General features: G+C 71.9%; 100 protein-coding genes, 1 tRNA gene and 1 pseudogene (1 of these 102 cut by a window edge). 53 read left to right on the top strand and 49 right to left on the bottom strand.

From position 1 onward, the window contains the following. The first annotated feature begins 19 nt into the window (after window positions 1-19). Window positions 20-1,855: a CpXC domain-containing protein gene (locus tag ACLF3M_RS10935; RefSeq protein ID WP_430656951.1), complete on the top strand. Its 1,836-nt coding sequence runs from the start codon at window positions 20-22 to the stop codon at window positions 1,853-1,855. Window positions 1,856-1,883: 28 nt separating this feature from the next. Further along, entirely contained in the window at window positions 1,884-2,438 is a 555-nt protein-coding gene (locus ACLF3M_RS10930; RefSeq protein ID WP_430656950.1) for a substrate-binding domain-containing protein, read from the top strand. Between the two features lie 208 nt (window positions 2,439-2,646). On the opposite strand, the gene ACLF3M_RS10925 is transcribed toward ACLF3M_RS10930, so the two are convergent. Next, the gene (locus ACLF3M_RS10925; RefSeq protein WP_430656949.1) at window positions 2,647-2,910 is read right to left on the bottom strand and encodes a hypothetical protein; all 264 of its coding nucleotides are present in this window, start codon (window positions 2,908-2,910) and stop codon (window positions 2,647-2,649) included. A 272-nt stretch (window positions 2,911-3,182) separates the two neighbouring features. Between ACLF3M_RS10925 and ACLF3M_RS10920 the strand changes: the two genes are divergently transcribed. Both ACLF3M_RS10920 and ACLF3M_RS10915 read left to right on the top strand, forming a co-directional pair. Then, window positions 3,183-3,955 (top strand): IS5 family transposase gene (locus ACLF3M_RS10920; RefSeq protein ID WP_430656948.1). Its coding sequence is split into 2 segments (ribosomal slippage): window positions 3,183-3,507 and window positions 3,507-3,955, totalling 774 coding nucleotides; the frame shifts between segments, so codons are not numbered across the junction. A gap of 395 nt (window positions 3,956-4,350) precedes the next feature. After that, entirely contained in the window at window positions 4,351-4,794 is a 444-nt protein-coding gene (locus ACLF3M_RS10915) for a hypothetical protein (protein ID WP_430656947.1), read from the top strand. An 824-nt stretch (window positions 4,795-5,618) separates the two neighbouring features. On the opposite strand, the gene gyrB is transcribed toward ACLF3M_RS10915, so the two are convergent. Genes gyrB through ACLF3M_RS10890 form a run of 5 tightly spaced genes read right to left on the bottom strand, consistent with a single transcriptional unit; the run spans window position 5,619 to window position 10,730 of the window. Continuing rightward, window positions 5,619-8,072: a DNA topoisomerase (ATP-hydrolyzing) subunit B gene (gyrB, locus tag ACLF3M_RS10910; protein WP_430656946.1), complete on the bottom strand. Its 2,454-nt coding sequence runs from the start codon at window positions 8,070-8,072 to the stop codon at window positions 5,619-5,621. Window positions 8,073-8,123: 51 nt separating this feature from the next. Next, window positions 8,124-9,263, bottom strand: a complete 1,140-nt coding sequence (recF, locus tag ACLF3M_RS10905; protein ID WP_430656988.1) for a DNA replication/repair protein RecF — start codon at window positions 9,261-9,263, stop codon at window positions 8,124-8,126. A gap of 32 nt (window positions 9,264-9,295) precedes the next feature. Beyond that, window positions 9,296-9,700: a type II toxin-antitoxin system VapC family toxin gene (locus tag ACLF3M_RS10900; protein WP_430656945.1), complete on the bottom strand. Its 405-nt coding sequence runs from the start codon at window positions 9,698-9,700 to the stop codon at window positions 9,296-9,298. Between the two features lie 3 nt (window positions 9,701-9,703). Then, on the bottom strand, window positions 9,704-9,940 hold the full coding sequence (locus ACLF3M_RS10895; protein WP_430656944.1) for a FitA-like ribbon-helix-helix domain-containing protein: 237 nt from the start codon (window positions 9,938-9,940) through the stop codon (window positions 9,704-9,706). Between the two features lie 58 nt (window positions 9,941-9,998). Then, complete coding sequence (locus ACLF3M_RS10890) at window positions 9,999-10,730, bottom strand: DUF1194 domain-containing protein (RefSeq protein WP_430656943.1); 732 nt, start codon at window positions 10,728-10,730, stop codon at window positions 9,999-10,001. A 137-nt stretch (window positions 10,731-10,867) separates the two neighbouring features. On the opposite strand from ACLF3M_RS10890, the gene ACLF3M_RS10885 reads away from it, so the two are divergent. Then, window positions 10,868-11,653, top strand: a complete 786-nt coding sequence (locus ACLF3M_RS10885; RefSeq protein WP_430656942.1) for an SDR family NAD(P)-dependent oxidoreductase — start codon at window positions 10,868-10,870, stop codon at window positions 11,651-11,653. Window positions 11,654-11,661: 8 nt separating this feature from the next. Continuing rightward, window positions 11,662-13,293 (top strand): GMC family oxidoreductase, encoded by a 1,632-nt coding sequence (locus ACLF3M_RS10880; protein WP_430656941.1) that lies wholly within the window; start codon window positions 11,662-11,664, stop codon window positions 13,291-13,293. On the opposite strand, the gene ACLF3M_RS10875 is transcribed toward ACLF3M_RS10880, so the two are convergent. Next, window positions 13,259-13,939 carry a hypothetical protein gene (locus ACLF3M_RS10875; RefSeq protein ID WP_430656940.1) on the bottom strand — a complete coding sequence of 227 codons (681 nt, stop codon included), beginning with the start codon at window positions 13,937-13,939 and terminating at the stop codon, window positions 13,259-13,261. The two genes, ACLF3M_RS10880 and ACLF3M_RS10875, sit on opposite strands and share 35 nt — an antisense overlap. Before the next feature lie 129 nt (window positions 13,940-14,068). Between ACLF3M_RS10875 and ACLF3M_RS10870 the strand changes: the two genes are divergently transcribed. Genes ACLF3M_RS10870 through ACLF3M_RS10850 form a run of 5 tightly spaced genes read left to right on the top strand, consistent with a single transcriptional unit; the run spans window position 14,069 to window position 19,198 of the window. Then, window positions 14,069-15,334, top strand: a complete 1,266-nt coding sequence (locus tag ACLF3M_RS10870) for an ABC transporter substrate-binding protein (RefSeq protein ID WP_430656939.1) — start codon at window positions 14,069-14,071, stop codon at window positions 15,332-15,334. A 1-nt stretch (window position 15,335) separates the two neighbouring features. Continuing rightward, window positions 15,336-16,265 (top strand): carbohydrate ABC transporter permease, encoded by a 930-nt coding sequence (locus tag ACLF3M_RS10865; RefSeq protein ID WP_430656938.1) that lies wholly within the window; start codon window positions 15,336-15,338, stop codon window positions 16,263-16,265. Continuing rightward, entirely contained in the window at window positions 16,265-17,113 is an 849-nt protein-coding gene (locus ACLF3M_RS10860; protein ID WP_430656937.1) for a carbohydrate ABC transporter permease, read from the top strand. The genes ACLF3M_RS10865 and ACLF3M_RS10860 overlap by 1 nt, the downstream gene beginning before the upstream one ends. A 13-nt stretch (window positions 17,114-17,126) precedes the next feature. Beyond that, window positions 17,127-18,128 carry a Gfo/Idh/MocA family protein gene (locus ACLF3M_RS10855; RefSeq protein ID WP_430656936.1) on the top strand — a complete coding sequence of 334 codons (1,002 nt, stop codon included), beginning with the start codon at window positions 17,127-17,129 and terminating at the stop codon, window positions 18,126-18,128. Next, on the top strand, window positions 18,128-19,198 hold the full coding sequence (locus ACLF3M_RS10850; protein WP_430656935.1) for a Gfo/Idh/MocA family protein: 1,071 nt from the start codon (window positions 18,128-18,130) through the stop codon (window positions 19,196-19,198). The genes ACLF3M_RS10855 and ACLF3M_RS10850 overlap by 1 nt, the downstream gene beginning before the upstream one ends. Window positions 19,199-19,211: 13 nt before the next feature. Here ACLF3M_RS10850 and ACLF3M_RS10845 read toward each other — a convergent pair whose 3' ends face one another. From ACLF3M_RS10845 to ACLF3M_RS10760, 18 genes and pseudogenes are all read right to left on the bottom strand, one after another. After that, entirely contained in the window at window positions 19,212-20,465 is a 1,254-nt protein-coding gene (locus ACLF3M_RS10845) for a hypothetical protein (protein WP_430656934.1), read from the bottom strand. Continuing rightward, window positions 20,377-21,363, bottom strand: a complete 987-nt coding sequence (locus ACLF3M_RS10840) for a hypothetical protein (RefSeq protein ID WP_430656933.1) — start codon at window positions 21,361-21,363, stop codon at window positions 20,377-20,379. Before ACLF3M_RS10840 ends, ACLF3M_RS10845 begins: the two co-directional genes overlap by 89 nt. Window positions 21,364-21,455: 92 nt before the next feature. Then, window positions 21,456-21,875: a hypothetical protein gene (locus tag ACLF3M_RS10835; protein WP_430656932.1), complete on the bottom strand. Its 420-nt coding sequence runs from the start codon at window positions 21,873-21,875 to the stop codon at window positions 21,456-21,458. 48 nt (window positions 21,876-21,923) lie between these two features. Then, window positions 21,924-25,889, bottom strand: coding sequence for a glycoside hydrolase family 99-like domain-containing protein (locus ACLF3M_RS10830; protein WP_430656931.1), 3,966 nt, complete (start codon window positions 25,887-25,889; stop codon window positions 21,924-21,926). A gap of 13 nt (window positions 25,890-25,902) precedes the next feature. Further along, window positions 25,903-26,796: a glucose-1-phosphate thymidylyltransferase RfbA gene (rfbA, locus tag ACLF3M_RS10825; RefSeq protein WP_430656987.1), complete on the bottom strand. Its 894-nt coding sequence runs from the start codon at window positions 26,794-26,796 to the stop codon at window positions 25,903-25,905. A gap of 78 nt (window positions 26,797-26,874) precedes the next feature. Further along, a pseudogene (rfbD, locus tag ACLF3M_RS10820) lies at window positions 26,875-27,777 on the bottom strand (dTDP-4-dehydrorhamnose reductase); the annotation flags it as partial. Next, window positions 27,777-28,847 carry a dTDP-glucose 4,6-dehydratase gene (rfbB, locus tag ACLF3M_RS10815; protein ID WP_430656930.1) on the bottom strand — a complete coding sequence of 357 codons (1,071 nt, stop codon included), beginning with the start codon at window positions 28,845-28,847 and terminating at the stop codon, window positions 27,777-27,779. The pseudogene rfbD and the gene rfbB, both read right to left, overlap by 1 nt. Beyond that, window positions 28,844-29,464, bottom strand: a complete 621-nt coding sequence (gene rfbC, locus ACLF3M_RS10810; RefSeq protein ID WP_430656929.1) for a dTDP-4-dehydrorhamnose 3,5-epimerase — start codon at window positions 29,462-29,464, stop codon at window positions 28,844-28,846. Before rfbC ends, rfbB begins: the two co-directional genes overlap by 4 nt. 131 nt (window positions 29,465-29,595) lie before the next feature. After that, window positions 29,596-30,927 carry an HlyD family type I secretion periplasmic adaptor subunit gene (locus ACLF3M_RS10805; protein WP_430656928.1) on the bottom strand — a complete coding sequence of 444 codons (1,332 nt, stop codon included), beginning with the start codon at window positions 30,925-30,927 and terminating at the stop codon, window positions 29,596-29,598. Then, on the bottom strand, window positions 30,924-32,606 hold the full coding sequence (locus tag ACLF3M_RS10800; RefSeq protein ID WP_430656927.1) for an ATP-binding cassette domain-containing protein: 1,683 nt from the start codon (window positions 32,604-32,606) through the stop codon (window positions 30,924-30,926). The genes ACLF3M_RS10805 and ACLF3M_RS10800 overlap by 4 nt, the downstream gene beginning before the upstream one ends. Next, window positions 32,603-34,303, bottom strand: a complete 1,701-nt coding sequence (locus tag ACLF3M_RS10795) for an ATP-binding cassette domain-containing protein (RefSeq protein WP_430656926.1) — start codon at window positions 34,301-34,303, stop codon at window positions 32,603-32,605. Before ACLF3M_RS10795 ends, ACLF3M_RS10800 begins: the two co-directional genes overlap by 4 nt. Window positions 34,304-34,334: 31 nt before the next feature. Beyond that, entirely contained in the window at window positions 34,335-34,988 is a 654-nt protein-coding gene (locus ACLF3M_RS10790) for a hypothetical protein (RefSeq protein WP_430656925.1), read from the bottom strand. Then, on the bottom strand, window positions 34,985-36,238 hold the full coding sequence (locus ACLF3M_RS10785) for a glycosyltransferase (protein WP_430656924.1): 1,254 nt from the start codon (window positions 36,236-36,238) through the stop codon (window positions 34,985-34,987). Before ACLF3M_RS10785 ends, ACLF3M_RS10790 begins: the two co-directional genes overlap by 4 nt. 5 nt (window positions 36,239-36,243) lie before the next feature. After that, window positions 36,244-38,424, bottom strand: a complete 2,181-nt coding sequence (locus ACLF3M_RS10780) for a glycosyltransferase family 2 protein (protein ID WP_430656923.1) — start codon at window positions 38,422-38,424, stop codon at window positions 36,244-36,246. A gap of 10 nt (window positions 38,425-38,434) precedes the next feature. Further along, window positions 38,435-39,103: a calcium-binding protein gene (locus ACLF3M_RS10775; protein WP_430656922.1), complete on the bottom strand. Its 669-nt coding sequence runs from the start codon at window positions 39,101-39,103 to the stop codon at window positions 38,435-38,437. 27 nt (window positions 39,104-39,130) lie between these two features. Next, complete coding sequence (locus tag ACLF3M_RS10770) at window positions 39,131-39,970, bottom strand: winged helix-turn-helix domain-containing protein (RefSeq protein ID WP_430656921.1); 840 nt, start codon at window positions 39,968-39,970, stop codon at window positions 39,131-39,133. A 277-nt stretch (window positions 39,971-40,247) separates the two neighbouring features. Then, window positions 40,248-41,714 (bottom strand): hypothetical protein, encoded by a 1,467-nt coding sequence (locus ACLF3M_RS10765; protein ID WP_430656920.1) that lies wholly within the window; start codon window positions 41,712-41,714, stop codon window positions 40,248-40,250. Between the two features lie 85 nt (window positions 41,715-41,799). Then, window positions 41,800-42,555: a maleate cis-trans isomerase family protein gene (locus tag ACLF3M_RS10760; RefSeq protein ID WP_430656919.1), complete on the bottom strand. Its 756-nt coding sequence runs from the start codon at window positions 42,553-42,555 to the stop codon at window positions 41,800-41,802. A 107-nt stretch (window positions 42,556-42,662) separates the two neighbouring features. Between ACLF3M_RS10760 and mutL the strand changes: the two genes are divergently transcribed. The 4 genes from mutL to ACLF3M_RS10740 are packed head-to-tail and all read left to right on the top strand — an operon-like array spanning window position 42,663 to window position 46,542. Then, the gene (gene mutL, locus ACLF3M_RS10755) at window positions 42,663-44,450 is read left to right on the top strand and encodes a DNA mismatch repair endonuclease MutL (RefSeq protein ID WP_430656918.1); all 1,788 of its coding nucleotides are present in this window, start codon (window positions 42,663-42,665) and stop codon (window positions 44,448-44,450) included. A gap of 43 nt (window positions 44,451-44,493) precedes the next feature. Beyond that, window positions 44,494-44,925: a BLUF domain-containing protein gene (locus ACLF3M_RS10750; protein ID WP_430656917.1), complete on the top strand. Its 432-nt coding sequence runs from the start codon at window positions 44,494-44,496 to the stop codon at window positions 44,923-44,925. Window positions 44,926-44,955: 30 nt separating this feature from the next. Beyond that, window positions 44,956-45,612, top strand: a complete 657-nt coding sequence (locus ACLF3M_RS10745; protein ID WP_430656916.1) for an MBL fold metallo-hydrolase — start codon at window positions 44,956-44,958, stop codon at window positions 45,610-45,612. 54 nt (window positions 45,613-45,666) lie between these two features. Further along, window positions 45,667-46,542 (top strand): hypothetical protein, encoded by an 876-nt coding sequence (locus ACLF3M_RS10740; protein WP_430656915.1) that lies wholly within the window; start codon window positions 45,667-45,669, stop codon window positions 46,540-46,542. Between the two features lies 1 nt (window position 46,543). Here ACLF3M_RS10740 and ACLF3M_RS10735 read toward each other — a convergent pair whose 3' ends face one another. After that, a complete protein-coding gene (locus ACLF3M_RS10735) occupies window positions 46,544-47,224 on the bottom strand; it encodes an SIMPL domain-containing protein (protein ID WP_430656914.1) in 681 nt (226 codons plus the stop codon). A 128-nt stretch (window positions 47,225-47,352) separates the two neighbouring features. On the opposite strand from ACLF3M_RS10735, the gene ACLF3M_RS10730 reads away from it, so the two are divergent. The 12 genes from ACLF3M_RS10730 (at window position 47,353) to ACLF3M_RS10675 (ending at window position 60,580) form a co-directional block, all read left to right on the top strand. Beyond that, window positions 47,353-48,951, top strand: a complete 1,599-nt coding sequence (locus tag ACLF3M_RS10730) for an ABC transporter substrate-binding protein (protein WP_430656913.1) — start codon at window positions 47,353-47,355, stop codon at window positions 48,949-48,951. A gap of 99 nt (window positions 48,952-49,050) precedes the next feature. Continuing rightward, window positions 49,051-50,466, top strand: coding sequence for an amidohydrolase family protein (locus ACLF3M_RS10725; protein ID WP_430656912.1), 1,416 nt, complete (start codon window positions 49,051-49,053; stop codon window positions 50,464-50,466). Between the two features lie 130 nt (window positions 50,467-50,596). After that, window positions 50,597-51,220: a hypothetical protein gene (locus ACLF3M_RS10720; RefSeq protein WP_430656911.1), complete on the top strand. Its 624-nt coding sequence runs from the start codon at window positions 50,597-50,599 to the stop codon at window positions 51,218-51,220. A 135-nt stretch (window positions 51,221-51,355) separates the two neighbouring features. After that, window positions 51,356-52,327: a Bug family tripartite tricarboxylate transporter substrate binding protein gene (locus ACLF3M_RS10715; protein WP_430656910.1), complete on the top strand. Its 972-nt coding sequence runs from the start codon at window positions 51,356-51,358 to the stop codon at window positions 52,325-52,327. Between the two features lie 5 nt (window positions 52,328-52,332). Then, the gene (locus tag ACLF3M_RS10710; RefSeq protein ID WP_430656909.1) at window positions 52,333-53,481 is read left to right on the top strand and encodes a mandelate racemase/muconate lactonizing enzyme family protein; all 1,149 of its coding nucleotides are present in this window, start codon (window positions 52,333-52,335) and stop codon (window positions 53,479-53,481) included. 106 nt (window positions 53,482-53,587) lie between these two features. Next, window positions 53,588-54,496, top strand: a complete 909-nt coding sequence (locus tag ACLF3M_RS10705; RefSeq protein ID WP_430656908.1) for an EamA family transporter — start codon at window positions 53,588-53,590, stop codon at window positions 54,494-54,496. A 206-nt stretch (window positions 54,497-54,702) separates the two neighbouring features. After that, window positions 54,703-55,302 (top strand): ATP synthase F1 subunit delta, encoded by a 600-nt coding sequence (atpH, locus tag ACLF3M_RS10700; RefSeq protein WP_430656907.1) that lies wholly within the window; start codon window positions 54,703-54,705, stop codon window positions 55,300-55,302. A 1-nt stretch (window position 55,303) separates the two neighbouring features. After that, window positions 55,304-56,836, top strand: a complete 1,533-nt coding sequence (atpA, locus tag ACLF3M_RS10695) for a F0F1 ATP synthase subunit alpha (RefSeq protein WP_430656906.1) — start codon at window positions 55,304-55,306, stop codon at window positions 56,834-56,836. Between the two features lie 27 nt (window positions 56,837-56,863). After that, window positions 56,864-57,751 (top strand): F0F1 ATP synthase subunit gamma, encoded by an 888-nt coding sequence (locus ACLF3M_RS10690; protein WP_430656905.1) that lies wholly within the window; start codon window positions 56,864-56,866, stop codon window positions 57,749-57,751. Window positions 57,752-57,764: 13 nt separating this feature from the next. Next, window positions 57,765-59,192, top strand: coding sequence for a F0F1 ATP synthase subunit beta (atpD, locus tag ACLF3M_RS10685; protein WP_430656904.1), 1,428 nt, complete (start codon window positions 57,765-57,767; stop codon window positions 59,190-59,192). Window positions 59,193-59,219: 27 nt separating this feature from the next. Beyond that, complete coding sequence (locus ACLF3M_RS10680; RefSeq protein ID WP_430656903.1) at window positions 59,220-59,630, top strand: F0F1 ATP synthase subunit epsilon; 411 nt, start codon at window positions 59,220-59,222, stop codon at window positions 59,628-59,630. A gap of 89 nt (window positions 59,631-59,719) precedes the next feature. Beyond that, the gene (locus tag ACLF3M_RS10675; RefSeq protein ID WP_430656902.1) at window positions 59,720-60,580 is read left to right on the top strand and encodes a ferritin-like domain-containing protein; all 861 of its coding nucleotides are present in this window, start codon (window positions 59,720-59,722) and stop codon (window positions 60,578-60,580) included. A 105-nt stretch (window positions 60,581-60,685) separates the two neighbouring features. Here ACLF3M_RS10675 and ACLF3M_RS10670 read toward each other — a convergent pair whose 3' ends face one another. Genes ACLF3M_RS10670 through ACLF3M_RS10655 form a run of 4 tightly spaced genes read right to left on the bottom strand, consistent with a single transcriptional unit; the run spans window position 60,686 to window position 64,244 of the window. Further along, window positions 60,686-61,666: a threonine ammonia-lyase gene (locus ACLF3M_RS10670; protein WP_430656901.1), complete on the bottom strand. Its 981-nt coding sequence runs from the start codon at window positions 61,664-61,666 to the stop codon at window positions 60,686-60,688. Window positions 61,667-61,670: 4 nt separating this feature from the next. Continuing rightward, window positions 61,671-62,819 carry an NAD(P)/FAD-dependent oxidoreductase gene (locus ACLF3M_RS10665; protein ID WP_430656900.1) on the bottom strand — a complete coding sequence of 383 codons (1,149 nt, stop codon included), beginning with the start codon at window positions 62,817-62,819 and terminating at the stop codon, window positions 61,671-61,673. 4 nt (window positions 62,820-62,823) lie between these two features. After that, window positions 62,824-63,540, bottom strand: coding sequence for an ATP-binding cassette domain-containing protein (locus ACLF3M_RS10660; protein WP_430656899.1), 717 nt, complete (start codon window positions 63,538-63,540; stop codon window positions 62,824-62,826). Further along, a complete protein-coding gene (locus ACLF3M_RS10655; protein ID WP_430656898.1) occupies window positions 63,540-64,244 on the bottom strand; it encodes an ABC transporter permease in 705 nt (234 codons plus the stop codon). The genes ACLF3M_RS10660 and ACLF3M_RS10655 overlap by 1 nt, the downstream gene beginning before the upstream one ends. Window positions 64,245-64,328: 84 nt before the next feature. On the opposite strand from ACLF3M_RS10655, the gene ACLF3M_RS10650 reads away from it, so the two are divergent. Then, on the top strand, window positions 64,329-65,219 hold the full coding sequence (locus tag ACLF3M_RS10650; RefSeq protein ID WP_430656897.1) for a substrate-binding domain-containing protein: 891 nt from the start codon (window positions 64,329-64,331) through the stop codon (window positions 65,217-65,219). Here the strand turns inward: ACLF3M_RS10650 and ACLF3M_RS10645 are convergent. Then, complete coding sequence (locus ACLF3M_RS10645) at window positions 65,216-65,824, bottom strand: hypothetical protein (protein ID WP_430656896.1); 609 nt, start codon at window positions 65,822-65,824, stop codon at window positions 65,216-65,218. The genes ACLF3M_RS10650 and ACLF3M_RS10645 overlap by 4 nt on opposite strands. Window positions 65,825-65,887: 63 nt before the next feature. Next, window positions 65,888-67,261, bottom strand: coding sequence for a DUF2382 domain-containing protein (locus ACLF3M_RS10640; protein WP_430656895.1), 1,374 nt, complete (start codon window positions 67,259-67,261; stop codon window positions 65,888-65,890). A 195-nt stretch (window positions 67,262-67,456) separates the two neighbouring features. Between ACLF3M_RS10640 and ACLF3M_RS10635 the strand changes: the two genes are divergently transcribed. The 12 genes from ACLF3M_RS10635 to ACLF3M_RS10580 all read left to right on the top strand — a co-directional run bounded on the left by ACLF3M_RS10635 (window position 67,457) and on the right by ACLF3M_RS10580 (window position 78,340). Continuing rightward, window positions 67,457-68,815, top strand: coding sequence for an ABC transporter substrate-binding protein (locus tag ACLF3M_RS10635; RefSeq protein WP_430656894.1), 1,359 nt, complete (start codon window positions 67,457-67,459; stop codon window positions 68,813-68,815). A 61-nt stretch (window positions 68,816-68,876) separates the two neighbouring features. Further along, complete coding sequence (locus tag ACLF3M_RS10630) at window positions 68,877-69,812, top strand: carbohydrate ABC transporter permease (protein WP_430656893.1); 936 nt, start codon at window positions 68,877-68,879, stop codon at window positions 69,810-69,812. Between the two features lies 1 nt (window position 69,813). Next, window positions 69,814-70,716 (top strand): carbohydrate ABC transporter permease, encoded by a 903-nt coding sequence (locus ACLF3M_RS10625; protein ID WP_430656892.1) that lies wholly within the window; start codon window positions 69,814-69,816, stop codon window positions 70,714-70,716. Window positions 70,717-70,780: 64 nt separating this feature from the next. Next, window positions 70,781-71,881 (top strand): ABC transporter ATP-binding protein, encoded by a 1,101-nt coding sequence (locus tag ACLF3M_RS10620; protein WP_430656891.1) that lies wholly within the window; start codon window positions 70,781-70,783, stop codon window positions 71,879-71,881. Window positions 71,882-71,991: 110 nt separating this feature from the next. Continuing rightward, entirely contained in the window at window positions 71,992-73,074 is a 1,083-nt protein-coding gene (locus ACLF3M_RS10615; RefSeq protein ID WP_430656890.1) for a malate/lactate/ureidoglycolate dehydrogenase, read from the top strand. Between the two features lie 3 nt (window positions 73,075-73,077). Next, window positions 73,078-73,260 (top strand): hypothetical protein, encoded by a 183-nt coding sequence (locus ACLF3M_RS10610; protein WP_430656889.1) that lies wholly within the window; start codon window positions 73,078-73,080, stop codon window positions 73,258-73,260. A gap of 50 nt (window positions 73,261-73,310) precedes the next feature. Next, window positions 73,311-74,297, top strand: coding sequence for a Bug family tripartite tricarboxylate transporter substrate binding protein (locus ACLF3M_RS10605; protein WP_430656888.1), 987 nt, complete (start codon window positions 73,311-73,313; stop codon window positions 74,295-74,297). Further along, complete coding sequence (locus ACLF3M_RS10600; RefSeq protein WP_430656887.1) at window positions 74,297-75,880, top strand: GMC family oxidoreductase; 1,584 nt, start codon at window positions 74,297-74,299, stop codon at window positions 75,878-75,880. The genes ACLF3M_RS10605 and ACLF3M_RS10600 overlap by 1 nt, the downstream gene beginning before the upstream one ends. A 19-nt stretch (window positions 75,881-75,899) precedes the next feature. Beyond that, complete coding sequence (locus ACLF3M_RS10595) at window positions 75,900-76,841, top strand: Bug family tripartite tricarboxylate transporter substrate binding protein (protein ID WP_430656886.1); 942 nt, start codon at window positions 75,900-75,902, stop codon at window positions 76,839-76,841. Window positions 76,842-76,846: 5 nt separating this feature from the next. Further along, complete coding sequence (locus tag ACLF3M_RS10590; protein ID WP_430656885.1) at window positions 76,847-77,581, top strand: SDR family NAD(P)-dependent oxidoreductase; 735 nt, start codon at window positions 76,847-76,849, stop codon at window positions 77,579-77,581. A gap of 155 nt (window positions 77,582-77,736) precedes the next feature. Further along, entirely contained in the window at window positions 77,737-77,931 is a 195-nt protein-coding gene (locus ACLF3M_RS10585; protein WP_430656884.1) for a CsbD family protein, read from the top strand. Window positions 77,932-78,013: 82 nt separating this feature from the next. Then, window positions 78,014-78,340, top strand: coding sequence for a hypothetical protein (locus ACLF3M_RS10580; RefSeq protein ID WP_430656883.1), 327 nt, complete (start codon window positions 78,014-78,016; stop codon window positions 78,338-78,340). Between the two features lie 185 nt (window positions 78,341-78,525). On the opposite strand, the gene ACLF3M_RS10575 is transcribed toward ACLF3M_RS10580, so the two are convergent. After that, window positions 78,526-79,497 carry a tripartite tricarboxylate transporter substrate-binding protein gene (locus ACLF3M_RS10575; RefSeq protein WP_430656882.1) on the bottom strand — a complete coding sequence of 324 codons (972 nt, stop codon included), beginning with the start codon at window positions 79,495-79,497 and terminating at the stop codon, window positions 78,526-78,528. Window positions 79,498-79,651: 154 nt separating this feature from the next. Between ACLF3M_RS10575 and ACLF3M_RS10570 the strand changes: the two genes are divergently transcribed. Continuing rightward, window positions 79,652-80,827 (top strand): CynX/NimT family MFS transporter, encoded by a 1,176-nt coding sequence (locus tag ACLF3M_RS10570; RefSeq protein ID WP_430656881.1) that lies wholly within the window; start codon window positions 79,652-79,654, stop codon window positions 80,825-80,827. A 257-nt stretch (window positions 80,828-81,084) separates the two neighbouring features. Here the strand turns inward: ACLF3M_RS10570 and ACLF3M_RS10565 are convergent, their stop codons facing one another. Further along, entirely contained in the window at window positions 81,085-82,350 is a 1,266-nt protein-coding gene (locus tag ACLF3M_RS10565; RefSeq protein ID WP_430656880.1) for an aminopeptidase, read from the bottom strand. Window positions 82,351-82,361: 11 nt separating this feature from the next. Continuing rightward, window positions 82,362-82,931 carry a TlpA family protein disulfide reductase gene (locus ACLF3M_RS10560; RefSeq protein WP_430656879.1) on the bottom strand — a complete coding sequence of 190 codons (570 nt, stop codon included), beginning with the start codon at window positions 82,929-82,931 and terminating at the stop codon, window positions 82,362-82,364. A 21-nt stretch (window positions 82,932-82,952) separates the two neighbouring features. Here ACLF3M_RS10560 and argH point away from each other — a divergent pair, with 21 nt between their 5' ends. The 10 genes from argH to ACLF3M_RS10510 all read left to right on the top strand — a co-directional run bounded on the left by argH (window position 82,953) and on the right by ACLF3M_RS10510 (window position 92,575). Then, window positions 82,953-84,350, top strand: a complete 1,398-nt coding sequence (argH, locus tag ACLF3M_RS10555) for an argininosuccinate lyase (protein ID WP_430656878.1) — start codon at window positions 82,953-82,955, stop codon at window positions 84,348-84,350. Next, window positions 84,347-84,472 (top strand): LPS translocon maturation chaperone LptM, encoded by a 126-nt coding sequence (locus ACLF3M_RS10550; protein WP_430656877.1) that lies wholly within the window; start codon window positions 84,347-84,349, stop codon window positions 84,470-84,472. Before argH ends, ACLF3M_RS10550 begins: the two co-directional genes overlap by 4 nt. 31 nt (window positions 84,473-84,503) lie before the next feature. Beyond that, the gene (locus ACLF3M_RS10545; RefSeq protein ID WP_430656876.1) at window positions 84,504-85,169 is read left to right on the top strand and encodes a TetR/AcrR family transcriptional regulator; all 666 of its coding nucleotides are present in this window, start codon (window positions 84,504-84,506) and stop codon (window positions 85,167-85,169) included. 80 nt (window positions 85,170-85,249) lie between these two features. After that, on the top strand, window positions 85,250-85,765 hold the full coding sequence (locus ACLF3M_RS10540) for a DUF2852 domain-containing protein (protein ID WP_430656875.1): 516 nt from the start codon (window positions 85,250-85,252) through the stop codon (window positions 85,763-85,765). Between the two features lie 372 nt (window positions 85,766-86,137). Continuing rightward, window positions 86,138-86,818, top strand: coding sequence for a hypothetical protein (locus ACLF3M_RS10535; RefSeq protein WP_430656874.1), 681 nt, complete (start codon window positions 86,138-86,140; stop codon window positions 86,816-86,818). Further along, complete coding sequence (lysA, locus tag ACLF3M_RS10530) at window positions 86,818-88,155, top strand: diaminopimelate decarboxylase (RefSeq protein WP_430656873.1); 1,338 nt, start codon at window positions 86,818-86,820, stop codon at window positions 88,153-88,155. The genes ACLF3M_RS10535 and lysA overlap by 1 nt, the downstream gene beginning before the upstream one ends. Next, window positions 88,152-90,779, top strand: coding sequence for a DUF4175 domain-containing protein (locus tag ACLF3M_RS10525; RefSeq protein WP_430656872.1), 2,628 nt, complete (start codon window positions 88,152-88,154; stop codon window positions 90,777-90,779). Before lysA ends, ACLF3M_RS10525 begins: the two co-directional genes overlap by 4 nt. Before the next feature lie 291 nt (window positions 90,780-91,070). After that, window positions 91,071-91,571, top strand: a complete 501-nt coding sequence (locus ACLF3M_RS10520; RefSeq protein WP_430656871.1) for a GNAT family N-acetyltransferase — start codon at window positions 91,071-91,073, stop codon at window positions 91,569-91,571. A gap of 90 nt (window positions 91,572-91,661) precedes the next feature. After that, the gene (locus ACLF3M_RS10515; protein ID WP_430656870.1) at window positions 91,662-92,015 is read left to right on the top strand and encodes a hypothetical protein; all 354 of its coding nucleotides are present in this window, start codon (window positions 91,662-91,664) and stop codon (window positions 92,013-92,015) included. A gap of 26 nt (window positions 92,016-92,041) precedes the next feature. After that, on the top strand, window positions 92,042-92,575 hold the full coding sequence (locus ACLF3M_RS10510; protein ID WP_430656869.1) for a hypothetical protein: 534 nt from the start codon (window positions 92,042-92,044) through the stop codon (window positions 92,573-92,575). Here the strand turns inward: ACLF3M_RS10510 and ACLF3M_RS10505 are convergent. After that, window positions 92,541-93,044, bottom strand: a complete 504-nt coding sequence (locus tag ACLF3M_RS10505; protein ID WP_430656868.1) for an RNA pyrophosphohydrolase — start codon at window positions 93,042-93,044, stop codon at window positions 92,541-92,543. The two genes, ACLF3M_RS10510 and ACLF3M_RS10505, sit on opposite strands and share 35 nt — an antisense overlap. Then, the gene (pgi, locus tag ACLF3M_RS10500) at window positions 93,035-94,657 is read right to left on the bottom strand and encodes a glucose-6-phosphate isomerase (RefSeq protein WP_430656867.1); all 1,623 of its coding nucleotides are present in this window, start codon (window positions 94,655-94,657) and stop codon (window positions 93,035-93,037) included. The genes ACLF3M_RS10505 and pgi overlap by 10 nt, the downstream gene beginning before the upstream one ends. Window positions 94,658-94,793: 136 nt before the next feature. Between pgi and ACLF3M_RS10495 the strand changes: the two genes are divergently transcribed. Then, on the top strand, window positions 94,794-97,772 hold the full coding sequence (locus ACLF3M_RS10495) for a PAS domain-containing protein (protein WP_430656866.1): 2,979 nt from the start codon (window positions 94,794-94,796) through the stop codon (window positions 97,770-97,772). On the opposite strand, the gene ACLF3M_RS10490 is transcribed toward ACLF3M_RS10495, so the two are convergent. The 3 genes from ACLF3M_RS10490 to ACLF3M_RS10480 form a co-directional block, all read right to left on the bottom strand. Further along, window positions 97,753-99,162: an alpha,alpha-trehalose-phosphate synthase (UDP-forming) gene (locus tag ACLF3M_RS10490; RefSeq protein WP_430656865.1), complete on the bottom strand. Its 1,410-nt coding sequence runs from the start codon at window positions 99,160-99,162 to the stop codon at window positions 97,753-97,755. The genes ACLF3M_RS10495 and ACLF3M_RS10490 overlap by 20 nt on opposite strands. Before the next feature lie 91 nt (window positions 99,163-99,253). After that, window positions 99,254-99,967, bottom strand: coding sequence for a trehalose-phosphatase (gene otsB / locus ACLF3M_RS10485; protein ID WP_430656864.1), 714 nt, complete (start codon window positions 99,965-99,967; stop codon window positions 99,254-99,256). 74 nt (window positions 99,968-100,041) lie between these two features. Further along, window positions 100,042-100,245, bottom strand: a complete 204-nt coding sequence (locus tag ACLF3M_RS10480; protein ID WP_430656863.1) for a hypothetical protein — start codon at window positions 100,243-100,245, stop codon at window positions 100,042-100,044. 159 nt (window positions 100,246-100,404) lie between these two features. Between ACLF3M_RS10480 and ACLF3M_RS10475 the strand changes: the two genes are divergently transcribed. After that, window positions 100,405-100,487: transfer RNA gene (locus ACLF3M_RS10475), tRNA-Leu, on the top strand. A 24-nt stretch (window positions 100,488-100,511) separates the two neighbouring features. Here the strand turns inward: ACLF3M_RS10475 and cysG are convergent. The 9 genes from cysG to ACLF3M_RS10430 form a co-directional block, all read right to left on the bottom strand. After that, complete coding sequence (gene cysG, locus ACLF3M_RS10470) at window positions 100,512-101,816, bottom strand: siroheme synthase CysG (RefSeq protein WP_430656862.1); 1,305 nt, start codon at window positions 101,814-101,816, stop codon at window positions 100,512-100,514. After that, the gene (locus tag ACLF3M_RS10465; RefSeq protein ID WP_430656861.1) at window positions 101,813-104,431 is read right to left on the bottom strand and encodes a molybdopterin-dependent oxidoreductase; all 2,619 of its coding nucleotides are present in this window, start codon (window positions 104,429-104,431) and stop codon (window positions 101,813-101,815) included. Before ACLF3M_RS10465 ends, cysG begins: the two co-directional genes overlap by 4 nt. Before the next feature lies 1 nt (window position 104,432). Then, the gene (locus ACLF3M_RS10460; RefSeq protein WP_430656860.1) at window positions 104,433-105,965 is read right to left on the bottom strand and encodes a sulfite reductase subunit alpha; all 1,533 of its coding nucleotides are present in this window, start codon (window positions 105,963-105,965) and stop codon (window positions 104,433-104,435) included. Beyond that, on the bottom strand, window positions 105,962-107,689 hold the full coding sequence (locus ACLF3M_RS10455) for a NirA family protein (protein ID WP_430656859.1): 1,728 nt from the start codon (window positions 107,687-107,689) through the stop codon (window positions 105,962-105,964). The genes ACLF3M_RS10460 and ACLF3M_RS10455 overlap by 4 nt, the downstream gene beginning before the upstream one ends. Further along, complete coding sequence (locus ACLF3M_RS10450; RefSeq protein ID WP_430656858.1) at window positions 107,689-108,879, bottom strand: NAD(P)/FAD-dependent oxidoreductase; 1,191 nt, start codon at window positions 108,877-108,879, stop codon at window positions 107,689-107,691. Before ACLF3M_RS10450 ends, ACLF3M_RS10455 begins: the two co-directional genes overlap by 1 nt. Window positions 108,880-109,093: 214 nt before the next feature. Next, on the bottom strand, window positions 109,094-109,882 hold the full coding sequence (locus tag ACLF3M_RS10445) for an ABC transporter ATP-binding protein (protein WP_430656857.1): 789 nt from the start codon (window positions 109,880-109,882) through the stop codon (window positions 109,094-109,096). Window positions 109,883-109,894: 12 nt separating this feature from the next. Beyond that, window positions 109,895-110,773: a nitrate ABC transporter permease gene (gene ntrB, locus ACLF3M_RS10440; RefSeq protein ID WP_430656856.1), complete on the bottom strand. Its 879-nt coding sequence runs from the start codon at window positions 110,771-110,773 to the stop codon at window positions 109,895-109,897. Between the two features lie 4 nt (window positions 110,774-110,777). After that, complete coding sequence (locus tag ACLF3M_RS10435; protein WP_430656855.1) at window positions 110,778-112,043, bottom strand: CmpA/NrtA family ABC transporter substrate-binding protein; 1,266 nt, start codon at window positions 112,041-112,043, stop codon at window positions 110,778-110,780. After that, window positions 112,040-112,483, bottom strand: the 3' end of a protein-coding gene (locus ACLF3M_RS10430) for a CmpA/NrtA family ABC transporter substrate-binding protein (protein WP_430656854.1). It continues 621 nt past the right edge of the window; 444 of the gene's 1,065 nt are visible here — the last part of the coding sequence; its start codon lies beyond the right edge, outside the window; its stop codon occupies window positions 112,040-112,042. The genes ACLF3M_RS10435 and ACLF3M_RS10430 overlap by 4 nt, the downstream gene beginning before the upstream one ends.

The raw sequence follows: 112,483 nt of genomic DNA, 5'->3' as shown, positions 1-112,483 counted from the left end.
AACAGAAAGGGGTCAGCTTATGGCAGTTTTCCATCCACATGTTGTTCGCTGCGCCTGCGGTACACCTGTCAATGTGCTTCTCGCTGACAGCGTAAATGTCGATCGCGCACCGCAAATTCGTGACCAGGTTCTAAGCGGCGAGTTGCACCGCACGGCCTGCGTCGCCTGCGGGACTAAGCTGACAATCGAGAAGCCATTCTACTACACAGATCTTGGCCGTCGTGCTCTGTTCAAGATCCTGCCGCACGGCGAGCGGCATCGGTGGAAAGCCGACTCGAAGGAACTGGACCGGGCCGCCTCTTTCATGCCGGAGGCAATCGTTGCTACCCGCAGTCTCTCGCTTCGCGTTCTATATGGCCTCGACGAACTACGAGAGAAGCTTGTTGCTCAAGACCACGGCCTGGATGATCGCGAAGTTGAACTGCTGAAAGTGCTATTGGTCGCGGACCATCCGGTACTCCTGCGAAGGGCACGACTTCGGCTCACACTCATGGCAGTGGACGACACAGAGTTGCATTTCCGGGCAGCCTACGAGCACAGCCCGGGTCAGTTCGCACTCGGCCTCCCGCGAAGGATCGCCGAGCCGCTCATGACCAAAGATGCGTCTCTGCACGCCGGTGGCGTGGATGCAGTGCCTAAAGCTGCACGCGGGCCGGGCGCAAGCGCACTTCGCGCATGGTCGCGCAAGGCTCACGGCACCGCCGACGTCTTTGGCGCAAGCGACCACTGGGTGAACCTGTGGCGATGGTCGCCGCAGCCGAGCGCCCTTGATCTGCTTCGCCGCTATAGCATCAGCGCAACTGCCGATGAGACCATCGATACAAACTCGACAGAGTTCATGGCAATGCTGCAGGGGCTACCGCGCGGCCAGCACTTACCCAGCTGGGCAAAGCAAGACGTGAAGGTGCTGTTCGACTACGCTCAGGCGCACAACGATCAGAGGCTTGAGGATAACCTCTTCGAACTCCGCTTCGGCTTCGCTCTTGAGGACGACTGGACCGTGGCGGCGGCGCCTCAGGATCTGGCCACCCTTTGGACGCTGCTTAAAGACCTGCCGGACTCGAACGTCGAAGGCAACACGCGCATACAAGAAATCAGGCTTGATGTGGGTGCTGATGGCGGGCTCTACGACCCCACCGCCAGCATAATCAGCATTGGCTCCGCGGAACTGCAGACGCGCGAGCGCTTCGAAGACGTAGTCCGTCACGAGGTGGGCCACGCGGTGCACGAGCAGAACAAAGCGCGCGTGAATCCATGGCTAGCCAGCAAGTTCGGATGGCAAACCTTCGAACGGACGAACGCCGGGGTTGACGCTTGGGTCAGCCTTATGGGCGGCTGGGGCAACATGCCAATGAGCCAGCGCGCGGAAGTACGTGCGGCGTTGGGGCTCGCGCTGGGCAGTGGCCAGCGCTGGGAACCGGCCGGAACGCCATCGCTGCCTTCCGGGCACCCTTGGAACGGGCCGGAGTTCGGGCCGCGGCTGGCGTACCAAAAGACTGGGGCCTATTGGTACCAGAACGTCCGGACGTGGTATCGATTTGGCGGCAAGGCCTTCTTCCTGAATTACTGGTATGCCACGCTCATCGCCGTCGACACGGACACACTGGACCTTATAGAGCGCATGCCGAGCAATTACGCGGCGATGTCGCATTTCGAGTTCTTCGCCGAACTCTACGCACTTTATTACGATCTAGACGACCCTCAGCGTGGTGCGATTCCCAACGATGTGGCGCAGTGGTTCGACAGTGAAATCGGCGCGCCCCAGATCGGAGCTCCGATGCCTGCACCACTGCGTCCACCCGAACCGCACGAGACAATCGTCCGCCCCCGCCGCCGTAAGCCTGGTCGCCAGTGAAGCTCTTCCTGAACGAAATTCTACAGGCGTGAAGGTGCTCAGCGCCGTCGCGGTCAGGGCAGCCGTGCTCGAACTGCTTCCCGCATTCGAGCGACAGACCGGCCGTGTGGCGGTCGCGGCTTTCGACCTGAATCCTGCCGTCCGGACGCGTGTCAAAGGCGGCGAGCAGTTCGATGTGGTGGTGATCAACGCCGACATGGTCGATGACCTGATCCGGGCAGGGAAAGTCGTCGCTGGCAGCCAGCGGTTACTGGGTCGGGCAGGGTTGGGCGTCGCAGTCCGGGCAGGCGCACGGAAGCCGGAGCTCGGCACTGTGGAGGCATTCCGGCGCGCGCTGCTGGGCGCGCAATCCGTCGCCTACGCGGGCGAGGGATCGAGTGGCGCGCACTTCACCGCTCTGCTGGCACGCCTCGGCATCCTGGAGGATGTCGCCCCTAAGCTGAGGTCGGTCGGCGGTGGCGAGACAGGTCAGGTCGTTGCCAGGGGCGAGGCCGAGCTCGGTGTGGTTCCTGTGACGACGATCATGGCAGCCGCGTCGGGCGCGGAGCTTGCCGGGATGTTCCGTGTCGGACTGCAAAGCTAGGTCGACTTCGCGGTCGCGCTCAGCACCTCGGCGGACAACATCGAAGGCGGCCTGGAGCTCATCGGCTTTCTCGCGAGTCCGGAGAACGACGCACCCCTCCGCGCCAGAGGCATCGAACGATTTCAGTGATCTGATTGCGCCGATGCGCTCGCGGTGGACCCTGAAGAGCTACGAAGCCGAGTGCGTTCTTGGTGGGTCGGCGGACCGCCTAATACTGAGGCTGGCGCGCGTTGCGCTCTGCGATTTCCAGCATTCGTCGGGTCCGCCGTTGGATGTCGAATATTGCGGCGGCGATGCCAAACGTGATGCTGGCCAGCACCAGGCCGATAAGTGCGCCAAGTACCGCACCGAACGAGACATCGATGCGCGCCTCTTGAGCTGCCACGCCGCCGACGCCCATGCAGATCGCAACGGTTGCGATTGTGCCGATACCCAGGAGGGCCCTGGCAACTGCAATGAGCATCGTCAGCATTTCGAGGCGGCCTCTCCGAGTTGGCGGTCGGAGAATGATCGTTTTGAATGCCGTCAGCCATCGCACGCAGAGCAAAGGCGACTTGAATGCCTTTCAACTTGGAAGCCTCAGGCGCCACGCATCGCGCGGGGCCAAACATTCGGCCGGTGTCAGACCCCTTACTTTGACGGAGTGATGTCTCAATGCATTCGCATTAGGCAGGCCTAGTGCCTGTTAGCGCCTGAACGCTTGAAGGTGGTTGGCGTTTGGCTGCCTTTGCGGGGGGGGCAGCGATGGCGCTGACGGACGCGGAGTGGGCGATGCTGGAGCCGCTGGTCGAGGCCTGTCGGCCGCATGCGAAGGTGCCGCCACGCAATCTTCGGCGGACGATCTCAGCGATCTTCTGGCGGCACGCCAATGGGGCGAAGTGGCGCTCGCTGCCCGAGGAATACGGGCCCTGGTGGATGGCTGCGCAGACCTTCATTCGCTGGTCTCGCCTTGGTGTCTGGGAGCGCCTGCTCGCCATGGCGCAGGAGCGTGGCGTCCAGCTCGGCATGGCCTTCCTCGACGGCACGTCTATCCGCGCCCACCAGAAGGCGGCCGGGGCGACCAAAAAGACGCCGACTTGGCGCAGCGAACTCCTGGTGAGGCGCTTGGCCGCTCTCGTGGCGGCTATGGCACCAAGGCCAGCGTGATCGCCGACAGCGCGGGACGGGCCATCGCCTTCGCCCTCGCGCCAGGTCAGGCGCACGAACTGCCCCACGCCGTGCCGCTGCTCGCCCGCCTACCCGGCGTGCCAGTCTGGGTCGTCGCCGACCGCGGCTACAGCAGCCATGCCTTTCGACAGCACGTCTGGGACCTCGGCGCGCGGCCTGCCATCCCTACGCGACGCGACGAGGCGCTCGTCGCCTGCCCAGAGGCGATCTACAACAACCGCAATCGCGTCGAACGCCTCTGGGCCCGGCTCAAGGAATGGCGCGCCATCGCCACCCGCTACGAGAAGACCGCCGCTTCCTTCCTCGGTGTACTCTGCCTCGCCGCCGCTCTCGATTGGCTCAGGCGCTAACGGGCCCTAGGCTGCCCAGCGCTGAAGCCCACCGGTGGCCCTCCGGCCAGTTGAAGCAGTTCCCTTTTTGTTCGCATTCGGGCATGCTGCAGGCATGACACCCGAGATGCCCGATCCTGGCCATCAGGCTGCCCAGTCTACCGGGGACGATGTTCTCCGGCGGGATGGCGCCGATACAGCCCATTCACTGGAAGCGGCGATCGGTGAGGTACGCGCGCGGCATCCGGCGTGGCCTGCGACCCTGGTCCGCGAAGTCGCCGGTCGCCTCGTAGGCGTCCTGGCGGCGCCGGTCCGCGACCCTGAGCCGCCACCCGCGCGCGTGCTGGCTGGCCTGGCCTCGGTAGTCCCCCCGCCCGCCCTGCGGGGCGCACCTGCGCCTGGCGGCAGCGACGGCAATGCCGCCTGACCTGCGGCTGGCCCACACGCAGTTGACGACGACCACGGGCCAGCGCGTCGAGGTCGGCGTGCAGCCGCAGGGTCGCGATCACAACGGCCGCGTCTTGCGGTGGCACGGCGGCGTGTACGACGTCGAGTTGCCGGACGAGGATGCGGTGAAGCTCCTGCGCCTGCTGCTCGCTCACTACGCGGTGCCGGAGACCGTGCGGCCGCCTCCCGGGCGCCTGACGCGCCTGACTGTTGAGGTCGCCTTGCAGGACGCGGCGGCCGAGGCTCCACGTCGGACAGCCGAGACCTGCAGGCTGTTCGGCCTTGCGTTGGCGCGCCTCTGCGCAGGCGAAGCCGAGGGGCTGGTCGCCGACGAGTCCGGCGAGAGGCGGGTCGCTTGGCGGTTCACCGCCCCGACGAGGAGGCGGGCGGCCAACCGGGCGGGGGAAACCTGATGCTGGACCTCGCCATGAGAAGTTGATTGGTTGCCTCGTCCCTCATGCCAGGGGCGCCGTACCTCGCGTGCGCAGCAACAAAGGTTCTGAGGTCGACCGTCAGTGCTCCGGGGCTGCCTTCGCGCTTCTACTGACGTGCGGAGAAAGCGGCCCGGCTCGATCCGTTCGTCAGGTGCGATCCTGGCGTACTGCCCATTGTCCGCAGCTGGGCCATGATCTGGCCTACCTGCTTTCGCGTTAGAGCCTGACTGGCGCCAAGCGGGCCTATCCCGGCGCGTTCGGCGGCAAGCTCAATGGCCGTCCTACCAAGCTGGAGGAGCTCGTCATCATGAGTGGTATTCATGTCGCTCTTCCAGCAGGCGGCCACTACTAGCAGCGGCGGCGCAACTGATTGTCCCGTACGCAACAAGCCAGCGCAGCTCTGATGAGTTCAATGCCGCCGCGGAGCACCCGGAAGCCAATCGGCACGAGTGCTGTTTGATCCGGCGGAGCCACTCAATCCCGGTACGGGCTATGACCGCGTGTGAGGAGTACATCTCTCCCAAGACGGCGATCAGCAAACCTGTCCATCGGCTACCAACCGGAGCCTTGCCGAGCACCGACTAAGGCGTCCAGCCGTGGCGATGGTACCCCCAAGTGATCCTTCAGGAATCCTTGGACAGACAAGTTGTCACTGCACGTCGGCCCCAAGCCATTCGACCGCGGTGAAGCGGTTCCCGCAGGCCGGGCCTGAATTGTTGATGAAAACCAAGAGTTGGCGTTGAGCGGCTAGGGACAAGTCGCTGGCACAGTGACAAGTCCACTGGCAACTCAGAGAGACGCCCTCAGACGTCGAGGTTCGCCACCTTCAGCGCGTTCTCCACGATGAAGTCGCGACGCGGTTCGACCACGTCGCCCATCAGGGTGGAGAAGACCTGCTCCGCATCCTCGGTGTCCTCGACCCGCACGCGCAGCAGCGTGCGGTTCTCGGGGTCGAGCGTCGTCTTCCAGAGCTGGTCGGGGTTCATCTCGCCCAGGCCCTTGAAGCGCTGGATCGTCAGGCCGCGGCGGCCCTGCGCGATGATGCGGTCCCAGACCATCAGCGGGCCGTGCTGCGCGGATTCCGACGCGTCGAAGCCCATGATCGCCGGGCCACCGGCGAAGTCGCGCGCGAAGCCCTCGCGCCGCTCATCCAGCCAGCGCGCTTCCGCCGATTTCAGCGCGGCGGCGTCGAGCGCGTGGCGCTCCGTCACGCCGCGCACGACGCGATAGAGCGATACGCCGTTCCCATCCGCCGTCGCCTTCCAGCCCCGCTCGTTCTCCGGCGCCAGCGCGTCCAGGCGCTGCGCCAGCACGGCCGCGGCGGGCAGCGCGCGGTCGGCGTCGAGCGTCAGCGCGCCGGCGACGGCGGCCTGCTCGACGATGTTCGCGGGCACCTGGGCTGCCAGGCGGCGGATGCGCGCCTGCACCTGGCGCAGCATCTCGACATGCGCGCGCAGCTCGTCGCCGCGCAGCACGCGGTCGTCGGCGAAGCGCAGATGCCCGTTCGCCAGCGCCTTCTCCAGCAGGTAGTCCTCGAGAGCGCGATCGTCCTTGAGGTAGCGTTCCTCGTTGCCGCGCTTGGCGCGATAGAGCGGCGGCTGCGCGATGAAGAGATGCCCGCGCGCGATCAGCTCGTGCATCTGGCGGAAGAAGAAGGTCAGCAGCAGCGTGCGGATATGGCTGCCGTCCACGTCGGCGTCCGTCATGATGACGATGCGGTGGTAGCGCAGCTTGGCGGGGTCGAAGCCGCCCTTTTCGGACGGGCCCGGGCCGATGCCGGTGCCGAGCGCGGTGATCAGCGTGCCGACCTCCGCGCTGGACAGCATCTTGTCCATGCGCGCGCGTTCGACGTTGAGGATCTTGCCCTTGAGCGGCAGGATCGCCTGGAAGCGCCGGTCGCGCCCCTGCTTGGCGGAGCCGCCCGCGCTGTCGCCCTCGACGATGAAAATCTCGGACTTCGCGGGGTCCTTCTCCTGGCAGTCCGCGAGCTTGCCGGGCAGCGTCGAGATATCGAGCGCGTTCTTCCGCCCGACCTTCTCGCGCGCGAGCTGGGCCGCCTTGCGCGCCGCGGCAGCGAGGACGACCTGCTCCAGGACCTGCTTGGCTTCCCTGGGGTGCGTTTCAAACCAGTGGGACAGCGCGTCGGCGACGGCCATGTGCACGACCGGCTGCACCTCGGAGCTGACGAGCTTGTCCTTGGTCTGCGAGGAGAACTTGGGGTCCGGCACCTTCACCGACAGCACGGCCGTCAGGCCTTCGCGCATGTCGTCGCCGACGAGCTCCACCTTCTCCTTCTTCGCGAGGTCGTCGGCGTATTTCGCGACGACGCGCGTCAGGGCCTGGCGGAAGCCGGCCTGGTGGGTGCCGCCGTCGCGCTGGGGGATGTTGTTGGTGAAGCACAGCGCGACCTCGTGCGGGCTGTCGTTCCACCACATCGCGAGCTCGACGCGGATGCCCTCGGTCTCCTTGCTGACGACAGAGATCGGCGGCTTGAAGATCGGCTGCTTGCTGCGGTCGAGCCATTCCACGAAGGCGACCAGCCCGCCGTCGAAGCGGAACTTCGTCTCCTTCACGTCGGCATGGCGCTCGTCGCGCAGCTCGATCGCCAGGCCGCTGTTGAGGAAGGCGAGCTCGCGCAGCCGGCGTTCCAGCACCGCGAAGTCGTACTCGGTCCTGGTGAAGGTCTTGTCGGAGGGCTTGAAGGTGACCTCGGTGCCATTGGCGTGGTCGGAGGGCCCGACGATCTTCAGCGGCTGCACGGTCTCGCCGTGCTCGAAGCGGATGAAGTGCTCGGTCCCGTCACGCCAGATGCGGACTTCCATCCATTCGGAGAGCGCATTGACGACGGCCGCGCCCACGCCGTGCAGGCCGCCCGAGACCTTGTAGGAATTCTGGTTGAACTTGCCGCCGGCATGCAGACGGGTCAGCACGACCTCGGCCGCGGAGACGCCTTCCTCGGGGTGGATGTCCACGGGGATGCCGCGCCCGTCATCGGTCACCGTGACCGATCCGTCGCCGTTCAGCAGCACCGCGCAGCGCGAGGCGTAGCCCGCCTGCGCCTCGTCCACGGCGTTGTCGATGATCTCGAAGGCCATGTGGTGCAGGCCGGAGCCGTCATCGGTATCGCCGATGTACATGCCAGGCCGCTTGCGCACGGCCTCGAGCCCGCGAAGCACGGTGATGGAGGCGCTGTCGTAGGACTCGGAACCCTCGGTCGGCGGGTTGGGAGGCGTGGCGCGCGCGGCGGCGTCGGACATGCCGGCGGTGGCTCCTTCAGGCGATCGGCTGGACCCTGAACATATAGGGATTCAGGGCGGATTCGGCACGGGGAAATCCGGGTCCGGAACGAGCTCGCCGGGCGTGGCCCGGAAGCCCTCCGCCGTGCCGCGGAGGGGAGCGAAGATATCCGCTTCGGTGCCGGTCAGGAACACCTGTGCCGGCAGATTCGACAGCGCCTCGTACAGGGCTTCCCGCCTTGCCTGGTCCAGATGCGCCGCGACCTCGTCCAGCAGCAGCAGCGGGGCGAAGCCGCGCACGGCGCCGATCAGCGTCGCATGGGCCAGCACGACGGAGACCAGCAACGCCTTCTGCTCCCCCGTCGAGCACAGATCCGCCGGCAGGTCCTTCGGCAGGTGGGTCAGCGCCAGGTCGGCCTTGTGCGCGCCGATCGCGGCCCCGCCGGCGGCGGCATCGCGGCCGCGGCTGGCGGCCAGGTCGTCGCGCACCTTGTCCTCCACGGCCAAGGCGGGGGTCTCGTCGAGTGCCGCGGCGATGGGGTCGAGCAGGCCCAACCTGGCCGCCGGGAAGGCGCCTGTTGCGGTGCCGGCCTCCAGCAGCGCGTTCAGCCGCAGCACCAGCGCCCGCCGGGCCGCAGCGGCGGCGACGGCATGGCGGGCCATCGCATCCTCCAGCGCGGCGAGCCAGCGGGCGTCGCGCCTGCCCTCGGCCAGCAGGCGGTTGCGGCCGGACATCGCGGTCTCATGCGCCGCGACCTCCCGCGCGTGACCGGGCTCCAGCGCCCAGACCAGGCGGTCGAGGAAGCGGCGCCGGCCCGACGCGCCCTCCTGGAACAGCCGGTCCATCTGCGGGGTCAGCCAGACGGCCGCCGCGCGGTCGGCAAGTTCGGCCGACGAGCGCAGGGCTTCGTTGTCCAGCCGCCATTTGCGCCTGGCGTCGGGTCCGTCCTCGCCCACCGTGCCGGTGGCGACGTCGGCAGTGCCCTGCGGTCCCTCGAAGCGGCCCCAGGCGGCCCAGGGGCGAGCTTCCCCGCCCGCGCGCCGGCCGATCTCACCGGCGCGCGCGCCGCGCAGGCCGCGGCCGGGACCGAGCAGGCTGATCGCCTCCAGCAGGTTGGTCTTGCCGACGCCGTTCTCGCCGGCGATCGCGACGATGCGGCCGGCGAAGCGGGCCTCGAAGGTCGGGTAGGAGCGGAAATCGGTCAGCCGCAGGCGCGCAAGGCGCAGCGGGGGAGGGGGCTGGGTCAGGGCAGGTCGTCCAGGCCGATCACCTGCACCCCCGGCGGCGCCAGGCGCCCCAGGCGGCGGTCCGCTGTCACGAGCGGGAGGCCAAGCCGGGCGGCGGCTTCGATGTAGAGGCAGTCGTAAACGGGATGGCCGAGCTGCAGAGCGTGCCGCATGGCGCCGGCGAGCAGGACCGCCGAAGGCAGCCTTTCCACATCGGCTTCCGCGATGATCGCGAGACGCTCCTCGGCTTCCGCCGGCGTGAGCTCGCCGCGCCGCGCCGCCTTCCACAGCACGCTGGCGCATTCCGTATCGAGGAGGTCCGGCGCCAGCAGGCGCTGCTGGCCCACGGCGACGGCCGCTTCGCTGTCAGGCTCGTCCAGCACCCATTTTACCACGACGCTCGCATCCACGACGAAAGCCACCGATCAGCGCTCGTCACGGGCTTCGCGGAGCAGCTCCTCGGACGGCGTCGTGCGGCGGCCGGCCGTCTGCGCGCGCAGGCGCGCCGCGCGCTCCCAGAAGTCTGATGGCGCGCTCGACTGGCGAGCGGCGCGCAGGATCTCGCGGTGCTCGGCCTCAACCGAGCGCCCGTTCGCGGCGGCGCGGGCCTTCAGCCAGGCCACCGTCTCCTCGTCCACGTTGCGCACCAGAAGCTGGGCCATGGCCCGTCGCACCGACCTGCTATCAATGATAGCGAGGTAGGCGAACGAAGCCGGAACGTCAAGCGTCGCTGGCGCTTGGCGACAGGCCGGCTATCTCCATGATCAGCTTGCGCCGGATTGCCTCGCTGAAATTCTCGAGGCCCTGCGCGCGCACCGTGAAGGCGCCCGGGCCGCCCGTGACCATGCGGCGGTAATGCTCCTCCAGCGCGGTCTCGCCGTTCGGCGCCGCACCCGATCGTCGGGCGTCGAAGCGCAGAATCGGCAGGCCATTTATCACGATGCCCTCGGCGACCGCGGCGTCGCGCTCCTCCTCGACCGGCGTGCCCGCGTTGTTCTCCCCGTCGCCGGACACATCGACCACGCGGCGCGGCGCCGTGAAGGGCGCGGCCGCCATCTGCCGTCGCGCCGCGGCCAGTGCGCCCGAGATCGAGGTCCAGGTCCCGCTGCGGATCGGCGCCTCCAGCAGGCCCGAGGCGAAGCCCTCCGCCGCCTCGGCATCGCCGATCCGGGTCCAGGGCAGCAGCACGCGCTGGTCCTCCACCCCCGACCATTCCATGTAGAGCAGCCCGATCGCGGCATTGGCGCCGGAGGCGATGGCGCCCTGCACCTCGGCGTCGCGCAGCGCCTCGGCATAGCCGCGCCGCTGCAGCCGCAGGTCGCGGTCCTGCATGGATTGCGAGACGTCCGCCGCCAGCACCAGCAGCAGGTCCACCTCGGTGGCCGTTTGCGTCCAGGCCCGGCCAGCGAGCAGCAGCCCGCATCCCGCGCCGAACAGGGTCCGTCGTCGCATGCCCATCTTCTCCAGCGAGCCAGGTCCCTGTCGGAAGGTGCAAACCCGCGCGCGGCGTCGCGGTTTCTTCGCGCCACCCTGGGCGGCGGCGGCGCGGCGTGGGACGATGCCGGGGGAGGGCCGGCGGAGGGAAGATCATGGCCGAGGATTCCAGGGTCGCTCTCGTCACCGGCGCCGGGCGCGGCATCGGCCTGGCCACCACGCGCCGCTTCCTCGCCGAGGGCTGGCGTGTCGCGCTGCTCGACATCGATGGCGAACTGCTGGGCCATGCGATGGCAGAGCTCGCCGCGCCCGACCGGACGCTCGCCCTGCACTGCGACGTCTCCGACGCGTCGGCGGTCACCGCGGCCGTGCGCCGCGCGGGCGGGCATTTTGGCCGGCTCGATGCGCTGGTGAACAATGCGGGCATCGCGGTGTTCAAGCCGCTGCTGGAGACGACGCCGGAGGAATGGAACCGCGTGCTCGCGGTGAACCTGACCGGGCCGTTCCTGGCGACCCTCGCCGCTGCGCCGATCATGGCGGAGGGCGGCGGCGGCGCGATCGTCAACATCACCTCGATCTCGGGTCTGCGGGCCTCCACGCTGCGGGCCGCCTATGGCACGTCGAAGGCGGCGCTCGCGCACCTGACCAAGCAGCAGGCGGTCGAGCTCGGCGCGCTGAACATCCGCGTGAACGCCGTCGCACCCGGGCCCGTGGACACCGCCATGGCGAAGGCCGTGCACACGCCGGAGATCCGCAGGGACTACCACGACACCATCCCGCTGAACCGCTACGGGCTGGAGACGGAACTCGCCGAGACCATCGTCTTCCTCTGCGGCGACCGCGCGAGCTACATCACCGGCCAGGTCGTCGCCGTGGATGGCGGCTTCGAGGCGACGGGCATCGGCCTGCCCACGCTCCGCGCGGCGCGGCGCAACATGTGACGGGGACCATGAGCAGCGACACTTTCGACTACGTCATCGTGGGATCCGGCGCCGCCGGGTCCGTCCTGGCCAACCGCCTGACCGAGGACCCCGGCGTCACGGTCTGCGTGCTGGAAGCCGGCCCGCCCGACCGCAATCCCTGGATCCACGTCCCCGCGGGCTTCGTGAAGACGCTCGCCGACCCCGCCGTCACCTGGCAGTTTAGGACCGAGGCCATCCCGATGACGGGCGGGCGCCGCATCGCGACGACGCAGGGGCGCACGCTCGGCGGCGGGTCTTCCGTCAACGGCATGATCTACAACCGCGGCCAGCCCACCGACCTCGATGCCTGGGCGCAGCGCGGCAACCGGGGCTGGGGCTATGCGGATTGCCTGCCCTACTACAAGCGCAGCGAGAACCGGATCGGCGTCGCCGGCGACACGCGCGGCACGACGGAGGGCTCGATCCCCGTCACCGACATGGACTGGTTCCACCCGGTCAGCGAGGCCTTCATCAAGGGCTGCATCGCCGCCGGCATCCCGCGCGCGAAGGACTACAACAGCGGCGACCAGACCGGCGTCGGCTACTACCAGCGCACCATCCGCAACGGCCGCCGCATCTCCGCCGCCGTCGCCTTCCTGCGGCCGGCGATGCAGCGGAAGAACCTCGAGGTCCGCACCAACGCGCGGGCCAGCCGCATCCTGTTCGAGGGCAGGCGCGCCGTCGGCATCCGCTACCTCGCGGACCGTAACGCGCCGCCGCAGGAGGTGCGGGCCCGGCGCGAGGTGATCCTCTCCGCCGGCACGGTCAACACGGCGCGGCTGATGCAGGTCTCGGGCGTCGGGCCCGCCGACCTCCTGCAGTCGCTCGGCGTCCCTGTGGTGCACGAGATCCGCGGCGTCGGATCGAATTTCCGCGACCACTACGCTTCCCGCTTCGTGATGCGCGCGAAGCCTGGCGTGGCCACGCTGAACGAGCTGTCGCGCGGGCTGCGCCTCGGCGGGCAGATCGCGCGCTGGGCGTTGCGCCGGCCGAGCATCCTCGCGACCACGCCGTCGCATGTGCATGTCTTCTGGAAAAGCTTCGAGGGGCTGGACCAGCCCGACCTGCAATGCGTCTTTACCCCGGGCTCCTACGCTGAGGGCAAGGTCTACATCCTGGACGACTATCCCGGCGTCACGGCCGGCGCCTGGCAGCACCGGCCGGAATCCACGGGCTGGGTGCGCGCGCGCAGCACCGATGTCTTCGAGGACCCGGAGATCAACCCGAACTACCTGTCGGACCCCATGGACGTCCGCATCCATCTCGGCGGCATGCGCCTGATCCGCCGGCTGCTGAACACGACGGAGCTCTCGCCCTTCCTGGAACGCGAGACGCTGCCCGGCCCGCAGGCGCAGACCGATGACGAACTGCTGGATTTCGCGAAGCGGAACGGCAGCACGACCTATCACCTCATCGGCACCTGCCGCATGGGCCCCGACACCGATCCCAGCACCGTCGTGAACGACCGGCTGCTGGTGCATGGGATGGAGGCGCTGCGGATCGTGGACGCGTCGGTGATGCCGAGCATGCCGTCGGCGAACACCTATGCCACGACGCTGATGATCGCGGAGAAGGCGTCCGACTTCATCCGCGGGAAGGAGATGGCGGCCGCGGCGTGATCGGCCAGTGCGGGCGCCGGTGGGTCGTGCGCTCATCGGCATCCGCGCCGGGGAAGACGAAGAGCAGGTCGTAGACCCCGCCGAGATCGAGCGGCGCCGCGCCTGGCGCGAAGCGCGCCGCGGCCTCGGCGAAGGCGCGCTCCGCCGTCGCGCGGTCCAGCGTCTCGATCAGCAGCACCGCCGCGAAGTCGTCGTCGGCGCCCGATCCGCCCGCGCCGGCGCGGAAATCCGACGCCACGGCGCGCCGCCCGAGTCGCGCGCGCACCACGCCGTCGGCCAGTGCCGGCACTGCCGCCTCCTCCTTCAGCCGCAGCACGGCCAGCGCCGCACCGATGCCGAAGCCCTCCGCGCCTGTCGTCACGCAGGGCACGCGCAGGAAGTTCCGGAAGTCCGGCCTCATCGAGGCCGACCACGGCGTCGGATTCGCCAGCAGGTCGTGGTATTCTGGCGTGTCGAAGGCCTCCAGCCCGTCCACCTCGTACAGCGTGAACCAGCGATGCGCGGGATGGTCGTCGCGGCGATAGCGCCGGCCCGATCGAAATCCGGGCGCGGCCACCCGTTCCGGCACGTGCTCGCGCGTATGCCAGGCTTCGTATTCGGCCTCCCGCCCGCGGCGGAGGTCGTTCCAGAGCGCGAGGAAGGTCATTCCGGCCAGCCTGCGCCGCAGCCCCCGGCTCCGTCCAGCGTGAGGCCGTTGCGCCGCCCCGCCCGGCCCGGCTAGCGTGACGCGGACGATACGCGGGCGGTTGCACCGAACCCGCGAGGGAGGAAGTCCATGCTGCCGATGTCCCGCCGCGCGCTGCTGGGTGCCGCCGCCGCGCTTCCCTTCGCCGGCGCCGTCGGCGCCCAGCAGGCCGCGCGGATGCGCATGACCTGGTGGGGGGGCGCCGACCGCGCCCGCCGCACCCGCGCGGCGCTCGATGCCTGGCAGCGCGCCAACCCAGGTGCGCAGGTCGATAGCGAAACCGTGGGCTGGGGCGACTACTGGACGCGGCTCGCCACCCAGGTCGCCGGCGGCAACGCGCCCGACGTGCTGCAGATGGACTACCGCTACATCTTCGAATACGCCCGCCGCCGCGCGTTGAAGCCGCTCGACGAGTTCATGCCGGAGCCGCTGAACATCCAGGATTTCGGCCAGGCGAACATCGACCTCGGCAAGGTGGATGGCCGCGTCTTCGGTGTCGCGATGGGCATCAACTCCACCGCCATGCTTTACGACAGCACGGTGTTCGAGCGGCTGCGGATCGAACCGCCCAAGGTCGGCACGAGCTGGGCGCAGTTCGCGGAGATCGCGACGCAGGTGGCGCGCGAATCACGCCGCCGCGGCTTCTTCGGCTCGATGGATGGCGGCATGATGGAGCCCGCTCTGGAGGTCTTCGTGCGCGGCCGCGGCCGGCCGCTCTACACCGAGGACGGCAAGCTCGGCATGAACCGTGACGACGCCGCGGAGTGGTTCGACTTCTGGGACAAGCTGCGCCGCGCCAACGCCGCGCCGCCGGGCGACGTCACCGCGCTCGACCGCGAGTCGCCGGAGACGAGCATGATCGTCACGGGCAAGGCGGCAATGGCCTTCACCCATTCCAACCTGCTGATCGCCCATCAGGGGCTGATGCAGAACAAGCTCGGCATGACCGCCTACCCCCGAGGCGAGCGGCCGGGCCAATACTACAAGCCTTCCATGCTGCTCTCGATGAGCGCGACGACGGCCAATGCGCGCGAGGCTGCGAGGCTGATCGACTTCCTGTCGGAATCGCCGGAAGCCGCCGAGACGCTTGGCGTCGAGCGCGGTGTGCCCCCCTCGGCGAAGCAGCGGGAGAGGCTTGCCGCGACGGTGCCGGAAGGCGACCGCATCCAGATCGCCTATATCGCCAATATCGGCAGCGTCGTCGGCCAGATCCCGCCGCCGCCGCCCTCCGGCGCCGGCGAGATCGCGCAGCTTCTCCGCCGCACGAACGAGCGCGTGGCGTTCAACCAGCTTCGCGTGCCACAGGCCGCCGAGGAATTCATCAACGAATCCGCGCGCGTCCTGAACCGCGCCTGAGATGCCGCGCGACACGCCCGGCGTGTCGCCTGTGGCGGTGCGCCGGCGCCGCAAGGCATGGGGTGCGGGCTATGTCTTCCTGGCGCCCTGGCTGATCGGCTTCTTCGCGCTGACGGCGGGGCCGATGGCGGCGTCGCTCTATCTCTCCTTCACCAGCTTCGACCTGCTGCAGGCGCCGCGCTGGGTGGGGCTCGCGAACTACCAGCGCATGTTCGGCGACGACCCGCGCTTCTGGAACGCGCTCTGGGTCACCATCCGCTACGTCGTGCTGTCGGTGCCGCTGAAACTCGCCTTTGCCCTCGCCTTAGCGATGCTGCTGGACAAGGGGCTGCGCGGGCTGTCGTTCTACCGCTCCGTGCTCTACCTGCCATCGCTGCTCGGCGGCAGCGTTGCGATCGCGGTGCTGTGGAAGCAGATCTTCGGCTATGACGGGCTGATCAACACCGCGCTCTACGACCTGTTCGGCATCGATGGTCCCAGCTGGATCTCCAACCCGAGCTACGCGCTGGAGACGCTGGTCGTGCTGCGGGTCTGGCAGTTCGGGTCGCCCATGGTGATCTTCCTCGCGGGTCTCCGGCAGATCCCGACCGAGCTCTACGAGGCCGCGTCCATCGACGGCGCCGGCCCCTGGACGCAGTTCCGCCGGGTGACGCTGCCGCTGCTGGCCCCCGTGATCTTCTTCAACCTGATCCTGCAGACCATCGACGCCTTCAAGGCCTTCACCCCGGCCTTCATCATCTCCGGCGGGACCGGCGGGCCGGTGGACTCCACGCTGTTCTACACGCTCTATCTCTACCAGGAAGGCTTCGGCTATTTCCGCATGGGCTATGCGAGTGCGCTGGCCTGGGTGCTGGTCGTCATCATCGGCACCTTCACCGCCGCGGCCTTCCTGACGTCCCGCTACTGGGTGCATTACGAGGACAAGCGCTGATGGTCGGCGCCGGCGGTCACAAGGGCTGGACGGCCTTCGCCTGGCATGGCGTGCTGATCACGGTGTGCTGCGCGATGCTCTATCCCGTGGTCTGGATGATCGCATCGAGCTTCAAGCCGGAAGCCGAGATCTTCTCCGATCTGCGGCCCTGGCCGACCGACCTCTCGCCCCGCGCCTATGTCGAGGGCTGGACCGGCCTGCAGCTTCCCTTCGGCCGGTTCTTCCTGAATTCCGCGATCGTCTCCTCGCTCGCGGTGCTGGGCAACGTGGTGGCCTGCTCTCTCGCTGCCTTCGCCTTCGCACGGCTCGAATTCCCGCTGAAGCGACTGTGGTTCACGCTGATGCTGGGCACGCTGATGCTGCCCTATCACGTCACCCTGGTGCCGCAATACGTGCTGTTCCAGAACCTGGGCTGGGTGAACACCTTCCTGCCGCTGGTGGTGCCGAAGTTCCTCGCCGCCGACGCCTTCTTCATCTTCCTGATGGTGCAGTTCTTCCGCGGCATCCCGCGGGAGCTGGACGAGGCCGCGACGATCGACGGCTGCGGCCCCTTCCGCCTGTATCTCATGGTGATCCTGCCGCTGTCGCGGCCGGTGCTGGCCACCGCCGCGATCTTCTCCTTCATCTGGACCTGGGACGATTTCTTCGGGCCGCTGATCTACCTGAACGACCAGGCGAACTACACCGTGCCGCTGGCGCTGCGTGCCTTCGTGGACAGCTCCGGCAGGTCCGAATGGGGGCCGCTCTTTGCGATGTCCACGCTGTCGCTCGTGCCGGTCTTCCTGGTCTTCCTGTTTGGCCAGCGGCTGATCATCCACGGCATCGCGACACAGGGCCTCAAGGGCTGAAAGGACGACAGACGTGGCGACGCGCATCGCGGCCATCGGGCTGAACCACGACCACATCTACGGCATGACCGAGCAGCTTCTCGCGGCCGGCGCGGAGCTGACGGCCTTCCACGAGACCGACGAGGCGATCGCGTCGCGCTACGCCGCGAAGTTCCCTGGCGCGAAGCGCGTCGCCGATCGCCGCACGATCCTGGAGGACGCGTCCATCGCCTGCGTCCTTACCTCCGCCATCAACGCCGACCGCTGCGAGATCGGGATCGCCGCAATGCGCCACGGCAAGGATGTGCTGGCCGACAAGCCCGGCGTCGTCAGCTTCGAGCAGCTGGACGCGCTGCGCGCCGCGCATGCCGAGACCGGCCGTCGCTACATCATCCATTTCAGCGAGCGCGTCTCCCAGCCCTGCACCGCGAAGGCCGAGGCGCTGGTCGCATCCGGCGCCATCGGCCGCGTCATCAACACCGTGGGCCTCGGCCCCCACCGCATGCGCCCGGCCGGCCGGCCCGACTGGTTCTTCCGGCGCGCGCGATCGGGCGGGATCCTGGTGGACATCGCGGCGCATCAGTTCGACCAGTTCCTGACCTTCACGGGATCCACCACCGCCGAGGTCGTCGCGGCCACCGTGCGCAACACCAACCACCCGCAATTTCCTGAGCTGCAGGATTTCGGCGAGGCGCTGGTCCGCACGCCGCATGCCACGGGCTACATCCGCGTGGACTGGTTCACGCCGGAGGGGCTGCCGACCTGGGGCGACGGCCGCATCTTCCTCCTCGGCACCGAGGGCACGATCGAGCTGCGCAAATACGTCGATATCGCCGGCCGGCCCGGCGGTGACCACCTCTTCCTCTTCGACGGCAAGCAGGTCCGTCACATCGACGCCGCGGGCTACGTCCCGCCCTTCGGCGCGCGCTTCATGGCCGACCTGCGCGACCGCACGGAGACTGCGATGACGCAGGCCCATGCCTTCGCCGCGACCGAGCTCGCGTTGAAGGCGCAGGCGATGGCGGACGCCGGCTGATGAAGCGCCTGAACGTCGCGATCGTGGGGTTCGGCATCGGCAAGATGCACCTCGATGGCTTCGCGTCCCTGCCCGATCAGTTCAATGTCCAGGCCGTCGTTGACCTCGATGCCGGCCGCCGTGCCGAGGCCGCCGCGCGCGGCGTGCCGGAGACGCCGGACGACATCGCCGCCGTGATCGGCCGCGACGACATCGACATCGTGGACATCTGCACGCCGCCCTCCTCCCACCGCGCCCTCGCGGAACGCGCCCTCGCAGCCGGCCATCACGTCATCGTGGAGAAGCCGCTGGTCGGCAGCCTGGCGGATTGCGACGCGCTGGGTGCGGCCGCGCGCGCCGCCAAGGGCGTGCTGATGCCGGTCTTCCAGTATCGCTGGGGCAATGGAATCCGGCGCCTGAGGCACCTCCAGGACAGCGGCGTGACGGGTCCGCTGCACGCCGCGACGATCGAGACGCATTGGAACCGCGGCGCCGCCTACTACTCCGTGCCCTGGCGGGGCAGGTTCGCGACCGAGCTCGGCGGGTGTCTCACCACCCACGCCATTCATGCGCATGACATGCTGCGGCTCGTGGCCGGCGACTACGCCGAGGTCTTCGCCCGCACCGCGACGCGCATCAACGCGATCGAGGTCGAGGATTGCGCCGCCATCGTCTTCCGCATGGCCTCCGGTGCGCTCGCGACCTCCTCCGTCACGCTCGGCGCCGCGAAGGACATGAGCCGCCTGCGCTTCGTCTTCCAGGACCTCACGGCCGAGTCCGGCCTTGAGCCCTATGCGCCGGGCAACGACCCCTGGAGCTTCACGCCGCGCGACGAGGAAATCGCCGCGCAGCTCGATGCCTCGATGGCGAGCTACCGCCCGATTGACGAGCTCCGCTTCGCCAACCAGTTCGGGGAATTCCACGCCGCCCTCGCTGCCGGCGCGAAGCCGCCGGTCACGTGGGAGGATGCGCGGGCGTCGCTCGAGCTGCTGACCGCGCTCTACCACTCCGCGGCGAGCGGAACCGCCGTGCGCCTGCCGCTCGGCGCGGAGCATCCGCTCTACGCGGGCTGGGCGCTTTCCGGACGCTGAGGCGCCATCGGCGTCAGGGACACGCGACTGGCCTGGCAGGCGCGCAGAGCAGGCGGCGGAAGGCCGCGATCCTGGAATCGTCGAAAGGCAGCGTCGGGACCAGCCATCCGCCTTCGTCGTTCTCGTTCCAGGCATAGACGACGATTGCACGCGCCGGCTGTGCCGCCGGGTTTCGCTCAACCCAGTCGAGCGCCCGCGCAAGATGGGCAGCGAGTTGCTCGGCCGTCGGCGACGCGTAGTACCGATCCATCCCCGCCCCCGGCCGCTGCCAAGCCTCCCAGGGCATCGGGTTCTCGATGCGCGGCCGGCGATCCCAGCCCGACATGACGGTCGGAACGACTGGTGCCCCCGTCCCGGCATAGCGGTCCCATTGGCGTTCGGCCTCGCTGCGCAGCTCGTCGAAGGAGCCCTGCGAGACCGCGTCGAAGATCGCATAGGCGCCGAGCGCATCCGCGCCCAGCCCGGCCCGCATCGCGGGGCCAGGATCCGGCCGCCGGTCCGGCCTGCCGAGCAGGACGATGAAGGGATCGCCAGCGCCGCTGGCCACAGCCAGCTCGCGAAAGTGGGCGACGGCGGCGCGCAGGCGGTCCGCCCCGCCCCAACGCTCCGCCATCAGCCGATCGGGCATGAGGCCGAGGAACAGCAACGGGCGGCCGCCGATGCGCAGGTAGGCGGGATGGGAGAGCAGTTCGATCTGCCAGCGGAGATGCGCGTTCGGAAAGCTTGACGGCACCCCCCAGTCGATGAGGCCGGAGATCAAGCAGAAGCGCAGCGTTTCCCGCTGCGAGGAGGCGAGATAGAGTTCCAGCCCGGCTGACATTGGGTTTTCGCGGGGATAACTGACGAACGCCCAGAAGTTCAGGCCGGCGCGACGCGCGAGTTCGATCTCGCGATCCATCACCGCCTGCGTACCGCCGTCGACCTCGGCGCTGCCATCGTCGCGCAGCCTGGCGAAGAAGGGCAGCCGATGTCGGTACTGCGGCGGCGACAGGGCACGCGCGACGGCGTCGTTCGGCGTCGATCCCGGCGTCTGCCAGGCATCCCAGCGGATGGCGCCGACGAGCGTGACATCGGCAGCGTCCTCCGCGGACAGCGTGGTGCGCGGTGCGAGCCAGGTCGCGGCCGCCCACCGAAGGAGGGCACGCCGACCGGGACGCCGGCGGTCGGCGTGCACCGGCTTAGGCGGCCGCGTCGAAGACGTCGTGGGGCCGCGCCACCGCTTCCTGTCGGAACCGGGCGAAGTTGTCGCGCGCCTCGGCGCCGACATAGTCCAGGCGGCCGCCGGGGAAAAGGAGGAGGGCGTTGGGGTGGATGTGAGGGCCGGGCGAGATAAGGCCGCGGCCGATCTTCCACTGGTGTTCCGCCATCCACCGGATCTCGTTTACCAGGGGCATGAAGCTCTGGTCGGGCAGCGCGGCGAAATGCATGCGGAGCAGGTCTGCGACGTCCACCTCCGGCCCGATCACGCCGCGGCTGACAAGCTTCTTCATGTTGGCGCGGATCCGCTGCTCGGGGAATTGCGTGAGGTGCAGCAGGAAGAGATCATTGATGGTTTCGTTGCCGCAGGCGAAGTCGCCATACTGGAAGTTGTGAATGAAGCTGTGCCGGCCGACGAAGCGGCCGGGCAGGATCGGCTTGCCCATGCGCATCTCGTGAGCCTTGACGCCGTTGGCCGCGTCGCAGGGGATGCTGAAGGCATGCATCGCGCCGAGGCAGTTGACCAGCCAGGGCACGAAGACGATGCGGTCAGCGCGGCGGGATGCGACATGCTCCGTGATGCCGGCATTGGCGTTCCAGCCATCCGTCCCGATGCGGACCAGGCGCTCGTCCACATCGGCGAAGAGCACGAAGCGCGTCGAGTTCCGCAGAGTCTCGAACAAGGGATCGAAGCGGCCATGGCCGTGGATGTCGTTGTGCGGTCCACGATAGCGGAAGGCGACGATGGACTTGTCCATCGTGTCGTAGATCTCCAGTGCCTCCGGCATCTGCGAGTCGTTGTCGGCGATGATCAGGTTGCCCGCGCCCACGATAGGCGCGTGATGCTCGATCCAGCTCCTCAGCAGCGCCGGCTCGTCCCGGACCTTGACGCAGATGCGCAGCGTGGCGGGATCCCGTAAGCGGTCGGAGATCGCGGCTGCGCCGGTCTCCCAGTCCAGGATGGGCATGCGATGCTCCGCTGTGGTCGTTCGGTGCGGGCGGCTTCACCGGCGCCGCGTGGCGCCGCCGGGGCGACGCCCGGCGGCAGTCCCCGCGCGCGTCAGGCCGCGCGCAGCGCCTTCTTCCACTGCTCGGCATCCTGCGCGTAGCGGATGCTCGGGCTGCGCCCCTCGCTGGCGCCGACCACGGTGAAGTGCTCGGCGGCGGAGCCGATCTGCCCGGCGCGCACGGCTGAGCCGACATCGGGATAGGTCTTGAGGTACCAGCGCTCATCCACCTCCGGCGTCGCGCCGCGGCGGCCCTCGAAGAAGCCGAAGCCGACATAGTGCAGCCGCGCGCTGTCCACGGTGCCGGCCTTCACGGCCTCGGCCACGTCCGGATTGGCGGCGAGGTAGCCTTCCTCGTTGAAGTCGGCATGCGCGACCGCGATCTGCATCAGGAAGCGGAACAGCGGCAGCGGGATCGTGACGTCGCGCGCATCCGCGAGCTCGGCGCGCGAGGTGCCGATGCTGCTGAGCACGGCATCAAAAGGCGGAACATACATGCACATAATCTCCTGCGGGGATTGTCAGCCGCGTGTCGGGCGTGCCTTGGCGGTACTGCGCGCGGGCCGCTTCGCGCACTTCGGGGTTGCGATGCGCTGCTTGCGCGCCGTGCCCTTGCCGGGGGCCGTCTCGGCCCCGGTCTCCGCGCGCGCCGCCTCGGGCAGGCGCGCGCCAAGCTGTTGCGCGACCTCGCGCAGGTAGCCGTCCTGCGCCGGCGCCAGCGCCGCGCCGGCTTCCGCCGGCAGCGCCGCCTGCGCCGCCGCGTGGCAGCGCGCGATCTCCGCGACATGCAGGTCGGCCGTCAGCGCATGCGTCACGCTCTCCGCGTGGCGGCGATGCACATTGAGCGGCGTCGCCTCGTAGGCGATGCGCGCGCCCGGGGCGGACAGCGCCTGGAGATACAGCCGCCAGTCGCCCGCCATGCGGTAGCCCCGGAGCTCCTCCTGGCAGGCCTGCAGCGCCGCCAGCAGCGCCGACTTCCGCCACACCACCGCCGAGACGTTCAGGATCAGGTTCTTCACGCCAAGGAAGCGGCGGACGAAATCCGTGGCCTCGAACACCTCGGTCCGTTGCAGCGCGCCGGGGGCGACGGTGGCGTAGTAGCCCTTGTAGCTCTCCCACTGTGCGGATCCGTCGGCATGGATGGTGCGGCTGTCGGAGAAGGCCATCACGACCTGCGGGTCGGCCTGCATCAGCGCGACGGTGCGCGCGAGGAAGCCGGGATCGGACAGGTCGTCGGCCTCCGCGATCCAGACGAACTCGCCCTCCGCCAGCTCCGCCGCCTTGCGCCATTGCGCGAAGACCGAGCCGGAATTGACCTCGTTCGGCACCAGGCGCACCGAGCGCCCCGCATCCGCAGCGACGGCGGGGATCACCGCCAGGCTGTCGTCGGCCGAGCAGTCGTCCAGCACCACAACCTCGCGCACCGGATGGGTCTGCGCGAAGATGCTGCCGAGCCGGTCGGGCATGTAGCGCGCGTAGTTGTAGTTCGGCACCACGGCCGAGACCTGCGGCATCGCCGGCAGCGCCAGGCGCATCAGGTCGCGCACATAGGACGCCCAGTCGAACCGCGCGGCGATCAGAGCGCGGCGGGCGTCGCGTGCGCCGGGCGCGGCGGTCATGATCGTCTCCATGATCGCCTCGGCCATCGCGGTGATGTCGCCGTAGGGCACGACGGTGCCGAGCGCCGGATCCTCCCGCAGCAGGTCGGGGATGCCGCCCGAGCGGTCGAAGGCAAAGGCCGGCACGCCGGCGGCCAGCGCCTCCAGCACGACGGAGGGGAAGGGGTCCTCGCGCGAGGTCAGCACCAGGCCATCCGCCGCGTTCAGGAAGGCGCCGACATCGTCGCGCCGGCCCGGCAGGTGGAAGCTGCCGGTGGCCTTCGCGGCCTCGATCTCTCCGGCGAGCCAGTCGCGCATGCCGGGGTCCATGTCGCCGAGCCAGCAGAGATGCACGCGGCGGCGGCCGCGCCACTGCAGCACGCGCCAGAGCTGCAGGAACAGGTCGAAGCCCTTGCGCATGTCGGCATAGCCCATGCCGACCACCAGCGACTCATTGGCCCTGATGCCGAGTTCCTTCCGGACACGCGCGCCGCCTTCCGCATCCGCCGGGATCGGCTTGTAGAGGCCCTGCGGGCGCACCATCGCCTTGGCCTGGACCGGCAGGCCGAGCTCGGCCAGCACGGCGTCGCGCACGAAAGGCGCTGGGAAGACCACGTGCTCCGCGCCCGCGATCCCAGCGCGGGCGCCATCCGCCAGGTGCTTCTCCCGCATGATCCGCGGCATCTCGTGCACCAGCTGCACGCAGCTCATGCCGGCGGCGGCTAGCAGCGGGACGGCGCGGCCCGCGGCGGTGGTGTTCACGATCGCCGCGGTGAAGCCGCGCTCGGCCAGTGCCGCGATACGCTTGCGCAGCGCCGCGTCCCCGCCAGCCACCGTCGTCGGCGCCACCGTCTTGTACTTTTCCTCCATCCTGCCGCCGTCGAGCAGCAGGTACTCGATCTCGATCCCGGTCTCGCGCTTCATCGTCGGCCCGATCTCGAGCAGCAGCGTCTGCGCACCGGATGGGAAGGCGTCATGGCCGACCAGCAGCAGCTTCGGCGGCGCCGCAGTGCCGCGCCGCACCGCGCCGGTCACCGCGCGCGCCGTCGCGTTGAGATAGGCGCCGCCGTAGTGCAGGTCGGGCTCGAGATAGGCGCCCTCGCACCATTCGTTCCAGGCGTTGATGCAGACCAGCTTCTCGCCGAAGAAGGGCGCGTCCTGCGCGCGCTCCACCAGCTCCGCCAGCCAGGCCTCGTATTTCGCGGGCGTGCTGTCGGTGATGGTCAGGCCCGTGCCCTGCCGGCGGGCGTCGTTGCACCAGCTCGGCACCGCGGTCCTGATGAGCGGGAAGTCGGCGCGGGGCTCCTTCAGCGACGTCTCGACCACCGCATCGTAGCGGTAGATCTTGCCGGTAAAGTCGGGGTCCAGGACCTCGTAGTCCTGGTTCTGCGGCGGCAGGTCCTGCGTCAGCTTGTGCGGCGGGAACTCGATGGCGCCGTCGAAGCCGAAAGCGCGGGGATCGGTGTCGCCGAAGGCCTGAGCCATCACGAGGATCGGGTCTTCGCCGTGGTTGGTGCGGAAGACCTCGCGCCAGCGCGCGATGGTCGCCGCGGCATCGGGGATGATGCCGGGGCGATAGACCATCAGCACGGGCCGGCCCTGCAGGCGGATGTAGCGGGGATCGGCGAAGTGGCGCGCGAATTCCGCCGCCATCCGCGCGTCGTCGTCGGGGCGGTAGTCCTGGCTGATCAGCACCTCGGACTCCGCGCCGTCCCAGCGCCGCGTCCAGTTCTCGTTCGCCCACATCAGCGCGAAGGGCATGTCGAGGCTGCGGTCCGCCAGGAAGGCCTCCAGCGGCTTCTCCAGCAGGCGCTTGCCGTTGAACCAGTAGGTGTAGAAGACCCAGCCGAACAGCCCGCCCGCCTTCGCCATCTCGATCTGCCGACGTATCGCGACGGTGTCGTCGAGGTCGTAGAAGCCGAGGTCACGCGGCACGCGGGGCTGGTAGTGACCACGGAAGCGAGGCAAGCCGCGCGGGACGTTGGTCCACTCGGTGAAGCCCTTGCCCCACCAGCTGTCGTTCTCGGCGAAGGCGTGGAACTGCGGGAGGTAGTAGGCCAGCACCTTGGCCCGCCGCGTCGCGCCGGCAGGCAGGGGGCGCACATCCTCGAAATCGATGGAGGGGCGCGTGAAGCGCTTCACCTCGCGCGCGATCGTCGTCTCGCTCTCCGGCATCCGCCCGAAGATGCCGGGCTCGTGCCGGTGGGCCAGCCAATGGCCGAAGGGATTCTCCTTGAGGTCGCCGCGGAGGTAGCGCTGCGCGTACCAGCGGACGTCGAATTCCTCGGACGGGTTGCGCCCTTCTCGGTAGCCAAAGCCCCAGAAATGCTCGAAGGGATCCACCCCCGCCGCGGCCACGTCGGGCGAGTGCCGGAGGTAATAGGCCACGTCGAATTCCGGCATCGGGCTGACCTGCCCGCCTGTCCGGTTCGCCAGGAAATGCGCCAGTGCGGGCTGGCCGGCCGGGATCTCGTAGCGCCGTCGGTACCACGCGCTGTCGAAGAGCGGCGCCGCGCGGCGGCCCTCGGCGTCGCCGTGGAAGGCATAGTGGTACAACGGGTTCAGCCCGGTCGCCGCGACGTCGCGGTTCTGGTCCATGTACCACAGCGGGTCGAAATACGGGTTGGGCCGCCGTCCTTCCTTCCAGCCATGGTCGTGGAAATGCTCCAGCGGCACCACGCCGGCCTCGGCGATGTCGGGATAGGTCGCGGCGTAATAGGCGGCGTCGAACAGCCCCGTCGCGCCCAATGCCTGGATGCGGCCGCGGCGCAGCAGCTCCGCCTGCTGTTCAGGCGGCACCGCGATGCGCACGCGCGCTTCCTTGGCGGCCTGCTCCGCGGTGATGGGCGCGACGCGGCGGCGAACCAGGTCGGCGAAGAAGTCGGACATGATGCTTCCCGGTTCAGGCGGCCTGCGGGCGCGGCAGCAGCGTCTCGAGGTAGGCGCCGTAGCCGGAGTTGCGCAGCGGCAGCGCCAGCCGACGCAGCTCCGCCGCGTTGATGAAGCCCTTGTGCCAGGCCACTTCTTCCGGCGCGCACACCTTCTGGCCGGTGCGCGTCTCGATCGCGCGCACGAATTCGCCGGCTTCGAGCAGGCTCTCATGCGTGCCGGTATCGAGCCAGGCATAGCCGCGCCCGAGCCGCGCGACGCGCAGGCTGCCATCGGCCAGGTACGCCTTGTTGAGATCCGTGATCTCGAGCTCGCCGCGCGGGGAGGGCTTCAGTGCCCGCGCCATCGCGCTCGCCCGCCCGTCGTAGAAATAGAGCCCCGTCACAGCCCAGTCGCTGCGCGGGACCTTCGGCTTCTCCTCCAGCGTCAGCGCGCGGCCCGAGGCGTCGAACTCCACCACGCCGTAGCGCTCGGGGTCCGCGACGCGATAGGCGAAGACCGACGCGCCCTGCGCGCCCGGCGCGGCGAGCTCCGCGACGGCATCCGTCAGCAGCGTCTCCATCCCATGGCCGTGGAAGATGTTGTCGCCCAGCACCAGCGCGCTGGGCTGCCCTGCCAGGAACGCCTCGCCGATGACGAAGGCCTGGGCGATGCCGTTGGGCTTCTCCTGCTCCGCGAACTCGATGCGGATGCCCCATTGGCTGCCGTCGCCGAGCAGGCGGCGGAACAGCGGCAGGTCGTGCGGTGTGGAGATCAGCAGGATCTCCCTAATCCCCGCCAGCATCAGCACCGAGAGCGGGTAGTAGACCATCGGCTTGTCGTAGACCGGCAGCAGCTGCTTGGAGAGCGCGAGCGTCGCGGGATGCAGCCTGGTGCCGGCGCCGCCGGCGAGAACGATGCCCTTCATCTCGGTCTTCCTCGGCGAGGCAGGGAGGGACGACACGATCCGCACCGGCGCCTGCGCCGGGCCGAGTAGCGTGTCGAGCGCGCGCGAAAGCCCCGCGCGCCAGTCGGGCCGGGCGATGCCGTGCACCGCTGCGATGCGGGAGCAATCGAGCCGGCTGTCGGCCGGCCGCTTCGCCCGGGTGGGATAGTCGGCAGTCGCGATCGCCTTGACGCGCGGCACGGCCGCGCCGCGCCGCGCGGCGCCGTCGAAGATCGCCTCGGCGAAGCCATGCCACGTCGTGTCCGGCGCGCCGCCGAGGTGGAAGACGCCGAATTCCGGCGCGCCCGCCTCGGCCGCCACCAGACCCTCGGCCATGCGAAGGATCGCGGCCGCGAGGTCGTCACAGAAGATCGGCGCGCCGCGCTGGTCGGTGACCACGGAAACTTCCGGCCGCTCCGCGCCAAGGCGCAGCATGGTGCGCAGGAAATTCGCCCCCGTGGCGGAGCAGACCCAGGCCGTGCGCAGCACCGCGCTGCGCGGGTTGGCCGCCATCGCCGCCTGCTCGCCCGCCAGCTTCGACGCGCCATAGACGCCGAGCGGCGCGGCCGGGTCCACCTCGCGATAGGGCGCGCCCTTCGTCCCGTCGAAGACGTAGTCCGTCGAGACATGCAGCAGCGCCGCGCCGCACATCTCCGCCGCCGCGGCCAGCGCACCGGCGCCCGTCGCGTTCACCGCGAAGGCGGCCTCGCGGTCGTCCTCGGCGCGGTCCACCGCGGTATAGGCCGCGGCGTTGACGACGAGCTGCGGCGTGATCCGCAGTACCGTCCGCGCGATCGCGTCTGGCGATCCCGCGAGGTCCAGCTCCGCCCGCCCCATCGCGGTCGCGTCCCAGCCGGCCTCGCGGAAGGCCTGCGCCAGTGCCGTCGCGAGCTGCCCGCCGCGGCCGGCGATCAGCACGCGGCGCGACCGCCGCCAGGACGCGGGAAGCGCCGGGCCCTGCATCACGCCGCGTCCTTGCGGCCGCCGGGCAGGCCGAGCCGCTCGCCGGCGTAGCGCTGGTCGCGCAGCGGCCGCCACCACCACTCGTTCTCGAGGTACCAGGCGACGGTCCTGCCGAGCCCGCTCTCGAAGCTCTCGGCCGGCGTCCAGCCCAGCTCGTTCCTGATCTTCGTCGCGTCGATCGCGTAGCGCCGGTCATGGCCCGGGCGGTCCGCGACGAAGGTGATCAGCGAACGGCGCGACCGCGCGCCCGGCGCCTGGCGGTCCAGCGCGTCGCAGATCGCGTGCACGACGTCGATGTTCCGCCGTTCGCTGTTGCCACCGATGTTGTAGGTCTCGCCGGGAACGCCGCCGCGCAGCACGGTCGCCAGCGCGCGGGCGTGGTCCTCGACATAGAGCCAGTCCCTGATGTTGCGGCCGTCGCCGTAGACCGGCAGCGGCTTGCCCTCCAGCGCGTTCAGGATGGTCAGCGGGATGAGCTTTTCCGGGAAGTGATGCGGCCCGTAGTTGTTGGAGCAGTTCGTGACGACCGTGGGCAGGCCGTAGGTGTGGAACCAGGCGCGCGCCAAATGATCCGACGCCGCCTTCGTGGCGGAATAGGGCGAGCGCGGGTCGTAGGGCGTGGCCTCGGTGAAGAGCCCATCCTCGCCAAGGCTGCCGTACACCTCGTCCGTGGAGACATGCAGGAAGCGGAATTCGTCCTTCGCGGCCCCGGCCAGCCCCGCCCAGTAGCCGCGCGCGGCTTCCAGCATGGCGAAGCTGCCGACCACATTGGCCTGCACGAAGGCCGAGGCGCCGGTGATGGAGCGGTCCACATGGCTCTCGGCCGCGAGATGCGCGACCGCGTCCGGACGGAAGCCTTCCATCGCGACCTGCATCGCCTCGAGATCGGTGATGTCGGCCTGCATGAAGCCGAAGCCCGGCCTGCCCTCGCAGTCCCGCAAGCTGCGCCGGTCGCCGGCATAGGTCAGCTTGTCCACCACCAGGACCTCCGTGCCGAGGTCGAGCACGAGGTGGCGCACCAGCGCCGATCCGATGAAGCCGGCGCCGCCGGTGACGAGCACGCGCCTCACGCGAAGATCCTCGGCAGGTCGGCCAGGCGCGGCAGCCGCGCATCCTTCTCCGACAGCACGACGCTGGCTTGACCCACGGGCCAGTCGATGCCGATGTCCGGATCGTCCCAGGCGACGCCGCCATCGCATTCCGGCGCGTAGCAATCGTCGACCTTGTACGCGACCTCGGTGCCCGGGCGCAGCGTGCAGAAGCCATGGGCGAACCCCGCAGGCACGTACAGCATGCGCCCGTCGCCTTCCTCCAGCGTCACCGTGACGTGCTGGGCGTAGGTGGGAGAGGAACGGCGGAGATCCACCGCGACGTCCAGGATCGCGCCGCGCAGCACGCGCACCAGCTTCGCCTGCGCATGCGGCGGGCGCTGGAAATGCAGCCCGCGCAGCGTGCCGACGGGGTCGGAGCGCGACCAGTTGTCCTGCACGAACTCCTCCGCAATGCCGAGCGCGGCGAAGTCGCGCCGGCTGTAGGTCTCGGCGAAGGCGCCGCGCGGATCGCCGAACCGCCGGACCTCCACCAGCAGAGGCCCCTGCATGTCGGGGAAGGTCCAGGCCGTCGCATTGCCCGCCCGGCGCAGCCGCGGTGGGGCGCTGGGTCCGTCGGTTGCATAGGCGAGGGACATGGCCGGCTCCACAAGCAATGGTTGTATTCTTGGGCCGAATACAATCGCGATCAAGGGGAAATCGGGCATGATCGCCGCGGTGCGCTATCGAGTTTTGTGCAACAACCTACTCAAATGTCTTGAACCTCGCCCTAGTCTCGCAGTGACCGCCGCAGCCCGTCGGTAATCGGCCGCAACACGTAGTCCAGCGCCGTCCGCTTCTCGCCGAGCAGGAAGGCTTCCACCGGCATCCCCGGCGCCAGGGCCAGCCCCTGCTGGCGATCGAGCGAGCCCGGGTCGATCTGCAGGCGCGCCAGGAAGAAGGCGTTGTTCTGCGCATCCGTCTGCCGGTCGGCCGAGACGTAGATCACCTCGGCCTCCAGCAGCGGCACGTCGTTGGTGCGATAGGCGCTGAGCCGCAGCCGCGCGCGCCCGCCGACATGCACCATCTCGGTGTCCGTCACCGCGATGCGGGTCTCCGCCACCAGGCGGTCGTCCAGCGGCACGATGTCCAGCACCGGCATCCCCGCGGCGATGCTGCTGCCCGGGGTGAAGTACTTGATGTCGGTGACCGTCCCGGCTTCCGGCGCGGTCACCTCGCGCCGCGTCAACACGTCCATCGCACCGCGCAGCCGCTGCTCGGCATCCGCGATGGCGGCCTGGGCTTCCTGAAGGTCGCGCGCGATGTCCTGCTGGCGGTTCAGCGCGATGCCGGCGAGCTCGGCCTCGGATTGCGCAATCTGCTCGCGCGTCTGCGCCTCCTGCGCCTCGAGCTGGCCGAGATTGCCGAGCAGCTCGGCCTCTGCGCGCTGCAGCTCCCATTGCCGGGTGCGCGTCGCGAAGCCGCGCGCGAGCAGCTGGGTCACCCCCGCCAGTTCCTCGCGGATCGCACGCAGGCGCGTCGCGGCGGAGACCTGCTGCGCCTGCAGGGCGGCGACCTGCTGCTGGTACTGCGCGATGCGCGTGCGCTGCACGCCCGTGGCGCCGTCGAAGGCCGCCCAGCGCGCGCCGAACAGCCGCCGCTCGGCCTCCATCACGCTGCCGATCGAGGCGTTCTGCGCCGCCGCCGCCAGCGCGCCGGCGAGCGGGGCGAAGCCGCGCTGGTCCGCCTGTTCCGCCGTCAGCCGCGCCGCGCGCACCGTCTGGCCCCAGAACAGCGCCTGCGCCTGCTGCGCCGCCGCCTCCGCCTGGGTGATGTCGAGCCGCAGCAGCGGCTGGCCGGCGGCCACGCGCTCGCCCTCCCGCACCAGCAATTCGCGCAGGATGCCGGGCTCCAGCAGCGTCACCGTCTTGCGCTTGCCCTCGGCGATCAGCGTCCCGTTGCCGATCACCGCGCGCTCCAGCGTCGTCGCCGCTGCCCAGCCCACCAGCCCGCCGACGCCGATCACGAGCACCGCCGCCGAGGCCAGCACCAGGCGCCGCAGCGAGGGCGGCGGCAGGACCGCGTCCATCTCCGCCTCCAGCGCATCGGCCACCTGCATCATGCCGCCCTTTCCATCCGTTCGACGGTCCAGCCGCCCTCGCGCGTCAGCCGCAGCGTGCCGTCCAGCCTGCCCGTCCAGGGCCGCGCGTCATGCGTGACCAGCAGCACCACCGCGCCGCCGCGCGCCGCTTCCGACACGCCGCGGTGCAGCCCTTCCCGCGCCGCGGCGTCGAGCGCGGCCTCGGGCTCGTCCAGCACCAGCAGCCGCGGGCTGCCGAGCAGCGCGCGCGACAGCGCGACCAGCCGCTGCTGCCCGCCCGACAGCCCGGTGCCCGCGCCGGCCTGCGTCTCGTAGCCGCGCGCCAGCCGTCCGATCGCGTCATGCGCGCCGGCGCGTCGCGCCGCGGCGACCGCCGCTTCCGGCGTCGCCTCGGCGAAGCGGCCGATATTGTCCATCACGCTGCCCTGCAGCAGCAGCGGCTCCTGCGCGAGATAGCCGATGCGCGGGCCCAGCACGCCTCGGTCCGCGCGATGCGTGTCCTGCCCGTCCAGCAGCACCCGCCCCGTCGCCGGCGCCGCCAGCCCCAGCACTGCGCGCAGCAGGCTCGTCTTGCCGATGCCGTTCGGTCCGAGCACCGCCCAGACCTCGCCGGGCGCGATGCGCATCGACAGGTTCCGCACGAGATCGCGCCCCGCGGCCGGCACGCGCACCGTCACGTCCTCGATCACCAGCCCGTCCGGCGCCGAGGCGTCGCGCGGCGCCGGCGCGGGTGCCTCCCCGGACGCGGCCAGCGCGCGCAGCCGCCGCCAGGCCAGCAGCCCATAGGCCCAATCCCGCCAGCGCGCGACCAGCGCGACGACGGGATTGGTCGCGAAGCCGACCATCGTCGTCGCCGCCAGCATCGCGCCGGGCGAGGTCGCCTGCCCGATCAGCAGCCACGCGCCAGCCGTCACGATCGCCATCTGCTGCGCGAAATCCGCGAGCATCAGCAGCCCCTGCAACGCCCGCGCGCGGCGCTGCGCGCGGTCCTGCCGGTCCAGCGCCGCCAGCCAGCCCGGCAGCCAGCCCCGCAGCACCGCCGGCATCATGCCGAGCCCGCGCACGGCCTCGGGCTGCCGCAGCGCGGCCGACAGGCCGGACGCCGCCGCCGCCGTGGCACCGGTCGCCTCCGCGATCGTGACCCGCGTCGCGCGGTCCGCCGCCACCGCAATCCCTGCCTTGGCCACCAGCGCGCAGAGTGCGACCTCGAAGAACAGCGGATGCAGCAGCCACAGGAAGCCCAGCGCGACGGGGATCGACATCAGGTCCAGCAGGTCCGGCAGCATCGTCCCGCCGAGCAGCCGCCGCATCTCCGCGACGTCCTGCAGCGCGAGCGCCGGGCGATGCCCCTCGCCGCCCAGCGCTACCCGGACCGAGGCGGTCAGCGCGCGCAGCTGCAGCCGGCGCCCGACGCGCTCCGCAATGCCGGCCAGCAGCGCCGCGCGCAACTCCCGCAGCAGGCCCGACAGCAGCAGCGCGACGGCGAAGGCGATCGCCAGCACCACCAGCGTCGAATAGCTGCGGGACTCCAGCACGCCGTCGAAGACATGCATCGTCAGCAGCGGGGTCACCAGCACCGCGCCCTGCGCCGCGACCGACAGCGCGACGCAGGTCGCGAAGCCGATCCACAGCTCCGCGCGGCCGCGCAGCGCGGGACGCGCCGCCGGCGCCGGGGCGGGGAGCCGCAGCGCCGCGCTCATGCCGCGCCCAGCAGCCGCGCCGGCGCCCTTGCCGCGGCCAGCGCGGGCAGCGGCACCGGCAGGGTCCGCGACGGAAGCGCGGCCAGCGCCCAGCCCGCTTCCTTCAGCGTGAGCCGGCGCATCGCCTGCGCCACCAGCGCCTCCCGGTGGGAGGCGAAGATCACCGCCGTGCCGGCCGCCGACAGCGCCGCGATCATCCGCGCCACCGCCGCCTCGCCCGCCTCGTCCAGCCAGGCGGAAGGCTCGTCCAGCAGCACCAGCCGCGGGCCGCCGAACACCGCGCGGGCAAGCGCGATGCGCTGGCGCTGGCCCATGGACAGCCGCAGCGTCCCGTCCAGCCGCGTCGCGAAGCCATGCGGCAGCCCTGCCACGAGCTGCTCGGCATCAGCAAGCCGCGCCGCGCGCAGCACCGCCGCCATGTCCGGCCTCGGATCGAGCCGCGCGATGACCGAGGCGACGGAGGCCGCCGGCAGCACCGGATCCTGCGGGAGATAGCCGACGAAGCGCGCCAGGCTGCCGCGTTCCCAGTGCGCGGTGGCGTGGCCGTCGAGGTAGACGGCCCCCGCCGTCGCCCCCTGCACGCCGAGGATCACGCGCAGGAGCGTGGACTTACCCGTGCCCGGCGGGCCGGCGAGCGCCACCACCTCGCCCGGCGCGACCTCCAGGCTGACGTCGCGCAGAAGCGCGCGGCCGCTGCCGGGATGGACCAGCGTCACGCGCTCCACCGAAAGCCGCCCCTCCGGACAGGGGTAGTCGCGCGCCTCGCGCGGGGGGGCGGCGTCCGCGGCGCGCAGCAGCGCGTCCAGCCGCGCCCAGGCCGCGCGCGCCGCCGCGGCCTCGTCGAGCGATCCGCCGGCATGCGCGAAGGGCGCCATCAGCTGCCCCGTCAGGAGCGATCCCGCGATGATGCCGTAGCCGATGTCCGATCCCTGCAGCACGACCAGCGCGCCGACCACCATCGCGCCGCTGCCGGCGAGGCGCTGCAGCGTCGTCATCGCCGCATCGGTCAGCCGCGCGCCGGCCTGCGCCCGGCGCAGCCGGTCCGCCCCAAGCCCCAGCGTGCCCGCCCAGCGCCGCACCAGCGCCGGCAGCATGCCATGCGCCTCCACTGCCTCGGCGCAGCGAACGGCGTCCGACACCAGCCGCGCCCCCTGCGCGGCGGCCTGGTTGGACGCGATCAGCGCCTGCCGCGTCAGACGGTCGCCCAGCACGCCGAGGCCGAGCGCGAGCAGCGCCGCGGCCAGCCCGAACAGCGCGAAGGCCCAGTGGAACCAGGCCAGCAGCAGCAGGAAGGACGGCACCAGGACCGCGTCCAGCACGAAGGCGCAGAGCGTGCCGGTCACGCCGCGCCGCACCTCCTCGATGTCGTGCAGCGCCTGGGCGGTGGTCGCGGCGGGGTCGGCGTCCCGCCGCTCCGACGCCGCGAGCAGCGCGGGGACGGCCAGCCGCCGCGCCAGCCGGTTCCCGATCGCGACGAGGGCGAGGTCGCGCAGCTGCGCCAGCGCGACCACCGCGACGGCGCCGATCGCGAAGCCCGTCGCCAGGCCCCAGGCCGTGCCCATGCTCGCCGTCGGCAGCACCAGCGAATAGACCTGCGTCTTCAGCAGCACGAGCAGGAAGGGGCCGAGCGCGCCTATCAGGCCGAGCAGCGCGGCGAGCTTCACCGCCGCCGCGATCTCGGGCCCCAGCCTCGCCATGGCGCCCGAAGGCTGCGCCGCCATCATCGCCTCAGACCAGGCCGAGCAGCATCGCCGTGCCGACGCCCGCGCCGACCACCACCACCGCCAGCACGGCGCCGAGCGCGACCTGCCAGGGATCGGCCCCGCGCCGCGGCGGCGCCGCCGGGCCGGCCAGCGCGGCCAGCCGCTCGTCCATCCGGGTCAGCCAGATCGTCAGCGTCTCGAGCCTCGCGTCCAGCGCGGCCTGGCGGTCGGCGAGGTCGGCGGGCAGCCGTTCCGTCGCGCGCAGCAGGTCCTCGCGCAGCTGGCGATGAGCGGCGGCAGTGGCTTCGAGCACGCGGGCGAGCGCGCCGGTGGGATCGATGTCCACGCGACGCGCACGGATCGGCAGCGGGATCTCCGTGCCGTCGGCGGCGCGGGCCAGCACCTGCATGTCGCGGTGGCGCTGCGCCCATTCCGGCCGCAGCGGCAGCTCGAAGGCATGGCGCCCGTCGCCGATGCCGGCCTTGGCCAGGTCCTCCCGCATGCGGTCGGCGGCCGCGCTGACTACGACCTCGCCGGCCAGCCGAAGCTCGATCGTCAGCGGCTCCGCGGGATCGGCGGAATTCCAGGCCCAGCCGTACAGCCGGTGCTCGTTCGCGTTGTCGACCAGGCCCTCGAGCTCGGCCAGCCGCCGCGTCTCGCTCCTGCGCGCCGCACTCATGCCGCGCTCCTCCGATTGCCCGCGAGGTCGCGGTAGAGGCCGAGATGCGCCCGCGCGGCCGCATCCATGTCCGGCGGCGCGCCGATGCCTGCGACCAGCCGCTGCCAGAGCCGCGGCGTCGCGACCGCGCGGCGCATCGCCTCCGCCAGGCCCGCCTCGTCGCCGATCGGGAAATGCAGGCCGTCCACGCCGTCCGCGACCATCTCCGCCATGCCGCCGCCATCGCCGCAGATCACGGGCCGGCGATGGCGGAAGGCCTCCTGGATCACCAGCGGCGCGTTCTCCCACCAGATGGACGGCACCACGACCCAGTCGGCCGCGGCGATGCGCGTCGCGAACTCCTCCGGCGCGTAGCCGCCGTGGTGCCGCGCCGCAGGCGCCGCTTCCAGCGCCGCGGCGAATTCGGCCATGAAGGCCTCCGTCTGCCAGGCCGTGCCGCCATGGACGGCAAGCCCGTGCTCCACGCCCTGACGCGACAGCGCGGCGGAGGCGCGCAGCGCCACCAGCGTGCCCTTGAAGCGGTTGACGTTGCCGAAGACCGCGAAGCGGTCGCGCCGCCCGCCCTTCGGCGCCGCGCGATGCGGCGCGGCCGGCTCCGCGGGCACGGCGTTGGGCAGCACCACGATGCGCGAGCCGTCCCAGCCCGAGGCGACGAAGCGGTCGCGCAGGAAGCGGCTCGGCGCGACCAGCAGGTCGAAGGCGCGGAAGGCGTCGCGGATCGCGAGATCGCGCAGCCGGATCTCCAGCGGCGCGCGGTCGGGGAAGCAGCGGCGGCAGCCCTCGGGCGAGGGGCCCGTGCAGCGCCGTCCCTCCGGCGTCAGCAGCTGGCCCTCCCGCGCGCAGAGCGCGAAGTAGTCGTGCAGCGTCGCGACCATCGTCGCGCCCGGCGCGGCGCGGCGCAGCATGTCGATCCCCTCAAGCCCGAAGAGCAGGGGGTGGTGCAGGTGGATCACCTCGGGGTCCGCGCGCCGCACGATCGGCGCCAGCGCCGCAAGCCCGTAGATGTCCTGCTGCGAGAGGTAGAAGCGGTCGAAATGGTCGAGCGGCACGAGAAGCTCGTCCTCCGCGCCGCCCGCGGCCTGCACGACAGTGCCGGGATGGCGGTCCCGCAGCGCCGCCGTGACGCCGGCCAGGAACAGGCCTTCCGCCCCGTGCCGGTCGCGCAGCGCGCGGAAGAGATTGAGCGCAAAGGCCTCGCTGCCGCCGGGCTGCAGCGACGGGTGGTTGTGGGCGAGGAAAAGGACGCGCACGGCGGTCAGCCTTCCGCGCCGAAGCGCGCCATGACCGCCGCGATCGCCGCATCCCAGCGGCGATGGTGCAGCAGCCGGTTGTAGGCGCCGGCGAGCGTCTGCGCGTGCCCGTCATGCCCGGCGATGGACTGGCGCTCGAAGTGGTAGAGCTCGGCGGCGGGCTCGTAGCCGATCTCGTGGCCCGCCGCGCGCAGCGACAGGCAGAGGTCGGAATCCTCGAAGTCGCCGATCACGTAGTCCGTGCAGAAGCCGCCCGCGGTGTCGAACGCCTTGCGGCGCACGAAGAGCGCGGCGCCGGTCACTGCCGGCACGCGGCGCGCGACGTTGGCCGCGGCGGTCGTGCGGGGGAAGCCCTTGAAGTAGTGGTCGTTCAGCCATTCGCCGTCCAGGCCGCGGCGGAACAGCAGCCCGGCATGCTGGATCGCGCCATCCCCGAAGAGCAGCTTGGGCCCGACCGCGGCGAGCCGGCGTTCGCGCGAGAGCCGCGCGAGCAGCGCGTCGCTCCAGCCCGGCGCGGCGGGCAGCACGTCGGAATTGAGGAAGCCGATGACGGGCGCGCGGGACGCCGCCGCGCCGGCGTTGCAGGCGCTGGCGTAGCCGCGGTTCTGCGGCATGGTGACCAGCACCGCCGCGACGCCGGTCAGCGCCGCCATGCCGCGCAGCAGGTGCTCGACCTGGCCGCGCTGCTCGGGGCTGTCGAGCACATAGACGATCTCGGCCTCGCGCAGCGCCGCGTCGCGCGCGAAGGACGCGAGCTGGAAGCGCAGGAAGCGCAGGTTGCGGTACAGCGGCACCACCAGCGCGATCCTCGGCCGGCGCGGCGCCGCGCCGAATGCCGTCCGATCCGGCGTGCCGCCGGGGCGCATCGCGGCCTGGTGCAGCCGCCAGGCCGCCGGCGCGATCGCCTTCTCCAGCAGGCCGGGCGGAAGCGTTGCCGGCAGCGCCGCGCGCAGCACCAGGTCGCGTGCCGCGGCCGGCGCGAAGCGCGCGGGCGGGGCGACCAGCTCGATCGCTTCGCCCGAACCGAGCCGCAGGGACAGCCGCCACTGCGCCACGGCGGGATCGTCGGCGTCCGGCAGATGCGCGACGAAGCCGGGCAGGGGATCGTCCGCGGCGAAGGCCGCGCGGGTGAATTCGTCCTTCAGCTCGGGCCGCGCGACGCGGTGCAGCGCCCCGGGCGGGATCGCGGCGCGGCCGAGCACCGAGCGCAGCTCCATCCCCGCGACGAGCCCGAGCGGGTCGCGCAGCCAGCCCCGCAGGAAGAGCCCGCCGCCCTCGTCGGAGAGCGCGAGCTCCAGCGCGCCGCCGACCGGCGAGACGGGATCCACCTCGCGATGCGGCCGGGCCGGCACCAGCAGCTGCACCTCGCGCAGCAGCCCGGTCCAGCGCCCCCGCTCCGCCCCGGCGGACAGCGCGGCCAGGGCCTGGCCGGCCCGCGCGTCGCCGCGGAAGCCGCGGGCGAGGAAGTCGCGCAGCGCCGGCAGCGCCGCGGGCAAGGGCGCGAGCGGCAGGGGCCGCGCCGCCGCGCCGGGCGGCAGCAGCAGCGTGTCGGCGGCGGGCGCCGGGCCGGCAATGACCAGCACGCCGGCGCGGCATTCGGCGCGGCGCAGGCGGCCGTGCTCGATCACCTGCCAGGCGCCGGGGGCGGCGCGCGGCACCGACCAGAGGGAGAGCGTCGCGCCCGGCCGACAGAGCGGCTGCGCCGCGGCGCCGGCGGCCACCGCGCGCGCCAGCGCATGGCAGGACGCGGCGAGCCCCGCGCCGGCGCCGAGCGTGGGTCCGGCCGTCAGCAGCAGGAAGCGGAGCAGCGCCAGCCGTTCGGGCTCCTCCCGCCCGATCAGCAGGGCGGTGGGGTCGGCCGGCCGGTCGAGGGCGAAGGACGCGAGGAGCTGGCCGCCGCGGCTCAGCCGGCAGGCCGCGCCGGGGACCAGCCTGCCGGCCTCGTCGCGCGTGGCGAACAGCAGGCGCGGCGCGGCGGGATCGCCGAGCAGCATCGCCGCGCTGGGCGGGGGCAGCGTCTCGCCCCCGACCTCGAGCTCCGCGATGCCGGGCAGTGCGGGGGCGGCGCAATCCGCCTCGAGCAGCAGGATCCCGCCCGGCAGGCGCGCCACCCGGTGGGAGGCGCCGGGCGCGGCCGCCCGGCGTGCCGCCGCGGTCGCGCCCTCGATCGCGGGCAGGTCGAGCATGCCCGGGCGGTCAGACGATCTTCACGTAGTCGTTCAGGTGGGCCAGCAGGTCCGACTTCGACACGCCGACCAGCTTGATCGTGTCGTCGCCGATCGTGATGGTCGAGGACGCCGCGTTGCCGGACACGTAGCCCGCCAGGTCCGCCGCCTTGGTGATGCCCGTGCCGTTGATGTTGGCCTGGATGGCGATGGTGTCGCCCTTCTGGAAGTCGAGGACGACGTCCTTGCCGAAGCCGGATTCGAACAGGAACACGTCCTGCCCCTTGCCGCCGGCCATCACGTCGTCGCCGGAGCCGCCGATGATCAGGTCCTTGCCGTCACCGCCGGCGATGATGTCGCTGCCCGCGCCGCCGCTCAGCCTGTCGTCGCCCTGGCCGCCGGAGATCACGTCGTTGCCGTCGCCGCCGTCGAGCACGTCCCGGCCCTGCGCGCCGTCCAGCGAGTCGTTGCCGGTGCCGCCGAGGAGCGTATCGTTGCCCTGGCTGCCGAGCCCGCTGTCGTCGCCGGCGCCGAGATCGGCCGCGTCGAAGCCCTTGCCGGCCTTGACCGTGTCGTTGCCCCCGAAGGTCAGGATCAGGTTGTCGAAGATCCCCCGCGGGAAGAGCCTGTCGGCATCGACGCTGTCGTTGCCGTCGGTGCCCATGTAGATCCCGCCAGGCAGCGTCGCGAAATCGGTCATCTCTCGTCCTCCTTTATCCCTGGCCGGTCAGTGCTGGGCCTGGTGCTCTACTACCGCAGATTGCATACCAGTGGACGATACAACCGGAGTGTGGGCACAAATTTCCACTTCCGAGTGTAACGGTTCGGCAGTGTTCGCGCCGTCTTGCCGCGCTTCGTCGAAGCACAGCGCGTAGCCGACGCCCCGGACCGAGGCGATCGCCTCGGCCTGGAGCTTGCGGCGCAGCCGCTTCACCAGCCCGTCGACCGCACGGTCCGTGGCGCTCCAGGCCCGGCGGAACACCAGGCGCGAGATCGTCTCGCGGTCCACGGGCTCGCCGCCGGCCTGCTCCAGCAGGCGCAGCAGTTCGAATTCCGCACCGGTCAGCGGGATGCTGGCCTCGCCGCTGGCGGCGACGAGCGCGCGACGTGATGCGGCGAGCCGCCAGCCGCCCTCGATGCAGCGCGGCGCGGCGCTGCCGCTGGCGGCGCCCGGCCGGGGCTGGCCGGCGGCGCGGCGCAGCACGGCGCCGATGCGGGCCAGCATCTCGGCCACCGGCATCCCCGCCGCGAGGTAGTCATCCGCCCCGGATTCCAGCGCCGGGACGCTGTCGGCCTCGCCGGCCTTGCCATGGGCGACCAGCACGATGGGCAGGGCGACGACGCGGCGGAGGCGGCGGAGCAGGGCGAGGCGCTCCGGCGCCGGGCCGGCGCCGAGCAGCAGCAGGTCGGGCGGGTTGCGGCCGGAGATCAGGGCGAGCACGCGCTCGGGCGCGTCGCAGGTGCCGACGCCGTAGCCCCGCTCGCGCAGGGCTTCCTCGATGCGCCGGCGGCTGGCGCTGCCGGGATCCGCCAGCAGGACATGCTGGCCCGTTGCCGCAGGACCCATCGCCCGCTGCTCCTTATCCGTGTGGCGGATTCTGCTTACTAAACCTATGGTAGTAATTACTGGCGTGCGGGGTCAATCCCGAACCCGCTGTAGCGCGTGCGGAGAATTGTCAAAAAACAACCCTCTAGCAGCGTCTCAGGCGGTTACACCCGTATAAGTTGTGTTTGGGCTAACGACGCACCTCGGCGTTCATCTTCCGACGGCGCCGAGGGGCGAGCAATCCTGCGGTGACGCGCGGCGTCAGAGCCTAGGAAGGGCCCGTCAGAGCTGGGACCTGCTAGCGCGGCGGGCTGCTGTTGTCGCCGCCGCCCGGCGGCGCTTCGGCCCCGCTGCCCGGCGCGGCCCGCTCCCGCGCCAGCCGGGCGCCGAGCTCCGCCAGTTCGCGCCGCTGCTGCGCCAGTTGCTGCTCGGCGGCGGCGATGGCGGTGCCGAGCTCGGCGCGTCGCCGCTCCATGGCTGCGACCTCCGCGCGCAACGCCTCGGCCTGGTTGCGGAGCGGCGCATCGGCGGCGCGGGCGGCGGCCAGGCGCTGCTCGGCCTCGGCGAGCTCGGCGCGGCGGGCGGCCAGCGTCTCGCTCGCCTGCTGCGCCTGGTCGCGCGCGGCGGCGAGGCTGCGTTCCTGCGCGGCGGTGCCGTTGCGCAGCTCCGCCAGCCGGCGCTCCGCCGTGCCGATCTCCTCGCGCAGTGCGGCGCTGCGGCTTTCGAAACCGCGCAGCGCGGTCGCGGCCTGGTCGCGCTGGGCGACGATCCCCGCGAGTTCCTGCTGCGCCCGGCCGGCGGCGTCGCGCTGGGCGGCGAGCCCCTGTTCGACGGTCGCGAGTTCGCCACGCAGCGCGGCGATGCGGCGCTCCGCCTCAGCCGCCTGGTCCCGGCTGCGGGCGGCTGTCTGGTCGCCGGCCTCCCGCGCCGCGGCAAGGCGCTGCTCGGCCTGGGCGGCCTCGCCGCGCAGGGCCGCCAGGCGCTGCTCGGCGGCGGCGCCGGCGGTGCGGCGCTCGGCCAGCTGCTGCTCGGCCTGGGCGATGGCGGCGCGGAGCTCGCCGGACCGGCGCTCCTCCGCCGCGGCCTGCTCGCGCAGGCCATTCAGACGCCGCTCCGCCTCGGCCGCGGCCTGGTTGCGGGTGCCGAGCAGGGTCTCGGCCTGGGCGACCAGGCCGCGCAGACCCGCCAGGCGCTGGTCCTCCTGGGCGATGCCCTGGCGCAGCGCGGCCAGGCGCTGGTCGGCGGCGCCGGCCTGGGCCTGGAGGTCGGCCAGGCGCCGCTCCTCCTGCGCACGGCGCTGTTCCAGCGCGGCGAGCGCCTGCTGCTGCTGGGTCTCCTGCTGGCGCAGCGCGGCGAGCCGCGTCTCGGTCTCGGCAAGGCGCGCGCGGGCCTGGGCGTCGTCCGCGGCCAAGCCCGCAACCTGGGATTGCAAAAGATCGCGCCGGCTCTCCTCGGCTGCGATCTGCTCGCGCAGGCGGGTCGCCTGCTGCTCCGTGTCGCCACGGCCGCGCTGAGCGTTGGCGAGCGCACCGCGCGCGCGGGCGAGCTGGCCTTCCAGCGCCTCGAGATTGCCGCGCGCCGCGCGCTCCGCGGCCAGCGCCGCTTCCAGTTCCGAGATCCGGGCCTGCTGGGCGGTCCCCCGCGCCTCGGCCTCGGCGAGCGCCCGCTGGTTGGAGGCGAGCCGGTCGCGGCGTTCGACGCTCAGGCCGCAGGCCGCGAGCGGCAGGATCGCCAGCAGCAGGCCGGCCTTCTGGCTGATGCGCATCGTCCCGGTCCCCCGCTTTCCCGCCGGGTGGGATTCCCCATGCCGGGGCGGGCGGCGTCAACGCCCCCGCGCCGATCCGAAGGGGTCACGATCGCGGGGGCAGATCGAAAAGCCGGCCCCAGCCCCGCACCAGCGACGGCGCGACCCCGGCCCGGCGCAGCGCGCCCCAGAGCGCGGTCGCGCAGGTGTCGAGGCAGGGAATGCCGCTCTCCCGCTCCACCGCCGCCGCGGCCCGCATCCCGCGCAGGTTGGTGGAGATGATGGCCACGGCCTGGACCCCCGGCGCCGCCGCGACCTCCCGCGTCAGGGCCGTGACCTGCTCATCCGTGAAGCGGGCGAAGGAGAAATTGCCGGGGTCGTTCAGGTGGCGCTCGGCGACGACCTCGATGCCTTCCTCCGCCAGCACGCCGATCGTGGCGTCCTGGACGTCGTGCAGGAAGGGCGTGACGAGGCCGATGCGCGTCGCGCCGAAGCCCGCCAGCAGCTCGAGCAGGGCGAGCATGGCGGTGTCGCCGGCGATGCCGCGGGCGGCCAGCGCCTCGACCAGCGCGCGGTCGTGCCGCATGCCGGTGTAGCAGGCGGCCGTCGCGTTCAGCGTGACGCTGTGCATATGCGCATCCATCAGCAGGTCGGCCGCGGCGAGTAGCGGATCGGCGGTGAACTGCGCCAGCGCCTCCGCCGAGGTGTCGAGCCGCGTCACACGGAATCGCGCGACATGCAGCGTCACGCCGGCGACGCCCTGCAGCATGGCGGCGGTGGCGGGCTCGGCGACGGTGTTGCTGGAGGGGACCAGCATGCCGATGCGGCGGAGCTGTTGCGTGGCGTCCTGTGGGGCGTCCATCGTCGCCTCCTTCCCGGGCAGGTGTGAAGGACCTCTGCCACCGCCTCGCCCGGCGCGCCAGATGAGCCTTGCCCCGCCCGCCCGCGCGGCGCATCTGCATCGGGACCATGGCCGCGTCGCTGATTCGCCTGCTGCCGGAAACCACCGCCAACCGCATCGCCGCCGGCGAGGTGGTGGAGCGCCCGGCCGCCGCCGTGAAGGAGCTGGTGGAGAACGCGCTCGACGCCGGCGCGCGGCGCATCGCGGTGACGCTCGAGGAAGGCGGCATCGGCCGTATCCTCGTCGAAGACGACGGCTCCGGCATGTCGGCCGAGGAGCTGGACCTCGCGGTCGAACGCCACGCCACCTCCAAGCTGCCGGAGGAGGCGACGCTGTTCCGCATCGCCACCCTGGGCTTCCGCGGCGAGGCGCTGCCCTCCATCGGCGCGGTGGCGCGGCTGACCCTGACGTCGACGAACGGCTCCGGCGGCGCGCATGCCATCACGATCGAGGGCGGCCGCAAATCGGCGGTCGCGCCGGCGGCCGGCGCGCCCGGCACCCGCGTCGAGGTGCGCGACCTCTTCTTCGCGACCCCCGCCCGCCGCGCCTTCCTGAAATCCGCGCGGTCCGAGGGCGAGGCAGCGGTGGAGGCCGTGCGGCGCCTCGCGCTGGCCTGGCCCGAGGTCGGCTTCCGCGTCGAGCTCGACGGCCGCCAGGTCCTGGCGCTGCCGCCGCAGGACCGCGATGCGCGGATCGTGGCACTGCTCGGCGGAGAGTTCGGCGCCGCGGCGCTACCGGTGGAGGCGACGCGGGACGGGCTGTCGCTGTCCGGCCTCGCCGCCGCGCCGACGCATCACCGCCCGACCGGCGAGTACCAGCATCTCGTCGTCAACCGTCGGCCCGTGCGCGACCCGCAGCTGCGCACCGCGCTGCGCGTCGCCTATCGCGAGCTGATCCCGCGCGGCCGCCACCCGGCGGCGGCACTCTTCCTCGAGATCCCGCCCGAGGCGGTGGACGTCAACGTCCATCCCATGAAGACCGAGCTGCGTTTCCGCGACGCCGAGGGCGTGCGCGGGATGCTGATCTCGGCGCTGCGCCGGGCGCTGGCGGTCGGCGTCGCCGCCGTCCCTTCCGCGCAGCCTGGCGCCGCGCCTGGCTTCGCCGAGGCCGCGCCCACCCCCTTCGGCATGCCGGTCGACGCGCCGCGCTGGCAGCCCCTGCCGGGCTGGCGACCGGAGCCCGTGCCGCAACGCCCGCCGGCGCCGCGTCTGCCGCTCGGCTTCGCCACGCCGCAGCCGGTGCCGCAACCCGCGTCGCTGCCGGTCGCGGAGGAAGGCCCGCTCGGGCGGCCGCTGGCGCAGCTGCTCTCCACCTATGTGCTGGCCGAGGCGCCTGACGGCGCGCTCGTGCTGGTGGACCAGCACGCCGCGCATGAGCGCCTGACCCATGAGGCGCTGAAGGAACAGCTGCAATCCGGCGGCGTGCGCGCGCAGCCCCTGCTGCTGCCCGCGGTGGTCGAGATGGCCTCGGCCGCCGTCGCGCGCCTGCTGGACCAGGCCGAGGACCTCGCGCGGCTCGGCCTGGAGATCGAGGGCTTCGGCCCCGGCGCGGTGCTGGTCCGCGCGTTACCCGCCCTGCTCGGCAACCCTGACCCGGCCCCGCTGCTGGCCGACATCGCGGAGGAGCTGGCCGAGAGCGGGGAGGCGCTGGCGCTCGCCGACCGGCTGGACGCCGCCATCGCGCGGCTCGCCTGTCACGGTTCCGTGCGGGCGGGGCGCCGCCTCACGGGCGAGGAGATGGCCGCCCTGCTGCGCCAGATGGAGGCGACGCCGCGCGCCGCGACCTGCAGCCATGGCCGTCCCACCTTCATCCGGCTGGGCAAGGCCGAGCTGGAAAAGCTGTTCGCGCGGCGCTGATCGGGTGTAGCGTTCCGCCTCCCTCTCCCCGGGAGGCGCGCCGATGCGCGTGTTGCAGCTCGTCTACGCCTCCCGCCCCTTCGGCTTCGACGCGAATGCGCTGGAGGCGATCATGGCCATCGCGCGCAAGCGCAACGGGCGGGACGGCATCACCGGCGCCCTGATCTGCCGCCACGACCTCTTCATGCAGATGCTGGAAGGCCCGCGCGACAAGGTGACGTCCTGCTTCGCCCGCATCCTGCGCGACGACCGCCATGTCGAGGTGTCGCTGCTGTGGTGCGGCGACGCCGCCAGGCGGCTCTTTCCGGACTGGGCGATGCGGGAGGATGCCTGGCCGTCCTGGATGTGGGGCGCTGCGGCGCTGTCCGACGGCGCGGTCGCGAACGCCACCGCCGAGGAATCCCGCCAGGTCTTCGTGCGCCTGTCGAAGGAGCCCCAGCAGCGCGGCCGCCTGCACGAGGCCCTCGGCCATTGACGAAGCCGCCCCGGCGCGGCACGCCGGGGCATGGCGACGATCAAGGCCGCGCAGATCGCGGTGACACCCTTCCAGCAGAACTGCGCCCTGGTCTGGGACGCCGAGACCGGCAAGGGCACGGTGGTGGATCCCGGCGGCGACGTGCCGCGCATCACGGCGGCGATCGACCGCGCGGGCTTCACCGTCGAGAGCATCCTGCTGACGCATGGTCACCTCGACCACGCGGGCGGTGCGGCGGAACTCAAGCGCCTGCTGCAGGCGAAGGGGGGCGCGCCGGTGCCGATCGAGGGGCCGGACCGGCGCGATGATTTCCTGCTCTCGGGCATCGCCGCGCAGGCCGCGGAATACGGGCTGGAGGGCCTGGACAACGCGACCCCCGACCGCTGGCTGTCGGAAGACGACACGGTGCAGATCGCCGGCCAGGATTTCGAGGTGCTGCATTGTCCCGGCCACACGCCGGGGCACCTGGTCTTCGCGTCGAGGGCGCTGGGCTTCGCGCTGGTGGGCGACGTGATCTTCCGCGGCTCGATCGGGCGGACCGACTTTCCCTATGGCGACCACGAGGCGCTGATCGAGGCGATCACGACGAAGCTGTTGCCGCTCGGCGACGCGATGCGCTTCCTCTGCGGCCACGGTCCGGGCTCCACCATCGGGGAGGAACGGCGGAGCAATCCGTTCCTGCGGTAGCGCACGCGCCCGCTTAGGGGCAGGCTTGCCCGGGTTGCATCGGGGAGGCTGCCGATGGGCGTCTGGGGGGCCGGGCTCCATGCCGGCGATGTCGCGCGGGACCTGAAGGGACTGATCGCCGCGGTGGCGCGGCTGCCGCTGGGCGCGGACGACCTCCTCGGCCTGCTCGTCGAGCGTTACCGCGCGACGGCTGAGGATCCTGACGACGAGGACCATACCGTCTTCTGGCTCGTCGTCGCGGACGGCCTCGGCCGGCTCGGCATCGACTGCCCCATGGCGCGGGAACGCGCGCTGGCGATCATCGACAGCGGCCGCGACCTCGCGATGTGCGAGGCGATTGAAATGGACAAGGCCACGCTGCGCAAGCGCGCCGCGATGCTGGCCGCGCTGCGCGAGACGCTGGCCCGCGGTCCGGCGCCGGGGGCGAAGAGGCGCGTGCTGACGGCGCCGCAGCCCTTCATCATGGAGATGGGCGAGGCCTTCGCCTTCCCGACCTGCCGGGGGCAGGGGATCAACGCCCACTTTCCCTCGCCCGAGGCGGATCCGACCTGGCGCGACCAGGATGGCTGGGGCGCCGGCCTGGTCTGCGAGCGCGGCCACGCCTTCGGCCATCTCGCCTGGTACCGGCTCTGCGTTCTCGGCCGCGTCTTCGCGGACGAACCGACGCTCGACGACGTGCGCGGCGGCTTCTTCGGCTGCGGGCTGTCCGCCGGCACCTGCACGAAACGGCAGTTCGAGCGCATGCGGCTGAAGCGCATCGGCACGCTGCCGGTCCGCGCCGGCGCGATCCTGGACCTCGTGCCGGAACTGCTGACCGAGGTGCGGTCGGGCGAGGAGGCCGCGATCCTCGATGTCTGCATCACGAGCAACCTGCGCGCCCGCACCGACGGCTTCCGCGAGACGCCGGTGGCCGACGTGCTTGCGGGCTGAGCTACCGCGGCCGCAGCACCACCACCGCCTGCACCGTCGCCATCACCGCGATATCCTCGGCCACCGCGACCGGCGGCGGCCCGCTGGCCGCGCGGGCGCTCGCGGCCATCGGCGCGGCCATCGGGCGCGGCATGCGGTCCGGCACGTCGATCCTGATCTCCTTCAGCCCCGCCACCTGCAGGCCGAGCTGCTGCGCCACCGCATCCGCCCGGCGGCGCAACGCATCAAGCGCCAGGCGCGACGCCTCCTCCCGCGCCTCGCGCTGCGTCTCGGGCTTCAGCGTCCACTGCAGGCCGCCCGTCACCATCCCCTGGCCCTGCAGCGCGCCGACCAACTCCAGCACGGCGGCGCCATCATTGCCGCGCAGCGTCAGCTGCTGGGACGCGATCCAGGCCCGGTTGTCGTCCACCCGGTTGGTCCAGTAGCCGCCGGTTGCGACCCGCACGCCCGGCACGCCGCGCGCGCGGGCGACGGCTGCGGTGATGGCGCGGTTCACCGCCTCCTGCGCGGCGGCGGCGTTCGCCGCGCGGGCCTCGGCGCGGAGCGTGGCGACGATCTCATCCGGCGTGCGGCTGACCTCGGCACTCTCGCCGATATGCAGTTCGGTGTCGGGCGCCGGCGCCTGCGCAAGCGCGGCGCCCGGGAGGGCCAGGACAGCGAGCAGGGCGATCCGGCGATGCATGGTCTCTCCTCCTGATGTTGCGCCACATCGCACCGAGGCCGTGGCAGGAGCATGGCGGAAACGCGCCCGGCGGTTGACGCGCGCTGCGCCGCGGCGGAGGCTTCCCCGGTCAAGCAGGGAGAACAGGCATGCACCCCGTCGCCCGCCGCGCCGCGCTCGCCGTCGCGCTGGCTCTCGGCCTGGCGCAGACCGCAGGCGCCCAGGCGCCCTCGTCGGGCGGCCGCCCGTTCACCTGGGCCTTCAACTCCGACATCCTGACGCTCGACCCGCACTCCTCGAACCACACCTTCACCAACGCATTCCTCGGCAACGTCTACGAGGCGCTGGTCCGCCACAACGACCGCATCGAGATCGAGCCCGCACTGGCCGAGAGCTTCTCCCGCACCAGCCCTACGGTCTGGCGCTTCAACCTCCGCCGCGGCGTCACCTTCCACAACGGCGAGAGCTTCGACGCCGACGACGTACTCTTCACCTGGCAGCGCGTGAACTCGCCGGGGTCGCTCGCCAAGGGGCTGCTCGGCCAGATCCGCGAAGTGCGCAAGATCGACCAGTACACCATCGAGATCGAGACGCACCGTCCCTTCCCGATCCTGCCGGCCTCCATCACGCAGTTCTACATCATGGACGAGGGCTGGAGCCGCGCGAACAACGCGATGGAAGCGGCCAACCTCGCGACCCAGGCGGAATCCGGCGCGACACGCGCGGCCAACGGCACCGGCCCCTTCCGCATCGTCGAGCGCCGGCCGGACGAGCGCACGATCCTCGAGGCCTTCCCGCAGTGGTGGGACCGCCCCGTGCACAACCTTGGCCGCGTCACCTTCACGCCGATCCGCTCGGCGCCGACGCGCACGGCGAGCCTGCTGTCGGGCGCGATCGACGCCAATGTCGAGGTACCGCTGCAGGACATCCCGCGCCTGCTGCAGGACCAGCGGGTGCAGGTGATCGAGGGGCCGGAGCTGCGCACCATCTATCTCGGCTTCGACCATGACCGCGACCAGCTGCTCTATTCCGACGTGCAGGGCCGCAACCCGCTGCGCGACCGCCGCGTGCGGGAGGCGATCTACCGTGCCATCGACGTGGATTCGCTCGTCCGCAACGTCATGCGCGGCAAGGCCTGGCCGGCGGGGATGATGGTCAGCCCCTATCTCGCCGGCGCGCCGCAGGACCTGAACACGCGCCTGCCCTACGACCCCGAGGCATCGCGGCGCCTACTGGCCGAGGCCGGCTATCCCAACGGGTTCAGCGTCGGCATCGTCTGCCCCAACGACCGCTACGTGAACGACGAGCGCACCTGCCAGGCGATCGCGTCCATGCTGGCGCGCGTCGGCATCCGGCTGCAGGTGCAATCGGAGCCGACCGCGGTCTGGTCGCGGCGCACCGCGAACCGCGACTTCTCGATGTTCATGCTCGGCCATGCCGGCCTGCCGCTGGCCGACAGCTATTCCACGCTGAACGAGGTGCTGAAGACCGTGTCGCAGACCACCGGCGGGCTGAACTACGGCCGCTGGTCGAACGCGCAGTTCGACGCGCTGACGGACCAGGCGGCGGAGGCGCCGGACGAGCCGACCCGCCAACGCCTGATCCGCGAGGCGCTGGCGATCGAGCGCGCCGAGATCGCCAATGTGCCGCTCTTCCAGCAGCCCATCGCCTGGGCCGCGCGGCGGGGAATCGATCTGAGGCAAGCACCGGACAACCGGCTGCGGCTGTGGATCGTGCGGGTGGACTGAACCTCCGCCTCCCCCTGCAATTCCATACCCTCTCCCCCCTGCCGGGGGGCGAGGGAAGGAAATGGGCGAAGCGCCCTCCAACCAGGACCGTCCATACCCATGCCCGACCTTCTCCTACGCGGCGGCACCGTCATCACCATGGATGCGGACCGCCGCGTCCTCGACGACGGCGCCGTCGCCATCAAGAACGGCCGCATCCTCGCCGTCGGCCCGACGGCGGCCATCGAAGCCGCGCACCCCGACGCCGCGCAGGTCATCGACGCGCGCGGCAAGGCCATCCTGCCGGGCCTGATCGACGGCCACGCCCATGCCGGGCACGGCCTGGTCAAGACCATGGGCAGCGGCGATTCCGACGCCTGGTCCGAAGCCTGCCGCATCATCTACACCCTCGCCTCCCCGCCCGCCTTCTGGCGCGCGGAAGCCCAACTCGCGGCGTATGAACGCCTGCGCTTCGGCGTCACCACCGGCGTCTCGTTGCTCGGCGGCGGCGACAGCATCGGCCGTGTGGACGACCCGGTCTTCACCGATGTGCATGCCACGGCGACCGAGGAGATCGGCATCCGCTCCATCCTCGTGCTCGGCCCGACGCGGCCGCCCTTCCCGCGGCCCTATGTCGGGCCCGATGGCGTGGAACGCCCTGTCACCTTCGAGCAGCAGCTGGAGACCATCACCGCCGGGGTCGAGACCTGGCACGGCAAGGGGAATGTCCGGGTCGCGACGCTGATGCCGGTCTATCGCGAGGCGAAGCACGACCCGGCCAAGGTGAAGGAGATCGAGCGCCAGGGCCGGCTGGTCCGGGAGGCCGGGCAGCGTCGCGGCGCCTGGTTCCACCAGGACGGTCACCGGCAGGGCTCCATCGAGATGGCCGACCGGATGTTCGGCCTGATCGGTCCCGACAGCTGGCACAGTCACTGCACGGACCTGACGGATGCCGACATCGAGACGCTGCGCCGCACCGGCGCCAGCGTGGTGCACAACCCCTCGGCCATCGCCGCGGTGCGCGGTTATTGCCCCGCGCCGCGGATGATGGAGGCCGGCATCACCGTGATGATCGGCTCCGACGCCACGGCGCCCGACCGCTCCGGCGACATGTTCCGGCACATGTTCCAGTGCATCCGCTACCACCAGCGCCATTTCCGTGACGAGCGCATGATGACGCCGGGCAAGGCGCTGGAGATGGTGACGGTGGACGCCGCGAAGGGCCTCGGCCTGTCGCACGAGATCGGCAGCCTCGAGCCCGGCAAGCTCGCCGACGTCATCACGGTGGACCTGACGGGACCTCACATGGTGCCGGCCAACATGCCGGTCTCGCGAATCGTCTATTTCGCGAACGGCCACGACGTGCGCGACGTGATCGTCGGCGGCCGCGTGCTGCTGCGCGACGGCGTCGCCCCGCATCTCGACGCAGGCGCGATCGTCGAGGCCGCGCAGCGCGAGACCGAGGCGATGCTCGACCGTTCCGGTCTGCGCCACATGGTGGCCGAGGATCCCGGCTGGGGCCGCACCCGGCGCTGAACCCTTCCGGCAGAAATCCAGGCTAATATCAATTGCGGGTTGATGAACGGCGTGCGACGCTGACGGTCCAGGCAAGGTCGCCGCGCGCCAGGACGCGGCCTCCGCCCGACGCGGCGCAAGGAAACCCCGAATGCCTTATGTTGCCCACAACATCGCAAAGATCGCCGGCAGCCACCTCATCTCCGGCGGCGGCGACGCCGCATCCGCCATAGTGGCGGAAGCCAAGGCCGCGGCGCTGCAGGACCTCCTGCAGGAATACTACCAGGACCCCCACTACGAGTTCGACGGCTCCGATATCGACCAGACGGACGTCAAGAAGGCCATCGCCTATGTCCGCGGCAAGAAGCACACCAAGGCCATCCGCAAGGGCGTGATCGCGACGACGAAGTTCGGCCTGCAGGTCGCGGCGACGGTCGGCGGCGCGACGGTCGGCTCCATCGTCCCGGTCGCCGGCACGGCGCTCGGCGGCCTCGGCGGCGCGATCGCCGGCGCTGGCCTCGGCACCGGCGTGACTGTGCTGGACCGCATGAAGCGCTCGACCAAGGGGATCTACAAGTACCTCAAGGGCACGCGTGGCCAGCATCGCGAACAGGCCGCCAACACGCTGATGCACTGTGCCAGCGCCCTCTACAACTGGGCGGATGGCCGCAACCCGGCGGATGATGCGCTGGTCATCATCCTGCAGGACGAATACGACGACGTCATGGCCAAGGGCGACGTGAAGCGCCTCGCCGCGCGGCTGAAGTCGAACTGACTGAACTCCGCTGCGGGCGCCGCGTCACCGGGCGACGCGGTCCCGCATGGCAGCCTCCACCGTGGCACGCGCGCCCGGGGCTGGCCCGTCATGCCGCGCCGGGCGATGCTGGCGGAAAGCGCCAGGAGGAAGCCCGTGACCACCCGCCGCGCCCTGCTCGCCGCCGGGCTTGCCGCCGCCCCGTCCGTGGCGCGCGCCCAGGCCTGGCCCGCGCGGCCCGTGCGCGTGGTCGAGCCCGCGGCCCCCGGCGGCGGCAACGACATCACCATCCGGCTCTTCGCGCCGCATCTCGAACGCGCGCTCGGCCAGGCCTTCGTGGTGGAGAACCGCCCCGGCGCCGGCGGGCGCATCGGGGTCGAGAACGTCTTCCGCGCCCCGCCCGACGGCTACACCCTGCTGATGGGCAATGCCGGGTCGAACGGCATCAACGCCGCGATCTACCGCGACCTCCCCTACAACCTCGAGACCGACTTCGTGCCGATCTCGATGCTGGTCACCGGACCGAACGCGCTGGTGGTCAACCCGCGCGTCTTCCCCGTGAACTCGGTGCGGGAGCTGATCGCGGCGATCAAGGCGAGGCCGGCGAATGCCTTCAACTACGGCAGCGGCGGCGTCGGGTCCTCCGCGCACCTGTCGGCCGAGCTCTTCAAGCAGATGGCCGGCGTGCAGATGGAGCACATCCCCTATCGCGGCGCGCCGGAATTCGGCCAGGCCGTGGTCACGGGCGACGCGCCCTTCCTGATCGCCAACCTCGTCAACATCATGCCCTTCATCAGCCGCGGCGAGGTGAAGCTGCTGGCCGTCACCAGCCTTGAGCGCTGGCCCGACCTGCCCGAGGTCCCGACCCTGAACGAGAGCGGCCTGCCAGGCTTCGAGACCATCGCCTGGAACGGGCTGTTCGGCCCGCGCGGCCTGCCGCAGGCCGTCGTGGATCGCCTGGTGCCGGAGCTCCAGCGCATCGGGCGCATGCCCGAGGTGACCGAGCGCGTGAAGCTGATCGGCGGCCAGGTCGTGGCGAGCACGCCGGAGATGCTCGCCGCCCGCGTGCGCAGCGACATCGCGAAATGGCGCGAGGTCGCGCGCGCCGCGAACATCCGGGCGGAGTAACAGGCGTGGCCGCTATCGACGCCGTGACGTTCCGTGGAATCCACGTCACACCGAAGACCAACTGGTGCTTCCTCGAGGTCCGCACCGCGGACGGCCTCACCGGTCTCGGCGAATGCACGCTGGCCAACCAGGAACCGCTGCTGGAGGCCGAGGCCGCGCGGCTGGCGGCGCATGTCACCGGCGAGGACGCGCGGCAGCGCAACCGCCTGGCTCGGCTTATCCCGCATGCGCCGGGCGGGCTCGTCGCCTGCACGATCGTCTCGGCCTTCGAGCAGGCGCTGGCCGACCTCGCGGCGCAGCGGGCGGGCCAGCCGCTGCACCTGTTCCTGGGAGGCGCGCTGCGCGATCCCGTGCGGCTCTATGCCAACATCAACCGCGGCGCTAACCCGCGCAGCCCCGCGGGCTTCGCCGCGGCCGCGACGCGCGCCCGCGCTGAGGGTTTTCGCGCCGTCAAGCTTGCGCCCTTCGAGCCGCTGGTCTGGGAGGACGGCTTCACCGAGGCGAACCGCAGCGCCTATGCCGAGGGCCTGGCCCGCATCGCGGCGGTGCGCGAGGCCGTGGGCCGGGACATCGAGGTCATGGTGGACGCGCATTGGCGCTTCTCGCCAGGCGGCGCGGCGGCGCTGATCCGCGACGTCGCGCCGCTCGGCCTGTTCTGGCTGGAATGCCCCGTGGCCGAGGCCAACCGCGCCGAGATCGTGCGGCTGCGCGGGATGGCGAACGACCGCGGCATGCGGCTCGCCGGCGCGGAGACGCTCGCGGGCCTTGCCGCCTATCGCGCGGTCGTCGAGGCCGGTTGCTACGACGTGCTGATGCCCGACGTGAAGCATGCCGGCGGGATCGAGGAGATCCGCCGCATCGCCGCGCTCGCCCAGACCGCGGGGGTGGAGATCGCGCCGCACAATCCGACCGGGCCCGTCTGCCACGCGCATTCCGTGCATCTCTGTTCCGTGGTGCCGAACTTCCTGCTGCTCGAGGTCCAGTTCGGTGAGACCGAGGCCTTCTTCGACATGGTGGAGGGCGAGGGACTGCGCTTCGTGGACGGCGCGGCGACGCTGCCGCAGGCCGCCGGGCTGGGCGTGCGGCTGGGACCGGGGCCGCATGAGGCGTGGAAGCGGATGGACCGTCCCTGGCTGGATCCGAGGCTGGGGTGAGGGTGCTGGAGAGTTCGCTTTCCGGGAAGCGTGCCCCTCCCCCGCTTGCGGGGGAGGGAATCGTCAGGGGCGGGAGAAGGAGTCTCCGCACGACTGAGAACGCTCCATGACCGCCTGGATCGCCTACACCCTCGCCGCCGCGCTCTTCCAGTGCTGGCGCACCGCGCTCCAGCAGCGCCTGCGGGGCGAGCTCTCGGTCAACGCCGCCGCCGTGGTGCGCTACCTCTACGGCGTCCCCGTCGGCCTGGCGCTGCTCCTCGCCTACGGCATCGCCACCGGCGACACCATGCCCTCCATGTCGGCCTGGATCGTCCTGCTCTGCGCCCTTGCCGGGCTCGGCCAGATCATCGGCACCAACCTCCTCATCATGGCCTTCGGCCACCGCAACTTCGCCGTCGGCACCGCCTATTCGAAGACCGAGGCGATGCAGGCCGCGATCATCGCCGTCGTCTTCCTCGGCGAGCATCTCTCGACGCTGTCCTGGCTCGGCATCGCGGTCGGCGTCGGCGGCGTGCTGTATCTCTCGCTGGCCGGCCGTGGCCTGACCGCGAAGGAACTGCTGAAAGGCATCACCCAGCCCGCCGCGCTATGCGGCATCGGCGCGGGGCTCGGTTTCGCCGTCACCGCGATCCTGGTCCGGCAGGCCAACCAGGCGATGCCGCCCGGCGACCTCATCCACAAGGCGCTGCTGATCCTGGTGGTGACCAACGCGCTGCAGACCCTGATGCAGGGCGGCTGGCTCGCCTGGGCCGAGCCGCAGTCGGTCCGGCAGGTCTTCTCGACCTGGCGGAGCTCGTCGCGCGTCGGCGCGCTATCGGCGCTGGGCTCCGCCTGCTGGTTCTCGGCCTTCGCGTTGGCCCCGGTCGCCCTTGTCCGCGCCCTGGGCCAGGTGGAGATCCTGTTCACGCTGGCCTTCAGCCGCTTCTACCTCCGCGAGAAGGCCAGGCCTGCCGACATGATCGGCGCGCTGGTCGTGGTCGCCGGGGTGGTGCTGGTGCTGATCGGAAGTCACTGAAAAAGCGGAAACGAGGGCCGCCATGGCGTCCCTCGCCGCTGGAATGCCCGCCTGCCCGCGGCCGAGGCTGGTTATATTGCCGCGTCGCAGCACGCGTGTTAAACGCCGCCCGCCGCTGCCGGGGGTGGTCCAGGCCACCCCTTGGCGCGCACCTGCCTTGTCGCGCCGTCCGTCGGCGCGCCGCCCATTTTCAGGACCGGGAAGCCTTGGCCTCCGCCACGACCGACACGGCCTCTCACGGGGCCCCCATCCCGACCGGCCTTGCCGAGCGCTATGCGCTGGCCCTGCTCGGCATCGTGGACGACCTCCGCCAGAAGGAGCCCGGCGCCGCGGACCGGGTGGCCGGCGACCTCGACAGCCTCTTCCGCCTCTGGCGCGATGATCCGGGCTTCCGCTTCTTCGTCGAGGATCCGCGGCTCGATGCCGCGTCGCAGCGCCGCGGTGCCTTCAGCATCATCGAGAAGGCCGGCATCGGGACCGAGGTCCGCAACCTCGTCGGCGTGCTCATCAACAACCGCCGCCTGAAGGAGCTGCCCGCCGTGGCGGCGGCTTTCGGCGCCAAGCTCGCGGAGCGCCGCGGCCAGCAGACGGCCGTCGTCTCCTCCGCCCACCAGCTGTCGGACACGCAGCGCGCGCAGCTCATCGCGCGGCTGACCGAAGCCGGCTTCTCCGGCGTGCAGCTGCAGGAGAACGTGGACCCCAGCCTGCTGGGTGGCCTCGTCGTCCGCATCGGCTCTCGCCTCTACGACAATTCGATCAAGTCAAAGCTGCAGCGACTGCAGTACGCGATGAAGGGGGCTGCCTGACATGGAGATCCGTCCTGCCGAGATCTCGGAGATCCTGAAGCAGCAGATCCAGGGCTTCGACGCCGAGGCGAACGTCGCGGAGGTCGGCACGGTGCTGACCGTCGGCGACGGCATCGCCCGCGTCTACGGGCTGCAGAACGTGATGGCCGGCGAGCTCGTGGAGTTCCCGTCCTCCGGCCTGAAGGGCATGGCGCTGAACCTCGAGACCGACAACGTCGGCATCGTGATCTTCGGCGACGACAAGTCGGTGCGCGAGGGCGACACGGTCAGCCGCACCGGCTCGATCGTGGACGTGCCCGTCGGCAAGGGCCTGCTCGGCCGCGTCGTGGACGGCCTCGGCAACCCGATCGACGGCAAGGGCCCGATCGCCTCGACCGAGCGCAAGCGCGTCGAGGTGAAGGCGCCCGGCATCATCCCGCGCAAGTCGGTGCATGAGCCCATGCAGACCGGCATCAAGGCGATCGACGCGCTGATCCCGATCGGCCGTGGCCAGCGCGAGCTGATCATCGGCGACCGCCAGACCGGCAAGACCGCCGTGATCCTGGACACGATCATCAATCAGAAGGGCATCAACGCCAGCGACGACGAGAGCAAGAAGCTCTATACGATCTACGTCGCGATCGGCCAGAAGCGCTCCACCGTCGCCCAGCTCGTCAAGACGCTGGAGGAGAACGGCGCGCTGGAATACTCCATCATCGTTGCGGCGACCGCGTCGGACCCGGCGCCGATGCAGTACATCGCGCCCTACACCGGCTGCACGATGGGCGAGTTCTTCCGCGACAACGGCATGCACGCCGTCATCTTCTACGACGACCTGTCCAAGCAGGCCGTCGCCTATCGCCAGATGTCGCTGCTGCTGCGGCGCCCGCCGGGCCGCGAGGCCTATCCCGGCGACGTCTTCTACCTGCACTCCCGCCTGCTGGAGCGCGCGGCGAAGATGAACGACGACTTCGGCGCGGGCTCGCTGACGGCGCTGCCGGTCATCGAGACGCAGGCCGGCGACGTCTCGGCCTACATCCCGACCAACGTCATCTCGATCACCGACGGCCAGATCTTCCTGGAGACGGAGCTCTTCTTCAAGGGCATCCGCCCCGCGGTGAACGTCGGCCTGTCGGTCTCGCGCGTCGGCTCGGCGGCGCAGATCAAGGCGATGAAGCAGGTCGCGGGCAAGATCAAGCTCGAGCTCGCGCAGTACCGCGAGATGGCGGCCTTCGCGCAATTCGCCTCCGACCTGGACGCAACCACGCAGGCCCTGCTGGCGCGTGGCGCGCGGCTGACGGAGCTGCTGAAGCAGCCGCAGTACCAGCCCGTCCCGGTCGAGGAGCAGGTCGCGGCAATCTTCGCCGGTACCCGCGGCTATCTCGACCGCATCCCGGTCGGCAAGGTCGGCGAGTTCGAGCGCCGCATGCTGTCCGAGCTGAAGACCCGCGCGCCGGAGATCCTGGACGCGATCCGCGCCGACCGCGAGATCAAGAAGGAGACCGAGGCGAAGCTGACATCGTTCCTCGACGACTTCGCCAAGTCCTTCGCCTGAACGGGGTGAAGGGATCGGGGACGACCGATGGCTAGTCTGAAGGCACTGCGGGCGCGCATCACCTCGGTGAAGAGCACCCGCAAGATCACCCAGGCCATGAAGATGGTCGCGGCGGCCAAGCTCCGCCGCGCCCAGACCCAGGCCGAGCAGGCGCGGCCCTATGCCGAGCGCATGGCGCGCATGCTGGCCTCTCTCGGCGCGTCGGTGGCCAACTCGCCGACGGCGCCGAAGCTGCTGGTCGGCACCGGCGCGGACAAGGTCCACATGCTGGTCGTGGTTACCGCCGACCGCGGCCTGGCCGGGCCATTCAACACCAATGTCGGCCGCTTCGCGCGCAACCGCATCCGCGCGCTGGAAGCGGAAGGCAAGCAGGTCAAGGTGCTCTCGGTCGGCCGCAAGGGCGCGGCCTTCCTGAAGCGCGAATTCCCCCGCCACATCGTCGGCGAGATCAGCTTCATGGGGAAGAAGCGCATCGGCTTCGAGGACGCGACCGACGTCGCCGACCGCATCACCGCGATGCTGGAAGCCGGCGACTTCGACTCCTGCAGCCTGGTCTACAACCGCTTCCAGTCCGTCATCACCCAGGTGACGACTGAGCAGCGGCTGGTCCCGGCGCCGATGCCGGAGGATGCACCCGCCGCGGCCGCCACCGGCCCGCAGGCGCTCTACGAATACGAGCCGGCGGAGGAGGAGATCCTCGCGACGCTGCTGCCGCGCAACCTGGCGATCCAGGTCTATCGCGCCCTTCTGGAGAACAATGCCGGCTTCTACGGCAGCCAGATGAACGCGATGGACAACGCCACGCGCAACGCCGGCGAGATGATCAACAAGCTCACGCTCAACTACAATCGCACGCGACAGGCCAACATCACCAAGGAGCTGATCGAGATCATCTCCGGTGCCGAGGCGGTCTGAGGAGCAACGCATCATGAAGAACAACGTTGGCAAGGTGACGCAGGTCCTCGGCGCGGTCGTGGACGTGCAGTTCCCCGCCGAGCTGCCCTCGATCCTGAACGCGCTCACCGTCAAGATCGGCGAGCAGACGCTGGTTCTCGAGGTTGCGCAGCACCTCGGCGAGCGCACGGTCCGCACTATCGCGATGGACACGACCGACGGCCTGGTCCGCGGCGCGGAAGTCGTGGACACCGGCGCGGGCATCTCGGTGCCGGTCGGCAACGGCACGCTTGGGCGCATCGTGAACGTCATCGGCGACCCGATCGACGAGCGCGGCCCGGTGCCGCACGACAAGTCCTACACCATCCACCGCGACGCCCCGCCCTTCGACGAGCAGGCGACCTCGGCCGAGATCCTGGTCACCGGCATCAAGGTCATCGACCTGCTGGCGCCCTACCTGAAGGGCGGCAAGATCGGCCTGTTCGGCGGTGCGGGCGTCGGCAAGACCGTCACCATCCAGGAGCTCATCAACAACGTCGCGAAGGCGCATGGCGGCGTGTCCGTCTTCGCCGGCGTGGGCGAGCGCACGCGCGAGGGCAACGACCTCTACCACGAGATGGTGGATGCCGGCGTCATCAAGCTGAACGAGGGCAACACCGACGGCTCCAAGGTGGCGCTGGTCTATGGCCAGATGAACGAGCCGCCGGGCGCCCGCGCGCGCGTGGCGCTCTCCGGCCTCTCGATGGCGGAATACTTCCGCGACGAGCAGGGCCAGGACGTGCTGTTCTTCATCGACAACATCTTCCGCTTCACCCAGGCGGGCGCCGAGGTGTCGGCGCTGCTCGGCCGCATCCCCTCGGCGGTGGGCTACCAGCCGACGCTGGCCACCGACATGGGCGCGCTGCAGGAACGCATCACCTCCACCAAGAAGGGCTCGATCACCTCGGTGCAGGCGATCTACGTGCCCGCCGACGACCTGACCGACCCCGCGCCGGCGACGTCCTTCGCGCACCTCGACGCCACGACCGTGCTGAGCCGCTCCATCGCGGAGATGGCGATCTTCCCGGCGGTGGACCCGCTGGACAGCACCTCGCGCGGCCTCGATCCGCGCGTTGTGGGCGAGGAGCACTACCGCGTCGCCCGCGAGACGCAGCGCATCCTGCAGACCTACAAGTCGCTGCAGGACATCATCGCCATCCTGGGCATGGATGAGCTCTCGGAAGAGGACAAGCTGGTCGTGGCGCGCGCGCGCAAGATCCAGCGCTTCCTCAGCCAGCCCTTCCACGTCGCCGAGGTCTTCACCGGCACGCCGGGCGTCTTCGTCAAGCTCGAGGACACGATCCGCAGCTTCGCAGGCATCGTCTCCGGCGAGTACGACCACCTGCCGGAAGCCGCCTTCTACATGGTCGGCACGATCGAGGATGCCGTGAAGAAGGCCGAGAGCCTGAAGGCGGCGGCGTAAGCCGCCCCTTCGGGACAGGACACCACCATGGCGACCTTCCAGCTCGAACTGGTCAGCCCCGAGCGCCTGCTGCTCAGCCGCCCCGTGGACATGGCGGTGATCCCCGCGGCGGAAGGCGAGATGGGCGTGCTGCCCGGCCATTCCCCCATGATCGTGGCGCTGCGCGGCGGCGTGATCACCGTGACCGAGAACGGCCAGGTGACCGACCGCCTCTTTGTCGCCGGCGGCTTCGCCGAGGTGACGCCGGAGCGCTGCACCGTGCTGGCCGACGAGGCGACGCCGGTCGCCCAGCTCTCCCGCACCGAAGCCGAGCAGCGCATCAAGGACGCCGAGGCGGCTTATGCCGACGCATCCTCCGCGACGCCGGAGAAGCGCGACGCCGCGATGGACCGGCTGCTCTCGGCCCGCGCGATGCTGCAGGCCGCGCAGGCCGCCTGATGCCCGGCCCCCGGCCCCGGGGGTCCTTGAAACCGTAAGCCCTCGGCAAGACATTGTCTGCCGGGGGCTTTCGTGTTGTTGGGGGACGCATGAAGCACTGGCGCATCGACCAGGTCGCCTGGGACCGGTTCGACCCCACCAAGGTCCCCCCGGATGTCATCCCGCTGGTCAAGGCCGCCGCCATGGTGGAGCGCAACGGCGACGATTACGCACTCTACCTGAACTCCGTCTTCCACGACGACCGCGACTTCCAGCTCGCCGTCCGCAACTGGGCCGAGGAAGAGGTGCAGCACGGTGAGGCGCTGGGCAAATGGGCGACGCTGGCCGATCCCGGCTGGGACTTCCCCGCGGCCTTCGCGCGCTACCGCGAGAGCTTCAAGATCGACACCAGGGCCGACGCCTCCATCCGCGGCAGCCGCACCGGCGAGCTGATCGCACGCTGCATGGTGGAGACCGGCACCTCGTCCTACTACACCGCGCTCAGCGAAGGCTCTCAGGAGCCCGTACTGAAGGAGATCTGCCGCCTGATCGCGGCGGACGAGTACCGCCACTTCAAGCTCTTCTACGACCACATGAAGCGCTACCTCGCGCGGGAGAACCTGTCCTTCATGCAGCGGCTGAAGGTCGCGATGGGACGGATCGGGGAGAGCGAGGACGACGAGCTCGCCTATGCCTTCCACTGCTCCAACGAAGCGCCGGGCACGCGATACGACCATGACCGCTGCATCGCGGGCTATATGGGCCGCGCGATGGGCTACTACCGCTTCCACCACATCGAGCGCGGCATGGGCATGATCTTCAAGTCCATCGGGCTCGAGCCGCGCGGGCGGCTTTCGGACATCGCGGCGAAGGGCGCGTGGCGCTTCCTGCAATGGCGCCGCGACCGCTTCCGCGCCGCGCTCGAGAAGGCCGCGAACGAGAACGCGGCGCCAGTGGCGAAGGCGGCGTAGCGGCGGCTCCGTCCCTCGCTGTTCTCTTTTTCCCTCCCCCGCGAGCGGGGGAGGGATGCACGTGGCGCGGAGGGAACCGGATGCTGCGAGAGTGACCCAACCCCCCTAGGCCGCCAGCGCCTGCGCGAACACCGCGGGGTCCACGTTCCCGCCGCTCACCACCACACCGACCGTCCTGCCCTTCGCGTCCAGCTTCCCCGCCAGCACCGCCGCCAGCGCCACCGCGCCACCAGGCTCGGCCACGATCTTCAGGTGCTCGAAGGCGAAGCGCATCGCGCGGAACACCTCGGCCCGCGTCACCACGATGCCGCCCGCCAGCCGCGGCTGGTTCACCGCGAAGGTGATCGCGCCCGGCCGCATGGACAGCAGCGCGTCGCAGATCGTCTCGCCCGCGCCGTCATTGGCGATGCGCGATCCCGCTTCGAGGCTGCGCTTCGTGTCGTCCCAGCCCTCGGGCTCCACCGCCCAGATCCGCGTCGCGGGCGAGGCGCCTTCCGCCGCCAGCGCGCAGCCCGCGATCAGCCCTCCGCCGCCCGTGCAGACCGCGAGCGCGTCGAGCTTCAGCCCCGCGCGCGCCGCGTCCTCGAACAGCTCCAGCGCCAGCGTGCCCTGGCCTGCGATGACGTCCGCGTGGTCGAAGGGCGGCAGCACCGTGCCGCCGCGCTCCTCGGCGAGCCGCGCGGCCAGCGTCTCCCGGTCCGTGGTCTTGCGGTCGAAGAAGGTGATCTCGGCGCCCCAGCGCTTCGTGCTCTCGACCTTGATGGAGGGCGCGTCGGACGGCATGGCGATCAGCGCGGGCATCTCCAGCATCGCCGCCGCGCAGGCCGTGGCCTGGCCGTGATTGCCCGAGGAATGCGTGACCACGCCCGCCTTGCGCAGCGACGGATCGAGCCTGAGTGCGGCATTCGTCGCGCCGCGCAGCTTGAAGCTGCCGGTGCGCTGCAGCGGCTCCGGCTTCACCAGGATCGTCCCGCCGGTCAGCCGGTCCAACACGGGGTGGCGCAGCATCGGCGTGCGCACGATGTGCGGCGCGATGCGCGCGGCGGCGGCACGCACGTCGTCATGGCTCGGCAGTGTTCCGCTCATCACATCACCTCTTGAACCGGTTCGGATCGACCATCGGCACCACATCGGCAAGGTCGCCGGGATCATCGCCGCGCACCAGTGACGCCAGCAGCCGCCCGGCCGCCGGCGCGGTCTGGATGCCGAAGCCGCCCTGGCCGATCATCCAGAAGAAGCCCGGCGCGTCGCGGTCCGGCCCGATCGCGAGCGAGCGGTCCGGCGTGAAGCTGCGCAGGCCGGCCCAGCGATGCTCGATGCGCGTGACGGGGATGTCGAGCGCCTCCTGCATGCGCTCGACCGCGATGGCGATGTCCATCTCGTCGGGCTGCACGTCGTGCGGGTCCATGTCGGTCTCGTCCGCCGGCGAGACCATCAGCTTCCGCCGCGCTTCGGCGCGGACGTACCAGCTGTGGTCGGCGTCGCCGAGCAGCGGCCAGTGCGAGCAGTCGTGCTTCCCGGGATCCACGATCAGCGCCGTGCGCCGCTTCGGCTGCAGTCCGATCTTCGGCAGGCCTGCGATTGCCGCGACCTCGTCGCCCCAGGCGCCGGCGGCGTCCACGATTACCGGCGCGCGAAAGACGGCGCCGGACGAGGTCTCCGCTTCCCATTTGCCACGCGCGAGGCCGATCCGTCCGGCGCGATGGCGCAACGCGATCACGCCGCCCGACTTGCGCAGCGACTGGAGGAACCCCTGGTGCAGCGAGGCCACGTCGATCTCGAAGGCGTCGCGCTCAATGGAGGCGGCGACCGCGTAGCCCGGCCGCAGCGCCGGCACCATCGCCGCGACCTCCGCGACCGCGATCGGCTCGATCCCCGTCCCCTCCGCGATCATCTGAGCGAGATGCTTCGCCTGGCTCGCCGGCGCGAGGTTGATCACCGGCCGCGGCGACAACAACGGCGCGGCGGCGAAGCCGTCCCACGGCGTCTCGAAGAAGGGCCGCGAGGCGAGCGTCAGCCGCCGGGCATCCGGCCCGCCGTAATTGGCGATCCACAGCGCCGCCGAACGTCCGGTGGAGTGGTATCCCGCGCTTTCCTCGGCCTCCAGCAGCGCCACCCGATGCGTGGCGGAAAGATGCGCAGCCGAGGTCGCGCCCGCCATGCCGGCGCCGATGACGATCGCGTCGAAATCCTGGATCTCCATGCCGCGCATCGTCAGGCCCGCAGCAGGGACGGTCAACCGCTCACCACACGAGGTCGCCGCGCAGGAAGGAAGCGGCCTGCTCAGTGGGCGGCCGGTCGAAGAAGGCATCGGCCGGCCCGCGCGCATTCACCATGCCGCGCAGCAACAGCACGACATCCCCCGCCAGCCGCCGCGCCTGGCCGAGGTCGTGCGTCGTCATCACGACCTTTGTGCCGCCCGCGGCGATCGCCGCCACGATCGCTTCCACTTGTCGGGTCGCCGCGGGATCGAGGGCCGCCGTCGGCTCGTCCAGGAACAGCACCTCCGGCCGCATCGCCCAGGCGCGCGCGAGCGCGAGCCGCTGCTGCTCCCCGCCCGAGAGCTTGCGCGCCGGCCGCCCCGCGAGACCCGCCAGGCCGACCCGCGCCAGCGCTTCCTCCGTCGCCCGCTCGGCGTCGGGCAGACCCGCGAGCCGCAGCGGATAGATGCAGTTCGCCAGCACGCTGCGCCGCAACAGCACCGGGCGCTGGAAGACCATGGCCTGGCGGCGCCGCGCCTCCTCCGCCGGCAGGGCCCAGGTCACCGCGCCGCCGGTCGGCGTCAGCAGCCCGTGCAGCAGGCGCAGCAGCACCGACTTGCCCGCGCCGTTGGGGCCGAGGATCAGCGTCGGCGCGCCGGCCTCCAGCACCAGGTCGAGGCCGCGGATGATCGCGACGCCGCCGGCCTCGTAGCGCAGGTCGCGCACCACCAGCGGCAGGGCGGAGGCAACGTCGCGCATCACGCGGCCTGCCTCTCGGCCGCGGCACGCAGTGCCTGCGCCAGCGCGTTAACGGCCAGCACGATCGCCATCAGCACCAGGCCGAGCGCGAGCGCCAGCGGCAGGTCGCCCTTGCTGGTCTCGAGCGCGATGGCGGTGGTCATGACCCGCGTGAAGCCGTCGATGTTGCCGCCGACGATGATGACCGCGCCGACCTCCGCGCTCGCACGCCCGAATCCCGCCAGCAGCACGGTCGAGAGCGCGAGCCGCCCGTCCCAGAGCAGCGTCGGCACGGACCGCAGCGTGCCCGCGCCGAAGCTGCGAAGCTGCTCGGCATATTCCTCCCACAGCGCCTCCAGCACCTGGCGCGACAGCGCGGCCAGGATCGGCGCCACCAGCACGGCCTGCGCGATCACCATCGCTGTCGGGGAGAAGAGCAGCCCGAGCGAGCCCAGCGGCCCGCTGCGCGAGAGGATCAGGTAGATCACCAGCCCCGCGACCACCGGCGGCAGCCCCATCAGCGCGTTCAGCACCACGATCACCGCCCGTCGCCCTGGGAAGCGCGCCACCGCCAGCAGCGCGCCGAGCGGCAGCCCGGCCAGCGCGCCGATCGCCACCGCCGTCACCGAGACCTGCAGCGACAGCAATACGATGCGGGCCAGGGCGGGGTCCGCCCCCGCGATCAGCCCGATCGCCAATCCGAAGGCGCTGGAAAGGTCCGACATCGTCCCGGGGGTCTAACCACCGGCATCTGGCGCCGGCAACGCCCGTCGCCTAGAGGACATGTCGGTTCCTGCCGGATACTGCCGATGATTGCCGGGCCCCAGCCCGAGATCCTGACGCTGCGCGAGGCCGCGGCCCTGCTGCGGCTGTCGGAACGCGCGCTCTACGACCTCGCGCGCGGGCGGCGACTGCCAGCGGCGCAGCTCGGCGGCAAGTGGCTCTTTCCCCGCGCCGCGCTGATGCTCTGGCTGGCCCGCCAGGCCGAGGCGCCGGAAGCCCGCCTGGCCGCGCCGCCGATCCTGGCGGGCAGCCACGATCCGCTGCTGGACTGGGCGCTGCGCCAGTCCGGCTGCGGCCTCGCGGTGCGCACCGGCGGCAGCCTGGAGGGCCTCGCCGCGCTCGCCGACCGCAGTGCCGTCGCGGCCGCGGTGCACATCCCCGATCCCGACGCCGCGGGCTGGAACGAGAGCGCGGTGCGCGCCGAGCTGCCGGGCGAGCCGCTGGCCGGCCTGACCTGGGCCTGGCGCGAGCAGGGGCTGATCCTGCCGCCCGGCAACCCGCGCAGCCTGGCACGCATCGAGGACCTCGCGCGGCCCGGCGTCACCGTCGCGGGGCGGCAGAGCCGGGCGGGCAGCCATCTCCTGCTGATCCACCTGCTGACCGAGGCGGGCCTCAGGCTCGACGCGCTGCGCTTCCTGGCGACGCCCGCCGCCAGCGAGGACGAGGTCGCGGCTGCGGTGGCGGAAGGCCGCGCCGATGCCGGCTTCGGCATCCGGGCGGAGGCGATGATGCGGGGCCTGGTCTTTATCCCGCTGGTCAGGGAGCGCTTCGACCTCGTCGCCCGCCCGCGCGACTGGTTCGCGCCGCCGCTGCAGGCACTGCTCGATTTCGCGCGCGGCGAGGCCTTCCGGCAGCGCGCGGAGCGCCTCGGCGGCTACGACGTCGCGCGCACGGGAAGCGTCGCCTTCGTGATCTAGGGCATCCCCCCGCCCTCGTTCCCGGTCAGCGTCGGATCCGCTTCCTCGGCGAATGGCGCGTCGATGGCGTAGGACCGCGCGCGGCCGATCGGCGGGTCGCGGCGGGCTTCCTTCACGGGGTCGCGCGGGCCGATCGGCGTCTCCGCGCGGCCGCCCTGCGCGACGCGCCGCGCGCTCTCGGCATCCATCCCGCCCGTGCCCGGCATCGCGCCGCCGCCCTGCGTCGCGCCCTCCGACGCCGCGGGGCCCGGCGCCTCGCTTCGCCAGGCCTGCTCATGCTCGTCGAGGTCGATCGCGCCGGCATCGTCCAGCGCGCGGACCGCATCCTCCTCGCGCCCGTCCTCGACCTCGGCGCTCACCACGACGTGCCCGCGCCGCATCGCCTCGCGATGCGCGGCGAGGTCGGCGCGCGGCAGGAACAGCGCATCGAGCAGTCCCGGCAGCCCGGGTTCCCCGCCCGGCGCGTCGTCGGTGGCGGGCGGAACGCCCTGGGCGGGCTCCTCGTGCAGCGCGACGCGCCGCACGAAGGAAAGGCCGCGCAGCGCATCCGATGCGCGCGCGGCCTCCTCACGCGTGTTGAAGGTGCCGGTGACGATGCGGGCCATGGCGGGTCTCCCTGACGGTGAGTGACGGCCACGCGCCGCCAGGGTTCCCGCCGGCCCGCGCCGTCAGGCCGCGCCCTTGCCGCCGCGACGCTTCGGATCGTTGGCGGCGTTCTTGTCCACCTCCACCTCGGTCCGGCGGACCTTGTCGCGCACGGTCTCGGTGCGCTCGGTCGCCTCCTTGTTCACGACGACCTCACCGGTGACGCGGACGTCCTTCTGGACCACGGCTTCCTCGGTGCTCTCCTCGGCCTCGATCACGCGGTCGCGGAAGAGGTCGGCGTCGCTGCCCGTCGCGGCGCGGTCGGCGGGCCGGCGCTCCACCCGGACATGCTCCTCGCGTAGCCGGACCTGCTCCTCCACCGGCGTCTCGACGACATAGGAACGCACGCGCACCTGGCCGGCATGGGTGACGCGCTTGCCGACGCGCAGCTGCTCCTCGGCGATCGGGATCGTCTCCTCGCGCCCGGTCGCGCCGGCAGCCGCCGTTCTGGTCGCGCCCCCGGTCCCACCCGCGGCGGTTCCGTGGCCAGCGCCCGTCGTGCCGGAGGCCGTCGCGCGGCCCCGCGTCGCCTCGTTCTCGGGATGCGCGCCGGAGATGTTGGTGCCGGCGACCTGGTCCACGGCGCGGCTCGCCATGGTGCCGGGCGGGTTGCCCGGCGCGCCGTCCGGCGCGCCCGCGGCGAGGCCGGCGGCGCTGCCGCCCGTCCAGCCCTGGCTCCGCCACTCCGCCTCCCGGGTCTCGATGTCCACCGCGCCCGCCGCCTCCATGGCATTCGCGGCGAGCTCGAATCCGCGCTCCTCGACCTCGGCGACGACCAACGCGCCGCCGCGGCGCAGCCCTTCCTGCCAGGTGGCTCGGTCATCCTCGGGGAGCCAGCCCTGCTCGCCGCTGGCGTGCTGCACGCGGACGCCGGAGGCCTGGACGTTCAGCCCGCGCAGCGCGTCGGCGGCACGGTCGGCTTCGGCGCGGCTGTCGAAAAGCGCAATCAGGGTACGGTTCATTCTGGAATCCTCCGCTGGGCTTGAATCATGTTGCTGGTCGTTGTCGGGCGGCAGGGCGAAACGCTCCACCGCCACCTGCTCCCGCCGGATGCCGACCGGGACCGAAACCGCCTCCTCCTCCTCGCGGAGGTGCAGGCGGAGCTCCTCGGCGAGCACCAGGCGGCGGACGAGGACGAAGCGTTCCTCGAGCACCGGGATGATCACCGTCGCCCCCTCCTGCCGGATGGGCGGCGGGGCCTCCACCTCGCGCCCGACCTGCACGCGCTCGACGTCGACGCGGCGATGACGGAGCACGTCGTCCAGCGCGCGCTGCTCCACCGCCGTCGAGACCGTGACGCGCACGCGCCCGGTGACGCGCCGCCGCCGCCTGACGCGCAGCCTCTCCTCGGCGAGGGGCAGGCGGGCGAGTTCCTCGCCCGCCCCTGGATCGGTCATGGCCGGGCGTCCGATGGTGGCAGGCAGAACGGGCCCGGCGGGTGGCTGTTCCCGCGCCGCGGGCGGAACGGGTCTCCGGCGCTCCGCGAAGCGTCAAGCGCGGCGAGACTTGCGGCGGGCGAGACTCGGTGCCTAATTTCGCTTACTGAAACAGGCACGGCCACCAAGGCCGGCCATGCAGGAGGATTACGGGAGATGGCCAGGGAAGTAAGCCGCCGCGCCGCGTTGCGCGCCGGCGCCGGAGTTCTGGCGGCGGGGACGCTGGGTGCCCCGATGGTCCACGCACAAGGTGCGGCGGGCAATCTTCGGATCGCGTTCTGGGACCACTGGGTTCCCGGCGGCAACGACGCGCTGACCGCGCTGGGCCAGCGCTGGGGCGAGCGGAACCGCGTCAACGTCCAGCTCGACTTCATCAACACCACCGGCAACCAGCTCCAGCTCACCGCGGCGGCGGAAGCGCAGGCGCGCAACGGCCATGACGCGATCTCGCTGACGCCGTGGGATCCCGGTGCCTATGCCGACCAGCTCGAGCCCTGCGACGACGTGATCCAGCGCCTGATCGCGAAGTACGGCCCGATCAATCCGGTGGCCGAGTTCCTGGCCAAGCGCCAGGGCGCCTGGCGCGGCATCCCCGCAACCTCGGGCACGCAGAACAAGCCGGCCTGCATCCGCGCCGACCTGTTCCAGCAGCATGCCGGCATCGATATCAAGGCGATGTGGCCGGCGCGCGCCGAGCGCGGCCCGGGTGCGGACACCTGGAACTGGGAGACTTTCCTGCGCGCGGCCGAGGCCTGCCAGAAGGCGGGCGTGCCGTTCGGGCTTCCCATGGGCCAGTTCACCGACGCCGTGGACTGGGTCGGCGCGCTGTTCAACAGCTACGGCGCCTTCATGACCAATGCCCGCGGCGAGCCGACGGTGCGCGGCAACGACAAGCTTCGCCAGGCCGTGGACTACGCCGTGCGCCTGTCGCGCTTCCTGCCGAACGACGTCTGGGCATGGGACGACGCGTCCAACAACCGCGCGCTGATCTCCGGCCAGTCCGCGCTGATCTTCAACCCGCCGTCGGCCTGGGCGGTCGCCAAGCGCGATTCCCCGCAGGTCGCGTCGAACTGCTGGTACGCGCCGATGCCGGCCGGGCCGGAAGGCCGCTTCAACGCATACCTGCCCTACACGACGGGCATCTGGAGCTTCAGCCGCAACAAGACCGCGGCCAAGGCCTTCCTGGAATTCATCAGCGAGCGCGACAACGTCGAGTCCATCACCAACAAGAGCTCGGGCTACGACATCCCGCCCTTCGACACGATGACCGACTTCAAGATCTGGGAGACCGAGGGCCCGCCCACCGGCTTCGCCTTCAACTACCCCGTGAAGCCGCACCATCAGTCGCGGCAGTCCATCGCCTTCTCGCCGGCGCCTCCGGAACTGGCGCAGCAGATGTACATCCAGGGCGTGAACACGAAGCTGATCGCGCGCATCGCGCAGGGCGGCGAGAGCATGGACGCCGCGCTGGGCTGGGCGGAGCGCGAGATCAACAACATGCGCCGCGGCCTGTAGCGCTGCCCGATGCCCGGGGGCCCGCCCCCGGGCATCCCACGAAGCAAGCAGGGAGTCCGGGATGGCCGACGGCGCAACGCTCGCGGTCCCACGGGTCGAGGCGCCATCCGGCACCTCGTCGCTGAAGCGTTTCGCCCGACGGCGATCCACCATCGCCTTCCTCATGACCCTGCCGCTGATGGCGGTGATGGGCGGGCTGGTCCTCTGGCCGGCGGGCTACGCGATCTGGCTGTCCATGCTGAGCCGCCGGATGACGTCGTTCATCGGGCTCGAGAACTTCGCCATCCTGCTGGAATCCGAGACCTTCCGGCTGGTGATCTTCCAGTCCGTGTTCTTTGCGGTCACCGCGGTGATCGCGAAGGCGCTGATCGGCTTCTGGCTGGCCCACATGCTGCACCACATCCCCGCCAAGGGGCAGCGCAAGTGGCGCGGCATGCTGCTGGTGCCCTGGGTCATCCCGCCGGCGCTGTCCACGCTGGGCTGGTGGTGGATGTTCGAGCCGACCTATTCGTCCGTGAACTGGCTGCTGAACGTGGTCGGCGTGCCCTCGGTCCCCTGGCTCGGCCAGCCCTGGTGGGCGCGCATCTCCATCATCATCGTCAACGTCTGGTACGGCGCGCCCTTCTTCATGATCATGTACCTCGCGGCGCTGAAGTCGGTGCCCGAGGCGCTGTACGAGGCCGCGGCGATCGACGGCGCCACGTCCTGGCAGCGGCTGCGCTACATCACCCTGCCGATGATGCGCAACATCATCTCCATCACCGTGCTGTTCAGCCTGATCGTCACCTTCGCGAACTACGACATCGTGCGGGTGCTGACCAATGGCGGGCCGCGCGACCTCACGCATGTCTTCGCCTCCTACGCCTTCCAGGTCGGCATCCTGGCCGGCAACATCCCGCGCGGCGCGGCGGTCAGCCTCTTCATGTTCCCGATCCTGGCCGTGATCGCCTTCTTCGTTCTGCGCGGCGTCAACCGCCGGAACAGGGAGGAGGCGTAGCATGAGTGCCACCGCCTCGACGAACCGCGGCCTTCCCGGGATCTACCACAAGGCCGGCAGCCTGCGCGCCGAGCGGCGCTGGGCGCTCTGGACGGCCTATGTCTCGCTCGCGATCGCCGCGATCTTCATGCTCGCGCCGCCCTTCTACATGCTGATCACCAGCCTCAAGACGAGCGCCGAGATCGCCGACCTCGGCGCGCGGACGCCGTGGTGGGTGCGCAACCCCACGCTCGAGAACTACTGGGCGCTGCTGAGCAGCGAGATGTTCCGCGGCTTCTTCTGGAACAGCGTGAAGGTCACGCTGGCCGTCGTCGCGGTGACGATGGTGATCTCCGTCTTCGCGGCCTTCGCGCTGGGGCGGATGCGGTTCTGGGGCAGCCAGGTTCTGGCGACCGGCGTGTTCCTCACCTACCTCGTGCCGGACACGCTGCTCTTCATCCCGCTCTTCCAGATCGTCGGCTCGGTCGGGCTGCTGAACAATGCCTGGGGGCTGGTGCTGGTCTATCCCACGCTGACCGTCCCCTTCTGCACCTGGATCATGATCGGCTACTTCGCCTCCATCCCGAAGGAACTCGACGAGGCCGCGCTGATCGACGGCGCGAACTGGATGCAGATGCTGTTCAGGATCTTCATCCCCGTGGCGCTGCCGGGGATCATCGCGGCCACGATCTTCGCCTTCACCGTGTCCTGGGCGGCCTTTGTCTATCCCACCGCCTTCATCTCCTCCCCGGCCGAGATGCCGATGACGATCGGCGTGGTGAGCCAGCTCATCCGCGGCGACACCTTCGCCTGGGGACAGCTGATGGCGGGGGCGCTGCTGGCGGCATTGCCGCCGGTCGTCGTCTATGCCTTCCTGATGGACTATTACATCGCCGGCCTGACTGCCGGCGCGACGAAGGGCTGAGCAGCCGTCCGATTGCCGGAGCGCCACGGGCGTGGAGGCGTGATCGGCCGGTCAAGGAGGAAGAATGGCGCAGGTATCCATCCGCAAGGTCGTCAAGGCCTATGAAGGCGGCGTGCAGGCGGTCAAGGGGATCGACCTCGACATCGCCGACCACGAATTCGTCGTGCTCGTCGGCCCGTCGGGCTGCGGCAAGTCCACGACGCTGCGCATGATCGCGGGGCTCGAGGAGATCACCTCCGGCGAGATCGCGATCGGCGGCACGGTGGTCAACGACATCCCGCCGCGCGACCGCGACATCGCCATGGTGTTCCAGAACTACGCGCTCTATCCCCACATGAGCGTCTACGACAACATGGCCTTCGGCCTGACGCTCAGGAAATTCCCGAAGGAGGAGATCAAGCGGAGGGTCGAGAATGCCGGACGCATCCTCGACATCACGCCGCTGCTGGAACGCAAGCCGAAGGCGCTGTCGGGCGGCCAGCGACAGCGTGTCGCCATGGGCCGCGCCATCGTGCGCGACCCCAAGGTCTTCCTCTTCGACGAGCCGCTGTCGAACCTCGACGCCAAGCTGCGCGTGCAGATGCGAACCGAGATCAAGAAGGTCCACCAGACCGTCAAGACCACCACGGTCTACGTCACCCACGACCAGGTGGAGGCGATGACGCTGGCCGACCGCGTCGTCGTCATGAACCACGGTGTGATCGAGCAGGTCGGGCCCCCGCAGGAGCTCTACCACCACCCGAAGACGCGCTTCGTCGCGGGCTTCATCGGCAGCCCCGCGATGAACTTCATCCCCGCCCGCGTCGAGAACGGCTCGGGCGCGCTGCGGCTTAACCTGCCGAACGGCATCGTGCTTCCCGTGCCGGAGGAGCGCACCGGACGCTACAGCCCCGTCGCGGGCAAGGAAGTGCTGTTCGGCATCCGGCCGGAGCACCTGACCGAGCCGAAGAACCTGGATCGCCAGAACATCTCCGTCTTCGAGCTGACGCCCGAGGTGATCGAGCCCATGGGGATGGAGACGCTGCTGCATCTCTGGCTGCAGGGCCACGAGGTCTGCAGCCGCATCGACCCGACGACGCCGGCCGAGCCGGGGCGCCCCATGCAGGTCGCCGCCGACCTCAACCACATGCACATCATCGATCCCGAGAGCGGGCGGGTCCTGTAGCCGCGTCTCCGCCCGCTTCCCCTTCTTCCCCCTCCCCCGCTCCCCTTCTTCCCCCTCCCCCGCTGTTGCGGGGGAGGGTTGGGGAGGGGGCCAGGTTCGAGACCAACCCCATGGCTCCCCCTTCCGTCCTCGTCGACGCCGCCCGGCTCGGCGCCTACGTCGCCGCCATCTTCCGCGCCGTCGGCTGCGACGAAGCCGAGGCGTCCCGCATCTCCACCCATCTCCTCGGCGCCAACCTCGCCGGCCATGACAGCCACGGCGTCGCGCGCGTGCCGCGCTATGTCGAATGGTGCGAGGCCGGCTATGTCCTGAAGGGGCAGACCGCCGAGGTCGTCACCGATGGCGGCTGCTTCGCGCTGGTGGACGGCAAGTTCGGCTTCGGCCAGACCGTCGCGCCGCAGGCCGTCGAGCTCGGCATCGCACGCGCGAGGCAGCACGGCATTGCCGTGGTGGGCCTGCGCAACGCCGGCCATATCGGCCGCGTCGGCGACTACGCCGAAACCGCGATCCGCGCCAACCTGATCAGCGTCCACTTCGTCAACGTCGCGGGCAGCGTGCTCGTCGCGCCCTTCGGCGCCACCGACCGCCGCTTCTCCACCGCGCCCTTCTCTGTCGGCGTGCCGCTGCCCGGCCGCCCTCTGGTGCTGGACTTCGCGACCTCGCTCGTCGCGGAGGGCAAGGTCCTCGTCGCCTCAAACGGCGGCAAGCCGCTGCCGGCAAATGCGCTGGTCGAGCCCGATGGCCGCCTCTCCGGCGACCCGCACACGCTCTACGGGGAGTACGGCGCGGTCGGCCCGCGCGACGTCACCAAGGGCCAGGGCGCCATCCGCGCCTTCGGCGAGCACAAGGGATCGGGGCTCGCCTTCATGTGCGAGATGCTGGCCGGCGCGCTGACCGGCGGCGGCACGAGCGGGCCCGTCACGGCGCGCACGCGCATCGCCAACGGCATGCTGAGCTTCTACATCTCGCCCAGCCATTTCGGCACCGAGGCCGAGTTCCACGCCACCGGCCGCGCCTATGTGGACTGGGTGCTCTCCGCCAACCCCGTCCCGGGCGAGACGGTCATCGCCCCCGGCGACAAGGAAGCCGCGACGCGCGCGGACCGGCTGGCCAATGGCGTGCCGCTGCAGCCCGACACCTGGGCCGGCATCATCGCGACCGCGCAGCGCCTCGGCGTCGCGCAGCCCGACTGAGCCATGGACCCGCTGACGCGGCTCCTCATCCGGCTGTCGCAGTGGTTCCGCAACCCGCCCTCGCGGAACCACCTGGCGATCCTGGGCGTGGTGCTCGTCGTCGCCGTCGTCCTGGTCACGATCGAGCGCAGCGTCGGCTGGCCGGACTGGGCGCGGACGGACCCCGTGCCGATCCGACATCGTTGACCCCGCGCCGCGCCGGCGCTTCTGTCGCGGCAATGACTGGGGAGGACAGGATGATCACCCGCCGCGCCGCGCTCGGCACCGCGCTCGCGCTTCTCGCGACACCAGCGCTGGCTTTCCCGGACCGCACGATCACGCTGGCCACCGGCTTCGCGCCGGGCGGCTCGACCGACGTGACGGCGCGGCTGCTCGCCGATCGGCTCGGCCCCGCGCTCGGCACCGGCGGGCGCGTCGTCGTGGAGAACCGCCCGGGTGCCGCCGGGATCATCGCCAGCGACTGGCTGCGCCGCCAGCCGCCCGACGGCTACACGCTGATGCTGGTGGAGGCCTCGTCGCACGCGCTGGCGCCGGCCGCCGTGCAGGGCGGCACGCGCTACGACGTCATGGCGGACTTCACGCACATCGCCATCGTCGGCACCGGCCCGATGATCCTGGTGACGCAGCCCGGCTTCCCCGAGCGGTCCGTGCAGGACGTCGTCGCGCGCCTGCGCGCCGCGCCGCCGGACACGCTGCCCTTCGCGTCGTCGGGCGTCGCGTCCATGCCGCATCTCTCGGCCGAGATGCTGGCCAGCGTCATCGGCCAGGGCGGCAAGTTCACCCACGCGCCCTACCGATCGGGCGGGCTGATGGTCGAGTCCATCGCGCGCGGCGAGACGCAATGGGGCGTGGCGGTGCTGGCCTCCGCCGCCGGCCAGGTGCGCGACGGGCGGGTGCGCGGCGTTGCGGTGACGGGGCTCGAGCGCTTTCCCTCCTTCCCCGACATCCCGACGCTGAACGAGGGCGCGCTGCCGGGCTTCGACCTCGAGAACTGGTTCGCCGTGATCGGGCCGCCGGGGATGCCCGCGCCGATCGTCGAGCAGGTCAACCAGGCCGTCCGCACCGCCATCGCGGAATCCGCCCTGCGCGAGCGCCTGCTCGTCGCCGGCGTCGCGCCCTGGACGCGGCCCAACACGCCAGCCGACGCGACCGCCTTCTTCCGCACGGAACTCGCGAAGTTCCGCCAGGTCGTGGACCGCACCGGCGTGAAGCTGGAGCCGTGATGGAAGAAGCCGACATCATCGTCGTCGGCGGCGGCAGCGCGGGCTGCGTGGTCGCCGCGCGCCTGTCGGAGGACGCATCCACCCGCGTCCTGCTGCTCGAGGCCGGCCCGCCCGACTCATCCCCCTGGGTCGGCCTGCCCGCGGGCTACGCCAGGCTCTACGGCAGCGGGATCTACGATCCGAAGTTCATGACCGAGCCCATCCGGTCGCTGAACGGCCGCGCCATGCACTGGCCGCGCGGCCGCGTGCTCGGCGGCTCGGGCAGCGTCAACGGCCTCGTCTTCCTGCGCGGCAGCCCGCACGACTACGACCGCTGGGCGCAGGCCGGCGCGCGCGGCTGGTCGCATGAGGAGGTCGCGCCCTTCTTCCGCCGCATGGAGACCTGGCTCGGCGAACCCTCCGACGCGCGCGGCACGTCGGGCCCGATCAAGGTGATCGAGCCCCGCCGCCTCGCCCCCGCCCCGCAGGCCTTCGTCGACAGCAGCGTCGCCGCGGGCCTGCCGCGCTTCCGCGACGTCAACGACGGCGGCTCGATCGAGGGCGTCGGCCCGGTCCAGCTCAACGTGGATGGCCGCTTCCGCTCCTCCTCCGCGCGCACCTACCTGAAACCCGCGATGTCGCGCGCCAACCTGCAGCTCCGCACCGGCATCCAGGTCCATCGCCTGCTCTTCGACGGCACGCGCTGCATCGGCGTCGCGACGGCGCAGGGCGAGTTCCGCGCGCGCCGCGAAGTCGTCGTGAGCTGCGGCGCGATCGAGACGCCGAAGCTCCTCATGCTCTCCGGCATCGGCGATGGCGAGGCGCTGCGGTCCCTCGGCATCGACGTCGTCGCGCACAACCCCGATGTCGGGCGCAACCTGCAGGACCACCTCATCGCCAAGTTCATCTGGCGCACGAAGCCCTGCGGCACGCTGAACGAGATCCTGCAGTCCCGGGTGAAGCAGGCCGCCATCGGCCTGGACTGGCTGATCCGCAGGCAGGGCCCGCTCGCGATCGGCGCCGGCGAGGCGACGGGCTTCCTGCGCGTCACGCCCGGCGCCGAGGAAGCCGAGGCGCAGCTGCTCTTCGTGAACTTCGCGACCTTCGACTACATGAAGGGCCTGTCGGACTTCCCCGGCGTGATGCTGAACTACGGCGCCTGCCGCCCCGACAGCCGCGGCACGATCACGCTGCGCAGCCCCGATCCCGCGGACAAGCCGGTGATCGAGCCGAACTATCTCGACCACCCGAACGACCTCCGCGTCATGCTCGGCGCCGCCTGGTTCTGCCGGAAGCTCGCGTCGCTGCCGCCCTTCCGCGACCTGGTCGAGGCGGAGCTTCGCCCCGGCCCCGAGGCGCAGGACGACGCCGCGATCGAGGCCAGCATCCGCGCCACCGCCGGCACTGTCTTCCACCCCTGCGGCACGGCGCGCATGGGCTCCGACGACCGCGCCGTGGTGGACCCGACGCTGCGGCTCCGCGGCATCCAGGGCCTGCGGATCGCGGACGCCAGCGTCTTCCCGCTGATCCCCTCGCCCAACATCCAGCCCGCCGCGCTGATGGTCGGCGAGCGCTGCGCCGACTTCATCCGCCGCGCCGCGTGACACGCGAAAGGATGGCCCGATGAGGATGCTCGCCGCGCTTGCCGCGCTGCTGCTGGCGCTGCCCGCCGCTGCGCAGGAATGGCCGTCCCGCCCGATCCGCCTGGTCGTCGGCTTCCCCGCCGGCGGCCCGACCGACATCCCCGCCCGCATCGTGGCGGAGCGCCTGCGCGCGCAGCTGCCGCAGCCCATCGTCGTGGAGAACCGCACCGGCGCCGGCGGCCGCATCGCGCTCGATCACGTGCTGTCTCAGCCGCGCGACGGCCACACGCTGCTGCTCTGCACCTATATCGACGCGCTGAACACGCTGGGCAGCCGGCCCTATCGGCTGGAGGATCTCGCGCCGATCTCGCAGATCACCCGCGCCTACTACGCGATCGCCGTCCCCAACACGCTGCCCGCGCAAGACCTTCGTGACTTCGTCGCGCTGGCGCATTCGCGCCCGGACGGCATCGCCTTCGGCCATGTCGGCGCGGGCTCCATGCCGAACCTCGTCGCGCGCATCTTCGAAGCCAAGGCCGGCATCGCCATGCAGGAGGTGCCCTACCGCGGCACGCCGCCGGTGCTGCAGGACCTCATTGCCGGCCGGCTGCAGTTCTTCGTCGGTCCGCTGGTCAACACCATGCCGATCGCGCAATCCGGCCAGCTCCGCGTCATCGGCATGACGAGCCCGGAGCGGCTTTCCGTCGCGCCCGACATCCCGACCTTGACGGAGCAGGGAATGGACCTCGTCGCCGCGGGCTGGCTCGGCCTCTGCGGCGCGGCCGGCATCCCCGCCCCCGTCGTCGCTCGGCTGAACGCGCTGGTGGTCGAAGCCGTCGCCTCGCCGGACTACCGCAGCGCGGTCGAAGGCACCGGCGCCGGCGCGGTTTCATCGACGCCGGATGGCTTGGCCCGCTTGATGGAGGAGACCGTCGCGCAGTATCGCGACGTCATCCGCACCCACAACATCCCGCTGGATTGACAGATATGCCCCGCACCGCCCTGGTCACCGGCGCCGGCCGCAACATCGGCCGCGCCATCGCACTCGCCTTTGCGCAGGACGGCATGAACGTCGTCGTCAACGGCAGCAGCGACCGCGCCGCGGCGGAGTCCGTCGCCGCCGAATGCCGCGCGCTCGGCGCGCAGGCGCTGGTCGTGATGGGCGACGTCGGCAGCGAAGCCGAGTGCAACCGCATCGCCGCCGCCGCGCTCGCGCAATTCGGCACCGTGGACGTGCTGGTCAACAACGCCGCGCTCCGCCCGCTGAAGCCCTTCCTCGACTCCACCGCCGAGGACTGGCGCCGCGTCATGTCCGTGGACCTCGAGGCCGCGATCTGGCTGTCCAGGGCGCTGATCCCCGGCATGGCCGCGCAGGGCTGGGGCCGGATCGTCAACTTCACCGGCATGAACGCGATTCATGGATACGCGGGGCGTGCGCCGGTCTCCGTCGCCAAGCACGGCCTCTGGGGCCTGACCAAGGCGCTGGCCAAGGAATTCGCGAAGCAGGGCATCACGGTCAACGCGATCTCGCCCGGCCCCATTGCCGCCGACGACGACCAGCCCGGCAAGGAGACGCACCGGCACAGCTACCTCGCCAAGGTCCCGATGGGCCGCATGGGCACGTCGGCCGAGATCGCGGCGGTGGTGCGGATGCTGGTCAGCGACGGCGGGGCGTATCTGACGGGCCAGATGCTCGGCGTGAACGGCGGCGCGGAGACGTGACGCCGGCCTGCGGCGAGCGATCCCGGCCGATGCGCTGCGCGATGGTGAGATGAACCGACGCGCGGATATGCCCGCGCGGATATGAACCTGCTTCCCAATCCGGCGTTGTTCCGACCTGCCGGCGCAATGGCGCGCCGCAATGCAGGAGACCACGCGTGGACAAGGACCGCCTGAAGGGCATCGGCAACCAGATCAAGGGCACTGCCAAGGAGATCGCCGGCGAGGTGACCGGCGATGCGAAACTCGAAGCCGAGGGGCGCGCTGACAAGGCCAAGGGCAAGGTGCAGAACGCCGTCGGCGGCGCCAAGGACGCCGTGCGTGACGCGGTGGACGGCAAGGACCGTATCTAGTCGCTCGTCTCCCGGCCCAGCGCGTCCGCGCCGGGCGGAACCGACTTTCTGGCCGGCAGGCCACCATCACACGGAGAGCCAGATGATATCGAAGATCGCCGCTGCGGCGCTCGTCGCCGCCACCATCGTCGCACAGCCTGTCCTCGCTCAGGGCACCGGCACGACCGGCAGCACCACCACCATCATCGTCCCGAACCCGACTCCCGGCGGGGTCACCCCCGGCTCGGGCCCGATCAGCGGGACCGGTTCGACCGATTCGCTCGGCGGCTCGGCGAACTCAGGCGCCCCGCTGAACGCCCAGGGCGTTCCCCGCGTCGCCACGCCCGCGAGCCCTGGTGTCGGTGCGCCGGCCCCGAGCGTTTCGCCGAGCACGACGATCACCGGCGATACCAACAGCGGCGGCAAGTAAGACCTGCATGACCGGCGCGCGGCGGCCGCGATCGCTGCCGCTGCCTTCGGGCCGTCGCCAAAGCTCGGCGACGGCCCGCCCGGTTACGCGATGGCCCGGCCGGCGAGACCGCTAGGGGCAGGTTCGACCCAGAGCTCCTGTCGCGCGGGTCGTCGGCGTTCCGAGACCTTCGCAGCGGCGTCCGCTCAATCCTCCGGCCGGAACCCCGAGGCCTGCACGATCGGCGCCCAATACGCCTGCTCCGCGCGGATACGCTGCGCGAAGGCGTCCGGCGCCATGACCAGCGCGGGGTAGTCCAGCCGCGCCAGCCCCGCGCGGAATTCCGCCGTCGGCACGCTGGCCGCCGTCGCGGCATGCAGCGCGGTGAGAACGGGCGCCGGCGCACGGCCCGGCAGCAGCAGGCCGATCCATTCCTCCGCCGTCAGGCTGGGCTGTCCCTGCTCGGCGAAGGTCGGCACGTCGGGCAGGTTCGCCGCGCGCAGGCCAGACGAGATCGCCAGCACCCGGATCCGCCCGGTCCGGTGCAGCTCCGCCACCGCGCCGAGCGTCACCATCGCGCAGGGCAGGTTGCCGCCGACCAGGTCCTGCACCGCGGGCGCCGAGCCGCGATAGGGCACATGCGTCATCGCCACGCCCGTCGTCAGGCCGAACTGCACCGCGAGGAAATGCGGCATCGACCCCGCTGCCGGGTTGCCGCAGGCGAGCCCGCCCTGTGCCTTCCCCCAGGCCACCAGCCCCGCGACGTCGCGTGCGGGATGCACCGCGCCGACCGCCAGCACGAAGGGATAGGTGCAGAGCGGCGTGACCGGCGTCAGGTCCACCAGCGGGTCGTAGCGCAGCGCGCGGCCATAGACCGCGGGATAGACGGTCGCGAGCGAGGCCGGCCCGACCACCATTGTCGTGCCGTCCGGCGGCGCCGCGGCGGTCGCCTCCATGGAAAGCCGCCCGCCGGCGCCGGTGCGGTTCTCCACGATCGCCTGCGGCGCATGGCCCTGGGCGTGCAGTCCCTCCGCCAGCAGGCGCGCGACGACGTCGGAGGGGCCGCCCGGCGCGAAGCCCACCAGGATGCGCACGGGCCGCGCGAGCTGGGCGCGGGCGAGCGCGGGCAGGGCGGCGGCCAGCGCGCCGAGCGCGGCGCGGCGGGCGAGGCGTGTCATGGCGCGTTCCTCCTCGGCCGCCGGGGCGGGCCTTGCGGGATGGTGATGGATCGGCCGCTCGCGGGGAAGGCGTGTTCGCTGGCCGCTTCCGGCGGAAGCGGGCAGGCTCGCGCGGCCTGCCCGCGTCAGGCCGTTCGTCCGGGGAGGAGAGAGCATGCAGGCGCATTGGCAGGCGCTCACGGTCCTGACGGTGGCCCGCACCAGCCTGGGGTTCCAGTTCCAGTCGGTCGCCTCCGTGTCGCCCGACCTCGTCGCGCAGCTCGGCCTCGACTACGCCGACCTCGGGACGCTGATCGGGCTCTATTTCGTGCCGGGGATGGCGCTGGCCCTGCCGGGTGCCGCGCTGGGCCGCCGCTTCGGTGACAAGCGCGTCGTCGGCTTCGGCCTGGTGCTGATGGTCGCCGGCGGTCTCCTGACGGCATGGGCGTCGGATTACGCCGCGCTGGCGGCGGGGCGCCTGGTGTCGGGATTCGGTGCCGTGCTGCTGAACGTCCTCATGTCGAAGATGGTGACGGACTGGTTCGCCGGCCGGCGGGAGATCGTGCTGGCCATGGCGGTGTTCGTGAACTCCTTCCCGATCGGCGTCGGGCTCGCCACCCTGCTGCTGGGCCCGCTGGCCGGCCTCGCGGGCTGGAGCGCCGCTCTCGCGGCGACGGCCGCGCTGGCGCTCGGCGCGCTGCTCCTGGTGGGCCTTGCCTATGCGAAGCACCCGAATGACGGCAGCCGTGCGTCGGCCGCGGCGACGATCGCGCCGCGGGAGGTCGTGCTGGTCTGCCTGGCGGGCGCGATCTGGGGGATCTTCAACGGCTCCTTCAGCGTGATGTTCGGCTTCGCGCCGACCTTCCTGGCGGGCGAGGGGCTCTCCGTGACGGCCGTGGGCCTCCTTATCGGCATCGCTACCTGGCTGGCTGCGGGATCGGTGCAGGTGGGCGGCATCCTGGCGCAGCGTTGGAACAGGCCGGCGATGCTGATGGCCATCGGCGCGCTGGGCTGGGCCGCCTGCCTCGTGGCGCTGGCGCTGGGCGCCGGGATGTCTGGCGCAGCGCTGATCGAGGCGGGGCTGCTGATGGGCCTGCCGGTCGGCGTCATCATGTCGCTGCCTTCCCAGGCGCTGCGGCCGGAGAGCCGGGCCCTCGGCCTCGGGCTTTTCTACACCTGGCTCTATGTCGGGCATGCGCTGATGCCGCCCGCGGCGGGCTGGCTGCAGGACGCCACGGGCAGCCCGTCCGCGCCGCTGCTCTTCACGGCGCTGCTGGTGGCGGCGATGCTGCCGGCCTACGGGCTGTTCCAGGCCATCAGCGGCGCGGCGCCGGGCGCCGGCCGGCGATAGGATCTCGCGACCAGAATTGGCTGGACCTTGGTGTCGTGAGGGAACATAATAAGAACGAACGGCCTGGCTGCGGCCAGCGCAGCGCTCTTTGAGCCTGTCCATCCGTCTGCAGGCGCCTGTCCGGTCGGTTGGCCTGACCGCGCGCTCAGGGAATGTTGCGCGGCCGGCCCGGGGACGGGCTTTTGTCCGAAGGCCGCCGCCCCAAGCGCCTAAAGGCTAAAATCCCAAAACCTTAAAGTCGTAAAATTCCGGTCGGCTCAGACCGGGCCGGCGACGAACTCGCCGGCGCGCATCAGCGGCTCCACCGCCCCCGACTTGGTCACGCCGTCGACCTCCACGCTGCCCGACCCGATCATCCAGTCGATGTGGATCAGCGACGCATTGGCGCCGCGCTTCGCAAGCTCGTCCATCGGCACCCCCGCGCTGTCGCGCAGGCAGGTCGTGTAGGCCTGGCCGAGGGCGATGTGGCTCGCCGCGTTCTCGTCGAAGAGCGTGTTGCTGAACAGCAGCCCGCTCTTGGAAATGGGCGAGGAATGCGGCACCAGCGCGACCTCGCCGAGCCGCGCCGCGCCTTCGTCGGTGCCGAGCACCTTGGTCAGGACCTCGGCGCCCTTGGACGCATTCGCCTCGACGATGCGGCCCTCTTCGAAGCGCACCGCGATGTCCTCGATCAGCGTGCCCTGGTAGGAGAGCGGCTTGGTCGAACGCACGACGCCTTCCACGCGCAGCGCATGTGGCGTGGTGAAGACTTCCTCGGTCGGGATGTTGGGGTTGCAGACGATGCCGTTCTTCGCGGCCTCGGCGCCACCGCACCAGAGATGGCCGTCGGCGAGCCCGACGCGCAGGTCCGTGCCTGGGCCGCGGAAGTGCAGCTCGCGAAAATCCTTGCCGTTCAGGAAGTCGCAGCGCGCATGCAGCGTCGCGTTGTGCCGCGCCCATTCCGCCACGGGATCCGCCGCGTCCACGCGGCAGGCCGCGAAGATCGCGTCCCACAGCCGGTCGACGGCCTGGCAGTCCGGCAGGTTCGGAAACACCTGCCGCGCCCAGCCCGGCGTCGCGCAGGGCACCAGGTTCCAGTTGATGGCGAAGCCCGTGATGAGCTCGAGCGCGGGGCGATAGGCGATGCTGCGCGCCTTGTTGGCGCGCGCGACCTTCGCCGGATCCTCCTTCGACAGCAGCGTGGGATCGTCGCCGACGACGGCGAGCCGCGCGGCGCCGCCCTTGAAGGCTTCGGCCATCGCGCTGAACAGCCAGCCCGGCGCGACGTCGAAGGCCTCGTCGGGGTGGGCGTGGCGGTAGCGCGCCAGCGCGACCTGGTCGTCGGAGATGAGCGGCGTGACCAGCGTGGCGCCGGCCCTATAGGCGTGCTCCACGATGCGGCGCACGAGCGGCATGGCCTCGATCGGCGCGGTCAACACGATCTCCTGCCCCGGACGGAGTCCGAGGCCGACCTTCACCGCGAGCATGGCGAGCCTGTCGAGCCGCGCCTCCAACGAGGTGCCGGCCATCATGTCATCGGGCATCTGTCTGCCTTTCAGCTCTGTGTCGTGGTCGGCGCCGGCCCGCGCACCAGGCGGCGGATCGCGGCGAGCAGCTCGGGCCGGTCCCAGTCGGCCTCGCCTTCCAGCCGCGCGACCTCCTGGCCCGTGCGGTCGAGGATGATGGTGGTGGGCAGCCCCCGCACCCCGAAGGCCCGCCCGGCCGCGCCGCGGGGGTCGAGCCAGATCGCGAGGTTCTTGACGCCCGTCCGCTGGTAGAAGGGCTCGACCTGCGCCTTGCCGCCGCGATCGGAGGACAGCGCGAGGATCTCGATGCCCTCGCGCGCCAGCGCGGCGTGCGCCCGGTCGAGCGCGGGCATCTCGGCCACGCAGGGCGGGCACCAGGTCGCCCAGAAATTCACGACCAGGCCGCGGCCGCGGAAGGCGTCGAAGCGGGTTTCCCGGCCCTCGGCGTCGAGGAAGACCAGGTTCTCGGGGATCGGCTTGCCCGCCGGCGTCTCGCGCAGCCGCGACAGGCCGCCATCCGCTCCGGCCGCCAACGCTTGACGCGCCGCGATGCCGGTGGCCAGTGACGCGCCGAGCGTGAGCAGGCCTCTGCGCCGCATCAACCGAGGATACTCCCTTCCGTGGCCGACAACACCAAGACCAGTCACTCCCTGTGGGGCGGCCGCTATGCCGAGGGGCCTGGCGCCATCATGCGGGAGATCAATGCCTCCATCGGCTTCGATCGCAAGATGTGGCGCCAGGATATCCGCGGCAGCCTCGCCCACGCCGCCATGCTGGCCCATGTGGGGATCATCAGCGCCGAGGACGAGGCTGCCATCCGCGACGGCCTGCACGCGATCGCCAAGGAGATCGAGGCCGGGTCCTTCGCCTTCTCGGAGGCGCTCGAGGACATCCACATGAACATCGAGGCCCGCCTGACCGAGCGCATCGGCGAGGCCGGCAAGCGCCTGCACACCGGCCGCAGCCGCAACGACCAGGTGGCGCTCGACGTACGGCTCTGGACCCGGGACGCGATCGACGGGCTGGATGCGCAGGTCGCGGACGTCATGCGCGCGCTGGTGGACCGCGCGGCGGAGCATGCCGCGACCGTCATGCCGGGCTTCACACACCTCCAGCCCGCGCAGCCCACGACGCTCGGGCATCATCTGCTGGCCTATGTCGAGATGCTGTCGCGCGACCGCGGGCGGCTCGCGGATTGCCGCAGGCGCCTCAACGAGAGCCCGCTGGGTGCGGCGGCGCTCTGCGGCACGGGCTTCCCGATCGACCGCCACATGACGGCCGAGGCGCTCGGCTTCGACGGCCCGACGCGCAACAGCCTGGACAGCGTGGCGTCGCGCGACTTCGCGGCCGAGTTCCTCTTCGCCTGCGCGATGTGCGCCACGCATCTCAGCCGCTTCGCGGAGGAGATCGTGATCTGGACGAACCCCTATTTCGGCTTCGTCAAGCTCTCCGACGCCTTCACCACGGGCAGCTCGATCATGCCGCAGAAGCGCAACCCCGATGCGGCGGAGCTGGTGCGCGGCAAGGTCGGCCGCATGCTCGGCAACCTCGTCGCGATGCTGACGACGCTCAAGGGCCTCGCCCTGACCTATTTCAAGGACATGCAGGAGGACAAGGAGCCGATCTTCGACGCCGCGGAGAACCTGGCGCTCTGCCTCGCCGCGATCGGCGGCATGGTGCGCGACATGACCCCGCAGGCCGAGCGACTGGCGGAAGCCGCCGGCGCCGGCTTCTCGACCGCGACGGACCTCGCGGACTGGCTGGTGCGGGAGCTGAGGTTCCCCTTCCGTGACGCCCACCACGTCACCGGGCGGCTGGTCGCGCTGGCGGAGCAGAAGGGCGCGGACCTGTCGGAGCTGACGCTGGCCGACATGCAGTTCGTGGAGCCGCGCATCCACGCGGGCGTCTTCGACGTCCTCACCGTGCAGGCCTCGGTCGCGTCGCGCACCAGCTTCGGCGGCACCGCGCCGGCCAACGTCGCCCGCATGGCGGCGGAGTGGAAGGAAAGGCTGGCATGACGCGCTTCCTCGCCCTCGGCGCGCTGGCGCTGTTGCTGGTTGCCTGCGGGCGGGCCGGCGACATCAGGCCGCCCGGCCCGCCCGACCAGGTCACCTATCCCCGGACCTACCCGAACCGCTGACGCCGGGCCGCCGGTCTGGCATGGTAGCCCGATGTCACGTGGCCACACATCGCGCGGTCCTTCCTTCGGCCCCTGGGGCCGGCGCCGCGCGGAAGGCGAAGCCCCCTTCGCCGGCTTCTGCCGTCGCGGCTACCACCACGGCAACCTCAGGGAGGCCCTGATCGAGGCCGCGCGCCAGCTCACGGCCGAACGCGGCCCGCACGGGTTCACCCTGGTCGAGGCCGCGCGGCTCGCCGGCGTCTCGCCCTCCGCCCCCTACCGGCACTTCCGGGACAAGGACGCGCTGCTCGCGGAGCTCTGCCGCCGTGGCTTCGAGGCCTTCGGCAAGCGCCTGCGGGACGCGACGGTCGGGCAGGGCGTGCGCGAGGGCCTCGCCGCCATGGGCCGCGCCTACCTCGCCTTCGCGCGCGAGGAGCCCGGCTATTACAGTGCCATGTTCGCCTGGCGCGACCCGACGCCGCCGGAGGGCGCGGGGGAGCAGACCCAGGATGGGCCCTTCGCCGCCCTCGTCGGCGCCATCGCCCGCGTCCTGCCCGAAGGCGACAACCCCGCCCGGGCCCGGCTGCTCGCGCTCGAGGTCTGGGCGCTCTCGCACGGCCTTGCAGGGCTGGAGCGCGCGGGCATGCCGCCAGCGGGCTCCGGCGCGCCGCCGCCCGAGCAGGTGCTGGAGGACGCGGTCGGCCGTCTGCTCAAGTAAGACAATGTAAATCACATTGACATGGCTTCGGCGCCTCCGTATGTGAATGTGCGTCACATCAACACAGGAGACGTGACCTGATGTCCGCCGCATCCTCCGCGATGCCCCTCGACGAGATGCCTGCCGGCCTGCCGCCGGATCTCGCCTGGCGCTGGCACAAGCAGCGCCGGAAGGCGGCCCGGCGGGAGGCGCGCGCGGCGCGCTGGGCGCCCTGGGGCGGCCATCCCCTTCGCGGCTGGCGCCTGCCGGTGATGATCCTCGGCTTCATCGCGTGGTGGCCGATCGGCCTCGCGCTCCTCGCCCTGTTCTTCTTCTGGAGACCCGCCATGGCCTGCAGCTCTGCCAATTGGACCGCCCCCTGGAAGGCCCGCATGCGCGAGGCCATGGAACAGCGCCCCTGGTCGGCGCCTGCCTCGACCGGCAACGTCGCCTTCGACGAATACCGCGCCAATGTCCTCGCGCGGCTCGAGGAGGAGCGCCGCCAGCTTGACGCCCAGGCCGCGGAGTTCGGCGACTTCGTCAAGCAGCTCCGCCGCGCCAAGGACCAGGAGGAGTTCGAGCGCTTCATGCAGTCCCGCGAGCGTCCGCGCGCCTGATCCGCGCCCGATCGGCCCGGGGGCGCGCGTGCGGCTTGCGCGTTCCCCGGGGTGCCGCCAGGTTCCGAACCCATGATGGAATCGAACGGAGAGGCGGACCCGCGCGGTAGGGGCGCATCTCCGGATCCGGAAGGTCCGACATCCCCGGACCCGGCTGCCCCACCCACGTCGTTCCGCCTGACCGCCCTCGGGCCCGTCATCGTCGTCCCGGTCATCGGCGTCCGCTTCGAGCTTCGGATCGATGCGAACGACGCCACGCCGCTGCCGGACCGGCTTTGCGTCCAACTCCGATGGCCGTCCGGCGCGGCGGACCAGCGCGCAACCCCGCTGGACTGCGCCCCGCTGGCCGGGGACGGCCCCTGGAGCGTTGTCGTGGCGGGTCGCTGCGAGGCGCCGCTGCAACCGGGAGAGCATGCCGTCGAGATCCGCCTGGAAGCCGAGGACGGTTCGGTGCTCGGGACGGCCTGCCTTCCAGCCGTGGTGCACGACCTGCAGACGCTGGCGGCGGCGGAGCCCATCCGGCCCGACGCGATGCGTCGCTTCTCGCTGGATGACCTGCCCGCCGTGCCGCCCCAGAGGGCGAACGGCCTGGACGAGATGCGCATCCAGTTCCGCCCGCCGATCCGGCTCGCCGCGTTGCAGCCGGACCGGTCGGACCTCGCGCAACTCGGCACGGTGAGCCGGATCGCCAAGCGCATGGTCGTCGGCGTGGAGCGCCCGGCGCTTGCCGTCGGGGTCGTCGAGAACGCGTTCGTCCTCGGCCACCGCATGACGGTCGCGACGCCGCGCGGCGTCCCGCCCGGCGCGCTGGTGGTCGAGATCCTGCCGGCCTTCTTCGTGTTCCAGTATTTCGCACGACTGGCCGATCTCGTCGGCCACCGCCACCGCTTCTACGGTCAGGCGACGCCCCGACGTCCCGGCCGACGGCGCTTGGACGCTCGACCTGGACGCCTTCCTGCGCTTCCTCGATCTCCTGCTGGAGCAGGCCGGGATATAGGGCCGGGGCACGGCGCCACCTTCACGAACGCCGCCAGCAGCCCCATCCTGGGGTGATGGCCGCCCCCGCTCCCCTCCTCGCGGACGAGGATCCCAGCTTCGCCGAGCTCCTCGCGCTCCGTCCGCAGCTCACCATGCACGCCCATGACGGCCTGACGCTGGAGGACGTGCCGCTGGCCCGCGTCGCGCGGGAAGCCGGCACCCCGAGCTGGGTCTATTCCGCCGCCACGCTGCGCCGCCGCTACCACGCGCTGCGCGGTGCGCTGGCCGACGCGCAGCTGCCGGCCGAGGTGCATTTCGCGGTCAAGGCCAACCCCAACCTCGCCGTCCTGCGCACCCTCGCGAAGGAAGGCGCCGGCGCCGACATCGTCAGCGAGGGCGAGCTGAGGCTCGCCCTCGCGGCCGGCATCGCGCCGTCCCATGTCGTCTTCTCCGGCGTCGGCAAGTCGCTGGCGGAGCTGCGCTTCGCGCTCTCGCGCGGGGTTGGCCAGATCAATGCGGAAAGCGCGGAGGAGGTCGCGATGATCTCCGCTGTCGCGACCGCGCTGAATGTCACCGCGCGCGTCGCGCTGCGCGTCAACCCCGACGTGGATCCCCGCACCCACGCCAAGATCACCACCGGCAAGAGCGAGAACAAGTTCGGCGTGCCGATCCTGGACGCCCCTGCGCTCTATGCCCGCATGGTGGCGACCCCCGGCATCGCGGCAGTCGGCGTGGCCACGCATATCGGCAGCCAGATCACCTCCGGCATGTCGGCCTACTCGGCGGCCTATCGCGCGCTGGCGGAGCTCGTGCGCGAGCTCCGCGCGCAGTCGCTGCCGGTCGAGGTGGTGGATTGCGGCGGCGGCCTCGGCATTCCCTATCGCGACGAGCCCGCGCCGTCGCCGGCGGCGCTCGCCGGCGCGATCAAGGCGGCGCTCGGCAACAGCGGCGCGAAGCTGATGGTCGAGCCCGGGCGCTGGATCGCCGGGCCCGCGGGCGTGCTGCTGGCCTCCGTCATCCTGCAGAAGCGCACCGGCATGCGGCGCTTCGTGATCCTCGACGCCGCGATGAACGACCTGGTGCGGCCCGCCATGTACGAGGCGTGGCACGGCATCATCCCGGTCTCGCCCGGGGACTACGCCGCGCCCGTCTCGCCCTGCGACGTGGTCGGGCCGGTCTGCGAGACCGGCGACACCTTCGCCAGAAACCGTGGCCTTCCGCCGCTGGAACCGGGTAGCCTCGTCGCGTTCCTGGATGCGGGGGCCTACGGAGCCGCGATGAGCAGCACCTATAACGCCCGCCCACTGGCGGCGGAGGTCCTGGTGGATGGCGACCGCCTGGCGGTGGTCCGCGCGCGCCAGACGCAGGAGGCGCTGCTGGCCGGCCAGAGCGTGCCGGACTGGCTGACATGATGGAGGGCCGGCCGCTCGCCCGGCGTCGCCGCCTCGCCAGCCTGGCCCTGGCCTGGGAGGCGATCTGGCCGGCGATCTGGCCGGCGCTGGGGCTGCTCGGGGTCTGGCTGACCATCGCACTGCTCGGCCTTCCCCTGCTGCTGCCGGGCTGGGCGCGGCCGCTGCTGGCGGCGGCCGTCGCGGCGGGGATCGGTGCCGCGCTGTGGCGCGGGCTGCGCGGCTTCGCCTGGCCGGGGACGGACCCGGCCGACCGGCGGCTGGAGCGCGCATCCAACCTGCCGCACCGGCCGCTGGCGGCGCTGACCGACAGGCCGGCGACCGACGACCCCGTTGCCCAGGCCGTGTGGGAGATCCATCGCGACCGCGCGCTTGCCTCGATCCGTCGGCTGCGGGTCGGGCTGCCGCGGCCGGGGCTGGCGACGCGCGACCCGATCGCGCTGCGCGCCGCGGTCGGGCTCTCGCTGCTCGCCGCCCTGGTAATCGCAGGGCCGGAGGCGCCGGAGCGGCTGCGCCGCGCTATCCTGCCGCCCGTCGCCATCGCCGCGGCGCCGCCGCCGATGCGGCTCGAGGCCTGGGTGACGCCGCCCGCCTATACCGGCGCGGCGCCCGTCTTCCTCGACCCCGCCGGCGGCAGCGTCAGCGTCCCCGCGGGCAGCCGGCTCCAGGTCGCGCTGTCCGGCGGCACGGGCGGCGCGCCGGAACTCCAGATCGGCAACAATGCGCAGCCCTTCCGCGCGCTGGACGGACGTTCCTTCGGCGCCGAGGCGGTGCTGGAGCAGGGCGCGCGGCTGTCGATCCGGCGCGACGCGCAGGAGGTCGCGGCCTGGACCCTGTCCGTGCAGGCCGACCAGCCGCCGGTCGCGCGCTTCACCGAGACGCCCGGCCGCGCGGCCCGGGGCCTGGCGACGCGCCTGCCCTGGCAGGCCGAGGACGATTGGGGCGTCGCCACGCTGGTCGCCGAGATCCGGCTGAAGGCCCGTCCCGACGCCGCGCCGCACGTCATCGAGATCGCGCTGTCCGGCCAGCCCCGCCAGGCCCGCGGCGTCTCGGCCCCCGACCTCTCGGCGCATCCCTGGGCCGGGCTCGAGGTCGAGATTCTGTTGCGCGCGAAGGACGGCGCCGGCCAGGAAGGCGTCTCGGCCGTTGCCGCGATCGCCCTGCCGGAGCGCAGCTTCACCCATCCCGTCGCGCAGCAGCTGATCGCGCTGCGCAAGGCGCTGTCGGTCGCGCCCGACGGCCGCGCCGATGCGCGCCGCGAGCTCGATCGCATCGCCGCCGCGCCGGAGGCCTTCGAGCACGACACCACCACCTATCTCGCGATCCGCGCCGCCCGCCACCGGCTGGTGCGCGACCGCCGCGCGGACGCGGTGGGCGAGGTGCAGGACATCCTGTGGGAGACCGCGCTGGCGCTCGAGGAAGGCCGCGCCGAGCGCACCGCCCGCGCGCTGGCCGAGGCCCGCCAGCAGCTGCGCGAGGCGCTGCAGGAAGCCCAGCGCCAGCAGCAGGAGGCGCAGCGGCAGGAGCAGCAGGGCGGCGAGCGGCAGGACCGCAACACCGAGCAGCGTCAGGAGACCGACCGCCGCATCCAGGAGCTCCGCGACGCCATCCGGCGCCACCTGGAAGCCCTCGCGGAACGGCTGCAGCGCGAGAACGCCGAAGCGATGCCCTTCGACCCGCAGAACCGGCTGATGGACCGCCGAGACCTTGATCGCCGCACCGACCGCATGCGCGAAGCCAACCGGCAGGACCGGACGCAGGACGCCGAGCGCGAGCTTGCCGAGCTCGAGGAGATGCTGCGCGCGCTGGAGGAAGGCCGCACGGCGCGCAACGAGCAGCAGGAACGCCGGCGCCAGCAGCGCCAGCGCGGCGAGCAGCAGATGGGCGTGGTGCAGGACATGGTGCAGCGCCAGACCCGCATGCTCGACAGCGGCCACCAGCGCGCCGAGGCCGACCAGCAGCGCCGCGAAGCCGACCGCCGCGCGCAGCAGCAGCTCAACCGCTCGCCCTGGGCGCGGCCTCTCCCGCAGCAGGACCAGCAGCAGCAGCAGCAGCGCGCCGAAGCCGAGCAGCAGGCCCGCACCGAGGCCGGGCGGGAGGCGCGCAGCCAGCGCGCGCTGCGACGGGCGCTCGGCGAGGTCATGCAGCAATTCGGCGACCTCACCGGCGAGGTGCCACCCCAGCTCGGCCGCGCCGACCAGGCCATGCGGGAGGCGCAGGAACAGCTGACCGAGGGGCAGGACGCCCGCGATGCGCAGCAGCGCGCCATCCGCGAGCTGCAGGAAGGGGCGCGGCAGATGGCGCAGCAGATGCAGCGCCAGTTCGGCCAGCAGGACGGCGAGGGCGAGGAGGAGGGCGACGAGCCCGGCGAGATGATGGGCGAGGGCCAGGGCCAGGGCGAAGGCCAGGACCAGGCCCAGGAACAGGGCCCGGGCCGCGACCCGCTCGGCCGCCGCACGCGGGAGGCGCCGGGGGCGCAGGACACGGGATCCGACACCCGTGTGCCGGACGAGGCCGAGCAGCTCCGCACCCGCCGCCTGCAGGAGGAGCTGCGCCGCCGCGGCGCCGAGCGCGAGCGGCCGCAGGACGAGCTGGACTACATCGACCGGCTGCTGCGCCGTTTCTGACCCTGGCGTCGGCGTTGTGCTGCGCAGCAGCAACCTGAGGTAGTGCTTGAGCTTTTTCTGGCAGACCGTTGTTAACTTCGCGCGCGATGGTAGATATTCAGATTCTATTTACTATTAGGGCGCGAGTTGCTTGTCAGATTATTAACCCCCGGGCATCATGCCTCCACACGCTTTCGCGTGGCGAGAGGGCGCCGGGCCGGATCGCCGCCTGTCGCGTCCGGCTCCTGCCGGGCGACGGCGCTGACCCGCCACCTCCCCGCCACTGCACCGGCGGCGTGTGGGGAGTGGATCATGCTGTTGAAGACCGACACCGCGTCGCTCCGCATCACCGATGCCCCGCCCGCCGGTTCGCTGGCGCAGGTCGTGGCGATGCAGGCCGATTGGTATGCGCGCCACTGGGGCTTCGGGATGCCCTTCGAAGCCAAGGTCGCCGCCGAGGCCGGCGAGTTCGGCCGCGCCCTGCCGCACCCGGATTGTCGGATGTGGGTTGCGCGCGACGCGATCGGCCTGGCGGGCAGCATCACCATCGACGGGCGGGAAAACCCGGTGGCCCGGCTGCGCTGGTTCATCGTGGACGAGCGGGCGCGCGGGGGCCTGGGCCGCCAGCTGCTGGACGGCGCCCTGGCCTTCTGCCGCGAACGCGGCTTCCGGGAGGTCTGGCTGACCACCTTCGACGGGCTGGTCGCGGCGCGGCACCTGTACCGCCAGGCCGGATTCGTCGTCGAGCACGAGGCGCCCGACACCACTTGGGGAGTCCGCGTGACGGAGCAGGTGCTGCGGCTGCGGTTCTGATCGCCCTGGCACGCCTTCCAGGGCCGATCACGAAACCGTAGACTCCGCCTGTCCGGGCCGCCGAGTCGCGGCCGGAACGGAGAGCCTGGGGTGGGACGCGTCCTTTTCGCGCTGTTCGGCGTGATGGTCCTCGGCGTCGTGACCGTCGCCTGGCCTTCGATGAACGAGAGCACCAGGGAACCCTGCCGGGCCCTGGAGAAGCTCACGATCGCGCGCGCGCTCGACGCGCCGGTTGACCCGGACCAGCCCTACCGCGACTCCATGCGCCGGACCATCGCCAACACGCTGATCCGCGACAGCCAGCTCGACGGCGGCGCCGGCACGCGGGCCGCCCATCGCCGGCTGCGGCCGATCCCGACCTATGTCGGCTGCGCGCTGGGCTATTGGCAGGTCTCGCTGGTGCCGGCCTCGCTCGATGGATGGCTGGCGGGAATGTGGTACTGACGAGGTCCCAACCCGCAGGACGCCTCATGGCCCATCCAGGCGGCAGCCCGACCGCGCGCGAGCGCCTGGTGCACGAGCTCCGCGAATACCTCGCGATCGCCGCCTATCTCTATGTCTGCTTCGCCGCGCTGCTGTTCTATCGCTGGAGCATCCTCGAGGAGGCCGGGCCCGCCCCCATCCAGTACGGCCTGGCCGCCATCAAGGCGCTGGTGCTCGGCAAGTTCATGCTGCTCGGTCGCGTCGTCGGCGTGGGGGAGCGGTCGCCGCTGCACCGGCCGATGCTCGCCGTGCTGTGGAAGTCGCTCTCCACGCTGGCCCTGCTCGTCCTGCTCACGGTGATCGAGCATGTCCTGCTGGGCTGGTGGCATGGCGAGGGGCCGGTGCAGGCGCTCCGCGCCGCGTTAGGGGGCCGCCGGCTCGAGACGGCCGCGTCCTGCCTGCTGATGGCGATGATCCTGATCCCTTGGTTCGGCTACCGGGAGATCGCGGAGGCGATCGGCGCGGACCGGCTGCGCGCGATCTTCCTCACGCCCCGCCGAGACGACGCGCCAGGGGCATGAAGTCGCGCGCCAGCGCGGCGTAGATGTCGCGCTTGAAGGCGACGGCCAGCCCCGGCAGTTCCTCGATCCGCGCCCAGCGCCAGGCGTCGAACTCGGGGTGCGGGTCGGCGTCGAGCCGGATGTCGGCGTCGGTGCCGGTGAAGCGCAGCGCGAACCAGCGCTGCTTCTGGCCGCGATATCTCTGCGCGATGCGGAAGCCTCTCTCCGCCAGCTCCGGGGGGAAGTCGTAGGTCAGCCAGTCCGGATGCTCGGCGACGATCTCGGCCTTCGCGGTGCCAATCTCCTCGGCCAATTCGCGCAGCACGGCGGCACGGAGGTCCTCGCCCTCGTCCACGCCGCCCTGCGGGAGCTGCCAGCCGCCGGCCGCACCCTCGCTGTTCGGCATGCCGGCGCGACGCGCGACGAGCACGAGGCCCGCGTCGTTGAACAGCAGCGCCCCGACGTTCAGGCGGTACGGCTTCAGCTCCATGCGCCGCGGATCTCCTCGATGAGGGCGGCGGTCGCCGCGTCGCGCGCGGTGCCCTTGCCCTCCAGCGCCGGCAGGATCCCGCCGGCGAGCTGCTTGCCGAGCTCCACCCCCCACTGGTCGAAGGGATTGATCCCCCAGAAGGCGCCGAGGCAGGCGACCTTGTGCTCATACAGCGCGACGAGCGCGCCGAGCGCGCGGGGTGTCAGGCGCGGCAGCAGGATGGTCACGCTGGGCCGGTCGCCGGGGAAGGCGCGATGGGGGGCGAGGCGCGCGACCTCCGCCGCCGCCATCCCGGCGCGGGTCATCTCCTCCCGCGCCTCGGCCTCGGTGCGGCCGCGCGCCAGCGCCTCGGCCTGGGCCAGTGCATTGGCCAGCAGCTTGCGGTGGCTGTCGGCGGCGGCGTGGTCGGGGTTGGCGACCAGCACGAAATCCACCGGCACCGGCGTCGTGCCCTGGTGGATCAGCTGCATGAAGGAATGCTGCGCGTTCGTCCCGGGCTCGCCGAACACCACGGGCCCGGTCGGCAGCGGCGCCGGCGCGCCATCGGCGGTGACGCGCTTGCCGAGGCTCTCCATCTCGAGCTGCTGGAGATGCGCCGGCAGCCGCGCGAGCCGCTCGTCATAGGGCAGCACGGCGCGCGCGGGGTAACCCAGCGCATCCACGTGCCAGACCTCGGTCGCCGCCAGCAGCAGCGGCAGGTTCTCCGCGTCGGGCGCGGTGAGGTAATGCTCGTCCATCTCGCGCGCACCGGCGAGCAGCCCGTCGAAGACCTGCCAGCCGCAGGCCAGCGCGATGGAAAGGCCGATCGCCGACCACAGGGAGAAGCGGCCGCCCACCCAGTCCCGGAAGCCGAAGACGCGGTCCGGCGCGATGCCGAAGGCCGAGGTCGCGGCGAGGTTGGTGGACAGCGCCGCGAGATGCGCGCCCGTGCCATCACCGAGCGCCTCCGCCAGCCAGCCCTTCACCAGCGCCGCGTTGGTCATGGTCTCCTGCGTCGTGAAGGTCTTCGACGCCACCAGCACCAGCGTGGAGCGGGGGTCGAGGGCGCGCTTCATCGCCTCCCACGCATGGGCGTCCACGTTCGCGAGGTAATGCGCGCGCATCGGCATGCCGTGGCGCCACAGCGCGCGCGTCACCATCGCGGGGCCGAGGTCGGAGCCGCCGATGCCGATGTTGACGACATCGGTGAAGCGCGCGCCGGTGGCGCCGAGGACCGCGCCGTCATGCACGCCGCGCACGAAGCGGCGCATGGCGTCGAGCGTCGCCTGCACCTCGGCCGAGGCGTCCTCGGTGTCGGCGCGGTAGGACCCGGTGGGCGCCCGTAGCGCGATGTGCAGGGCGGCGCGGCGCTCCGTCGAGTTCACGGGCTCGCCGCGCGCCATGGCGTCTCGGAAGGCGCCGACGCCGCGGGCGCGGGCGAAGGCGAGCAGCGCGGCCAGCGCCTGGTCCGTCAGCGAGGTGCGGGAGAGGTCGAGCAGCAGCCCGGCGCCGCGGCGGGCGAAGCGGCCGAAGCGGGCGGGATCGGCGTCGAGCCGGGCGCGCACCGAGGCCGCGCCGGGGGCGGCGGCCAGCGCGGCGACGGCGGCCCAGGCGGGATCGGGCGCTGCGCTCATCCGGACCCCCTCTCGCGCGGGCGCGAGCCGTGTATGTTGCGCTGGCGGGCCGTTGTGCGGCCCCAGTCACGAGGTAGATACCGCCGGCGCGCGGCGCTGCGAAGGGACGGGCATGGGGGAGGGTCGTAGCGGCTCGGTGAGCAAGGACGCGGCAGCGGCCCCGGCGGGCCGCTGGTTCGCGCTGTCGCTGCTCGGCTTCGCGCTGCTCGCCGCCGCGCTGTTCGTCGCGGCGACCGCCGCCGACCGCGAGGCGACGCTGGCCCAGGGCCGCACCACGGCGGTGAACACGGCGGCGCTGCTGGCGGGGCATGCCGACCGCACGCTTCGGGTCGCGCAGATCACCGCGATCAGGGCCGAGGCGCTGGTGCAGCGGGAAGGGCAGGGCGCGATCGGGCCGGGCCTCCACGAGGCCCTGCGCGCGCTCGCCGCCGATGCGCCGGAGATCGGCGTGCTGGTCCTGCTCGGGCCGGACGGGCGGGTCGCGGCGGCCTCCCTGATGCGCGACCCGCCGCCGATCGACCTGTCGGATCGGGACTTCTTCGCCGCGATCCGGGGCGGCGCGACGGAAGCGCTCTCGCCGCTGGTGCGCGCGCGGCCCTTCGACGTCTGGTCCTTCACCCTGAACCGCGCGATCCGCGAGGACGGGCGGCTGATCGGCGTGGTGCATGTCGCGCTGCATGCCGAGGATTTCGCGCGCATCGGCGAGCAGCTCTCGCTCGGCCGGGCGGCCGAGTTCCGGCTGCTGCGCCGCGACGGCGAGACGACGATGCGCTGGCCGCTGCCGGCCTCGCTGCCGCTGCCGCCCGCCCCGAGGCGCGAGGGTGCGGAGGGCGTCGTCGAGGAGACCGGTCCCGACGGCGTCCTGCGCCTGGTGGCCTGGCGCGCCGCGCCCACCATGCCCGTCGTCGCGGAGGCCGCGCTGTCGCTGGACGAGGTGCTGGCGCCCTTCCGGCGGCGCCTGCTGCGCAACGCCCTGATCTTCGGCCTGTCGGTTGTGCTGGCCGGCGTGCTGGCGCGGGCGGCGCTGCGCGCCGGACGGCGCGAGGCCGAGGCGCGCCGCGCGGTGCAGGAGCGCGGCATGGCCCTGACCGCGGCGCTGACGGAGCGCCTGTCACTGCTGGCCTCGCTGCAGGAAGGCGAGGCACGGCTGCGGCTGGCGCAGGAAGGCGGCGGGCTCGGGCTGTGGGACCTCGACCTCGCGAGCCGCAGGCTCGTGCTGATCGGCGAGGTCTTCGCCCGCTGGGGCCTGTCGGTGCGCGCCGCGCGCGGCATGCGCGCCGTGCCGCTGCGCGCCGTGCGCCGCGCGCTGCATCGCGACGATCGCGCCGCCGTGATCGCCGCCTTCCGCGCGGCGCTACGCGACGGCGTGCCCTTCGCTGCCGAATTCCGCCTGGCCGGCGCGGTGCCCGCGCGCTGGATCGGCGTGCGCGCCGAGCCCCGCGCCGGCGCCGACGGCAGGCCGGCGCGGCTGCTCGGCATCGCGCTCGAGGTCACGGCGCAGCACCAGGCGCAGGCGGCGCTGGAGGAAGCCCGGGCCACCCTCGCCCGCCGCGTCGCGGAACGCACCAGCGCGCTGGCCGAGGCCAATGCCCGCCTGCGCGAGGGCGAGGCGCGATTCCGCGGCCTCTTCAACGCGACCTTCCAGTTCATCGGCCTGCTGTCGCCCGACGGCACCGTGGTGGAGGCCAATGCGGCGATGCTGCGCCTGGGCGGCGCGCAAGAGGCCGATGTCGTCGGCCGGCCCTACTGGGACGCGCCGTGGTGGCCCGAGGACGGCGCGACGCAGGCCCTGCTGCGCGAAGCGATCGCGGAGGCCGCGGCCGGACGCTTCGCCCGCCGCGACACCGCCATGCGCGACGCCGGTGGCGCGCCGGTCACCGTCGATTTCTCCGTCACGCCGGTGCGCGACGAGGATGGGCTGGTGTCGCTGCTGGTGGCCGAGGCGCGGGACGTCTCGGCGCTGAAGGCCGCGCAGGCGCTGCTGCATGAGGCGCAGAAGATGGACACGCTGGGCCAGCTGACGGGCGGCGTGGCGCATGACTTCAACAACCTGCTGATGGCGGTGCTGGCGAACCTGGCGATCGCCCGCAAGCGCGCGGGAGAGAGCGCGACGGAGGGCCGTTCGACCGAGGTCGCGCGCTACATCGATGCCGCGATCCAGGCCGCGGAGCGCGGCGCGACCCTGACGCAGCGTCTCCTCGCCTTCGCGCGGCGGCAGGACCTGAAGCCCGCCGTGGTGGATCTGCGCGCCCTGCTACTGGGGCTGGAGGCGCTGCTGCGCCGGTCCGCCGGGCCGCTGGTGACGCTGGAGATCGACGCGCCGGAAGGGCTGCCGCCGGCGCATGTGGACCCGCACGCGCTGGAGCTCGCGCTGGTGAACCTTGCGGTGAACGCGCGCGACGCCATGCCGGAAGGCGGCGTCTTCGCGATGCGGCTGGCGCTGGCGGAGGGCGCGGCGCCGGGCCGCCTCTCGCCCGGGCGCTGGCTCATCGTCGCGGTGTCAGACACCGGCATCGGCATGGACGAGGCGACGCTGGCGCGCGCGGTCGAGCCCTTCTTCACGACCAAGGGGCCGGGCCGCGGCACGGGGCTCGGCCTTTCGATGGTGGACGGCCTCGCCGCGCAATCCGGCGGCGCGCTGGTGCTGGACAGCGCGCCGGGCTGCGGCACGACGGCGACGCTCTGGCTGCCGGTCTCCCCCGTCGGGCTCCTCCCCGCCGAGCCGCGCGTGGCGCCGATGCCGGCGGCGACGGGCCGCGGCGCGGTGCTGGTCGTGGATGACGAGGACCTGGTGCTGGAGAGCACCGCGGCGATGCTGGAGGAGCTGGGCTACGAGCCCGTGCCGGCCGAAGGCGGCGAGGCCGCGCTGGAGCTGCTGGCCGCGCGCGGCGACATCGTCGCGGTGGTGACCGACCATGCGATGCCGGGGATGACGGGCATGGCGCTGGCCGCCCGCATCCGCGCGTCCCGGCCGGGGCTGCCGGTGATCCTCGCGACCGGGCATGTCGGCGCCTGGGCCGACCAGCCGGATGCGCCGCCGCGGCTGATGAAACCGTACGACCTCGGGCAGCTCGCGGATGCGCTGCAGGGGGTGTTCAGGAAAGCGGCGGAGTAGCGGTCTCCGCCAGCCGCCGCCGGCCGCCGGCCTGGCCGGCCTCCGCGACCTCCGCCTCGCCTTCAAGCGCGGCGAGGAAGTTGCGGCACCAGACCGCCGCGGTGTTCGACCGGACCGCGGCGTCCATGCCCTGCCAGCGCGCCATCCTCTCCTCCGCCGGCATGGTCAGCGCGACGTCGAGCGCCTCCGCGATGTCGTCGGGATCGAGCGGGTTCACCAGCACCGCGCCGTCCAGCTCGTTCGCCGCGCCGGCGAAGCGCGAGAGCACGAGCACGCCGGGATCGGACGGGTCCTGCGCGGCGACGTATTCCTTCGCGACCAGGTTCATCCCGTCGCGCAACGGCGTGACCAGCCCGATCTGCGCAAGGCGCATGTAGCCCGCCAGGGTCGGGCGCGCGACGGCGCGGGTGATGTAGCGGATCGGCGCCCAGTCCGGCTCGGCGTGCTGGCCGTTGATCCGGCCGACGCTCTCGTCGAGCTCGCGCCGCAGCGCGCGATAGGTCGCCACATCGCCGCGGCTGACCGGCGCGACCTGGAGGAAGGTGACGCGCGAGCGGTGGCGCGGGAAGCGCGCGAGCAGCGCGCCGAAGCCCGCGATGCGCTGCGGCAGGCCCTTGGTGTAGTCCAGCCGGTCCACGCCGATCGCCAGCACGCGTCCCGCGAGCGAATTGCGCAGCCGCTCGACCTCTTTCAGGCCGGAGCGCCGCGTCGCCAGCGTCGTGAAGGCCGCGGCGTCGATGCCGATGGGGAAGGCGCCGACGCGCAGCGCCGCCGCCGCCTCGCCGGCGGAAATCAGCGCGCCGCGCAGGTTCTCGGCGTCGTCCTCGGTCTGCACGCCGATCGCGTCGCAGGCCGCGAGCGCGGCCAGCACGGCCTGCGCGTTGGGCAGGCCCATGAAGACCTGGCGTGGCGGGAAGGGCACATGGAGGAAGAAGCCGATCCGCTGCCGGCAACCCAGCGCGCGAAGCTCGGCGGCGAGGAGGAAGAGGTGGAAGTCGTGCGCCCAGATCGTGTCGTCGGGGCGCAGCAGCGGCGCGAGGGCGGCGGCGAAGGCGGCGTTGGCGCGGCGATAGCCCACCCAGTCCTCCCGCGCGAAGCGGGCGATGCCGAGGCGGTAATGCAGCACCGGCCAGAGCGCGGCGTTGGAGAAGCCCTGGTAGTAGTGGCGGTAGTCGGCCTCTCCGAGGTCGATGGTGGCGTAGTCCGTGCGGCCGGCGCGCTGTATCCGCGGCGTCGTCGCGGTCTGCTGGGCCGTCGCGCCGGACCAGCCGAACCAGAGCGCGTCTCGCCGTGCCACGGCATCCTTGAGCCCGACCGCCAGGCCGCCGGCGGCCGCCCCGCGCTCCCTGGGGTCCGAGACGCGGTTGGCGACGATGACGAGCCTGCTCATGTCCTGGAGGCCGGACTGTCGGCGGGGCGCATAGGGGGCATCGTGGCGCCCTGCCGCGCCAGCCGCCACGCGCGGGGTAGCGGACGGGCGCTCACGACGGCGGCGCGGCGGCGAGGCGTGCGAGCCAGTCGCGCAGCCCCGCAGGGTTCCCGAAGGCGTCCTGCAGCCTCAGGCCGAGGCCGCCGGCGGCGCGCGCGGCCTGCATGCCGGCCTCGTCCGTCACATCATCGCCGACGAAGACCGGCATGCGGCCCATGAAGGGGGCGCGCGCCATCAGGCCGGCGACGGCGGTCGCCTTGGAGACGGCCGCCGGCTTCACCTCGAAGGCCATGCGGGCGGGCATGATGACGAACTCGCCGTTGTCGGTGATCAGCCCGTCGAGCAGCGCGCGCGCCGCGCCGGCGGCCTGCGGCGCCAGGCGGTAATGCAGGACGAAGCCATGCGGCTTGGCCTCGACCAGGGCGCCGGGATGAGCGGCGGCGAGCGCCTCGGCCGCCTCGCGCCAGGCCGGCGGGGGGTGGGGCAGGAGCAGCGTCTCGACCGGTGCGCCGGGCGCCGGGCGCAGCGACGCCCCGTGGTCGCCGGCCATGGGCAGGGGGACGGGCAGGCGAGCCTCGAGGTCTGGCAGGCTGCGCCCGGAGACGATGGCAAGTGCGCCGTCAAGCCGCTCCGCCAGGCGGCGCAGCAGGGGCGGCAGGCCGGTGGGCACCAGCACGGCGTCGGGCCGCGGGGCAATCTCGACCAGGGTGCCGTCGAAGTCGAGGAAGAGCGCCGCCCGGTCGGGGGTGACGGCCGAGTGGTCCATGCCGGTGCCAACGGGCAACGGCCTGCCGGGGTGCCTTGCTCTCGAAGCTGTGAGAAGTCGCCTTTGCCCGCGCTTCAGCGCCGCGGGACGGGCATGCCCCAGAGCGCGAGGGCCGGCGGCAGGACGCCGAGGACGAGCCAGTGCAGCAGCGCACCCTGGCGGGTCAGCAGCTCCGTCTCCCAGGCCAGCACGGCCAGGAGCTGGACGAAGAGCAGCCACGCCACGGAGACGGCCAGGGCCAGGGTTCCGATGTCGAACTCGGTCGCCAGTCGCTTCACGCGGTGCCTCGTACGCCGGGGAGAGCGGCCTCACGCGGCCGCGATGGCATACAAATACACGATATTGTGAGAGGCGCCAGCGGAATCGTGCGGTGCGGCAATGCACCCGCGGGGCGGCTTGTTCACCGTGGGGCGGTTCCGTCGTAGGGTCGCGCCGCGGCCCCCGTGGCGGAACGGTAGACGCAGGCGACTCAAAATCGCTCGCCCGCAGGGGTGTGGGAGTTCGAATCTCCCCGGGGGCATTCCTAGCGGTCCGTACCCCGGCGCTACGGGACGACGGCACGCAGCCGCACGGCCTCGCCGATCAGCACCAATGCCGGCCCGCCCGACATCCAGCCCGGGGCGTCGAGCGTGATCGAGGCGAGGGTCCCCGCCAGCGTGCGCGCATGTCCGGTCCCGCCGCGTTCCACGATGGCAGCCGGGGTTGATGCGTCGAGACCGGCGGCGACCAGCCCATCCCTGAGGGCGGGCAAGGTCGCGATGCCCATGTAGACCGCGATCGTCTGCCCCCCGCGCGCCAGGGCGGCGAAATCGAGATCGAGCCGGCCCTCGCGCGTGTGGCCGGTGGCCAGCGTGAGCATGCGCGCGGCATCCCGATGCGTCAGCGGGATGCCCGTCTCGGCCGCACAGCCCAGCGCTGCGGTGATGCCGGGCACGATCTCGCAGGCGATGCCGGCGTCGGACAGCGCCTGCGCTTCCTCCCCGCCACGGCCGAAGACGAGCGGATCCCCGCCCTTCAGCCGCACGACGCGGTTGCCCTCGCGCGCCAGGCGGACGAGCAGGGCGTTGATCTCCTCCTGCGGGACGCAGTGGTCGGCGCGCGCCTTGCCCACGAAGATCCGCCTGGCGTCGCGCCGCGCCATGTCCAGCACCTCGTCCGACACCAGCCGGTCATGCACGATCACGTCGGCCTCGCCGAGCAGTCGCAGCGCGCGGAGCGTCAGCAGGTCTGCCGCGCCCGGGCCGGCGCCGACGAGGAAGACGCTGCCGCTACGCGGCACGTCGTGCGACGCCAGAGCCTGCGTGAAGCCGGCCTCGGCCTCCGCTTCGCGGCCGGCGAGGGCCAGGTCGGCGGCGCGCCCGGTCAGCGCGGCATCGAGGAAGCGGCGCCGCGCCGCGACATCGGGCAGGGCGCGCCGGATCGCGGCCTGGAACCGCCCGGCGAGCGCGGCCAGCGCGCCGAGCCGCGGCGGCAGCACCGCCTCGATCCGCTGGCGGACCATGCGCGCGAGCGTCGGCGCGGCGCCGCCGGTGGAGATCGCGACGGTGACGGGATCGCGGTCCACGATCGCGGGCATGACGAAGGTACAGAGCTCGCTGCGGTCCACGATGTTGACGGGAATGCCGCGTCGCTGCGCTTCCTCGGACAGCGCGCGCAGGTCGGCCTCCGGCGCATCGGCACCGATCGCGATCGCCACGCCGTCGAGCAGCGCGGGATCGAAGCGCGGGGCACGCCGCAGCGTCGCACCGGCGCGGGCCAGCGGCTCCGCCTTGCGCTCGGCCGTCTCCCCCTGGCCGAGCAGCAGCGCCGTCCGCCCCGCGAGATCGAGGAAGGCGGGGAAGTGCCTCACGCCGGCTCCTTCGCCAGCAGCGCGGCGATTTCCGGCCGGCAGGACCCGCAGCCCGTGCCGGCACGGGTCGCTTCGCCGATCGCGGCCAGGTCGCGCGCGCCGCATCCCATGATCGCGGCCTGCGTCACGCCGTGGCAGGCGCAGACCAGGAGCGAGGGCGGCGGCCCGCCCGCGCGCTGACCCGCGAGCACCGCTGCGCGATCCGCGGTCGACAGCGCGCCTTCCGCCATCAGCGAGCAGAGCCAGGCGCGGGGCGGCAACGCCGCGTCCGGGCCAAGCAGCACGGCGCCGAGCAGCCGTCCGTCGCGCAGCGCCGCGGCGCGGTACAGGCCCGCGGTCGGATCCTCGAAGTGCAGCCAGGACTCGCCGTCGGCGCCGAGAAGCGCGCGCAGACGCTCGAAGGCTTCGGCCGGTGGGTCGCTGCCGGCGAGCTCGTGGCGCCAGCCGCCCTCGATCGGGATGGCGGCGAGGAAGGGCGCGATGTCGGGGGCGGGCCGCACGGTCGCGAGCAGGAAGGCGTGCCAGGCGGCCTCGAAGGGCTCGACGCGGATCGCCGCGTTCTTGAGCTCGGGCTGGAAGCTCTGGGGGTCGGCGTGGGGCGGGACGAGCGCGTTGACCCGTGCGGCCGGCGCCGTCTGCGCGGTCCAGTGCATCGGCGCGAAGGCCGTGCCTCTGGGTTGCCCGGGATCGAGGGCGAGCCGGAACACCGCCCCGCCGCGCACCGAGGACGCGCGGACGAGCGATCCCCGGGCCAGGCCTTCGCCATCGTCCGGGTGCAGCGTGATGGTCGGTTCCGGGCTGTGCGCCATCAGCCGGGGCACGCCGCCGGTGCGCGTCATGGTGTGCCACTGGTCGCGCAGCCGGCCGGTCAGCAGGCGCAGCGGATACGCGGCCGAAACCTCCTCCACCGGGGCGCGGAAGGGCGTCGGGACCAGCCGGGCCCGCGGCGCGAGCGTGCCGCCGGCCGCGAAGAAGCGCGCGGGCGCGCCGCCCTGCGCGGGCACCGGCCAGCGTGTCGGCGCCATCGCGTCGTACTCCGCATCCGGCAGGGCGGCGAGGCCGGAGATGTCGAAGGCGCGTGCCGAGGGCCGCGCGAGGCCGGTGACCGCCGCATGCTCGCGGAAGATCGCGGCCTGGCCACGCCAGTCGAAGCCGCGCGCGCCGAGCCGTTGCGCGACCTGGGCCACGATCCACCAATCAGGCCGCGCCTCTCCCGGCGCGGGCAGGAAGCGGCGCTGCCGGCTGATCATGCGTTCGCTGTTCGTGACTGTGCCGTCCTTCTCGCCCCAGGCCAGCGCGGGCAGGCGGACATGCGCGTAGCCGGCGGTGTCCGAACGCCGCGTCACTTCGCTCGTCACGACGAAGGGCGCGCGGGCCAGTGCGGCGCGGACGGCATCGCCCGCGGGCAGCGACACCGCGGGGTTGGTCGCCATGATCCAGAGCGCAGCGATGCGGCCCTCGCCGAGCGCCGCGAAGAGCTGCGTCGCCTTCAGGCCCGGCATCCTCGGCAGGGCGGGCGCGTCCCAGAAGGCGGCCAGCGCGGCATGCTCCTCCGGCACGTCGAAGCGCAAATGCCCCGCAAGCATGGTCGCGAGCGCGCCGGTCTCCCGCCCGCCCATCGCGTTGGGCTGGCCGGTGACGCTGAACGGGCCGGCGCCGGGCTTGCCGATGCGCCCCGTCAGCAGGTGGCAGTTGATGATCGCATTGGCCTTGTCGGTGCCGGCGCTCGACTGGTTCACGCCCTGACTCCAGAGCGTGGTGACGCGTGGCGATGCGGCCCAGATGTCGCAGAAGCGCTGGATGAGCACGGGATCGAGACCGGTCATCGCCGCCGCGTCGATCGCGCGCGCGGCGGCCAGCGTCTCCTCCAGCCCCTGCGTATGCGCGGCGACGTAGTCCCGATCCGTGAAGCCGCGATCGTGCAGATGCACCAGCAGCGCAGCGAAGAGCGCGACGTCGGAACCCGGACGCAGCGGCAGGTGCAGATCCGCGCCCTCGCAGGTCGCGGTGTGGCGCGGGTCCACGACGACGATCGTCATGGCGGGCCGCGCGGCCTTGGCCGCCATCACGCGCTGGAACAGCACGGGGTGGCACCAAGCGAGGTTCGATCCCACCAGCACCAGCGTGTCCGCGAGCTCGAGATCCTCATAGAGGCCGGGGACCACGTCCTCGCCGAAGGCGCGGGTATGCGCGGCGACCGCGCTCGCCATGCAGAGGCGGGAATTGCTGTCGATGTTCGCGGTGCCGAGCACGCCCTTCGCGAGCTTGTTGGCGGCGTAGTAGTCCTCCGTCAGCAGCTGGCCCGAGACATAGAGCGCGACGCCCTCCGGCCCATGCTGCGCGAGCGCCTTGCGGAAGGCCTCGGCCACCGCATCCAGCGCCGCGTCCCACGACGCGCGCTTGCCGTCGACTTCCGGATGCAGCAGGCGGTCGTCGAGCGACAGCGTCTCGCCCAGTGCGGTGCCCTTGGAGCAGAGCCTTCCGGCATTGGCGGGATGCACGGGATCGCCGGCGATGGTCGCGCCGCCGGCATTCGGCGTTGCCAGCACGCCGCAGCCGACGCCGCAGTACGGGCAGGTCGTGCGCGTCGCGCGCGGGGCAAAGGTCCCGTCCATGTCAGTAGACGTCGCGCTGATAGCGGCCCTGTCGGGCCAGCGCGACGATCCAGTCGCGCGCCTGGTCGGCATTCATGCCGCCCTCGGATTGCGCGATCCCGCGCAGCGCCGCGTCCACGTCCTTCGCCATCCGGCTGGCGTCGCCGCAGACATAGAAATGCGCGCCATCCTGCAGCCAGCGCCAGAGATCGGCTGCGTCTTCCTGCATGCGGTGCTGGACATAGACCTTCGTCGCGCCGTCGCGGCTCCAGGCCAGCGAGAGGCGCGACAGCGTGCCCTTCACCTTCCAGGCCTCGATCTCCTCGCGAAACAGGAAGTCGGTCGCGCCGCGCTGCTCGCCGAAGAACAGCCAGCTCCGGCCCTTGGCGCCGATCGCCTCGCGGTGCTGGAGAAAGGCGCGGAAGGGCGCGATGCCCGTCCCCGGCCCGACCATGATCACCGGCGTCGCGGGATCGGCAGGCAGGCGGAAATGGCTGACCTGCATCTGCGCCGTCAGTGGCGCGTCGGGCGACGCGCGGAACGCCAGGTGGCAGGACGCCACGCCGTCGCGGAGCCGCCCGCGGCGGTTGTCGCGCACCACGCCGACGCAGAGTTCCACCCGACCAGGGCAGGCCAGCGGCGACGACGCGATGGAATAGAGCCGCGGCTTCAGCGCCGGCAACGAGGCGACGAGATCCACCACCGGCGGCCGAGCCGAGGGGAAGGCCCGCAGCAGGTCCAGCAGGTCGGCATCCCCGGGCTCCGCGCCGTCCTCGCCGTCCGCCAGCCTGCGCAGCATCGCGGCATGCGGCGCGTGCCTGGCCACGCCGGCCAGAAGGTCCAGCGTGCGGTCCAGCGGCCGCGCGATGTCGCGCCGGCGCAGCAACTCCTCGCGCAGCGCGTCGTCGGTCGCATGCAGCTCGGCCAGAACGGCGTCCACGAGCGCAGGATCGTTCTCTACGGCCAGCGACAGGCTGTCGCCGGGCTCGTAGGTCAGGCCGCTGTCCGCGAGGTCGAAAACGACATGCCGCACATCCTTCGCCGATCCCTCGCCGGTCAACCGCGCGGCCGACACGAAGCGGATCGCGCGGCCGGCCTTCGCCACCGGCGCGGCCGCCGCGGGCTTCGGCGCCGCCGGCGCTTCCCCCAGCATCGCCTTCAGCGCCTTCTGCGTGGCCTTGGCGCCCGGCACGCAGAGCGCGGCGGAGGTCTCGGCCCCCGACGCCAGCGCCTCGGCGTAGCTCTGGCAGACATAGCCGCACTGCCCGCAATCCAGCTGCGCCATCGCCGCCATCAGGCGGCGCTCCAACGGCCGGCCTTCCGCGAGCTTCAGGCGGTCATCCAGCTCCAGCGCGGGATCGTGCCACGGGAAGTCCTCGGCCGGCGCCGTCGGCGGAGGCGGCGCGGAGGACGCATTGCCTGCCGCAGCCGCGCCGCCATAGAGGCCGGCGAGGAAACCGTTGAGCCAGGCACGCTGGGCCGGCGTGAAGGGCGCGGAGTCCGGGATGAGCGGCGTCGGCGCCGGGCCGAAGGATTGCGGTATGATCGCGTTCACGCCGCGGTCTCCTGCACGCGCGCCATCGCTGCGATCGCGGCGTCGTCGTGCCGTGCCGTGAAGTCCTGGAAGCTCTCGCCGGGCGCGCGGTCGCGCATCCAGGCCTGCAGGATCGCCAGCACGGTGTCGTCCAACTCGTCCTGCGCGACCTTCGGAAGCACCAGCCGGCCGATCTTCTGTTCGGGCCCGGCGCCGCCGCCGACATGCAGGTCGTAGCCTTCGACGAGGTCCTCGCCACGCTCGACCTTCGCGCCGAGCAGGCCGATGTCCGCGACATAGTGCTGCGCGCAGGAATGATGGCAGCCCGTGAGGTGGATGTTGATGGGCAGGTCGACGGCGATGCGCGCGTCGAGGAAATCCGCGAGCTCCGCCGCGTGCCGCTTGGTGTTGGACGCCGCGAACTTGCAGCCGGCATTCCCCGTGCAGGCGACGAGCCCGCCGCGGATGTTCGACGCCTGCCAGCCCAGGCCCAGCGCCGTGATCGCCTCGCAGGCGGCCTGCACATCCGCGTCCGGGATGTCGCTGACCAGCAGGTTCTGCCAGACCGTCAGCCGGATCGTGCCGCTGCCGAAGCGCGTCGCGATGCGTGCCACGCCGCGAAGCTGGTCCGTGGTCAGCCGCCCGACCGGCAGCACCAGGCCGACGTAGTTCAGCCCCGCCTGCTTTTGCGCATGCACGCCGAGATGCCCGTGCTTCGCCGGCGCCGGCGCATGGCCCAGCGCGCTCTCCTCCATGCGTTCCAGCGCAAGGCCCAGCCGCTGCTCCACCAGCCCGACGAAGCCATCCACGCCGAGGCGGTCCAGAACGTATTTCAGCCGCGCCTTCTTGCGATCCGTGCGGTCGCCCTCCGCGATGAAGACGCGCAGCACGGCATCGCAGACCTGAATGGCCTGGTCGGGCCTGACCACGATGCCGGTCGGTCGCGCGAAATCCCGGTGGCCGGTGATCCCGCCGAGCGTCAGGCGATAGCGCAGCCCCTCCGGCGTCGTCACCGCGCGCAGCGCGATGTCGTTGGTCTCCTCCAGCACCTCCACCGCGCCGCCGCCACAGACCGAGATGTTGAACTTGCGGGGCAGGGCGAAGAGGTCGCGGGTGTTGAGGATGTGGTGGTGCAGCGCGCGCACCAGAGGGCGCGTGTCGACGATCTCCACCGCGTCGATGCCCGCGGTGGGGCTCGCCGTGATGTTGCGGATGTTGTCGGCGCCGGTCCCCCTCGGGATGATCCCGAGCTCCGCCAGGCGTGAGACGACCTCGATGCCCTTCGCCGCGGAGATCTCGCGCAGCTGCAGGTTCGCCCGCGTCGTCACGTCGGCGTAGCCGCCGGCGCAGTCCTCCGCGATGTCGGCGATGCCGGCCAGTTGGTGCGCCGACAGGATGCCGCCGGGGATGCGCAGGCGGCACATGAAGGCGTCCTGCGCGGGTCCCACGAAGAACAGGCCGTGGTAGCGGCCGATGAAGTCGTCGATGGGCTTCGGGAACTTGCCGGCCGCCGCGCGCGCCGTCATCTCGTCCCAGCGGTCCAGCGGATGCCGCTCGCGCTTCGCTTCCTCCTGCGGGACCAGCCTGCCGCCGCGTGCGATCGTGGCGTCCTGCGCGGCGCGCAGCGCGTCCGGCGGCGCCCCGCCTTCGCCCGCCGGCAGGATGGAGCCGCGGCGCGCCTCCACCCCGGCCATGAAGCCCTTGAGGTATTCCTGCTGCTCGGCGGTGAAGGCGGCGTCGGTCATCACGCGGCTTCCGCGAAGGCGGCGCCGAAGGCGAGCCGCGCGCGGAACGGCGCCACGGGCCGCCCGCTGTCCAGGAGATCGAGGTAGAACGGCGCATCCGCGGTGTCGCCATACAGCACCGCGCCCACCAGCCTGCCATCGCGCAGCCAGAGCCGCCGATAGAGCCCGCCTTCCTCGTCCGACAGCGTGATCGCCTCGGCGTCCGGGGGCGCGACTTCGCCGGCCGACCAGACCGCGATGCCCGAGACCTTGAGCGCCGCGGGATCGGGGCGCGGCGCGTAGCGCGCGGGCGCGTCGCGCAGGGTCTGCGCGGCGGTCTCCGCCATCGCCAGCGCCGGCGCGACGAGGCCGCAGACCACGCCGCGATGCTCCGCGCATTCGCCGATGGCAAGGATGCGCGGATCGCTGGTCCGCATGGCGTCGTCCACCACGATACCGCGGTCGACCTGCAAGCCGGTGGCGCGCGCCAGCGCGACGCTGGGCCGCACGCCGACCGCCATGACGACGAGGTCGCAGGCGATACGCGTGCCGTCGGCGAGCCGCAGCGCAGTGACGTGGCTCGTGCCCTCGATCGCCTCGGTCTTCGCGGGCATGACGAAGCGCAGCCGCCGCGTCGCGCCGAGCTGGCGGGCCAGCAGCGCGCCGGCCGCGTGATCGAGCTGGCGCTCCATCGGCCAGCCCAGCGCATGCACCACTGTCACGTGCGCGCCGATGGCGGACATCGACGACGCGGCCTCGAGCCCCAGCAGCCCGCCGCCGATGACGACGGCCCGCGCGCCGCCCGCGGCCGCGCGGCGCATGGCCTGCACGTCGGCCATGCTGCGGTAGAGGTAGACGCCGGGGAGTTCGGCGCCCGGGATTGGCAGACGGACGGCGTGCGACCCCGTGGCGATGACGGCGCGGTTGAAGTCGAGTCGCTGGCCCTGCGCCGTGATCGCGACGCCGGCGGGATCGAGCGTGTCGACGCGCGTCGAGGGCATGTAGCGGATGCCGAGCGCGCGCAGGCGCCTGCTGTCGTGGGTGATCAGCGCGGCGGGATCGACCTCGTCGGCGAGGAGTTTGCCGAGCGCGATGCGGTCGTAGGGGAGCGCCGGTTCGGCCGAGACCAGGGTAACACGGGCATTCCCGGCAATGCGCTCTGCGCAACGCGTGCCGGCAGGGCCAGCGCCGATGACGAGGACGCGGGTCATGCGCGCGCGCGCGGTCGGCTTGCCACGCCGTCTCGCGCGCCCTCTGCGTGCTTCGCCGGGATCCATCCGACCGTCGCTCCGTGACCGTCGTTGAACGTGCCGCTGGGGGGTTTCACCGCGATACCACGCGTGTTTCGGAACGGCTTCGCGCCGCGGCCGGTCGCATTTCGTCCGTGTCGCCGGCCCGTCCGGCGCGCCTCTCCCGCCATGGCGGTCACGCCGCCGCCGGCAGCGCGTGGCGTTCGTGCAGGAAGCGCAGCACCGCTTCCCGCGCCGCCAGGAACTTCGGGTCCGACGCGAGCGCAAGGCGGTCGCGCGGGCGGGGAAGATCCACCTCCAGCACCTCGCCGATCGTCGCGTTGGGCCCGTTCGTCATCATCACGATGCGGTCGGACAGCAGCACGGCCTCGTCCACATCGTGGGTGATCATCATCACCGTGGTGCCGAGCTCCGCATGGATCTGCATGACCTGGTCCTGCAGATGCGCGCGGGTCAGCGCGTCCAGCGCGCCGAAGGGTTCGTCCAGCAGCAGGACCTTGGGCTTCATCGACAGCGCGCGCGCGATCCCGATGCGCTGCTTCATCCCGCCGGAGATCTCGTGCGGACGCTTGCCCGCATGCGCCTCCATCCGGACCAGCGCCAGGTTGTGCAGCGTCCAGTCGTGGCGTTCGGCGCGCGACATCCCGCGTCCTGCGGTGCGGTCCACCGCGAGCTTCACGTTCTCGTGGCAGGTCAGCCAGGGCAGCAGGCTGTGGTTCTGGAAGACCACGGCGCGGTCGGGGCCGGGCTGGTCGACCTCCCGCCCTTCCAGGATCACGCCGCCGGACGTCGCGGGCAGCAGCCCCGCCACGACGTTCAGCAGCGTCGACTTGCCGCAGCCGGAATGGCCGATGACGGCAACGTATTCGCCCTGGCCGACCTTCAGCTCCACGCCGTTCAGCACCGGCACGTTCGCCCCGAAGCGGACTGAGACGCGGCTGATCTCGAGATAGGCGCGATCCATATCCCGGCCCCCCTATTGCTGCGACGTGCCGCGCGTCACGGCGCGGCCGGTGAAGGCCATCAGTCGATCCAGAGCGAAGCCGATCAGGCCGATGTAGACGAGGGCGACCACGATGTCGGACAGGTTGGAGCTGTTCCAGGCATCCCAGACGAAGAAGCCGATGCCGACGCCGCCGATCAGCATCTCGGCGGCGATGATCGCCAGCCACGACAGGCCGACGCCGATGCGCAGCCCCGTGAAGATGTAGGGCGCGGCTGCCGGCACCACGATGCGCAGGAACCAGTCGAGCGGCGAGAGGCGGATGACGCGCGCGACGTTGCGGTAGTCCGACGGCACGTTTCGCACGCCGACCGCGGTGTTGATGATGATCGGCCAGACCGCGGTGATGAAGATCACGAAGATCGCGCTGGGCTGCGCTTCGCGGAACGCCGCGAGCGAGAGCGGCAGCCAGGCCAGTGGCGGGACCGTGCGCAGCACCTGGAACAGGGGATCGAGCGCCCGCATCGCCAGCGTCGAGCTGCCGACCAGCATCCCGAGCGCCACGCCGACGACGGCGGAGATGGCGAAGCCCAGCGCCACGCGCTGCAGGCTGGCCGCGAGGTGCAGGCCGAGCCCCTTGTCGAGCCCGCCGCGGTCGTAGAACGGGCTGGTGATCAGCTCGTAGGAGCTCGACCAGACCGTGGACGGCGGCGGCAGCGTCGCGCCCGGGCCCGACATCGCCCATTCCCAGAGGCCAAGCAGCGCAAGGACCAGCAGCGCCGGCGGCAGCACGACCGCGGCGGCATGCCGCAGCGCCGGCAGCAGCCGTACGGCCAGGCCGGGCGCTGCCGGCGTGGCCGGCGCGCTGGCGGCGACCGTGACCGGCGCGGGCGGGGGCAAGATTGCGTTCATGGGATCAGGCCGCCGCCAGCTTCTTGATGGAGAGCGAGTTGAGGTAGGCGCCGACATTCTCGGGGTCGAAGACCTTGCCGTCGAAGAAGGTCTCGCGGCCGCGGCTGGTGCCGGACGGCGTCTCGCCGTTGGGCACGCCGGCGCGCGCGGCGGCGGCACGCCAAATGTCCTCGCGGTTCACCTCGCGCAGCAGCGGCCCGGTATCGAGGTTCTCCGGCAGGATGCCCCAGCGGATGTTCTCCACCAGGAACCAGAGGTCGTGGCTGCGGAAGGGATAGCTGGCGTGGTCGCGCCAGAACTTCATGGTGAGGTCGATGTTGGTCAGGTTGCGGCCGTCGCCGTAATCGACCTCGCCGCGCATGCGACCCAGGATGTCGGCCGGCGCGACGTTCAGCCAGGCGCGGCGGCCGATGATGTCGCACATCTCGGCCTTGTTGGCCGGCGTGTCGCACCAGCGCGCGGCCTCGATCACCGCGGCGGTCAGCGCCTCGGTCGCGCGGGGGTTCTGCTGCACGAAGTCGCCGCGCAGCGCCAGGCACTTCTCCGGATGGTCCTTCCAGAGCTCGCCGGTCACGGCCGCGGTGTAGCCCAGGCGCTGGGAGACGAGCTGCGCGTTCCAGGGCTCGCCGACGCAGAAGGCGTCCATCGTGCCGACGCGCATGTTCGCGACCATCTGCGGCGGCGGGACGACGATCGTGGACACGTCGCGCTCCGGGTCGATGCCGGCGGCGGCAAGCCAGTAGCGCACCCACATGTCGTGCGTGCCGCCGCGGAAGGTCATCGCGACCTTGCTGTCGCTGTTGAACGCGCGGCGCAGCGGCGTAGCGTCCAGCTTCGCGCCCAGCGCCTTGTGCTTCTCCGCCACGCTGATCGCCTGGCCGTTGGTGTTCAGCCGCGCCAGCAGCGCCATTGGCACGGGTTGGTTGTTCTGCACGATGCGGCCGGTGTGGATGAGGTAGGCCATCGGCGTCAGCAGATGCGCGCCGTCGATGCCGCCGCGCCCGCCGCCGAGCACGAGGTTGTCGCGCGTCGCGCCCCAGCTCGCCTGCCGCGCGACATCGACATCGGGCATGCCGTGCTTGGCGAAGAAGCCCTTCTCCTTCGCGATGATCACCGCCGCCGCGTCGGTCAGCGCGATGAAGCCGAGGGTGGCCTTGCGCACCTCCGGCGTCGTGCTGCCCTGCGCGAACGCGCCGCGCGGGGCCGCCGCGCGGGCGGCGGCAAGCAGCGCGGCGGTGGCCGCGATGGCCTGGCGGCGGGTCGTGTTCATGCGGTGGACTCCTTCGGCGAAGCGGTCTCGGTGGAAAGCAGGCGCGCGGCGCGCTGCCAAAGGTCGGGGCGCCAGGGCGCGCGGGCGTCTTCCTCGGTCGCTGCGACCGGCAGATGGCCCCAGCGCCCCATCGCGGCGAACCAGCGCGCCGCCCATTCGGACGATGGCGGCGTGCCGGGGTCGAACCGCGTGGGGTGGGCCAGAACGAAGGGCGCGCCGCCCGGCGCCGCCGCGATGCGCCCGCCCAGCACCGCGGCGATGGTGGACGGCGCCAGCGCGGGAAAGACACGCTCTGCCAGCAGGGCCGTCGCGGCGCCGAGATTGGCGGGATCGGTCAGCCAGCGCTGCGCCTCGATCACCGCGGCGGTGGCGGCGACCACTGCATCGGCCTCGCGATCCGCGAGCCCCTCGGCGAAGGCCAGCACCTTCTCCGGATGGTC

Origin of the sequence: Falsiroseomonas sp. HW251 (genome assembly GCF_050563545.1) — a bacterium.
Classification (GTDB): domain Bacteria; phylum Pseudomonadota; class Alphaproteobacteria; order Acetobacterales; family Acetobacteraceae; genus Falsiroseomonas.
This window is presented reverse-complemented; position numbering and strand designations above follow the sequence as displayed.

Bases quoted from the DNA above. Each gene is read 5' to 3' on its own strand.
- ACLF3M_RS10935 (WP_430656951.1), top strand. From the start codon at position 20: ATGGCAGTTTTCCATCCACATGTTGTTCGCTGCGCCTGCGGTACACCT.
- ACLF3M_RS10925 (WP_430656949.1), bottom strand. From the start codon at position 2,910: ATGCTGACGATGCTCATTGCAGTTGCCAGGGCCCTCCTGGGTATCGGC.
- ACLF3M_RS10915 (WP_430656947.1), top strand. From the start codon at position 4,351: ATGCCGCCTGACCTGCGGCTGGCCCACACGCAGTTGACGACGACCACG.
- gyrB (WP_430656946.1), bottom strand. From the start codon at position 8,072: ATGTCCGACGCCGCCGCGCGCGCCACGCCTCCCAACCCGCCGACCGAG.
- ACLF3M_RS10895 (WP_430656944.1), bottom strand. From the start codon at position 9,940: ATGGCCCAGCTTCTGGTGCGCAACGTGGACGAGGAGACGGTGGCCTGG.
- ACLF3M_RS10890 (WP_430656943.1), bottom strand. From the start codon at position 10,730: ATGCGACGACGGACCCTGTTCGGCGCGGGATGCGGGCTGCTGCTCGCT.
- ACLF3M_RS10885 (WP_430656942.1), top strand. From the start codon at position 10,868: ATGGCCGAGGATTCCAGGGTCGCTCTCGTCACCGGCGCCGGGCGCGGC.
- ACLF3M_RS10880 (WP_430656941.1), top strand. From the start codon at position 11,662: ATGAGCAGCGACACTTTCGACTACGTCATCGTGGGATCCGGCGCCGCC.
- ACLF3M_RS10875 (WP_430656940.1), bottom strand. From the start codon at position 13,939: ATGACCTTCCTCGCGCTCTGGAACGACCTCCGCCGCGGGCGGGAGGCC.
- ACLF3M_RS10870 (WP_430656939.1), top strand. From the start codon at position 14,069: ATGCTGCCGATGTCCCGCCGCGCGCTGCTGGGTGCCGCCGCCGCGCTT.
- ACLF3M_RS10865 (WP_430656938.1), top strand. From the start codon at position 15,336: ATGCCGCGCGACACGCCCGGCGTGTCGCCTGTGGCGGTGCGCCGGCGC.
- ACLF3M_RS10860 (WP_430656937.1), top strand. From the start codon at position 16,265: ATGGTCGGCGCCGGCGGTCACAAGGGCTGGACGGCCTTCGCCTGGCAT.
- ACLF3M_RS10850 (WP_430656935.1), top strand. From the start codon at position 18,128: ATGAAGCGCCTGAACGTCGCGATCGTGGGGTTCGGCATCGGCAAGATG.
- ACLF3M_RS10845 (WP_430656934.1), bottom strand. From the start codon at position 20,465: ATGTCGGCGCCGAGGCGCGCGACAACTTCGCCCGGTTCCGACAGGAAG.
- ACLF3M_RS10840 (WP_430656933.1), bottom strand. From the start codon at position 21,363: ATGCCCATCCTGGACTGGGAGACCGGCGCAGCCGCGATCTCCGACCGC.
- ACLF3M_RS10830 (WP_430656931.1), bottom strand. From the start codon at position 25,889: ATGTCCGACTTCTTCGCCGACCTGGTTCGCCGCCGCGTCGCGCCCATC.
- rfbA (WP_430656987.1), bottom strand. From the start codon at position 26,796: ATGAAGGGCATCGTTCTCGCCGGCGGCGCCGGCACCAGGCTGCATCCC.
- rfbC (WP_430656929.1), bottom strand. From the start codon at position 29,464: ATGTCCCTCGCCTATGCAACCGACGGACCCAGCGCCCCACCGCGGCTG.
- ACLF3M_RS10805 (WP_430656928.1), bottom strand. From the start codon at position 30,927: ATGATGCAGGTGGCCGATGCGCTGGAGGCGGAGATGGACGCGGTCCTG.
- ACLF3M_RS10800 (WP_430656927.1), bottom strand. From the start codon at position 32,606: ATGAGCGCGGCGCTGCGGCTCCCCGCCCCGGCGCCGGCGGCGCGTCCC.
- ACLF3M_RS10795 (WP_430656926.1), bottom strand. From the start codon at position 34,303: ATGGCGAGGCTGGGGCCCGAGATCGCGGCGGCGGTGAAGCTCGCCGCG.
- ACLF3M_RS10790 (WP_430656925.1), bottom strand. From the start codon at position 34,988: ATGAGTGCGGCGCGCAGGAGCGAGACGCGGCGGCTGGCCGAGCTCGAG.
- ACLF3M_RS10780 (WP_430656923.1), bottom strand. From the start codon at position 38,424: ATGCTCGACCTGCCCGCGATCGAGGGCGCGACCGCGGCGGCACGCCGG.
- ACLF3M_RS10775 (WP_430656922.1), bottom strand. From the start codon at position 39,103: ATGACCGATTTCGCGACGCTGCCTGGCGGGATCTACATGGGCACCGAC.
- ACLF3M_RS10770 (WP_430656921.1), bottom strand. From the start codon at position 39,970: ATGGGTCCTGCGGCAACGGGCCAGCATGTCCTGCTGGCGGATCCCGGC.
- ACLF3M_RS10765 (WP_430656920.1), bottom strand. From the start codon at position 41,714: ATGCGCATCAGCCAGAAGGCCGGCCTGCTGCTGGCGATCCTGCCGCTC.
- ACLF3M_RS10760 (WP_430656919.1), bottom strand. From the start codon at position 42,555: ATGGACGCCCCACAGGACGCCACGCAACAGCTCCGCCGCATCGGCATG.
- mutL (WP_430656918.1), top strand. From the start codon at position 42,663: ATGGCCGCGTCGCTGATTCGCCTGCTGCCGGAAACCACCGCCAACCGC.
- ACLF3M_RS10750 (WP_430656917.1), top strand. From the start codon at position 44,494: ATGCGCGTGTTGCAGCTCGTCTACGCCTCCCGCCCCTTCGGCTTCGAC.
- ACLF3M_RS10745 (WP_430656916.1), top strand. From the start codon at position 44,956: ATGGCGACGATCAAGGCCGCGCAGATCGCGGTGACACCCTTCCAGCAG.
- ACLF3M_RS10740 (WP_430656915.1), top strand. From the start codon at position 45,667: ATGGGCGTCTGGGGGGCCGGGCTCCATGCCGGCGATGTCGCGCGGGAC.
- ACLF3M_RS10735 (WP_430656914.1), bottom strand. From the start codon at position 47,224: ATGCATCGCCGGATCGCCCTGCTCGCTGTCCTGGCCCTCCCGGGCGCC.
- ACLF3M_RS10730 (WP_430656913.1), top strand. From the start codon at position 47,353: ATGCACCCCGTCGCCCGCCGCGCCGCGCTCGCCGTCGCGCTGGCTCTC.
- ACLF3M_RS10725 (WP_430656912.1), top strand. From the start codon at position 49,051: ATGCCCGACCTTCTCCTACGCGGCGGCACCGTCATCACCATGGATGCG.
- ACLF3M_RS10720 (WP_430656911.1), top strand. From the start codon at position 50,597: ATGCCTTATGTTGCCCACAACATCGCAAAGATCGCCGGCAGCCACCTC.
- ACLF3M_RS10705 (WP_430656908.1), top strand. From the start codon at position 53,588: ATGACCGCCTGGATCGCCTACACCCTCGCCGCCGCGCTCTTCCAGTGC.
- atpA (WP_430656906.1), top strand. From the start codon at position 55,304: ATGGAGATCCGTCCTGCCGAGATCTCGGAGATCCTGAAGCAGCAGATC.
- ACLF3M_RS10690 (WP_430656905.1), top strand. From the start codon at position 56,864: ATGGCTAGTCTGAAGGCACTGCGGGCGCGCATCACCTCGGTGAAGAGC.
- atpD (WP_430656904.1), top strand. From the start codon at position 57,765: ATGAAGAACAACGTTGGCAAGGTGACGCAGGTCCTCGGCGCGGTCGTG.
- ACLF3M_RS10680 (WP_430656903.1), top strand. From the start codon at position 59,220: ATGGCGACCTTCCAGCTCGAACTGGTCAGCCCCGAGCGCCTGCTGCTC.
- ACLF3M_RS10675 (WP_430656902.1), top strand. From the start codon at position 59,720: ATGAAGCACTGGCGCATCGACCAGGTCGCCTGGGACCGGTTCGACCCC.
- ACLF3M_RS10670 (WP_430656901.1), bottom strand. From the start codon at position 61,666: ATGAGCGGAACACTGCCGAGCCATGACGACGTGCGTGCCGCCGCCGCG.
- ACLF3M_RS10660 (WP_430656899.1), bottom strand. From the start codon at position 63,540: ATGCGCGACGTTGCCTCCGCCCTGCCGCTGGTGGTGCGCGACCTGCGC.
- ACLF3M_RS10655 (WP_430656898.1), bottom strand. From the start codon at position 64,244: ATGTCGGACCTTTCCAGCGCCTTCGGATTGGCGATCGGGCTGATCGCG.
- ACLF3M_RS10650 (WP_430656897.1), top strand. From the start codon at position 64,329: ATGATTGCCGGGCCCCAGCCCGAGATCCTGACGCTGCGCGAGGCCGCG.
- ACLF3M_RS10645 (WP_430656896.1), bottom strand. From the start codon at position 65,824: ATGGCCCGCATCGTCACCGGCACCTTCAACACGCGTGAGGAGGCCGCG.
- ACLF3M_RS10640 (WP_430656895.1), bottom strand. From the start codon at position 67,261: ATGACCGATCCAGGGGCGGGCGAGGAACTCGCCCGCCTGCCCCTCGCC.
- ACLF3M_RS10635 (WP_430656894.1), top strand. From the start codon at position 67,457: ATGGCCAGGGAAGTAAGCCGCCGCGCCGCGTTGCGCGCCGGCGCCGGA.
- ACLF3M_RS10630 (WP_430656893.1), top strand. From the start codon at position 68,877: ATGGCCGACGGCGCAACGCTCGCGGTCCCACGGGTCGAGGCGCCATCC.
- ACLF3M_RS10625 (WP_430656892.1), top strand. From the start codon at position 69,814: ATGAGTGCCACCGCCTCGACGAACCGCGGCCTTCCCGGGATCTACCAC.
- ACLF3M_RS10620 (WP_430656891.1), top strand. From the start codon at position 70,781: ATGGCGCAGGTATCCATCCGCAAGGTCGTCAAGGCCTATGAAGGCGGC.
- ACLF3M_RS10615 (WP_430656890.1), top strand. From the start codon at position 71,992: ATGGCTCCCCCTTCCGTCCTCGTCGACGCCGCCCGGCTCGGCGCCTAC.
- ACLF3M_RS10610 (WP_430656889.1), top strand. From the start codon at position 73,078: ATGGACCCGCTGACGCGGCTCCTCATCCGGCTGTCGCAGTGGTTCCGC.
- ACLF3M_RS10605 (WP_430656888.1), top strand. From the start codon at position 73,311: ATGATCACCCGCCGCGCCGCGCTCGGCACCGCGCTCGCGCTTCTCGCG.
- ACLF3M_RS10600 (WP_430656887.1), top strand. From the start codon at position 74,297: ATGGAAGAAGCCGACATCATCGTCGTCGGCGGCGGCAGCGCGGGCTGC.
- ACLF3M_RS10595 (WP_430656886.1), top strand. From the start codon at position 75,900: ATGAGGATGCTCGCCGCGCTTGCCGCGCTGCTGCTGGCGCTGCCCGCC.
- ACLF3M_RS10590 (WP_430656885.1), top strand. From the start codon at position 76,847: ATGCCCCGCACCGCCCTGGTCACCGGCGCCGGCCGCAACATCGGCCGC.
- ACLF3M_RS10580 (WP_430656883.1), top strand. From the start codon at position 78,014: ATGATATCGAAGATCGCCGCTGCGGCGCTCGTCGCCGCCACCATCGTC.
- ACLF3M_RS10575 (WP_430656882.1), bottom strand. From the start codon at position 79,497: ATGACACGCCTCGCCCGCCGCGCCGCGCTCGGCGCGCTGGCCGCCGCC.
- ACLF3M_RS10570 (WP_430656881.1), top strand. From the start codon at position 79,652: ATGCAGGCGCATTGGCAGGCGCTCACGGTCCTGACGGTGGCCCGCACC.
- ACLF3M_RS10565 (WP_430656880.1), bottom strand. From the start codon at position 82,350: ATGCCCGATGACATGATGGCCGGCACCTCGTTGGAGGCGCGGCTCGAC.
- ACLF3M_RS10560 (WP_430656879.1), bottom strand. From the start codon at position 82,931: ATGCGGCGCAGAGGCCTGCTCACGCTCGGCGCGTCACTGGCCACCGGC.
- ACLF3M_RS10550 (WP_430656877.1), top strand. From the start codon at position 84,347: ATGACGCGCTTCCTCGCCCTCGGCGCGCTGGCGCTGTTGCTGGTTGCC.
- ACLF3M_RS10545 (WP_430656876.1), top strand. From the start codon at position 84,504: ATGTCACGTGGCCACACATCGCGCGGTCCTTCCTTCGGCCCCTGGGGC.
- ACLF3M_RS10540 (WP_430656875.1), top strand. From the start codon at position 85,250: ATGTCCGCCGCATCCTCCGCGATGCCCCTCGACGAGATGCCTGCCGGC.
- lysA (WP_430656873.1), top strand. From the start codon at position 86,818: ATGGCCGCCCCCGCTCCCCTCCTCGCGGACGAGGATCCCAGCTTCGCC.
- ACLF3M_RS10525 (WP_430656872.1), top strand. From the start codon at position 88,152: ATGATGGAGGGCCGGCCGCTCGCCCGGCGTCGCCGCCTCGCCAGCCTG.
- ACLF3M_RS10520 (WP_430656871.1), top strand. From the start codon at position 91,071: ATGCTGTTGAAGACCGACACCGCGTCGCTCCGCATCACCGATGCCCCG.
- ACLF3M_RS10510 (WP_430656869.1), top strand. From the start codon at position 92,042: ATGGCCCATCCAGGCGGCAGCCCGACCGCGCGCGAGCGCCTGGTGCAC.
- ACLF3M_RS10505 (WP_430656868.1), bottom strand. From the start codon at position 93,044: ATGGAGCTGAAGCCGTACCGCCTGAACGTCGGGGCGCTGCTGTTCAAC.
- pgi (WP_430656867.1), bottom strand. From the start codon at position 94,657: ATGAGCGCAGCGCCCGATCCCGCCTGGGCCGCCGTCGCCGCGCTGGCC.
- ACLF3M_RS10490 (WP_430656865.1), bottom strand. From the start codon at position 99,162: ATGAGCAGGCTCGTCATCGTCGCCAACCGCGTCTCGGACCCCAGGGAG.
- otsB (WP_430656864.1), bottom strand. From the start codon at position 99,967: ATGGACCACTCGGCCGTCACCCCCGACCGGGCGGCGCTCTTCCTCGAC.
- ACLF3M_RS10465 (WP_430656861.1), bottom strand. From the start codon at position 104,431: ATGGACGGGACCTTTGCCCCGCGCGCGACGCGCACGACCTGCCCGTAC.
- ACLF3M_RS10455 (WP_430656859.1), bottom strand. From the start codon at position 107,689: ATGACCGACGCCGCCTTCACCGCCGAGCAGCAGGAATACCTCAAGGGC.
- ACLF3M_RS10450 (WP_430656858.1), bottom strand. From the start codon at position 108,879: ATGACCCGCGTCCTCGTCATCGGCGCTGGCCCTGCCGGCACGCGTTGC.
- ACLF3M_RS10445 (WP_430656857.1), bottom strand. From the start codon at position 109,882: ATGGATCGCGCCTATCTCGAGATCAGCCGCGTCTCAGTCCGCTTCGGG.
- ntrB (WP_430656856.1), bottom strand. From the start codon at position 110,773: ATGAACGCAATCTTGCCCCCGCCCGCGCCGGTCACGGTCGCCGCCAGC.
- ACLF3M_RS10435 (WP_430656855.1), bottom strand. From the start codon at position 112,043: ATGAACACGACCCGCCGCCAGGCCATCGCGGCCACCGCCGCGCTGCTT.